This window comes from Gelidibacter salicanalis (assembly GCF_016469035.1).
Lineage (GTDB): Bacteria > Bacteroidota > Bacteroidia > Flavobacteriales > Flavobacteriaceae > Gelidibacter > Gelidibacter salicanalis_A.
Genome location: NZ_JAEHJZ010000034.1, coordinates 1 through 115,343 on the forward strand (window position 1 = coordinate 1; position 115,343 = coordinate 115,343).

The following is a 115,343-nucleotide window of genomic DNA, read 5'->3' on the forward strand; positions in this document are numbered from 1 at the left end:
TGAGTTTCACTAATTTAATTTTCTAAAATAAAATCGAAAACATCTGTTTTTCAATTAATTAATTTTACCTTTGTAGCTTAATTAACATTAAATATTATTATGAATAAAGGTACCGTAAAATTCTTCAATGACGCTAAAGGTTTTGGTTTTATTACTGAAGAAGGAAACAACAATGAGCATTTTGTACACATTTCAGGCTTGATCGACGAAGTTCGTGAAGGTGATGCTGTAGAATTTGATTTAACAGAAGGAAAAAAAGGTTTGAACGCAGTAAACGTAAGAGTTATATAATCGCTTCAATTTTTTAAAACAAAAAAGCCTATCTTTCGATAGGCTTTTTTATTGCTCTATGTTAACCTTTAGTCATTCTGATTGACGACCAGTCTAAATCCTTCCCCATGAATGTTCAGAATCTCAACAGTTTCATCTGGTTTCAAATATTTTCTTAGTTTGGCAATATAAACGTCCATACTCCTAGAGGTGAAATAGTTATCATCCCTCCATATTTTTGTCAAGGCCAACTCACGTGGCATCAAATCATTCTCATGTAATGCCAATAAACGCAACAATTCATTCTCTTTAGGAGACAACTTAACTGGTGTCTCATCTTTAAACTTAAGAAAACGCAATTTAGAGTTCAAGGCAAAATTACCAATCTGAAATTCAAATTGCTTACTGTCTGCAACCGTATCTGTAGCCTTACGCTGCATAATGGCTTTAATTTTCATCAGGAGCACTTCACTGTCAAATGGCTTGTTTAAATAATCATCTGCACCTACCTTATATCCTTTTAAGACATCTTCTTTCATGGCCTTTGCGGTCAAGAAGATAATGGGAACATCACTGTTTTTCTCCCTAATTTCTTTAGCTAAGGTAAATCCATCTTTATATGGCATCATCACATCCAAAATGCAAAGGTCATAATCGTCCTTCTTGAATTTTTCAAATCCTTCCATTCCATTCTTTGCATGAACCACATCATAATCGTTCATACTAAGGTAATCTTTTAGGACGGTTCCAAAATTTGGATCATCTTCAACTAATAAAATCTTTTTGTTTTGTTCTTCCATAACTTATGATATTAATGGTAGTTTAATTATAAAAGTGCTACCTTTTCCTTTTTCACTTTCAACGCTAACATGTCCTTGGTGGTCTTCAACCATACGCTTTACGTAGGCTAATCCTAATCCATGACCTTTAACATTGTGTACGTTTCCTGTATGCTCTCTGTAAAACTTCTCAAAAACCTTCTTCTGAACTTGTTTTGACATACCATTGCCATGATCGGCAATTTTTAATAATATATTATTTCCTACATTTTCTGTAGTGACATTAATTTGTGGAGCGTCGTCAGAATACTTAATGGCATTGTCCAAAATATTCACCAATACGTTGGTAAAGTGAGTCTCATTGGCCAATACTGACGATTTCTCAGCTTTCAAATCGCATTTTACATAGCCTTTTCTGTCCTCAACAATTAATTCAACATGACTTATAGCATCTTCTATTAGGTCGTGAAGCTTCACTCTATCCTTACTAATATTGAGTTCATTTCTTTCGAGCTTAGAGATGCGCAATACATTTTCAACCTGCGCGTGCATCCGTTTATTTTCGTCCTTTATCATTTGTAAATAACGCGCCGTCTTTTCCTTGTCATTTATCATTTTAGGATTTTTCATCGCATCCAATGCCAAATTGATCGTGGCAATTGGTGTCTTGAACTCATGCGTCATATTATTTATAAAATCCGTTTTAATTTGGGAAATCTGACGCTGCTTTATAATTTGATATACAGCATTTGAATAGGCCAAAATGATAATCAATGTAAAAATGATAGACAACACGGTCATCGTTAAAATGGACGACCATAAAAATTTACGACGTTCAGGAAAATTAACATATAACTTAAAGTTACTTTCATTGTTATTATTCAAAAACATTGGTACGCCATATGTTGTTGACGGATCTAAATCAAAATTACTAGATTGCACCTTTGTAGCCAAGTCCTTATCATAAATAGCAAATTCAAAATCTATCTCTATACCATTTTCAATAAATTGTCTCGAGAGATAGGTGGCAATATCATCTGAAGAAACCCTCTTATAGATAGGATAATTATTGAATAAATCCCTATAACTAGTTTCAAAAAGTTTCTTCTCAAGCTCATCCATCCTACTGTACTCCGTTACAGTCCTTTCAGGAGTGATATTGATCTTATTCTCAAAAGTGCTTTTTTTAAATACTTTCGCTTCTTTTTGGTTGGTAATCCGGCTGATATTTAAACTATCTAAACCTCCAATGTCAAAGAACAGTGATGGCACTTTAAAACTTTCTTCAAGTATCCCATTTTGATAGATGGTGGTCTCATTGGACACATCATCATAACTCCACAAAAGTATGCCTCTAATATTAGACGTGTCAGGGCTCTTCCCACTATTTAACATATCCTGATACTTGTCACTAAACACCTTAAATTCTCGGTTTTCAACAAGATTGGAGACATTGCTCAAAGAGCGTTTAACATTTAATTCAAACTGTTTGTCCTCATTATTTAGGCTATTGTCTATAAAATATATCTGTACGAAAATGATTCCTATGAGCGAAAAACTCATCAGAACTACCAACAAAATGAATAGCTTTCTGCTCATCATTCAAATTTAAGATTTTAACATTTAGGAGTAACTTGCTTTAACCTTACCTTAACACATTATGAAGATTTAATTTTTGGCAATGGTTTTTATAAGATATTGATGAATTATGCGCACTTGTTCCTTAGTCTGATCCAAATCGTGATTTGTAATCACAAAATCTGATTTTTTTACTTTCTCATCATCAGTCAATTGGTTATTGACAATGGCCATAATTTTATCCTCAGTGGTATGGTCTCTCTGCATTACACGGGCAATTCTTTTATCTAGATCTGCCACCACTGTTATGATATAATCATATTGGGAGGTAAGGTTGTTTTCAAAAATTATAGCGGCTTCCTTTAGCACATAAGCCGATGTCTGGGCTGCTTGCCACCGTATAAAGTCCTCACCTACTCTAGGATGCACAATGGCATTCATCTCCTTTAAAAGATTGGCATCTTCAAAAATTTTAGAGGCCAAAAACGAACGGTTGAGCTGATTGTTTAGGTAGGCCTCCTCTCCAAATAAGGCAATGAGTTCTTTTTTGATGACCTCTGAAGTATTCATTAAAAGCTTAGCTTTGTCATCTGCAATATATAAGGGTACCCCAAAATCTTGAAACATCTTGGCAACCGTAGTTTTACCACTTCCTATACCTCCTGTTATGCCAACAATTTTCATACCTTATTGCATTAATATAAATTCAACTTTGTGTTGTTTAAGACGTGCACTTTTTACGGTTTTTGGCACCTTTACCAATTTAGGAATTAAAAAAGATTTTTCAGTATTTGCAATATCTTTAAAATTACATTCAATCCTAAAATCTGAAGCTTTGACCAACTTATAATTATTGAGACTCACATTGTAAGCTACCGGGATGGTTTTGGGAAAGTAATTGATATTGATGTCCGCCGGAAGATTGATAATCGTGACAGGTACATTAAACGTTCCTTCCGTAAACTTCTCCACATGCCCTTTAATGGTCACGTTTCTTGTAGATATCTTTAATTGCTTTAAAGGTTCCGTCATTTCAATTTGTAACGATTTATCAATATCTGAATTGATATTTTTTAGCTCCATTCGTTTTGTGGTGACCTCCTCTATTTTAGCGATTATTTTCTTGGATCCGATGATTCTAACGGAATCGGGAACCACTTTTATTTTTGAAGACATATCATAGCCTGTGGCGTATCCAATTGAAAGATTAGTTCTCACCGGAACCTTCTTAACGGCCAAGGATTGGTAAGGAAAACGCAAGGTGTCGGGCTGAATGGAAATAACATCTACTGAATTTTTAAACTTGGCATTTATTTTGGCCAAATTTTGTTTGGAGTTCCATATATAGGTTTTGTTTTTAGGCGACACATCAGATTTGAAATCAATTTGGAAGGTGGGCTTAAAAAAGGAATATTTGAGCAAGTTGAATCCGTAAGCTTTGACGCCCACTTTTATTTTTTTGCTACTATCAATATCTACATGATGTTGTTCGGGCACATTCTTGTAAGTAATTTCAAAAACAATAGTCTCAGTATAACTTTTGGATAGTTTTGTTAAGGCCCAAAAACAAAACGACAACAAAAAGAATAGTCCGAAAACATTTAGTTTTCGACTTTTTATGGATCGAGAGAGTTGGAGTTTTAGTTTATTGAACATGTTTAAAAAACAATTTTGGGAATCTTTTTTTAGGGTTTTCTTTTAAAAATTTTAAGGCTACTGTCGCTTTCAGAAACCCATAACCATAACCAAAAAACTGTACAAATATTGCCATCACTGCCAATAGCCCTATGAACACGTTTTTTGAATGGATAAGCGCCATAACAAAAGCGACGGTGCTATAAAGCATATAAATGTACAACAACCAGTTTACATCAAACATTGCCATCAGGAGACTAATAATAAATCCCACTGAGAATAAAGTGGGTAACCAAAAAATAAAACGCTCAGAGGTTGGGTGCCACAAATTTAAGATTGGTCTGACCAAACCGAATTTATGAACTTGCTGATAGAATTTAGTCCAATAAATCCGTCTTTTATGATATACAAAGGCGTCTTTAATCAGTTGGGTTTTATAGCCCAATTTGGCAAGCCGCAATGCAAGGTCTGGATCTTCACCAGGATGTATCGTTCCAAAACCTCCCGAGGTTTCAAAAGCTTGTTTTGAAAGTCCCATATTAAAACTCCGCGGTTGAAACCTGTCAGAGTCCTTGCCTCCACGGATACCTCCAGTAGTAATAAAAGAGGTCATCGAAAAATTGATGGCCTTCTGGAGCTTGGAAAATGATGCATGCGCTGCATCTGGTCCGCCGTAACAATCCGTGTAATTTTCAGTTAATCTTCTATGTGCTATTTGCAAATAGTATTCTGGCAAGAGTACGTCTGAATCAAGAATGATAAAATAATTACCTTTTGCGCGTACCATCCCATAGTTTCTAGAATCTCCAGGCCCTGAATTCTCTTTGCTCAAATAGAAAATAGGCAATTGCCCAAATTGTTTGACAATGTCCGCTGAAGGCATTGTGGAGCCATCTTCAATAATATAGATATTATAGTCAACATTACCCTTGAGCTTCGTAAAGCTTTCTAAAAGCTCACCAATTTCATCAGGTCTATTGTAAACAGGAATGATAAATGAAAAATGCAATGTCTCCATACTGCACAAAGATAACGAATCAAATCACAAATGTGACCTGGGTCTACCGAGGATTACTGTTATGGGATTCCTCCTTACGTCGGAATGACAAAATTGAGAGGAATGAAAGAAGCAGAGTTTGTCATGTCGAAATTTGTCATGTCGAATGCAATGAGACATCACATAACAGAAGCCTACCAAGGATTATTGTTATGGGATTCCTCCTTACNNAAGCCCCAAGAGGAATGACCAAGGACACAGTTTGTCATGTCGAATGCAATGAGCCATCTCATAACAGTGGCCTACCGAGGATTATTGTTATGGGATTCCTCCTTACGTCGGAATGACAAGCCCCAAGAGGAATGACCAGGACACAGTTTGTCATGTCGAATGCAATGAGACATCACATAACAGAAGCCAACCGAGGATTATTGTTATGGGATTCCTCCTTACGTCGGAATGACAAGCCCCAAGAGGAATGACCAGGATACAGTTTGTCATGTCGATTTTAAGGGAAGCTTACAGGTAAGTCCTTTCAAATTTAAAATAAGGGTGATTATGCTGTCAAATAAAAAACCCTTTCAATAGGTGAAAGGGTCTTTGTATAGAGGTTCATATCCAATAAAAATTATTCCCTAACAAAAGCTTCCATCACCTCATTACTCACACCCATATTGCTAAAGCCTCCATCATTAAAAAGATTTTGAAGCGTGACACGTTTTGTAAGGTCACTAAATAACGTGACCGTATAATTGGCGCAATCTAGCGCTGTGGCATTTCCTAAAGGCGACATTTTATCAGCATAGGCTATAAAACCATCAAATCCTTTAACCCCTTGCCCAGCGGTTGTAGGTGTTGGTGATTGAGAAATAGTATTTACTCTCACCTTTTTATCCTTACCAAAAAAGTAACCGAAACTACGCGCAACACTTTCTAAATAAGCTTTGTTATCTGCCATATCATTATAGTCAGGAAATACACGTTGTGCCGCCATGTAGGTCAATGCAACAATACTTCCCCACTCATTCATCGCATCTGCTTTATAAAGGGTCTGCATCACTTTATGGAAAGACATTGCAGAAACGTCAGTTCCTTTTTGTGTCCATTCATAATTTTGGTCAGTATAATGTTGCCCTTTTCTGACATTTACAGACATACCAATTGAATGCAATACAAAATCAATTTTACCACCTAAAATTTCTGTAGACTTGGCAACTAAATTTTCTAAATCTTCAATAGATGTAGCATCTGCAGGAATGATTTGGGAACCGGTCTTTTTAGCCAATTGATCAATTTGTCCCATTCGCATTGCAATTGGTGCATTTGTTAAGACAAATATTCCGCCTTCTTCGTGAACGCGTTCTGCAGTTTTCCAAGCAATTGAGTTCTCATCTAAAGCTCCAAAAATAATTCCTCGTTTTCCTTTTAATAAGTTGTATGCCATGTTTTTAATTGTTTTTTATTTAATGCTAAGCAATTGATGAGTCAAAGTTAATAAAACTTTGAACGTATTGCTTCCTTTTGATTTGTAAATCTTCAATAAAATGATTGAATCTACACCCCAAGATCCCTATAAATAGGCCTTCATCTCAAAGTTCTAGGCCAGCAATTGTTTCGCATGCTCAATAGCCGAACTGGACATATCCAGACCGCCCAACATTTGAGCAATTTCCACAACCCGCTCCTCAGGACTTAAACGTTTCAATTGGGTTTGGGTCACGTCATCCACATCTTCTTTAAAGACTTTAAAATGCGTATCGCCTTTGGCTGCAATCTGAGGTAGATGGGTAATGGTAAACACTTGCATAGTCGTACTCATCTGCTGCATAATGGATGCCATTTTATTGGAAATCTCACCAGAAACACCTGTATCTATCTCATCAAACATAATTGTAGGGAGTTGGGTATAATTGGTTAAAATAGATTTTATAGCCAACATAATACGTGACAACTCTCCGCCGGATGCCCCTTTTTTAAGTTCATTAAATTGCCCGCCCTTATTGGCAGAAAACAAAAATTTTAATTCATCTTTCCCATTGCCCAAAAAAGTATCAGATAAGTTCAGGTCTACATTAAATCGCGCATTGGGCATCCCTAAGGTATCCAATAACACTTCTAATTGTTTAGTTAAACCGGGAATAGCCTTTTCACGATTCTTATGCATTTGTAAGGCGTACGTATTGAGTTGCTTTTCTACCGCTAACGATTCACTTTCCTTTTCGGCAATAACGGTATCTAAGTTTTCTGTGACCGATACATTTTCAGTAAGGTCATTCTTAATCTGAATCAACTCTGAAACCTCAGAAACAGTATGTTTTTGCAACAGATTGTTAATCACCTGTAATTTTGAATTGACGGTATTCAGTCGGTTAGGATCGGCTTCTAGAGCTTCTTGAAGGGCCTCTATTTCAGCAAAGATATCATCCAATTCAATTAAGCTGCTCCCAATTCGGTCAGCAACTAGTTTATAATCGGTAGCATAAGGCGCCAATTTGGACAATTGATTTTTGATCTCGGTTAATTGCGTAACCACTCCTATTTCTGTATTACCCAATAACTCATGTGTTGCTGTAAGACGCTCCCCTATTTCTTCAATATTATTGAGCGTTTCGTATTCATCTTCCAAAGCTTCCAACTCTCCGTCCACCAAATTGGCATCTTCAAGTTCTTTCAGTAAAAATAAATTATAATCTAACTCTTTGGCGGCTTCAATTTTTTGATGCTGAAGCTTTTTTAATTCTGATTTTACCCGTTTGAAGGTCTGTAATTGTAGCGCATAATCTTGGAGAAGATTGCTATTGTTGGCTAAGGCATCAATAACCTGAAACTGAAAATCGTCATTGGTTAATTGTAAGGTTTGATGTTGCGAATGAATATCCAGCAACTGCGCTCCCAATGCTTGCAAACTATCAAGGTTTACCGGAGTATCGTTTACAAAAGCTCTCGATTTTCCTGAGGGTAATATTTCTCTACGGATAATGGTTTGGGGCTCATAATCTAAATCCTCCGTTTTGAACAGTGATTTCAAATTGTAGTTGGCGATATCAAAAGTGGCTTCAATAATGCATTTTTCTGTCGGATTTTTAACACTACTCAAGTCTGCACGTTTACCAAGAACCAGAGATAATCCACCTAGTAGTATGGATTTACCCGCACCTGTCTCTCCCGTAATAATAGTCAATCCGTCATTGAATTTAACCTGAAGGCTATCAATTAACGCATAATTTTTTATGGAAAGTGCTGTAAGCATGCTTAGGGTTTGAGGTTTGAGGTTTGAGGTTTACGCTAATATAAATTTAATTTTTGGCAATTAGCTTACGCTTTCCAATCTTATATCAGAAATTGATTGCGCGCCATTTAGAAGCATGTGTGGGTGCTACTTTATTGAGAATATCTTTAATATCAGTTACGTTCACTTTTGGTCCGTCGCTAAAAATATCGAGAATCTCATTGGCTTTGGCATCAAAAAACACACGCATCAAAAAGGAATTTGGGCGTCTATTGTGCATCGTAGCCAAATCATCAAATACCAGCGCAATGCTTTCTTTAGCTTTCTTGTCATTTTCAGACATGACATCCAATCCTTTACGGTGGTAATTGTACATCACGGTTCTAAACTCCTTAAATGTTGGAGACAACATATTATCAATGAGAGCAAAACGAGATTGTTGTCCGTCCTCTAATTTCCAACCTTTAAAATTGCCTTGTTGGGAGTAATTGGTAATTGTTTGGGCTTGTTTATAATAGGCATCTCCACCGTTCAATTCAAACGTGTCAGCATCTAGACCTAAGATCATAAAAACATGATAGGCCAATACGGATACCAAATTCGATTCAAATTGTGTAGGATTATAAACCAAATTTTGAAACTCTAAATATTGAAATGTAAAATTCCGATCATTAAAATTATATACGGGTGTATTATAAGTAGAGTTAAACACAGGTCTTGAAGACTGTACCTGAATTGTGGCCTGAAAAGAATCGCTGTTATAGTCCACTATATTAATGACCATACTGCAATCAATGCGTTCCTGTGGACTAAACATTTTATTGGTCCATTGTGTGTTATTGATAAATTCCGTTAATTGCCGCTCTAATGTTTTAAACACCTGCACATTTTCATTACCGGTTTGTTGCGCATTGACTACCAAATTACAGTTCAGCTCTTGAGAAAACATCACTGAAGTGCAACCCAAAAAAAATATAAAAATAAATTTATGCATGGATTTGCTTTATAATTTGATTCATTAAATCTGTAGCGACGTCTTTTTTTGACTTTAAGTCGTGCGCAATGATGTCTTGCGTGTCTGTGATGAAAGTCACTTTATTAGAAGCTCCTCCAAAACCGGCACCGTCATCCTTTAACGAATTTAATACAATTAAATTTAAATTCTTGGCTTTTAATTTTCCTTTTGCATTCTCCAATTCATTATTAGTTTCCAAAGCAAAACCAACCAAAAATTGATGTGATTTAATCTGCCCCAACGATTTAAGAATGTCTTGTGTTTTCTCCAATTCAATATTGAAGGACGGATCTTTCTTCTTTATTTTTATGTCTGAAACATGTTTGGGCCTGTAGTCAGCCACTGCTGCAGAAAGAATGGCAATGTCTACCGACTCAAAGTGTTCATTCGCGGCTGCATACATTTGTGCAGCACTCATCACTTTAATGACTTTAATAAGACTGAGTGAAACGGTTTCGTGCGTAGGTCCTGAAATTAAAATGACCTCAGCACCTAAATTAGCAGCAGCTTTAGAAATTTCGAACCCCATTTTTCCGCTAGAATGATTGCCAATAAAACGTACGGGGTCAATAGCCTCATAGGTTGGACCTGCAGTAATGAGTACTTTCTTTCCCTTTAATGGTAACTGATCTAAAACATTTTGTTCAATAAACAAAACGATGGCTTCAGGTTCTGCCATTCTACCTTCTCCCACCAAACCACTTGCAAGTTCACCACTGGTAGCGGGAATCATGATATTCCCGAAGGTTTTAAGAGTTTCGAAAGATGATTTAGTGCTCTGATGTTTGTACATGTCCAAGTCCATTGCAGGCGCAAAATAAACGGGACATTTAGCAGAAAGATACGTTGCTAATAACAAATTATCACACACCCCATTGGCCATTTTTGCCATGGTGTTTGCAGTTGCTGGAGCAATAATAAAAATATCGGCCCACAGCCCTAACTCGACATGATTATTCCAAATCGGATTTTCCTGCGTGCCGTCAGGCAAGGCATCATCGTCATTGAAAAATGAAGAATAAACAGGGTTTTTAGATAACGTAGATAGCGTTAAAGGTGTAATGAAGTCTTTAGAAGCAGGCGTCATCACGACCTTTACGTGGGCGCCTGCTTTTATAAATAACCTAACTAGATGTGCTGTTTTATAAGCAGCAATACCGGCAGTAATGCCTAGGAGTATATGTTTGCCGCTTAAAATTGACATCTTAATTATGCTTCTGTAATATCATCTTCAGTATTTCTGAAATAAATTTTATCATCTAACCATTCCTGAACCGCGAGCGCGTGAGGTTTTGGTAATTTTTCATAAAATTTAGACACTTCAATTTGCTCTTTGTTTTCAAAGATTTCTTCAAGACTGTCATTATAAGTCGCAAATTCTTCAAGCTTATCAACAAGCTCTCTACGGATATCGGTATTGATTTGTTCCGCTCTTCTTGCAATGACAGAGATGGCCTCATAAATATTTCCTGTTGGCGCATCAATTTCATTACGGTTGTAAGTTATAGAACTTACGGGAGCATTGGTCTTTTTTAAATCCATGGTGTATATAAAATTAACTTTTTGTACTATAGGTTTGAATTGCGTTCTGCAATTCAGTGTTCATTTTTGTTGCCTCAGCGTTATACTGAGATTCAGGATATGCCTTGTAAAAAGCATTATAATGTTTTATAGCCGTCTTTATACGATCTTCACGTTTGTATTCAACACTATTGATTCCTAATTTATAAGCGGAATCAAATCTATAAAACATAGCATCTTCCCTAAAGGTTGTTCCTGGGTATTCTACAAGAAAGTTGTCAAACGCTTTTATAGAGGCTTCATAATCTTCCGACTCAAAATTAGCAATTTGATTGTAAAGCTTTGCTATTTCAAAAGCCTTCCTTTCCAATTTATAATCCAACTCTTTAATTAAGGTATTTGCTTCAGGTAAATACTCAGAGTCAGGATATCTATTTATAAACATCTGAAGCTTTTCAATAGCCACTTTGGTTTCCTTTTGTTCCTTACTATACACTGGAGACAACTCATAAAAACTTTTAGCACCTAAGAATAATGCTTCTTCAGCTTTTTCACTTTTAGGATATTGATCTGCAAAACGCTCAAATTGATAACCCGCCAAATAATAATCCTTCATTTTATAAAATGACATGGAGTACATATACATCAATTTTTCCGCTTGCGGCTTACCTCTGTATTGCGGTGCAATTTGGGCAAAAAGCTTATTGGCTTTACTAAATTTACCAGCATCATAGAGCTCTGTGCCCATCTTAAATTTTGTTGCAATATCTTCTGACTTTAAGGCCTTTTGATATTCACTACAAGAGGAGAGTACTACTGCGATCAATAAAGTATAACAAATGTTTTTCATCCAATAAATGTTCTTCTTTGTGTTTTTAAAATGGAATGCCTGATTTAATATGGTCATAGGTAAAAGAGATGTTTTTAATAGCACTCTAACATTTTTAAACAGAATGCAAAAGTACACATTTATAACGTATTATAAAACAAAAAATTTTAAGCTAAAATAAGTGTTGGATTCAAGCTAGATGGACGTTTAAGTTATATTTAACGTTTCTTGCCTTATTTAAGCAGCGCCACACTTTTCTTGACTTTCTCTTTCAAGCCCTCTGTAGCGACCACCAATGGTAATCTTACGGTAGCTCGTGCCAATCCAAGCTCCTCAAATACGGCTTTGATGCCTGCAGGATTGTTTTCTTCAAATATTTGGGCGGTAATGTCCATCAATTTAAAATGGATAGCATAGGCTTCTTTGGCATTGCCTTCCAAACCAAGACGGATCATATGGGAAAATTCTTTTGGGAATGCCTGTCCCAATACAGAAATCACACCGGCTCCACCTGCCAAAACAATTCCCAAAGCCAAATCATCGTCTCCTGAAATAATCAAAAAGTCATCTGGTTTGTCTTTTAAAAGTTGCAGATATTGTCCTACATTGTTTCCTGCTTCTTTGACACCGATAATATTCTTAAAATCGTTGGCAAGGCGCAAGGTTGTTGCGGGTAACATGTTTGAGGCCGTACGCCCCGGTACATTATACAAGATGATTGGTTTTGGAGACACTTCAGAAATGGCTTTAAAATGCTGGTAAACACCTTCTTGTGTTGGTTTTGTATAATATGGTGATACTGATAAAATCGCATCAATGCCGTTTAAATCTGTAGACTCCAGTTCTTCTATAACCTCAGCGGTATTATTGCCGCCTATCCCCAAGACTAAGGGCACTCGTTCTTGATTCGCTTTCTTTATAGTGGCGATGACGTCCTTCTTTTCCTGTTTAGTCAGTGTCACACTTTCAGCAGTTGTTCCACAAATAACCAAATACTCTGTACCCTGGTCAATGTTGTAATTAACAATGCGGGCAAGAGCGTTATGATCAATACTCAAATCAGTTTTGAACGGTGTAATCAATGCCACACCGGTTCCAAGAAATTTTGTCATTATATTTTGTTTAATATGGTTAAGTACTTCTGTAATTCTAATTTAAATACCCCAAACTGGTTCGTGTTCACATCCAAAATAAGATCATACAATCTGTCATCAACATCAGAAAGGCCAATCTTGAAATTTGCTTTCGATAACGCTGTTGCCATTTTCAATTCTAAGGCATCATTCTTGAAAAAGCACACAAGCAGATCAAATTCCATTTCTAAAAAGGCTTTAAGCTCTGGATGTTTAACAGTACCATTCCAACCAAAATCCTTTTTACCGAAATCATTATCCCATGGTTTTTCGGTCTTTTTAATGTCTTCAGCAAACATTATGATTTTAATTTTAGGCAATTTCACACCTAATTCATTGAAAAAATATTTGAATGCTTCAGCATCAGAAAATTCACGCACGTCAATAATTACGCCAACGGATTCCAATCTTTCATTACTAATGGCAACATTTTGAGAGTTTAACAGGCTGTTGGTTAATTTTCGAATGGATTTTTCTCTAAATGCCTTTAAAATCATTTACTTTTGTTTTGGCAAAGGTACTAAAGACGTCACATTTATCTATAAACAATTTACAAGTTATTCAATGAAATTTACAAATCTTCTTTTGGTTTCGGTATTGCTTTTGGCCCTCTCCTGCAAAACACCTACAGACGTTTATAAAATTGAAGGAAAGAATGTAAACATCACAGATAGCATACAGGCTGATGCGCGTATTGAAACTTTCATTAAGCCGTACAGAGAACATATTAATAAAGATTTGGATAGCATTTTAGGCTATTCAGTAGACACGTATTCTAAAAGTGACGGCCACTTAAATACCGCCATTGGAAATTTGATGGCCGATGTAGTGTACCAAGAAGCTGACCCGGTATTTTTTAAGAGAACAGGAGCTCATATTGATTTTGTGCTATTAAATCATGGTGGGATTCGCTCTATCATAAGCAAAGGAGCAATTACCAAAAGAACCGCTTTTGAAGTCATGCCTTTTGAAAACTCCATTGTCGTATCAAAATTACCAGGAGCACAAGTTCAGGAACTTTTAGACTATTTAGCTAGAGCCAAACGTGCACATCCTATTTCTAAACTAAAGATTCTTTTGGATAGAGAGAGTAATGTCATTGAAAGCGCTGTGGACGGTGTAGCGATTGATTTCAATAAAACATACTATATCGCGACTAACGATTATCTTATAAATGGTGGCGATGGGATGGACTTTTTTAAAAGTAGCGAAGAGGTCATTGTATTGGATTATAAAATAAGAAATGCATTAGTGGATTATTTTATGAAAACAGATACGCTAAACCCTGTAGCAGATGACCGATTTATTCAATTAAAAGATTAACTCCCATTCAAACAAACATTTTTGAAGTTATGAAAAGAAGAGCATTCATTCAACAATCCACAGTAGCATCTGCATTAGTAGGATTGGGAGGTATTGGTCTGCAATCATTTTCAGGTCCTCCTAAAAAAATCACCATTTTGCACACCAATGACGTCCATAGCCATATTGACGCTTTTGGACCAGAAAACGGTAGAAACCCCAATCAAGGCGGTGTGGCGCGAAGAGCAACTTTAATTGAAGGTATAAGGGCTGAGAATCCGCACACACTGTTATTGGATGCTGGCGATATTTTTCAAGGTACCCCCTACTTTAATTATTACGGCGGTGAACTTGAATTTAAACTTATGAGCATGCTTAAGTATGATGCTGCCACCATAGGAAATCACGATTTTGATAACGGATTGGAAGGTTTATATGCGCAATTGCCACATGCCAAGTTTGACTTTGTAAGTGCTAATTATGATTTTTCCAATACCATCATGAATACCCATGCAAAACCTTATAGGACATTTGTGAAAAATGGGATTAAAATTGGAGTTTTTGGTTTGGGCATAGAACTTGCCGGTTTGGTGGATAAACAAATGTACAAGGAAACCGTATATCTCGATCCTTTTGAGATTGCTCAAGATATGTCGCGCATATTAAAGGAAAATGAAAATTGTGATTTGGTGATCTGCTTATCGCATTTGGGTTATAATTACAAAAATAATGATCAAAAACCCAGTGATCTTTCTTTAGCGAAACGCACCAAGGATATTGACTTATTTATTGGTGGACATACACATACCTTTCTTCCAAAACCTACAATTGTCAAAAACAGTGTAGGAGACAATGTCATGGTCAATCAAGTAGGCTGTTTTGGCATTAACTTAGGTAAAATTGATTTCTATTTTGACAGTGCCAAAAACAAATCGGCAGATGGTGTTTCTATTTTAGTGTAGTGTTACACCGGTAATTGATTTGATTCAGTAATAGATTCGGCACTTTCTGTTATAACAATACCTTTTACGCTTTCCTGATGGTTGAAGATATAAACGTATAACAGAAAAAGACCAAGACCTTGAAGTGTTTTTTGAAACCCTTCAAATAGCCAAAATTGCACATACAAGCTATTGGTAAAGCTCAATACATCAGCAAACACAAAACAACACACGATCGTTAAGAATAGGATAGTTTGTGAAGTTTCCTTACTGAGATAGATTGCAAACGCTAAGAAGCCCATTACCAACAACAAAACCCCTTTACTCACGGACAGGGTTAAGTTAACGCTATCGTTAAAACTATCTTGAACATTTACAAACATGGCATACATTAAATAGGTGTTAATGAGCAAAACAATAATGAGATACCACGATACCACGCCTTCAAACTTCACATGTTTTAACTTTCCAATCATTACAAAAACCATCAATGCGTAAGCCCCTATAAACGAGGATTCAGACAGTTTTGATGACAACTCAAAATTGATTGGCACACTACATATAAGACCAACAAAGTATAGAATTAAGATGGCACAAAAAATGGTAGCCATAAGTTTTTGTTTATCAAAATATATGATGAGCAGCGCGGGAATTAACCCCAAAATCACTGCGTTGGAGATAAAATATAATTCATAATAGGAAGAGACCAGGTTGATAGCAACAATAAGTGCCAGCATTATGGAAATCGCCCAATTAGATAATAAGGCATGCCATCTGTTCATGATTTGGTGGATTAAGTAGGTCTGGCAAATATAACAAAAAAAACGAATTTCATCGTATTTAAGATGTGTTTCATCGATAATAATGTTAAATTAAACTTAAAAACCGTCAAATTGTGAGAGCAGACATGTAACGTTCCATTAAAGTAAAGGGTATTAGGACCGCAAAGACTGTTCAGACTAAATACCTTCACGTTGCCAACTAACCATAAAATTTTGTCAGCTGACTTGCAGTTAAAAAGGGTCTAAAGCCTATTACAAAGATTTTCTAAGCAATTTAAGTTTTGGTTATGACATCCTGATATACTCTGTCTTCTTCTAAAGTTTGATCATTGAGACGTGATTGCAAGTAAAAAAACAAGAAGGCTATGACAAGAAATAATGAGCCGAATACATTCAGCACTGTAATTTCCATAACATAGAAATAGGTCAGCTGAATCACTTCGGAAAACATGATAAAAATACAGGCAATCAAGAGATTTATAGCCTTTTGATCATCTTTATCAAAATAGTTGATTAAAGCTACCGTCAATAGAACCATAACCACAGCATTATATACAAATTCCAAAAAATATTCCGCATAGGTAAGTCGGGCTAGAGTTGTATTTGTAACTATGAAGACCACAAAAATGTCCAATGCAATCATCACAACCAAATGTATTGGAAATTTTTTGATAGTTTCCATCACATTCATAAATTGTAGCATCTGTACAATCAGGAATAGATAAGCAAGAATGTATAATGCGTTAGCACCATAATAGTAATAATAAATTGCATTTATTGAGGATGTAGGCAGAACATATCGACTGAAATTTATGATTTCAGCAATACTAAAGGTTAATAAAAATGCTAGAAAGAAGACCCTTTTATTGTCAATTTTATAGCAATATAAAACCGTAAAAAGTATAAGTAATAACACTTTTATTCCTGCTGCTTCAACTTCATATTGGTAAATCTGAAGGACTAAAAGAAGTACAGACAGCGTGATTAAAATCCCTGATAAAACTCTTTTTATAACCATAATACACTATCGATTAAATAGACAAGTAGGACAAATATAATTTATTTTACATGTAAACCGATTTAATACGCGTTTTATCGATCAAAATATTTGATTTGTAGGAAATTTATTCTAAAAATTTTAAAAATTCATATTCTGAAATTATCCGGATCTTCAGTTGTTCAGCTTTGGTTCGTTTACTTGGCCCCATATTGGCGCCCGCAATAACATAACTGGTTTTTGAAGAAATTGAACTCGATACTTTCCCCCCGTTGTCTTCTATAAGTTTCTTTAAGTCGTCTCTGGAAACCGATTCAAACACACCAGAAACCACAAACGCTTGGCCTTGGAGCTTATTTGTTTGACTGGCCAATTCTTCCGAAGAAATTTCCAACTGCACTCCAAAATCTTTCAGACGCTTAACTATTGTAAGATTTTGTTCTAAAGCGAAAAAATCCACTACACTCTCTGCTATTCGAATGCCTATTTCGTCAACGGCGATCAAATCGATGAGCAAAGCAGCTTTCAATTTTTCAATATCCTTAAAGTGTTTTGCGAGTTTTTTAGCTACCGTTTCTCCCACATATCTGATTCCTAAAGCATATAACACGCGTTCAAACGGAATGTCTTTTGAGGCCTCAATACCATTAATCAAATTATCCGCACTTTTTTCAGCCATGCGTTCCAAAGGAATCACTTGTGCTTTAGTGAGTGTATATAAATCCGAATAATCATTAATGAGATTCTCTTTTACCAGTAGCGCCACGGTTTCGCCACCAAGTCCTTCGATATCCATTGCTTTTCTTGAAATAAAATGCTGAATACGTCCCACAATTTGTGGTTGACACCCATTGTAATTCGGACAGTAATGTTGTGCTTCACCAGCATTTCTTACAAGTGGCGTTCCACATTCTGGACACTTCTCGATATAATGAGTGGGTTGTGAGTGTTCGGGACGCTTCGTGAGGTCCACGGCAATAATTTTAGGAATTATTTCTCCACCTTTTTCCACAAAAACGACATCCCCTTCTCTAATGTCTAATTTTTCAATTTGATCCGCATTATGCAACGATGCCCGTTTTACGGTAGTTCCTGCTAATTCTACAGGTTCTAAATTGGCCACCGGAGTGATGGCACCTGTACGTCCCACCTGATAGGTAATTTCATTTAACCGGGTAGACACTTGTTCAGCCTTAAACTTATAGGCAATAGCCCAACGTGGCGCCTTTGCAGTAAATCCTAATTCGTCCTGCTGATGTAAGTTGTTAATTTTAACTACAACACCATCTGTCTCGTAAGGAAGATCGTGCCTATGAATATTCCAATAGTCAATAAATTTCAGTACACCCTCTATAGAATTTACCAAAACCGCCGCCTTTGGCACTTTAAACCCCCAAGCTCTCGCCTTTTCCAAGCCTTCAAATTGGGTCTTAATATTTAAATTAGTGCCTGTAATGTTATACAGCAAACATTCTAGAGGTCGTCTTGCCACCTCTGCACTGTCCTGAAGTTTTAAACTTCCAGAAGCAGTGTTCCTCGGATTTCGGTAAGGTTCCTCTCCTATTTCAATACGGTCTTCATTCATTTTAAGAAACCCCGCAAATGGTAACACGATTTCTCCCCGAATATCAAATTTGTCCGGATAATCACCTTTTAAACGTAAGGGCACAGAGCGAATCGTTTTAATGTTTGCAGTGACATCATCACCTTGTACGCCATCTCCCCTAGTGACCGCTTTTTGCAAAGTTCCGTTTTCATAAGTCAAACTAATGGAGGCGCCGTCATATTTTAGCTCACATACAAACTGTAATTCACCATCAATCCCCTTTTTGACACGCGTTACCCAATCCAACAAATCTTCTTTTGAATAGGAATTATCTAAAGAATACATCCGATGTTCATGGAAGATCGTATTAAAAGTCTTGGTAATTTCACCTCCTACACGTTGCGTTGGTGAATGCGGATCCGCATATTCTGGATGTGCGTCTTCCAGCATTTGTAACTCTTTTAACTTCAGGTCAAAGTCATAATCGCTAATAACAGGCTGATCTAGTACGTAATAATTGTAATTGTGCTGATTGAGTTCGTCGCGAAGCTGTAAAATATGCTGTTGAATATCCATTAAGTAAATTGAAAAATAAGTTGTGTTTGTGAGTCATTTATGAAACCTCTAAGATACTAAAATGACCTTCAAGACCATAGATACACTTATTATTTTTATCCGTTAATTCATACCTAACCTTATCATAGACGCTCAAACAAACAAGAATGCTAAAACTTAACTTTCTCTAACAGTAACAGATTGTAAAGGTCAATACCGTCATTGGAAACCAATTTTTATAAAATAGAAGTTTTATGGTCTTAAAAATAATTTCAGCATTTTATCTCCACCCTCGCCTATGTCTTTAAAAATTCCGAACTTTGGTAACCTATTCAAAAACCATTAGCATCTCAATTAATACTATAAACCTATGCAACTCGAAATCTGCGCGTCCAACTACCAATCCGCAATCAACGCGCAACACGCTGGTGCGCATCGTGTTGAACTATGTTCTGAACTCGCGGTAGGTGGCATTACACCCTCCTATGGTTTAATAAAACAGGTCATGGAAACACTGTCAATTCCTGTTTTTGTACTGATCAGACCACGCAGCGGCAACTTCACCTACTCTGAACAGGATTTTGAAATCATGAAGCAGGACATTCAAATATGCAAAGAACTCGGTTGCCATGGTGTCGTTTCCGGCGTTTTAAACCTCGACAATACCATCGATTCCGAACGGACAAAAGAACTTGTCGCTCTGGCAAAACCTATGGCATTCACTTTTCACCGTGCATTTGACTGGACACCAAATCCGTTTGAGGCCTTGGATACTTTAATAGATTTAAAAGTGGATCGTATTTTGACTTCGGGGCAATCCAATTCTGCCGAAAAGGGTATTTTAATTTTAAATCAATTACAGAAAATGGCGAATGACAAGCTGATTATTCTTCCTGGATCTGGAATCAATCGGAATAATATTTTAATTTTTAAAGGTGCCGGATTTACGGAAGCACATTGTTCTGCCGTACTTTTGCCACAAGTACAAGCCACGGCGCCAATCCCAATGAATACCCCAAAATTTTTGAACGATGGTCAGGAAATGGCTTCCAGCCCCGAGATGATTACTTCAATGCTGCAACTTATCCATGATTAACCGCTTATTTTTTTTTCTTATTATTCTACTGTGTTATGGCTGTCAACATAAAGACATCCCAGAAACCATTGCATTGGCTAACGATTGGCACTTTAAAAACCATACGGATTCTACATGGTCTAAAGCCCGCGTACCCGGAAATGTCCATTCTGATCTGTTTAGAAACAATTTTATAAAAAATCCGTTTATTGGTAGCAATGCCTTGGAATTGCAATGGATTTCAAATACCGATTGGGAATACCGTACAGAATTCCAACTCGATAACACTATTCTGCGCAAAAAACATATTGAACTTAATTTTGAAGGTTTGGATACCTATGCTACGGTATATTTAAATGACAGTATCATTCTGAAATCCAACAACGCTTTTCGGACATTTCATGTTGATGTCACTAAACTTTTAAAAAAGTATAATTATATGCACATTATTTTTGAAAAAACCTCCACTTATGAAACCATAGCAAAAGCCAAATTGCCTTATGAATTACCCGAAGGCAACCGCATATTTACCAGAAAAACGCAGTTTCAATACGGTTGGGATTGGGGTCCCATACTCAATACCTCAGGAATTTGGAGACCGATAACCCTCTCCGCATGGAACGATTTTAAAATTCATGATGCGTACATTGAACAAACAGAACTCTCAGACGACCTCGCTAAATTTAAAATTGATCTAGAAGTTTCTTCGTCTTATAAAGACCCTATTACTTATGAAATTTACGTGAATGGGGCATTGAATTCTGAAATTTCTAAAACAAGCTCTTCAGAAATCAACTTTCAGATTGAAAATCCAACCTTATGGTGGCCACATAATATAGGTACACCCTATTTATACGACATTAAAATCATCGCTAAACATAACAGAACCACCTTAGATACTATTTCTATAAAAAAAGGAATCCGAACTATTGAGCTTATAACTGATAAAGACAGCATTGGTCAATCCTTCTATTTTAAAGTTAATGGTGTAGACGTGTTTATGAAAGGTTCCAATTACATTCCACAACATAGTTTGCAAGACCAAGTGACGCCTGCACATTATGAACAACTCACCCAGAACGTGGTTGATGCCAATATGAACATGCTCCGCGTATGGGGTGGCGGCATTTATGAGGATGACCTGTTTTATGACTTGTGTGATGAAAAAGGCATTTTGGTTTGGCAAGACTTTATGTTTGCTTGTGCGATGTATCCTGGTGATGCGGAATTTTTAGAAAATGTAAAACGAGAAGCTCTTGACAATGTGAAGCGATTACGCAACCATGCGTCGATTGCTTTATGGTGCGGCAATAATGAAAATAATGAAGCCTGGCATAATTGGGGTTGGCAAAAGGGACGGTCAGAAGCCGAAAAAACAGAAATCTGGGACAATTATCTTAAGGTTTTTGATACGATGCTACCAAATATTGTCAAATCGTACACCAATACTGATTATTGGGAAAGTTCTCCAAAACACGGACGCCTAAATCCGTTATACAAAACTGAAGGCGACGCCCACGACTGGTGGCTTTGGCATAGTGGGTACCCATTTGAATATTTGGAAGAAAATGTGCCGCGGTTTATGAGCGAATTCGGTTTTCAAGGCTTTCCCAGTTATGAAGTAATGCGTTTTGTCAATCAATCGGATGCGATTAGTATGTCTTCTACAGGATTTTTATCGCACCAAAAACATATCCGAGGATTTGAGTTGATTAAGCAATATATGCAACGGGATTTTCCTGTTCCTGATCAGCCGGAAGATTATGTATATATGAGCCAACTGCTGCAGGCCTTCGGAATGACCAAAGGATTTGAAGCCCACAGGCGAGCCAGACCGTATAATATGGGCACCTTATATTGGCAACTTAATGATGTTTGGCCGTCAGTATCTTGGGCAAGCCTTGACTATATGGGTAATTGGAAAGCACTGCATTATTTTACAAAGAAAGCTTTTGAGAATGTATTGATTTCGTCCTATGCGACGAACGACACTTTAAAAACTTACATCATCAATGACAAACTTCAACCTCTACATGGTAAACTGCACATCCGAATTTTAGATTTTAGCGGGAATGAATTATCCTCGGTAAAGAAAAATATTGAGGTTGCTAAAAACAGCAGTGAAGTCAAGCATGTTTTAGATTTAAAGAACTTTGATTTTGATAAGAGTAGCGTTGTAATTGTGACCACATTTAATGATGAAACTTCCTATTATTATTTGGACAGACCAAAAAACTTAAAACTTCAGAACGCAAAGATTATAAAGAGAATCATGAAGACGGACACTGGCTTTACTATTGAAATTTCTTCTAATACCCTCCAAAAAGGTGTGTTTTTAAACACAGCAGCACAAGGACATTTTAGCGATAATTTTTTCGATCTGCTCCCGAACCAAACACTTCATATTGATTTCACAACGGAAGCCACTTCGTTAAAAGATTTAAACATCAAAACACTCAATGAGTTTATTGATGTCGAAAAACATTTATAATTATGAGTGTCCGGTAAAAAAGGTAAAAAGTTTACAAACCCATTAAAGCAAGATCTGGTACGAGATCTTAAAATGATTCCTTGCTTTTTGAAACCAATGTCACTTAAAGTGATTGGGGAAATTTAATTTAGAATAACTACTATTTATCAGTCAGTTACAATCAAAGTCTTTGTTCTTTTCCCGATAGTTCGGGACTATAAGCGCAGCGCCTGCCTGCCGGCGAGGCAGGATCTTAATTCTTTATCAGATAATAATGATTTATAATTAAGGTTTCTTAATACCTGACACCATGCGGTCATTCCCAAACATATCCTTTTTAAGCTCAACGGCCCCAAATCCCGATTTCTCGAGCAACTGAACCATTTCTTCTCCTAAATATTGGTTGATTTCAAAAAACAGTCGTCCGTTTGCTTTGAGATTTTTGGCGGCAAAATCTGTTATCGCCTTATAAAACACAAGTGGGTCATCATCTTCCACATATAGCGCTAAAGCAGGCTCATGTTTCAATACGTTGGCACTCATGTCAGCTTTTTCTAATGCTCTCACATAGGGAGGGTTTGACACAATCACATCAAATGTCTTATTTTCTAGTCCCACCTCAGGAGCATTGTGCTCCCAATCTAAAATATCAAATTCAATAAATTCAGTGTTGACTTCGTTTAATTTGGCATTGATTTTGGCAACCGCCAATGCTTTTTTACTGACATCCATTGCGTATACTGTAGCATCAGGTTTATGTTTCGCCAAGGAGATGGCAATGCACCCTGTTCCTGTACCGATATCCAAAATAGAAATAGTATCAGTTGAAGACGTGGCTTCCGTAACCCATTGCACCAGTTCTTCAGTTTCGGGTCTTGGTATTAACGTATTTTCATTAACCTTAAATGAGAGTCCGTAAAATTCAGTAACACCCATAATATATTGAATGGGTTCCTGTTTTTTGAGTCGCTTGATCGCGTTGTCAAACTTTTCAGTCTTCTTTCCAGAAATAGAGGCGTACAGATTCAGAGGGATTTCATAGCCTTTCATTTTCAGAAAACATTCAGACAATAAATTGAAAAATGACTGTATTTCCGTTTCCGGATAGTCCTCTTTCAAAGAGGTGTAAAAATGTTCTCGCAGTGTTTTTAATAGCATTATAAAGATTTTATCATCCAAACATTACAAGAATAATGTCCTGTATCACCTAATGGGCCATCCAAATTTTCAAAACCAGATTTAGCGTAAAGCTTTGTAGCGTCTATCATATAGGGTAAAGTTTCTAAATAGCATTTGTCGTAACCAAGAGATTTTGCTTTTCTTAAACATACATCCATCATCTTAGCACCAAGACCTTTTCCTCTAGCCTCTGGCAAAAAATACATTTTTTGCAGTTCGCAAATGTTACCCTCATTATTTTCAAGAGGTGCCACGCCGGCCCCTCCTATAATTTTACCACCATCATCTACTACAAAATAGATTCTATCGTCCTGGGCATAGGTAGCTGTCATGATATCAAGCGCTTCATCGGCATAAGCGGTGCCCACTTTTGGCGCTCCCATTTCAACCAATACAGCACGAATGACCTGAGCTACTTGCGCATCATCTTCCATTTTAATTTCTCTGATCAGGATAGGGGCTTTGCTCACGATATTATGTTATTTTTGTCCCGATAATTATCGGGAGTGAATATACATGAAAAATACATAAAACGCTGCATAGACATTGGCAAAAATGGATTGGGGACCACTGCTCCCAACCCTATGGTGGGATGCGTTATTGTGTATGAGAACAAAATTATTGGCGAAGGCTTTACAAGTCCGTTTGGCGGCGCTCACGCTGAAGTAAACGCCATTAATAGTGTAAAAAATCAATCCTTACTCTCAAAATCAACCCTTTATGTTACTCTAGAGCCTTGCTCCCATTATGGCAAAACACCGCCTTGCGCTGACGCCATTATAAAATTCAGCATCCCTACAGTTATCATTGGCACTATTGATACCCATAGTAAGGTGGGTGGAAAAGGTGTGGAAAAACTAAAAGCTTCTGGATGCGAGGTCATGGTTGGGGTTTTAGAGAACGACGTAAAAGTACATCATAAGCGGTTTTTTACCTTTCATAATAAGAGACGTCCGTATGTTATATTAAAATGGGCAGAAACCTCAGATGGTTTTATTGCCCCTCAAACTAAAAATGAGAAAAAGCCCGTATGGATCACCAACCCTATTTCTAGGCAATTGGTCCATAAATGGCGGTCTGAAGAACAAGCTATAGTAGTTGGAACCAATACTGTTTTGGAAGACAATCCGAGTTTGACGGTAAGAGATTGGTCCGGAAAGAATCCCATACGCATTGTTTTGGATAAACACTCAAGAGTTTCTAAAGATGCTGCGATATTAGACGACAAAGCAAAAACTATGATCATCTCCAATAAGGGAGTTTCTGGAGTTTCAGAAACAGAAAATTTTATTTTGGAATATTTAGATTGGAATTTAAAAAACAGCATTGCGCAACAAATTTGCAATATCCTCTTCCAAAATAATATCAATTCCGTCATCATTGAAGGCGGACGACAAACCTTGCAAACGTTTATCGATGAAAACCTTTGGGATGAAGCCCGCATATTTACAGGACCCACAACTTTTGGCTCTGGAACCAAATCCCCAGATTGTTCTGGCAAATTATTATCACAAGAAAATATACTAGACGATACTTTAAAAATAATTATAAATGATTAAGAATTTAATATTTGATTTTGGTGATGTGTTTATTAACCTCGATAAAAAAGGCGCCATGGACAGGGCGCTCAATTTATTTGGAATGGATACGCTCTCTGATGAAATTCACGCTATTAACACACTTTACGAACAAGGCTTACTATCTACAACAGAATTCGTGGAATTTTATATGGACAATTTTCCTAATCTCGATGAAGATGAAATTGTAGGCACTTGGAATTATATCTTAAGGGATTTTCCCAACCACAGATTGGAATACGTGCAACAATTAGCCGCCGAAAAAAAGTATAAACTGATTTTATTGAGCAATACCAACGAATTGCATATCAATTGGATTAAAGAAAACGTTGGATTTTTCGAGGAATTTAAAGATAATTTTGATGCGTTCTACTTGTCTCATGAAATTCAATTGCGGAAACCAAACCCAAACATCTACGAATTTGTTTTAAACGAAAACAATATCAAAGCGGAAGAGTCTCTGTTTATCGATGACACTGAAGAAAATATTATTTCGGCAGCAAAATTAGGCATCCATACCTGGCACATCAATCCTGAAACGGAGGACATCTCCACATTGTTCGCTACTAAAAGCGAGTTGTTTTGATCTACCTGATTCTCAGTATTGCGGCATCCTTACTGATTGTTGTTATTTTTAAATTGCTTCAAAAATTTGAGGTCAACACCTTTCAGACCATTGTGGTCAATTATATGGTGGCCTTTGGTTTTGGAATAGCTGCCAACCAAAGTTCGATGGGTATCAATGAGGTTCTGGAAGCCAAGTGGTTTTATGGGAGTGTTCTTGTTGGTGCCATGTTTATAGGTCTGTTTACACTAATGGCATGGACAACTCAAAAAAATGGGCTCTCTGTAGTTTCTGTAGCCTCTAAGATGAGTGTGATCATTCCCATCCTCTTTGGAATACTTTTATACCAAGAAAGCGTTGGCTATCAAAAAATCATCGGAATTATATTAGCCTTGGTTTCGGTGTATCTCGTTTCTGTAAAATCAAAAACCAGTGTCAATTTCAAAAAAAACCTATTGCTGCCGGTATTATTGTTCTTCGGATCAGGAATCAGTGACACCTATATTAATTACCTCCAGAACACAGCCATTTCAGAAGCAAACATTCCCCTGTTTTCAGCCTGTGTCTTTGGCTTTGCAGGAATAATCGGGATCATTATATTGGCCGTGAAGAAATTTAGAAATGAGGTACAATTAGATCCAAAAAGCATATTGGGAGGACTCATATTGGGCTTAGCCAATTATGCGTCGTTGTACTACATCATTAAATCGCTGCAAATGCCTAATATGGAAAGTTCTACTTTCTTCACCCTTAACAATGTCGCCATCGTGATGGCATCCACATTAATAGGTCTTTGGATATTTAAAGAGTACCTGACCAGAAAAAACTGGATTGGTATTGGAATGGCGCTTATTGCCATTTATTTAGTAACTTTTGCCTGAAATGACAGAAAAAGACACGTATATAACCATCACTAAAGCCTCTGAAGAAGTCTTATTTAAGGACAAAAATAGCAAGTTTTTTGGCTATGCTTTTCCGGTAACTTCAGAAAATGCAGTTAAAGTTCATCTCGAAGATTTAAAGAAACAGCACCATTCTGCCAGACATTGGTGTTATGCCTATCAATTTGGCAAGGACGAAAATCAGTACCAATTTAGAGCTAATGATGACGGTGAACCCAATAATAGTGCTGGTATGCCAATTTATGGACAAATTCAATCCTTTGACGTTACCAATGTGCTGATTGTAGTGGTTCGGTATTTTGGAGGTGTCAAATTAGGTGTTGGCGGACTTATAGCCGCGTATAAAACCGCGGCACAAATGGCTTTAGAAAATTCCAAAATTGTCACTCGCACCATAAATCAGGACATCAAACTCAAATTTGAGTACAAAGACATGAACAAAGTGATGCGGGTAATTAAGGAAAAGAATTTAAAGATAAAATCTCAGACTCTAGAACTCGACTGTACCATCATCATTTCAGTGCGACTTAAAAAAACAAAAACTGTTTTGGATACCTTCAAATCTATTTTTGGCGTTCAGGTAGACCTCTTGAACAATTAATTCTGCAATTTGTCTAAAAGAGATTTTGGGCACCTTGTGGGTCTATTTTTAACAATATCTATAAACACCAATACGGTGTTTCCCAATGTTAAAATTTCGCCCGACTGATTGGTGATTTCATAGTTAAATTCTATACTTGCGGATGGTAATTTTACCAATTGGGTTTTTACTTTAATTAAGTCATCATAACGGGCTGGTTTTTTGAACTCTACATTCAATTTACTTACCGGAAGCATAAGCCCATCTTGCTCCATTTGCTTATAAGAAACCCCTAATTTCCTTAGCCATTCCACACGTCCAACTTCAAAATACTGGGCATAATTTCCGTAATATACTATGCCCATCTGGTCGGTTTCGCCATAACGTACTCGAAGTTGTATTTCATCGGAAAATAAAGATTTTGACATGTTTCTTTGATTTATTTTTTGTACTTTCATCAGGATTTAAACATGGGGAAAAAATACTGGAAATTCAATAGCATTTGATTTTTTTTTTCAGAATTTTGTTCACATATTTGTCTCAGAAAATATTCAAGAGAAAACACGAATTTCTCTTTATTTTGCTAATCTGACTAACAACCAAAAAAATTAACTTTTATAATGGAGGTAACTGCGCAATCGGTTTGGAATAATTGTCTGTCTTTTATAAAGGACAATATACAACCCCAAGCATACAAAACTTGGTTTGAACCTATTACAGCAGTCAAGCTTACTGACCATGCGTTGAGTATCCAAGTACCCAGTAAATTCTTTTACGAATGGCTTGAAGAACATTATGTTAAAATCTTAAAAGTTGCTCTTAATAAGGAACTGGGAGAGCGGGCCAAATTGGTTTATGTCATTAAGATGGAAAACACTTATGGCAATAAACAACCCTTTACAGAAAGAATACCGAGCTCTAGCAGAGGTGCTGTAAAATCCCAGAATGTTGATATCCCCTTGAATAATAAGAATCCGGAACTGAAAAATCCATTTGTTATTCCTGGAATCAGAAACGTAAAGATTGAATCTCAACTCAATCCTAATTACAGTTTTGACAACTTCTTGGAAGGCGACTCAAACAGATTGGCTAGAAATGCTGGTTTGGCTGTGGCCAATAAACCAGGAGGCACATCATTTAACCCATTGTTGATATTTGGCGGGGTTGGTCTTGGTAAAACCCACTTAGCACACGCTATTGGAATTGACATCAAGGATAAATACCCAGAGAAAACCGTCCTTTATATTTCCGCTGAAAAATTCACACAACAGTATATAGATTCTGTAAAGAAAAATAATAGGAATGATTTCATCCATTTCTATCAGATTATTGACGTCCTCATTATTGATGATGTTCAATTTTTATCTGGAAAATCAGGAACTCAAGACGTATTCTTCCACATTTTTAACCATTTGCACCAAAACGGAAAGCAAGTCATTTTAACAAGTGACAAGGCCCCGGTAGACATGCAGGATATTGAACAGCGTTTGTTATCGCGATTCAAATGGGGATTATCGGCAGAATTACAAAGTCCTGATTTTGAAACCCGAGTATCTATCCTGAAAAATAAACTTTATCGTGATGGGGTTGAAATGGAAGATGACATTATTGAATATGTTGCGAAACACATCAAAACCAACGTTAGAGAATTGGAAGGCGCCATTATTTCCTTAATCGCACAATCTTCCTTCAATAAAAAAGAAATTACGATTGCTCTCGCCAAAGAAATTGTTGAGAAATTTGTTAAGAATACCAAACGTGAAGTGTCTATTGACTACATCCAAAAAGTAGTTTCTGATTACTTCCAAATGGATGTGAGCACTTTACAGTCCAAAACCCGTAAGAGGCATATCGTTCAAGCAAGACAGCTCGCGATGTTTTTTGCTAAGAAATTCACCAAAGCATCTTTGGCAAGTATTGGATCTCAAATTGGTAAACGTGACCATGCCACCGTATTACACGCTTGTAAAACGGTTGACAACCTCTCCTCTACTGACAAACAATTCAGAAAGTATGTTGAGGATATTTCTAAAAAATTGGCGCTTTAATCCCAATTTTAGATAGGTTTCATTCGTAAAAAAACAAAAAAGTATCATGACGAAAATACTAATGGTTTGCTTAGGTAACATTTGTCGATCGCCATTAGCGCACGGTATCCTAGAATCTAAGCTTCCTTCTGATAAATTTGAAATAGACTCCGCTGGTACTGGAGATTATCACATAGGCAAATTACCTGATCATCGTTCTATCGCCACTGCAAAAGCCAACGGCATCGATATTTCTAGCCAGAGATGTCGACAATTTCAACAATCTGATTTTGATGTCTATGACATTATTTATGTTATGGACCACTCCAATTATGATAATGTTGTTACTCTAGCGCGAGATGCAGATGATGTTTCTAAAGTGAAATTGATTTTAGAAGATGTTGCATCTGCAGATAGTTTAGAAGTTCCTGACCCATATTGGGGAGGTGCTGAAGATTTTAATAAGGTCTACGCACTTTTAGATTATGCCTGCGATAAAATAGCTGTGAAATTAACTCAGTAACTTCACCTTGATCTTCATCCAGTCTCTATTTTATACTGATTAAGAATCATTATTGTCCGACTAAAACACAAAATTGATTAGTAGTAATGAATGGGACCAACAAAAGCATCCCTAATTTGGATTTGTTCAATAGCAAGGGTCTTTCTCAAAATAAGCTTAAATGTGGGTTGGGAGGTTTGGTGGTAAGTTCCTTCCATTGTTTATTGGGATTTGCAAGGAATTTGAACAGATCGATATAGGTCATCAGGTGGAAGCGCACCATCAATACCATATTGGAATAGGCCCATCCCCTTTTAGTTTTTCGCCGTACCACTACTAGCATTAAAAGCTGAATGATGAGCCCGCACCAAATCTGTATTTCTATGGCATTCTGATTGTCCCCCAGAAAGTATTTAAGAGGAAAGTTCTGTTTGAATGGCCCTATTTATATTTGCAAAATTGATATTGGAATTCGATAACACCTTACGACCTATCAATACGTTAATAATCTGAACAGCCCCTCTTTTAGAAATTTCACGAATGCTCGAAACATTCTCAGAATATTCTAAAGTATGATGATCCATTTCTTTTGCGATATCACAACTAACGTCATATGATTCCTGTTTTGCAATGGCTTTCCCTTCTAAACCATCAAAGCTGTCTTCGCCATTTTCCCTACTTAAATGTTTACTGATATCGGCACCATTTATAACTTATATTCCTATCATTTACTTTTCTGTTTTGAGCATAGAAGTAGTAAATAACTCCTAGTAGTAGAATTATTATAATTACAAGAATAGTGATCACTTTTTAATTTTTTTTAAACTGAGAATTTATTGTTGTTTGTCATGACTTTTTCGTCTTGATCCAAGTAAAATCTTTATTTGCTGCCAATCAGAGTTCATTATTTTTAGTCTCCTTAAAAGAGTCTCAACTTTTTAATGTTCAAAAGCATCGAAGCATTCTGTTCCTATTCCACCTTGAAAGTAGTTCTCATTTTTTTACCAAGTGTATTAATTCTCATATACTATGATAACTTTTGGCGGATGCAGTATACCTTCATAAATCAAAACACATATTCTATTAATTTGAATTTTCCTAGATAATTATTTTAATCCTAATCGTCATTACCCCGTCATCCCATCCACAAACACCTCAACAAACTCACGCATTTTTTCTAAAATACGCTCCCCTATATGCACCCTCTGATGATGAATAACTTTCGATTTAGGATTTAAACTGTTACATATTCAATTGTTCATCTTCACATAGTTTTCTCTATGGCGAGTATTTTTTGTTCGTGTCAATAGTTTTGGAAATCGTCTTCAATAGTATCTGGATTGTCGATTTTAGGCAGGTTTTCTTCAATAAACTTTTCTATTAACTCGTGTTTACTTCGCAATTGTATATCGCCCGATAGCATGTCTATGCACGTGTTACCACAATAAATCAATTTATAGCATTATGATCTTTTACGGACAATCAAAATTAATAATTACCACGTAGTAATCTTTTTCAATTCATTTTTTTTCTTGAAAATTATAATGAGTTTCCCGTAAACAGGTAAAAAAATTGCAACCCAATTAAAGCAAGACCTATATGAGATCTTAAAATGACACCTTGCTTTTTGAAGCCAATTTTCACTAAGAGTGATTGGATAAATACAGTTTAGAACAACTATTGTTTACCAGTTAATTATAATCAAATCTTTGTTCCCTGCCTGCCAGCGAGGCCGATTTATTCTATAAGCGCAGCGCCGGCCTGCCGGAAGGCAGGTCTTGATTCTTTATCGGTCAATAATGAAACATTATAATGAGGCCAATAGCTCCTCTTATGTTCAGGTTGTCAAAGTCCTTGCTTAATCTCAAGATTAGTATAGAGTTAATAGAATGCGAGCACTTATGACGAACTGTGCTTAAAAGGTATACTTGAAGCCTACTAAATAATCCCCCTCATTGGTGTTAAATGTGAGTTCCATATGCTCTTGTTGATATTCAGTAGTAAAAAGCATGGTGCTTCCAATCCCAATAACTGCTCCCGCGAGTATATCCCAGCCATCATGCTTTTGTGCGTCTATCCTGCTAAAAGCAGTAAACCCTGCTAGGGCATAAGAAGGGATGCTATACTTAAAACCATAGCGCTTGTGAATAAATGAAGCTGCCTGAAACGTTGTGGACGTGTGGCCCGAAGGAAACGCGTTATCCCCATTATCATGAGGTCTAGGTTTATTAACCCCTGCTTTTAATCCGAAGGTCACGGCTTGATTAAACAAAAAACCTTTGGTAAATTGCCATGTGCCCTGTTTGTCCTTTTGGAGCAACGCCACTGTAAGGGCAGCAACAGGAGCACTGACCAAACCAATATCTCCCGCGGTTTCAATACCTGATTTTTGTGCTAAGGCTTGTTGAAAATTAAATATTAAAAAAAGGATAACAAACGGTAAAACATACATGTGTTTTTGCATAATTATAAGAGATGTAAATTACTATGAGGTTGAAACATTTTTCTATCTTAGAAGTTGCTTGATATTGAAGCAAAAGTAGAATTGAAATCTTAAGAAAACTTAAAGGCACTTCCTTGCAACTCATAAACCTTAAACCAACACACTTAACGACTCCTCTTTAAGAGCAACGGACATTGTAAGCACCTCTGTTTTTGACCATCCACCATCTATTTGCGAAGCAAAGAAAGCCCCTCTTTTTCGAGTTAAGTTTAAGGCAGTTGTTTGAAAGTATTTAACTTCCTTTAGCAATTCTGGTTTTTTAAGGAGCATCAAAAGTCCAAAATACAGCATCCTTAATCGGGCAATTTTGGGTACAACAATCACATCTAAAAGTCCGTCTTTTAAAGATGCTTTTGGGGTCAGACTCATGGAATACCCCATGACGTTTGAATTAGAAATAAAGATCAAAAAAGGATGGATCACCACGATATTGTGGTCAATGGCAATCACAACCTCTTCCTTTTTATAATACTCACGAAAAGTTTTATAGCAGGCTTTTACATAGCAGCGCAATGTTCTCTTCTGTGACGCTTCGTAGTTTTCTATCACGTTCGACGTAAATCCAAAATCGATATTACTAAAGAAATAACGCTGATTTACACACCCAACATCAATTTTTGTGCACTGGTTATTTTTAATGATATCCAGTGCTTTTGCAACGTTTATTGGAATATTTAAGTTGGAAGCCAAACCATTGCCTGAACCAATAGGAATAATTCCTAACGGAATGGTTGTTCCTACTAAGAGGGACGCCACTTCATTTACAGTACCGTCTCCCCCACATGCCATAATGATATCAGCGTTTTGCTGGATGGATTCCTTAGTGAGGTATGAAGTATGACCTTTATTTCTTGAAGTCTTTACGGTAACACTGTAGTTTTTAGGTTCAAAATATTTTTATTGATGATTAGTGTTCAATAAATTTATAACCACTGCCATACGCCGTTTTGATGTACTTAGCGCCTTCAGCAGTCAACTTCTTTCGTAAATTATTGATATGAACGTAAATAAAATCAAAATTATCCAGCAAATCACTATGGTCACCCCACAGATGCTCTGCTATGGTTTCTTTGGAGAGCACCCGGCCTTTATTGGAAATGAAAAACACTAATAAATCATACTCTTTTCAGGTCAGTAGAATTGCTTTTCCGTTAACTTACGCTGTTCGTGATTTGGTATCGATGCTGATTTCATTGAATTCAATAAGCGTATTCCCACCAAATTTTCCGCGACGCAGCACAGCGGTGATCCGAGAATTAAGTTCTGCCAGATGAAATGGTTTTGTCATATAATCGTCTGCCCCCAAATCCAAGCCTTCCAACTTGTCCTGTAATGAGTTATTTGCCGAAATAATAATCACCCCGGCACCCTTCTTTTCTTTCTTTAGAATTTTCAGAATATCAAGTCCACTGCCAGAAATGAGGTTAATATCCAATATAACAATGTCATAATCGTACATATGGATTTTATCAGAAGCTTCGTAATAATCAGAAGCAACCTCACAAATGTTTCCATCTCCAGTTAAATATTGGGCGATGGATTGTTGCAAATCAATTTCCTCTTCGGCGATGAGATATTTCATGATTTAAATTTAGATAATAAATTTAAAGGAGGATTCTAAATTTTAATCTAAAGATGACATTGACAGGACATGAGGGACTGAATGAAGTTACCCAATTTTAAAAGTAACCACAGGAATTTCAAAATGATTTGCTATATCTTCACTAATGCTCTGATTAAGGAAATGGGAAAGCCCCTTTCTTCCATGGGTTGTAACACCAATTAGGTCTGCATTGGTGTCATTACAAAAATTCAGGATCCCTTCTTCAATATTTCTATCGGCATATATTGTTGTACGCACAGTATCGGCATTTAAGTTTGAACTTTTTAATAGGGTTGCAAACTTTTGATTAATTTCCCTTGAAGTCAAAAAGGTATGGCCTGGTGTATTTATATAAAGAATTGTCATGTTTGCGCCCAATTTTTGAGACAAATGATAAGCATCCCTTAAAGACTGAAGACTATTGGCTTCCCAATTGGTAGCATACACAAAGTTTTTGACCTCAAAATTTTCATTCCTACTTTTTATAACCAATACTGGAATGTCTGAGGTTCTTACAACTTTTTCTGTATTTGAACCAACAAACACCTCCTTAAACCCAGTGGCACCATGGGATCCCATCACCACTAAATCTGCGTTATGCTTATGGGCAGAACTATTAATGCCTTTAAAATCTAAATGGTTTTGTACAGCTTCCTCATATTTAATACCTTTTAAGATTGGCAGTTGCGCCAATTCCTCAAAACGTTTTTTTGCCAGCTTCATATAATAAACAGCTTCCGGCAAATCGTTTTGATGTGTATTATGTATAGCCTGTACATCGTTGGTTAGAGCGACATCTGGCATCATATTCAACGGGATTTCCAACATGTGCAAAAGCACCAGTTTACTCTTGAATTTTTTAGTCAGTTGCACTGCAATCTCAAGCGCATGATTTGCGGTTTCTGAAAAATCTGTTGGTAAAAGAATTGTATTCATTTTTACGATGCTTAAAATTCACCCTCTTAAAACTATACTTCAATTTACCAATTTATTGCTACTTAAATAAGATTTTAAGGTCTTTTAACACTACAATTCAGTCATTTTTTTTGAGCGCTAATCTGTTTCATAATGTCGTTCATCATTTCTACTTGCAGCTGCTGGATGTTAAGCAATTCCTGTTGTTGATGGATAATGAGATGATCCAATTTCTCATGCAATGTTCGTATTTCAAGTTCTGCTTTTAGGTTGACCATATAATCCATTTTTGCACGCTGTCGGTCCTTTTCCTCCTGGCGGTTTTGGCTCATCATAATTACAGGCGCCTGTAAAGCCGCTAAACAGGATAGGATAAGATTGAGGAGGATAAAAGGATAAGGGTCAAATCCTTTATCTGCAAGAAGTATAATATTTCCAGAAATCCATATAAAAATAAGTACTGAAAATATAATAATAAATTTCCAACTTCCACCAAATGACGCCACTCGATCTGCTAAACGCTGACCGTAATTTCCTGCAATTTGATCATTATCAACAAGTGTGCTAGCTGAAATGAGTTCTTGTTTTTCAATACTATCCAACACATCTTCTTCGAGCTTTGTAAGCTCTCCAGCTTCATTTAGTAAGTAGCTTTCCAAATATCTTTGCCGATAATGATTTAATTCAGAAATAGAAATGGTACTGTGTTTTGTAAATTTGGGATGTTCGCTTTTAATAATATTATATACGGAGGTACGAATGGCCTTACCCAAGATCATTTCAGTGATTGGAAATTCAGTTTGGGACAGGCTGCTTTTAAAGGTTTCCATTGCTGATTGTTTTTTAATAATTTCATTTTAAGTAAAATCATCTGTAAGCTTCTGAACCTTTGTAAAATTTAGTGTTTAGCCCAGTGCTGCGATTGAAAGTCCTCAATAAGATTCATTAATGAGTCGCTATGAAAACCTTCAAAAACTTGGTGTTTACTAATTTCTAGAAGGCTGTATTGAAACAGTTCAGTTCAGTTATTCTTTATTTTTGAGATACTGATATTTCCACCCCATGATCCTTATAAAAATAAGAAATTAAAAGACTAAGATCTAAAGAATTTGAAGGTTCAACATATAAATAAATTACACCGTCTTATTTGGTTTCATGACTTTACCCAATACTCGGGTTAAATTGACCAGATCTAAACCTGTATCATAAATGACATATACCTTTATCCAAAACGGGTTGAATTTCTCTTTAAAGAAGCGTAAACTTTTATAATGTCCAAACTGTTTTATCTTTTCGTAAGCCAATTTTAGAGCTTGCTCCGTGATATTCTCTGGTTTTTCAATTCCTGACAAGGGAACCATACCCAAACACATACTATTAAAACCTTGTGTTTTATAATACTGTAACATTTCTGCAATTAAGAAATCCATCGTTCCACTATGAGCATCGGCTATTTTTCGCATTAAATCAAAATTGACCTGCCCTTTTACACTACTCTCTACAACATTAATAAAGGCGACACAATTAGAATTAGCATTTTCAATGGTCAATAGGGTTTGTGTCCGTAATTCACTCTCGCTAAATACACCTTGTGAAAAGCAGAGTTCTTTCCGGTCCATATCTTGTAACCAACTATCCGAAACACTCTTCAATGATTTTAAAAACGCATCGGTTTGAGGTGGATGATTCACGTTCAAGTAAAACCCCTTTTTTTTGAGCTTATTGATAGCATTTCTCAACGGTTTTGCATTCCTGCCTTCCAAACTGAAGGTTTCAAGATTTACAAAGGCATCCTCTCCCAAAAGCAATTTCTTTTTACCAAGGTTTTCATATATTTTAAGGGATTGTTCCGGAATGCGATAGTAAATGGCATTCAAGTTTTTTGAGAGCATTGCAAGTTCAAATTCTTTTATTTTTTCCTGAATAGATTCCGCAGAAAGATGCTTTAAAACTGGATTTTCCAAAACCACCGCATAACTTTTCGTTGCTTTATAAGAGATAAAACCTTCACCATCTTCAAAAAAATAAAACTGCTTGTCTGCATAGGTTTTAAAGTAATCCATTGACGAATTGCCATAAGCCTGGACCATCAATTTAGCCTTTTTAAATTGATTTTCATCCACCACTGATTTTTGCCTAAAACGCTTAAAGAGTAACCAAAAGACATACAGCATACTAAAAACACCAAGGAGATTGATGCTGGTTAAAAAATAGCGCCCAAAAGCTGTCACCGGATGTAAATCTACATCAAGAAGCACGAAGCTTTTGACAGTTCCCAAAATGGATTGGCTTAAAGTAAAATCCATTTTAAAATGACGGGCGTCAAGACTATAAAATCCTAAAACACCGTATATGAGTACACATGCTAAATAAATCAGTCCATTTTGCCACTGTAAATGATTCAAAGGAATGGATCTGATATAATAGGTCCTTCGCTGGTATAGCAACACCAAAATAGTTGCGCTTGCTAATATAGCTTCTTCATAATCAATACCTTTAAACAGGTGTCCTATCAAAGAAAATACGGACAAAACCATGGCCAAATAATAAGAATTTTTATAGCCCTTAATGAGTGCGACGGCAGTAAACATTAAAATAATTCCAATAACAAGTACTGCTGTATTGGACATTTCAATAATATTATAAGGAATAAAATCTTTTAGAAATTTTAGTCTATAATCCAACGCAGGTGTCAATGCTGATAATATATTGACAATTCCCAGGAACAGCAACAAAACAGGTGCCAGCAACTGCATAAGAAGTCCGTCCTTTTTAAATATAATGACAAACAGGCCAAGAATCATCACGCTCCAAAATTCAAAAAATCGAAATAAAAACACTACAGAAAGCGCTGAAACTGCACTAAAATTGAACAACGTGAGCGCATAGGTCAATGCCAGTTCTATGGCCCCAATCCCTCTCAGAAATGGTGAACTCAATAAAATCAAAAGTACCAGGGCATACCCAATAACGGCTACCATTAAAGAAGGTTTTAATCCTAAGGCTCCCGTGGCAATGTACAAATGGGCAATACCAATTACTTCGATCACACCAGAAAGTAATAGAACCTTTAACACCTGTATCTTATCTATGGATTGTTCCTGCAAATCCCTGAGAATCTTTGCAAATTTTGGCGCTCTTTTTACTAGTTGTCTATAGATAAATCCGTGTTTGTTTATGCTTATGATAACGTAAATGAGAGCACCAAAAATGGAGGTGAGAGCTATAATTCCATAAATTACACCCACTTCCATGTTACCTTTTATAGACAGCAAAACGATGGCCGGAAGTGCCACTAGAATACTTGACAGTATTGAACATACCGAAAATATGGTAGAAGCGTAATAAATGTAGTTCTTTCCAATACCCTGTTTTTCTTCAATATCTGTATTGAAAAACAACATATTGGTTAAGGTGCCTGCGGGAATGAAAACACTTATAAAATTCCTTTTTAGATAGAGCAACAAACCAACTCTAAATGGAATTTTTTTTTTGATGGCTTTAAAACTATAGTAATACATCCATCCTTGTACGGCCACAAATAAAAGCACCAATACCATACCGTATACTAACCATACGGTCTTTGCCTGTATTAAGACGCTTTTTACCTGAGTTAATTCGGTGCCTTCATGCTTTACGAAGTAAATAGCCAGAAAAACAGAACCTATACCTAATGCTATCTTTAAGATCCTTTTCCATTGCAATGTGACTTGTTTGCTTGAGGACCGTTTCATGCTTCGCTGGTATTTATTTAAATGACATTTATAAGGTGTATCAAAACTAGGTCATCATTTAAAATTCATTTTCGGTTTTTAAGCCAAGTGTCTAAAGGCTGTAAGACAATATTGACGACAAGAACCAAAGCTGCACTTATGAAGGTCTCCATAAAAAAACCAGCAGCTGCCACACAACCTATTGCCGCACTACACCAAATGGTGGCTGCAGTAGTAAGTCCGTGAACGTTAAAACCTTCTTTAAAAATGATTCCAGCCCCCAAAAAACCAACTCCAGAAACCACTTGTGCAATTATTCGCGTCACATCCACATCATTGGATTCCTGACTGAACTGAATGGAAAGCATGGTAAAAATTGCGGCTCCCGCAGTTACCAACATAGTGGTTTTTAGGCCTGCAGACTTATGCTGCCATTGTCTTTCGAAGCCTATACACAGTCCTGCAAATGCAGCAGCACATAACCGTAATAAGAAATCAGCTGTTGTCATAAAATTAAAGATAGCTTTTTTTTTGAGTTAACTATTTAATTTTAAAATAGTTAACCCGAAATAATTTGTTGTACTAATATTTGCTTAACCAATAGTAATTTTTAGTCTCGAACTCAAAAAAAATCAAAACTGTCAGTGCATTGTCACTTCTGTTCAAGGCATAAAAAAAGCTTTCATAATTTCTTTTATTCTTTTTAGAAGAGTAGGTAAAACCACCAATAAATCTGGCAACACAAATATTAATCCCTCTATTACGGAAATGAGATACTATTAGTTTATAAAATTCTTATTCGCCTTTTGTAATCCAACGTATTTAATCTGTTAAATAATAAGACGGACTTCTCCCAATTCTTCAATTTTAAAAGGAAATCCTTCACCCGGTGAACCAATAAACATAAAGTTGGTTGGGATATTCCAACGTGTCGACAACTCCTTAATTTTCGCTGGGCCAAATATGCCTGATTCTTCAATAAATTCCACACTTATATTGGGATATGCCCTATCTAATGTTTTGATGTCTTTTTTTAATTGCTTGTTGGCACTTTTACCAGCCTCTAAAACGGATACGATTTTGAGTCTTCTGGCCGCTTCATTATTAATGATGTACATGATAACAATATTCAAAGTCACGATATTGTCATGATTTGTAAAAAACACAAATTGCTGTTTATGGACATTATTCAGTAGTTCTTTGATTTTACGATGTAATTTCTCAAACACAAAACCTTTTTCCGGAAAACTATATTCCAACATGATCAATACTGTTTTGTAAATTCGGACCCTGTACAGCATAAAAAACACGATAATAAGGGTCGGAATTAAATATTCCATAAAAATTGCCAAATAATGCGGATTTAAAATCACGTTGCCTATAATAGCCGCCAACACTGCAAAAATTCCAATAAATAGACCCAACCAACTGGATTTTTCTGGTCTTGGTAATCGGGAACGATTAAGCTTTAAGAGTAAATTTCCAATCCCGAATAAAATCATGACTGAAAGAAAAGCAATGGTATACACTCCAGCCAATTTTGCTAAATCGCCTTTGGTGACCAATAAAATAGAGACACATAACACAAAGAATGCTATGAATATTAAATAATTGCTCCCATTCTTAGTTCTTTTTAAGAGGTTTTTTGGCAAGATTCTATCTAACGCCATGCGTTTCATTAGGCCACCTACCCCCACAAATGAGGTCAATACTGCCCCACTTAACACCAAGGAAGCATCAATTGCCACCAGCAATGAAAGCCAATGGCCACCAGCTGTAGATCCCATTACAGAAAGTAAGGCGTCTTGATAGTGGACCACGGTACTGATGGGAATAATTGCCAATGCCAAAAATGCAATCAAAGGATTGAATACCGTGACCACAATCCACATATTTCGTAAGGTTTTTGGGAAAACACCTTTCTGCTGTTCTTCAACATAATTGGCAGAACTTTCAAAACCACTTATCCCGAGCATCGCAGCCGAAAACCCTAAAAACAAAGCACTAAAAATACTGCCTTCTATTGGTAATTTGAAATTTGAGATCAAGGTGCCTGTGCCATTTTCGGCGAAATAAATAAGGCTAAAGCCACAGAGAATGAACAAGGAAAACAAATGAAAAACAAAAATGATAATCGCAACCTTTGAAGATTCGCCTATCCCCAAAATAACCAAGCCCATAAATACCAATAGCAACGCAATGGTTACCGGAAGCACGGGGATAACTGTCCAAATACTATGGGCATATTTTACGGCTTCACTTCCTGAAATCACGGCCGTGGCCATATAAGAGAGTACCGTCAAAGCTGCAGCAAGTGAGGCGGTCGATTTTTTGGTTGTGTTTAACAAGGCATTGTAGGCACCACCATTTAACGGTAAAGCCCCTACAACTTCGCCATAAATTTTTCTGAAGAAAAATAGTACTGTGGCTACCATTAAAAGCGAAATCCATGCGTATTGGCCGGCATAAACAATTGCTAAAGCGGACACATAGAGACAAGAAGAGCTGATGTCATTACCACATATAGCAGTGGCTTCAAGTTGATTGAGCTTTTTTGCCATGGGAAACTAGATTTAAGCTTAAATATATGACCCAAATATGCGATGGGTTTTATTATTTTTCAATATCCCGCAGTGTAAAGTTGGGATGTTTTAATCATAATTATATTACACAGGCAAGCATAATATTTACAGTATTCCCACCTGCTTTTTACTATTGATTTATGCTAGATATCAGCCACGTGTATGCTCTTTATTCTTACCTTGTAATAAACTAAAACAAATGTCCCACCTTGTCGCTCCTTCAATTTTATCAGCTGATTTTGCTCATCTGGCAAACGCCATTGAAATGCTCAATAAGAGCGAGGCAGACCGTATTCATGTTGATATTATGGATGGCGTTTTTGTGCCCAATATGTCTTTCGGTTTTCCCGTACTCAAAGCCATAAAAAAATATGCATCCAAACCTTTGGATGTGCATCTAATGATCATCCAACCCGAACGGTACATCACACAATTTAAGGACGCAGGTGCGGACACTTTAATCGTTCATATGGAAGCCTGCACGCATTTGCATAGCACGCTTCACGCTATTAAACAAGAAGGCATGCTAGCAGGCGTCGCTATAAATCCACATACGGCTATCAATAATCTCGACGCCATTATTGAGGAGGTTGACCAGCTGCTTATCATGTCTGTCAACCCAGGTTTTGGTGGACAGAAACTCATAGAACATACCTATCAGAAAACTGAACTTGCCCGCCATCTAATTGAGAAAAGCGACGCTAAAATAATCATAGGAATTGATGGAGGCGTTGATTTAACCAATGCCAAAAAGCTTATTGCTACGGGCGCTGACTTGTTGGTATCTGGTAGTTTTATTTTTAAATCCAAAAATCCTAACCATACTATCGCCCAATTAAAAGCCCTATAAACACGGCTATTTTAGTTTGAAGTACATGCTGATCACCCCCTTTGCTTTAAGAGGTGGTTGAAGTGAGAATAATGTAAGTTATACATCGGAATATATAAATTTCCCTCAGAATTGATTTTTATCTTTAGTAGAGTGAAATCCAACTCCATGTGATGCATACAAGTCTTCTAAAAAACACGATCGAGCAATTATTTGCCAATGGCAAAGGTATCTTGGCAATGGATGAAAGTACGCCCACCTGTGACAAAAGGTTTTTAGCTCATGGCATTCCCCAAACCTTCGAAATGCGACGCAACTATCGCCAACTCATTGCTACCACCCCAGGATTGAACGAGAGCATAGGGGGTGCAATTTTGTATGACGAAACCATCAAGCAGCAAACCAATAACGGAATACCCATAGCTACTGAATTGCTAAATGCAGGAATTATCCCGGGGATAAAAGTAGATATGGGCTCCAAAGCTTTGGCAGGTTTCCCTAATGAAATGATTACTGAAGGTTTAGATGGCTTGCGAGAGCGATTGGCTGACTATAAAAATTTAGGCGCTCGTTTTGCAAAATGGCGTGCCGTCATTACTATTGGCGATGGTATCCCAACAAAAACCTGTATAGAGGCCAATGTACAGGCCTTGGCTAGATATGCTGCCTTATGCCAAGAGTCAGGCTTAGTCCCTATTGTAGAGCCCGAAGTGTTGATGGAGGGTACTCACTCGATGCAGCGATGTTATGAGGTCACAGAACAAACGTTGAAAGGCCTTTTTGAGAAATTATATCAGTATCGTGTTGATCTTCAAGGCATCATTCTAAAACCAAACATGGTGCTTGCCGGAAAAGAAAGTGGCGAAAAAAAAAGTATTGATGAAGTCGCTGAAGCAACCGTGAAGTGCTTTTTATCTGCTGTCCCAGCGACTGTGCCGGCCATTGCATTTCTCTCGGGCGGACAATCTCCGCAACAAGCCGCCCAACATTTAAATGCCATCAATAAAAGCTATAAAGACCACCTTCCCTGGAATGTGGGATTTTCTTTCGCAAGAGCCATTCAACAGCCCTGTTTAGAGGCTTGGAAAGGACTGGATGCCAATGTAGAAACCGCTCAAAAGTTGCTTTATCATCGGGCAAAACTGAGCGCTCTGGCACATCGTGGCGCCTATAAATTTTCAATGGAAACCAATGGTTTATAAGCCTTGTAATTAGATGCATTAAAACATGAAAACCAAAAATATAATTCAAGAATGTATTGATACAGTTCGAGTGCTATCGGCCGATGCCGTTCAAAAAGCAAATTCAGGGCATCCTGGCACCCCTATGGCACTGTCGCCATTAGGTCATGTGTTATGGTCGGAAATCATGCACTACAATCCCAGAAACCCCGACTGGGCAAATCGTGATCGATTTATCCTTTCCTGCGGGCATGCCTGTATGTTACAGTACAGCTATCTGTTTCTAACCGGATATGACATCACCCTTAAAGACCTTAAAAATTTCAGACAGCTGCACAGCATTACCGCCGGCCATCCTGAATATAGTCTGACGCCCGGCATCGAAGTCACCACAGGACCTTTAGGTCAGGGATTCGCCAATGGCGTGGGAGTGGCCATTGCCGAAAAATATATGGCGGCGCGTTACAATCAGCCGAACTTCAAAATATTTGATTATAAAATTTATGCCATCTGCAGCGACGGCGATGTGATGGAAGGCATTTCGGCAGAAGCTGCTTCCCTTGCCGGGCACCTCGGATTGGGAAATATGATTTACTTCTACGACAGCAACCACATTACCATCGAAGGCAATACAGATCTGACTTTTGATGAAGATGTGGCAAAACGCTTTGAAGCTTATGGCTGGCATGTTCAAAACATTCCAGACATCAACGATTTAGAAGCCATTTCTATAGCCACGAAAAACGCCCAAGAAGATACCAATCGCCCTTCGTTGATCATTGTTCACAGTATTATTGGTTACGGAAGTCCTAATAAACAGGGTACTGCAGCGGCACACGGGTCGCCTTTGGGTGCTGATGAAGTGCGATTGGTCAAGGAAAATTTCGGCTTCGATCCAGATAAAAACTTTAGTATTCCAGATGCTGTTTTGGACTATTACCATAAAGCGGCTAAGACATCCGCAGAAAATGAAAAAGAGTGGAAGGCTCTTTATAAAAACTACAAAAAACGACACCCTGATCTTGTCAAGGAATATGAAACAATCAGTTCGGGAAAATTACCAGACGGTTGGGAAGCAGAGCTTCCAACGTTTATCCAAAGCGACAAAATGGCAACTCGGAAAGCTTCCGGCAAAACTCTGAATGCCATCGCAAAACATTTACCGCAATTAATTGGAGGTTCAGCCGATTTAGCACCGTCTACCGATACGAATCTCGATGCTTACCCATCCTTTTCTACCAAACACCCTAACGGTCGTAACTTCCATTTCGGAATTCGCGAACACGCTATGGGAGCCATACTCAACGGTATGGCACTCAGCAACTACCTCATCCCCTACGGTGCCACATTTTTGATTTTCTCGGATTATATGCGTCCACCCTTACGATTGGCGGCCATTATGAAAATCCGTCCGATTATGGTGTTTACTCACGACAGTATTGGATTAGGCGAAGACGGTACCACCCACCAGCCTATTGAACAATTGATAGCACTCCGTACGATACCAAATTTGACCGTCATCCGTCCCGCAGATGCCAACGAAACCGCACAGGCGTGGCGCGTGGCCATCAATCACACTGAGGGACCAGTGGCCCTTGTTTTAACCCGACAAGGCGTTCCCATCCTGGATCAAAAAAAATATGCCCATGCAAAAAATTTAGAGAAAGGTGCCTATATTCTTTCGGACTCTGATGGTGATCCGGAAATTATATTGATTGCCACAGGTTCTGAAGTCCATTTGATCTTGGAAGCACAAGAGCAGTTGAAAAAAACCAACATTAAAGCGCGCGTGGTGAGTATGCCATCATGGAGTTTATTTGATATTCAAAGTGCTGCATATCGCGAAAAGGTATTACCGAAAAACCTACGCAAACGATTGGCAGTAGAAGCTGGCTCTGCCGTGGGATGGCTAAAATATACGACCGACTATGGGGATGTGATCGGCATCGACAAATTCGGTGAATCGGCACCTGGTGATGAAGTCATGAAAGAATATGGGTTTTCTGTAAAAAATGTCGTAAAACGAGCGAAAACTTTGCTTTCTAATAAGAACTAAAATGAATACTTATGTTGATGTATCCCTTAAACGGATAACAGCGTAGTTCACAAACACACACTGGATAACGCAAGTTTCTCTGCGCCTTTGCGAGGAAAAAACAAATTACAATGCCAAAAAAATCACATAAAAAAATAGGAATCTGTGCAGATCACGGCGGTTTTGAACTCAAAGAAAAGATGGCATCCTTTCTAATTGAAAACCAATTCCTGCCTATGGATTTTGGTGCAAAGGTATTGGACAACACCGATGATTACCCTGACTTCGTCATTCCATTAGCAAAAGCAGTCGCGGTTGGAGAAGTTTTTCGGGGTATCGCCATATGTGGAAGCGGTGTGGGTGCCTGTATTGCAGCAAACAAAATTACGGGGGTGAGAGCAGCCTTGATTGCTGAACATTTTTCCGCTCACCAGGGTGTGGAAGATGATAACATGAACCTAATTTGTCTTGGGGGTCGCATTACCGGATATGCCAGTGCAGAAGAGCTGGTTTTTGCGTTTTTAAACGCCAAATTCATCGGTGCAGAAAGACATGTCAGGCGATTGCAAAAAATTCAAAAACTGGAAAATAAGTAAAGTAATAGAAAGCTGAAGTTTTCAAAAATTTAAAACAAATTATAATGAATCCACTCAATAAAATACAAGAACATGGTCAGAGTATCTGGCTTGATTTACTTGATCGCAACATCATGGACTCTGGCAAATTGCAAAGTCTAATAGATGACGACGACTTACGCGGACTTACTTCAAACCCTTCCATTTTTGAAAAAGCCATTAGCGGGAGCTCGGACTATGACGATGACATTGCCAAACTCTCAGAAACAACAGACACAAACGTCGCCATTTTTTTCGAGATGGCTATTGCAGATATTCAAAGAGCAGCAGATCTGTTTAAACCTGTATACGATAAAACGGAAGGGAAAGATGGCTTCGTAAGTTTAGAGGTATCTCCTTATTTGGCCCAGGATACCGACGGCACCATTGAACAAGCGCGTGAGCTATGGAAAAAGGCAGACCGAAAAAACGTCATGATAAAAATTCCTGGAACAAAACAAGGTCTTCCTGCCATACGTGAATGTTTACGCGAGGGTATCAACATCAATATTACGCTTCTTTTTGGGCTTCCACGCTATCGGGAAATAACCGAAGCTTTTATGGGCGGACTTGAAGATAGGCTCAAAGAAGGACATTCCATAAAGGACGTCGCTTCTGTAGCCAGCTTCTTTCTGAGCCGAATTGATGTAATGGTCGATCCGATGCTAAAGGAAAAAAGTGCTGATCATCTCATTGGAGAAATCGCCATTGCATCAGCAAAAAAAGCCTATCAAATCTATCTCGATATGGTTGCAAGCGATCGTTTTAAAAAGCTTGAAGCAAAAGGCGCACGAACTCAACGTGTGCTTTGGGCAAGTACCAGCGCTAAAGATCCGTCCTTCAGTGATGTCAAATATGTGGAACCTTTAATTGGAAAAGATACCATTAACACCCTACACATGGAAACCATAGATGCTTTTCGGGATCATGGAACGGCAGCCGATACGGTAACCAAAGACATCGAAAGCGCAAATACCGCCATGGATAACTTAAAGAATTTAGGGATTGATATTGATGTAATTACCCAAAAGTTAGAAAACGAAGGCATCGAAAAATTCAACAAAGCCTACGAAAATTTAATCAAAAGTATCGCGGACCAAAAACGCAAGAAAAAGCTAGAGCAATGATCGATTTTAAGGGCTCGAAAATAAAAGTGGTGTTTATGGATGTCGGCGGCGTATTGCTCACCAATGGCTGGGGACATGAATCACGTCAGAAGGCAGCAAAAATCTTTGGATTTGATTATGAGGAGATGGACATCTTGCACCATTTCATTTACAATGTTTGTGAAATTGGGAGCATTTCTTTAGACGACTATCTCGATACGGTGCTATTTAACCAATCGCGCGATTTTACTAAAGTTGATTTTAAGCAGTTTATGTACGAACAGTCAGTAGAATTACCCGAAATGTTGTCCTGGTTAAAATCATGGAAAAAAAAGACCATACTGCCCGTATTTGCCCTTAACAACGAAAGTTTGGAGCTCAATGAGTATCGCATAGAAAGATTTAAACTTCACGATGTATTTGACGGTTTTTTTTCATCCTGTTATCTTCGTTGTAGAAAACCGGATCCGCGTATTTATCAAACCGCTCTAAAAATCACTCGGGTTAATCCAGAGGAATGTCTTTACCTCGATGATAGGCCAATGCTAGTCGATGCAGCAAAAAAACAAGGCATCCGTAGTATGCTTCATGAAAACTATGACAACACAAGATATATTCTTGAGAAATGAACAACCTCGACCCAAGGGCACGAGGTATCAAGTAGAAGTTCCNNGCGTCGGGGAATAAAACCCAAGGATCCCGCTAAAAAGCGGGATTAGTTCAACTAACAATTTTTAATTCATTGCTTCGCAACTTTTAAAAATTGAGTTTCACTAATTTAAAAACACAATAATGACTAAAGAACCTAAAAATACATTCGGAATGATTGGACTCGGCACCATGGGATCCAATCTTTTACAAAACATTGCTGATCACGGTTATAAATGCGCTGGTTACGATATCAGCGCTGATAAAGTAGCGGCACTCAATAAATTAAACCCTGAATCCATTCAAGGTTTTACGGATATGAACGACTTTATCGATAGCTTGTCTTCGCCAAAAGTTGTCATGTTGCTTGTTCCAGCTGGTAAAATTGTCGATGGCGTTATTGAAGAATTAATTGAGGTTCTTGATAATGGGGACATCATTATAGATGGTGGCAATTCGCATTTTACCGATACCGATCGGCGGTATTTGGATTTGGAGAACAAAGGCTATCATTTTATTGGAATGGGCGTGTCGGGTGGTGAAGAAGGTGCAAGACGAGGCCCGAGTATGATGCCAGGAGGCGATAAAAAAGCTTATGGAATTGTAAAACCTATTCTCGACAAAATTGCTGCGCAGGTCAATGGCGACCCTACAGTGGCCTATATGGGAGAACGATCGGCGGGGCATTTTGTGAAAATGGTACACAATGGCATCGAATATGCAATAATGCAATTGATTTCTGAAACTTACGAAGTTTTAAAAAACGGTTTACACCTGAAACATGACGCCATCCACGCCATCTTTGAAAAATGGAACGAAGGCCGATTGCAATCTTACCTTATAGAAATTACCCGCGATATTTTTGCGTACAAAAAAAGGGGGACAGATCACCTCTTACTAGAAGCTATCAAAGACGAGGCGAAGTCCAAAGGTACGGGTAAATGGACCTCACAAGCGGCAATGGACCTCAACCTTCCCGTCCCCATAATTGATATTGCAGTGTCCATGCGCGATCTTTCTAAGTACAAAGATTTGCGAACCACAGCTTCAAGAATGTATCCAGATTCTGAGGAAATCCACTATCATAACAAAAATGATGAACATATCTCCAAACTTGAACAGGCCTTTTATTTCGCCATGGTATCTGCCTACGCACAGGGTATGCATCTCCTCTACCGTGCCAATGAGGAATATCACTACCAGCTCAATCTCGATGTCATAGCAAAAATTTGGCGTGGTGGCTGTATTATTCGTTCAGAATTTTTAGAAGACATCTATACGGCCTATAAAAAAGATTCAAAATTGAAACACTTGTTTTTAGATGCTGCCATTCATCAAAATCTTGTTGAAAGCATTCCAGGCATTCGAACCGTCGTTTCAGAGGCTGCCCGCAACGGCATTGCCGTGCCGGCATACGCTGCGGCTTTAGGCTATTTTGATAATTTCAGGAGTGAAGAAATGCCTGCCAACCTTATTCAGGCGCAACGCGATTATTTTGGGTCGCACACCTATGAACTTAAAGGAAAAGAAGGCAGCTTTCATACCGACTGGGAAGCTGGTAATTAACTGAGTTTTCCAATTAGTGGATTTTAAATTGACAAGACATGGGAAAGACAACGAATAATAAAGCCAATTCCACAATTTTTATCATTTTTGGAGGTACGGGAGATCTGACCAAACGGAAAATAATACCCGCCCTTTATAATCTTTTTCTGGATGGTTGGTTGCCCGAAAATTTTGCGATCGTAGGCAGTTCGTCAACTCAATTGAACGGCGGCACCTATAAAGGAGAACTATTAGCAGCAGTGAATCAATTTTCACGAAACGGCAAATCCAAAAAAGAAGATTGGGAAAAATTTTCATCCCATATTAGTTTTTTGATTGCCGATCTTAACGATTCTTCAACCTTTAAAGCGTTTGGAAGCGTTATTGAAAACTATAAAAAAGAATGGAAAGAAACACCTTCCATCATTTACTATTGCGCAGTTGCACCTCATTTTTTCTGTACGATTGCTGAGAACATTGCCAAAAGCAAACTCGAAAACCATCCGGAAACGACCCGCATTATCATAGAAAAACCTTTTGGCAGTGATCTTGAATCGGCAAAAGAGCTGAACAACAGATTACTTGACATTTTTGATGAGACCCAAATTTATCGTATTGATCATTATTTGGGTAAGGAAGTCGTTCAAAATATCATGGCCTTTCGCTTTGCGAATGCGATTATGGAGCCGCTTTGGAATCGAAACCATGTGGAACACGTTCAAATATCGGTCACAGAGCAACTCGGCGTGGGCAGTCGTGGTAATTATTTTGACCATGCCGGCGTCATGCGGGATATGATACAAAATCATCTCATGCAACTGCTTTGCATTGTTGCCATGGAGCCTCCCATAAATTTCGAAGCTGATGAGGTGCGCGATCGGAAAGTGGATGTGCTTAAAGCCATGCGTAAAATTGAACCGGGCAAAATTGAAACTATCTCAGCCCGCGGTCAATACAGTTCGGGATGGATAGAAGGTAAAGAAGTTTTGGGTTATCGGGAAGAGAAAAATGTAAACCCCAAGTCCAACACAGACACCTATGCCGCACTAAAACTGTATGTAGATAACTGGCGTTGGCAAGGTGTACCTTTCTATTTGCGAACAGGAAAGCGACTCTTTAAAAAGGCCTCCATCATTACTATCCAATTTAAGGAAATTCCACACAATATCTTTACTTCTGAGGATTCCGGAGTGCCCAAACAGAACCGTTTGGTGATCAGCATCCAACCTGATATGTCGATTCGTTTTCAATTGCAAAACAAAAAACCAGGGCTTGAAATGACATTAAACACGGTGGATATTGCTTTTGATTATTCTGGAAGTAAAAAATCAGATGCACCTGAAGCCTATGAGACCCTTCTACTCGATGCCATTACTGGGGATCAAACTTTGTTTATGCGAGCAGACCAAGTAGAAGCTGCCTGGGAATTGATTATGCCAATCCTCAACTATTGGGAGAAGAATACCAATTCGAATTTTCCAAATTATACAGCGGATTCTTGGGGACCCCAAAACGCTGAAGCCCTAATTGCAAAAGATGGTTACCATTGGTTTAACCTTCCAGAAAAAAATAAAAAAGACTAATTATGAATATCAAAATTTACGACAACACTAATGATTTAATAACGGCTTTAGCTCAAGCCGTTTGTGATGTTGCGAAAGAAGCCATTGCCACGCGTGGACAGTTCAACTTTGTATTGTCAGGAGGAAGTTCGCCCCGAAAACTTTATAAGTTATTAGCCTCAGAACCCAATAAAAACCAAATCGATTGGGAGAACACCTGTTTTTTCTTTGGTGATGAACGCTTCGTTCCAAAAGGCAATTCCCAAAGAAATTCGCTTATGGCAAAAAAAGCTTTATTCGATCCTTTAAAAATTAAGAATTCGCATATTTTTAAAGTTGATACTACTGGTTCTCCTGAAGAGGCGGCTCAAAAGTATGCGGAATCTATAGCAGCACATTTTCAAAAAACACCAGTGGAATTCGATTTTTTGCTTTTAGGAATTGGTGAGAATGCGCACACCGCCTCCCTATTTCCGAATACTGATGTTTTGGATGAAACCGAGGCTACCATCAAATCAGTGTTTGTAAAAGAAGTGGACATGTATCGGATTACGATGACCGCACCGCTAATCAATCAAGCCAAAAATATTGGCTTTTTGGTTTTTGGAAAAGATAAATCAGAGGCTGTGTTTCAAATTTTGGAAGATAAATCGGGTTCAGTAGTGCAGTATCCGGCCCGTTTGATCAATTCTGATGACCACAAAGTGGTTTGGTATTTGGATACGGCTGCGGCTTCAAGGTTGTAATGAGACCTGACACTCCCGATCGCTATCGGGATAAAACTTGGCAGGTCTGGGTACCAAAAATGAATTAATAATTAATGAACTACCTCGACCCAAGGGTACGAGGTATCAAATTAGAAATACTTTTTTTACTCTGACGCAGAGCTTTAAGGAATAAAACCCAAAGATCCCGCTGAAAATCGGGATTAGTTCAACTATCAATTTTCAATGCTTTGCTTCGCAACTTTTAAAAATTGAGTTTCACTAATTTAAAACGTCAAATTATGTTTCCTAAAATCAATCCCTCAGAAACCCCCGCTTGGAAAGCATTAGTTGCGCATCAAAAAGAAATGAAAAACGTCCAAATGAAAGACCTCTTCGAGAAAGACCCAAAACGGTTTGAAAAGATGTGCATCGTTTTTGGAGAGGTTCTTTTTGACTATTCCAAAAACATCATCACCGAAAAAACCCTTGAGAAGTTGTTGCAATTAACAGAAGATTGCAAGGTAAATGAAGCACGGGAAGCCATGTTTGCTGGCGAAAAGATCAACCAAACTGAAGATCGGGCGGTTATGCATACGGCGTTAAGAAGCTTTTCGGACCAACCGATGACGATAGATGGCAAAGACATTATGCAAGAAGTTCGAGCGACGCGTCAGAAAATGAAAACCTTTTGCGAAAAAATCCACAGCGGCGGATGGAAAGGTTATAGCGGTAAAAACATCAAGACTATTGTAAACATCGGCATTGGCGGCAGTGATTTGGGGCCCGTTATGGTCACTGAGGCATTAAAACCGTATTGGATAGAAGGCATTCAGGCCCATTTCGTTTCAAATGTGGATGGGACTCAAATTGTGGAAACACTGAAAGATTTGAATCCCGAGGAAACGCTGTTCACCATTGCTTCTAAAACGTTTACGACTCAAGAAACCATGACCAATGCCCACACCGCACGGGATTGGTTTTTAAAATCTGCCAAGGATCAAAAATTAGTAGCCAAACATTTCGTGGCACTTTCTACAAATGAAGAAGGGGTAAAAGCATTCGGAATTGCACCCGAAAACATGTTCGTGTTTTGGGGTTGGGTAGGCGGACGTTACAGTCTTTGGAGCAGTATCGGACTTTCCATTGCGCTGACCATTGGTTACGACAATTTTGAGCAATTGCTTAAAGGTGCCGCATCCACCGACCATCATTTTAGAACGGCCGATTTTGAAGAAAACATTCCCGTGATTATGGCACTTATAGGAATATGGTACACCAATTTCTTTGGCTCTGAAACGGAAGCTATTTTGCCTTACGATCAATATATGCACCGTTTCCCAGCCTATTTCCAACAAGGAAATATGGAAAGTAATGGTAAACATACTGACCGTAACGGAAACGACGTCTCCTATAGCACAGGTCCTGTTGTTTGGGGCGAACCCGGAACCAATGGCCAACACGCCTTTTATCAATTGGTCCACCAAGGCACACATATAATTCCTTGCGATTTTATTGCGCCTGCCATAAATCACAACCCAATTGGTGAGCACCATTCCATATTAATGTCCAATTTTTTCGCCCAAACGGAAGCACTCATGAATGGAAAAGATGCCGATCAAGTAGCCTCTGAACTGAAAGATGACAAGATGAATGAGGCACAGATGAAGAAATTGATTCCCTTTAAGGTGTTTACGGGGAATAAACCTACCAATTCCTTCTTGCTTAAAGAGATTACGCCCTTTTCATTAGGCGCTCTCATCGCACTTTATGAACATAAAATATTTGTGCAGGGTGTTATTTGGAATATTTTCAGCTTTGACCAATGGGGTGTGGAACTCGGTAAGCAATTGGCAAAAAAAGTATTGCCAGAATTGGAGAATGACACTAAAATTGAATCGCACGACGCGTCTACCAATGGATTGATCAATGCGTATAAAAAGTGGCGAAAATAAGTAAAGTCGATTGATGATTGGCAATTTGAAATCTTATTACAAACTTTTGATTTTTTATGGTTGGTAGGTTGGTAGGATGTCTGGGATTTGCATTTTAGCCACACCTATTCTATTATCGGCCATTCCGTAATACACATCAACTCTATTGGGTTGACCAATATCATCTCTACGATCTGTTCCTGTAGGAAATACAACATTGCCAACTATTCCAATTCTTTCGTCAGGCAGATTGGGAATCAAAATGGGTTCAGGTGATCGATAGATGACTTTTTGGGGTTGTGTTTCTGACAAAATCATGGCACCAGCAGAATAATAAAACGCAGGCTGATGTTTAGTAGAATCTTCGTGTTTTTGAACGCCATGATAGACCAATAACCAACCATGTTTTGTCAAAATGGGCGGTGCACCACCGCCTATTTTCAAATTTTCCCATGGGTATTCAGGATGCGCCAAGCAATGGTGGGAAGTGAATCTTGCATTTTCTAAGGATGTATCCTTCCCTTTTTTAAGATTGAAATACGAGATCCAAATACTTTCTTTCTGATGATCTACTTTATGAAGGTCATCGTTTTTCACTATTTCTTCTGGTCGGGTACCTGGAAACAACGGCCTATTTAACATGGCCAAAGACATATGGTTATGCGGACTTGGGAGATCGGTTGGAAAGAAGCTGGCGTCTTTATTATCAATTCCGTTAAAATCAACATCTTTATAAGCAGAAAAGCACACAAGTCCCATCCGTTCCCAATTAAAAAGATCTTTAGATCGTGCCATAGCGATACGAGGTCCCTTAGGACCATAAGCCGTATAGGTCATCATATAATGACCAATGCAATCTACATAGGTTATTCTTGGATCTTCACAGCCGCCACCGCCATTTGGTCGTTTTTCATAATCCATTTCTGGTTCTAGAGCTACGCCTAGGCGCTCCACGCCTAAAGGATCTCCAGTTTCGTCAAATATCACTTTGCCCATGCCAATTCGTGAATAGTTATGCTTCGCCACCAACCTTGGAAATATATAAAGTTCACCATCAGGACCACGAATTACAGCAGGATTTAACACGCCTTCTACTTCCAATTCGTTACCCTCTTCTGGTTTCATAAGTGTGCAAATTCGATGTAATTTGAATGGCATCATAACTATTTACGTCTATTTAGTATCTGTTGAACACATTATAATGGTTTGGATGATGCTTTTGGTTTCTTCAGCATCTCTCACCTGGATGCAATCCACACCGGTTTTTCGTACCGGATAATCGTTGCCACCTTCAAATAAGGCATCACCAACAAAGAGCATTTTATCAATTTCTACTCCTAAAATCTCCTGGAGTTTCTGAATGCCATAAGCCTTATCAATTCCAGGCTTTACAATGTCTATGGATGTCGTTCCTCCCATACCTATTGAAAACTGTTTAAGAGGCTTTTTAAGATGATCGACTACTTTTCTACGTTTTAAAAAATCAGGGTCCCACTTCTTTTTCTCCTCGAGTGGCGCTTGTTGACCGAGTGCTGAAAAAGTGATCTGACTCCCGCGATCCTCAATTTGTTCTCCCCAGGTTTTTTTAATGTTTAAATTGGAGGCTTCGAGAGCTTTGTGTAAGCTATCTAATATTTCCTTCCTTTCCCCATTGGTGAAATTTTCAGCATACAACTGCTGCCAATCATCTTTATATCTGTAAAACTTGGTACCGCAGGTAGGTAAAATGTTCAATTTCTTCAGCAATGTATTCTGGGGTAGTTGATGTAACACCTGCTTCTCAAATTGAGGCCAGTCGCCGCCAGAAATAATAGCCACTTGGGCCACATTGAGTAAACTCTCCAAAAGTTCAGACATTTCTGGGTCAATGGGCGATTTACTTTTAGCTAATGTGCCGTCCAAATCAAAAACAATTAAGTTTTTCATGACTTTTTATTACTGTTTTTTTTGGGGATTGCTATTTGTAACAGTGTGATTTTATTCTCCGGATTCAATTGAAGCTGTCCAACAATTGCTGGCAATAATAGCACTTCCCCTTTCGATATTGCATATGCTTCGTTTTGGTAATCCATACTTCCGCTACCCTCGATACAAACCAAAATTACGGGCTCTTTTTCGAAGCCCACATCAACTGGAGTATCACTCTCAATGCGCCATAATTTAAAATGTTCATTGTCGAAAAGCTGCTCTGCATTTTTTACTTCTGCGCTTTTTATAGGAGTGATGGGGCCAATTTCTACCTGATGATAGTCAATACAGGCAATAGCCTTTTCTACCTGAAGTTCCCGAGGTTTTCCTGTTTTAGGATCGTTTCTATCCCAATCGTATAGCCGGAACGTTACATCGCAGTTTTCCTGCACTTCAAAAACTACAGCACCACCCAGCGTGTGCAAAGTCCCCGACTGGATAAAAACAGCATCATCAACTTTAGGAATGAACCTGTGAAGCTTGTCTGAAACTGAGTTGTTTTCAATAGCTTCCATCAGATCTTTTTTGGTGGTTCCTTTTTTCAGACCTGCATAAATAATGCTATCGTCTGCCGTTTCTAAAACTATCCAAGCTTCAGTCTTTCCTGTATCACCTTTAGGGATATAGGCCCTTTGGTTATCAGAAGGGTGCACTTGTACCGACAGGACTTCATGACAATCCAAGAATTTTAACAAGAGGGGAAAGCGCTCCAAGTGACGACTGTTTTTACCCATTATTTCTACGGGATATTTTTGCATCAATTCCGTGATGGTTTTTCCTTTTAACGCTCCATCAACGACTTTGCTCGCATGATCTTTTCGATCGCTCAATAGCCACGCTTCGCCCACAGGTTCTTCTTTGGGAAGCGGTTTTGACAGCAAATGTTCCAATCGTCGCCCTCCCCACAATCGGTATTGATATAGGGGTTCAAATTTTAAAGGATAGAGTTTCTCGCTCATTATATGTTGTTTTAAATAATTGAGTACAGCATTGCTTCAATAGGTCGTTTGTACTTTGCACAAGGGCTTTTGCGATTTGCAGCGTCAGATCCCGCCAAAAAGCGGGATTAGTTCAACCAACAAAACCCAATGCGCTCCGCTTTTACCTTACGAAAGAAATTTTGAGGTGTGCAGCTTCAGATCCCGCTAAAAAAAGCGGGATTAGTTCAACCAACAAAACCCAATGCGCTCCGCTTTTACCATAAGCAAGGGCTTTTGCGGTGTGCAGCTTCAGATCCCGCTAAAAAAAAGCGGGATTAGTTCAACCAACAAAACCCAATGCGCTCCGCTTTTACCTTAAGCAAGGGCTTTTGCGGTGTGCAGCTTCAGATCCCGCTAAAAAAAAGCGGGATTAGTTCAACCAACAAAACCCAATGCGCTCCGCTTTTAACTTACGAAAGGAGTTTTGAGGTGTGCAGCTTCAGATCCCGCTAAAAAAAGCGGGATTAGTTCAACCAACAAAACCCAATGCGCTCCGCTTTTAACCTACGAAAGGAATTTTGAGGTGTAGCAGCTTCTGATCCCGCTAAAAAAGCGGGATTAGTTCAACCAACAAAACCCAATGCGCTCCGCTTTTAGGTTTTGGGTTTCACTAAGATCCGATTGAATCATCACTTTTTTACTACATAAAAGTTGGAATTGGTTACATATTTCACAGATTCAAAACGTTTATCAATCCTGATCATGGAGTACTTGTTAGTATTTATAAAATTGTTATGGTCCACATTAACCTTTAATCTTATATGGCAATTAAGTTGTGCATAAATTTTGTAATTTTAACTCAGAAAACAGTTGGTTTTGTTACCTATTCTTCTTACAAGACATTTATGGTGAGATCATTAATTTAATGCCGATGAATTATTTTGGCTCAAACCACATCTTTGAAAGTAATTGATTAACACGGAAACAATCCTATAAAAAGAGATATTCATGTTCTTATACGTCAAATACATGGTGAGTTTGCGTTGTAAAATGGTCGTCCAACAAGAACTTGAAAAAATTGGTTTACACTGTATAAAAGTAGATCTGGGAACCATTGAAATTAAAGAAAACATATCAGATTCCCGAAAACAGGAACTCGGAAAAAATCTGAAAAGATATGGACTCGAACTTCTTGACAATAATCGAAATATTCTGATTGAAAAAATCAAAGCGGTAATTATCGAAATGATTCATTATTCCAAAGATCAACCTAAGGTAAATTATTCTGATTATATCAGTAAAAAACTCGGGTACGACTACACCTATTTAGCCAATACGTTTTCAGAGGTTAAGGGCATTACGATTCAGCAGTATATCATCCATCATAAGATTGAGCGGGTAAAGGAATTATTGCTCTATGAAGACTTGAACTTGACTGAAATTTCTTACCAATTGCATTATAGTAGTGTCGCACATCTCTCCAATCAGTTCAAGAAAATTACAGGTCTTGCACCCTCCTATTTTAAGTCGCTTAAAAACAAAAAATTAAAGAATCTAGAAGATCTTTAATGGTCAACGCAATGGGAACTTCTAAGATGTTTTCTGATGAATTATAAAATCCCTGTAATTTTACTTACTCAAAATTTACACCTACACCCACAACCATCAACACTCCAATGTGGGAATCTTACAACTCTTCACATATCCGATATAACGCTTCATCTTAAAGAATTTACGAATTTTAAAACGCTGTTTTTCCCAAATGGGAATTGAGACAATTTCAAATAGTGATCACTCAATTGATATACCATGGATGCTTCTGAATTTGAGAAATCAAAAATTTTTACGGTTGCCAAAATGGTTGACTATGAATCAGGAGGAATGTTCATGAAATCCATTTTAAAAAAAGCAACCGGCCACGTGAGGGCTGTGGTTATTGCTGAAGGAGAACAAATCAGCGAAAATTTTTCACGTTTTGATCACTTTATTCAAATTATAGAAGGGAAAGCTAACGTTCAAATCGATGATAATTTATTCACTCTTCTTACGGGTGAATCTATTATTATTCCGGCTCACTCTAAAAGCACAATTAACGCCAATGAACGTTTCAAAATGATCTCTACAATTATTAAAAGTGGTTATGAATAGTCTGATACAGAAGAGGCATGGAACCTAATAAACTTAATGCCGTACTTGTGGCCCACCCCGATGATGAAACCTTGTGGTGTGGTGGCGAAATATTGATGCATCCCAAGGACCACTGGTTTGTGGTAAGTTTATGTAGAAAATACGATTCTGATAGAGCTCCCAAGTTCAGGAAAGCGCTTGTTAATTATGGCGCTTATGGAATAATGGGCGATCTGGAAGATGGACCCGAACAAGATCCTTTAGCATCAAAAACAATAGAAGATTTAATTTTAAAACTGCTGCCCCAAAATCACTATGACCTGATCATTACCCATAGTCCTTTTGGTGAATACACAAGACATTTGCGCCATGAGGAAGTTGGCAAAGCAGTCATCAACCTGTGGTATGAAAAAAAACTAAGCACCAACACACTCTGGCTTTTTGCTTACGAAGATGGAAACAAATCTTACTATCCGCGTGCCATAGAAGGCGCCCATCTTTGCAAAAAGCTGCCCCTAAAAATATGGTTACAAAAATATCGGATGATCACGGACATCTACGGATTTGAAAAATCGGGATTTGAGGCCAAGGCCACTCCCGAGAAAGAGGCCTTTTGGCAATTTAGAAGCCCAGAAGAAGCCTTAACATGGGTAGATCAAAAAAGATCCAAAGAAAAGCTCTTAAAAAAACACTGATGAAAGTACTTGTTCTTTACGACTATCCACCTTCTCCTGGTGGTCTCGCCACACAGGGCGACATGCTTTACAGAGGCTTGCTTGAGTTGGGTGTGGATGCACATGCGGTTCATTTTGAATCGGCACAAGAAAAAGAATGGTATTACCGTTGGTTTGAACCCGATGTTGTGGTTGGCGTTGGCTATTGGGGACACACTCCGCACTTGGTGCTCCATCCGCAGCGCTATGGCATTCTGGCAGTGCCGTGGTTGGTAGCAGACGGATATATCGCCAATTATCAAGAAGTTCTAAACGCATTGCCGCTAATTTTGGTAACCTCCAACTGGGTAAAGGAAATGTATGTGCGCGATGGTATCCATCCTGATAACATAGAAGTTCTTCCTGTGGGAATTGATACGGAGGTATTTAAGCCTTTGGACAAAAATAACCCCAAGATTGTGGCTGTGCGCGAAGCATTGGGCATTGCACCAAATCAGATCCTTATATTGACCGTGGGTGGTGATGCTGCTTCTAAAGGCGCACAAGAAGTCATGCAGGCACTGGCTATTATTGATATCAAAGCGCCAGATTGGAAGTATGTTTGTAAAGTATGGCCACAACCCCGAACTATGGTGCAAAACATGATTGACCTTAAAATGGCAGAATCTCTCGGTCTCGAAAAAAACATTACCTACGCAACCAATACGGTGTCCCGAAATTTTATGCCCTATCTGATTGGGGCCTGCGATATTTACGCTGCACCTTCACGACTTGAAGGCTTTGGAATGCCACAGGTTGAAGCGGGCGCCTGCGGAAAACCGGTTATTGGGATTAATGCTATGGGCATGTTGGATACACTAATCCATAACAAGACTGCTTTTTTAGCGGAAGTCGCCAAAAAAATCGTGGTAAACGATGTGGTTTTAGGTGAAGAATCAGGTTTTGAAAGTAACCGTAAAATACATTTTGATATTCCCAGAACGGTAGATTATCGCGCCAATACACAAGATATCGCCAAATATTTGCTCCAGCTGATGGATGATGAACAACTCCGAATAAAGATGGGATCCGCTGGACGAGAACGCGCCGTAGAACATTTTGATTACAAAGTGGTGACCAAAAAGTTTCTGCAAATTTTAGAAAAACGATTAGGAATAAAATAGTTTTTAAATGAATCCAGAAGACAAAAAATTAATCGTATCTGCAAAAAACGCCGCCATTGACGTGCTTTTGCACAATGCGCAGGGCACTGTGGCCAATTTGCCACGCACTGCCGGATGGGGGTACCCGGAGCCCTATACCAGAGATCTTTTAATATCAGTATTGGGAATTGCCACAACCGGAAACAAGCAACTGATGCAGAGCGTGGAAAATATACTGATAACATTAGCGGCGAATCAATCGGAAAGTGGACAAATTCCTTCGCTTGTTCACGATAAAAACAATTTAGGCTCAAGTGATACTACGCCTCTTTTCCTAATGGCAGCCGGTATTTTCAGAACGCTACTTGATGACCCTCATTTTTTAGAAGATGCAGTCGAAAAAGCACTGCTCTGGATGGATTACCAGTGCCCCACCAATTATTATTTAATTGCACAGCAGCCTACCAGCGATTGGCGCGACGAACAATGGGTGCTTGGATTCGGACTTTTTGTAAACGCCCTCACCTATACTGGGCTTAAATTTTTGAAAAAAGAAGCACAAGCCAAAAATCTTGGAGATGCCATCGGGCAATTAACCTATGCTTCGGATACATCACATAGCTGTCCGCACGAAGGACTCGCCATTAGTGACCAACCGTATTACGCCTTATGGTCTTACAAAATATATAGCAGCGATCGGTTTGATTTATTGGGAAACAGTCTGGCCATTCTGTCTGGGTTAGCTGCTCCTGAAAAAGCTAAGGCCATGGTAAAATGGATAGAACATGAATGCGAAGTAATGGAACAGAGGAAGGACTTAGCACTCTATCTGACGCCAAATTTCTTCCCTTTTATCCAACCCGAAGATGCGGACTGGTTACCGAGATATTACGATTTTAATAGACCCGGAGAGTATCACAATGGCGGCATATGGCCGTTTATCAGTGGATTCTATATTGCAGCGCTGGTAGCGGCTAAAGAATATGAGTTGGCTGAGGAAAAACTTTTAGCATTGACCAAACTCATCAAAAAAGGTAGAAATACAACTCTGGAATTTAGTTTTAACGAATGGTACAAAGCCCAAAACGGTGAACCCATGGGTCAGGATTGGCAAACCTGGAGCGCCTCAAATTACCTGTACGCGGCAACTTGCGTGCAAGAGCGCAGTACACCATTTTTTGATAAGATACGATTGGATTCACTACGACAGTCAAATCCACTATAAAACCAAATTTATAAACCTAGAACCTAAAACATCTGTGATGTATGTAAGAGTTTTAAGTGATGTTCAACTTTATTATAAAAGTTTGGGATACCTTGAAGACTCGTGTAATGCATAAATAATGAGTTTAAAACGGTTTAAACCAAGTTAAAATGAAGATTGCTTTTGTTGCTACATATCCACCACGACAATGCGGAATAGGTACGTTTACGCGCAGTCTTGCCCATGCCATGAAAAATGATGGTGGTATTGAAAATGAAATCATCATTATAGCAATGACAGATAACCATGAGACTTATGCATTTCCTCCTGAAGTAAAACTTACAATCCATCAGGAACAGCAAACAGATTATTTAGCTGCAGCCGATTTTATTAATCGGAGTGGTGCAGATGTTTGTATTATTGAACATGAATTTGGTATTTATGGCGGCCAGAGTGGCGTCTATATTTTACCCCTTTTACATCGGTTGCATATTCCGCTGATCTCAACCCTGCATACCATACTTGAAAACCCATCCTATACTGAAAAAGCCATTTTACAACAAATTTGCAAAATGGCTGATAAATTGGTGGTCATGAGTCATAAAGCCATTCAATTTCTTGAAGATATTTACGATGTTCCTTTGGAAAAGATCGTCAGAATAGAACACGGCGTTCCCGATATAAAATTTGATAAGGAGACATCGAGAGCCGATTTTAAATTGACCAATAAAAAGCTGCTTTTAACCTTTGGTTTCGTTGGGCGGAACAAAGGCATTGAAACCGTAATAAAAGCATTGCCTGAAATAATTAAAAAGCATCCTGAAGTCTATTATATCGTTTTGGGGAAAACACATCCAAACGTGCTCAGAAGCGATGGAGAAGAATACAGAAACTATCTACAGTTACTCATAAAAACATTGGAGCTCAGCAATCATGTGATTCTGATTAATGAGTTTGTTGAAGAACAAGAACTCTTTAAGTATTTGGCTGCCTGCGATATTTATATTACACCATACATCAATGAAGCTCAAATTACCAGCGGTACCCTGACCTATGCCATGGGTTCAGGCTGTGCTGTAGTTTCTACACCATATTGGCATGCGGCCGAATTACTCACACACAATAAAGGACGCCTCTTTAATTTCAAAGATGAAAATGGATTGGCATTGGTTTTGACTGAACTTTTAGAAAATCCGGAAATGTTAAAGGCGATCCAAAAAGAAGCTGTGGCTTATGGTCAGGACATCATCTGGCCTAAAATTGGCGAAAGATACTTACAGCTTGCAAAACGTTTAATTTCTGAGCCGGCTAAACCGGAACCAAAAAAGGAAACCGATATTGATCTCTTGCGATTGCCAACATTTTCTTTGGCACATATTAAAAGGCTAACGGACGATACCGGGATTATTCAGCATGCAAAATTTGGAATACCAAATTTGAAAGAAGGCTACTGTCTTGACGATAATTCGCGGGCACTGCTAATGGTTTGCATGGCTTATAAGCAGAAAAAAAATACAGTTGCTTTAAATCTGATGCCGGTTTATATGAGTTATATCCATTATATGCAAAACCATGATGGAACATTCAGGAACTTTTTGAGTTTCAATCGGAATTTTCTCGATGAAGTGGGTTCTGAAGATTCCTTCGGCAGAACTATTTGGGTATTGGGCTATCTTATGGAAAACGCCCCAAATGATGCATATTACCAAACAGCACGACTCATTTTCTTCAATGCAGCGCCCAATTTTGAAAAACTCACATCTATCCGAGGCATAGCCAATACAATAATTGGCATCTGTTACTGTCTTAAAACCAAGCCCTCTGATGATGGGATGAAACTGTCTCTCCTAAGAATGACGGACGTTCTAGTAGCCCATTATGAATACAATCAATCGGAAAACTGGAACTGGTTTGAATCGCTCTTGGCTTATGACAACGGTATTTTACCTCTCGCATTGCTCCACGCTTCGCAGGTGTTAGAAAACAAAAAAGTAAAGGATATTGCCTTTGAATCTATGAGTTTTCTTACGTCACACACACTGAAAGATGGATATCTCTCGGTAATCGGGAATAGACAATGGTTTGTAAAAGACAAGGAACGTTCCGTTTATGCCCAACAACCTATAGATGCTATGGCCATGGTACTCATGTATCATCAAGCATTTGTTTTAACGGGTGAAAGAGGGTTCTTGGAGAAACTTTTCACTTCTTTTATGTGGTTTTTGGGCGAAAATGATTTACGTATGAGTCTCTATGATTTTGAGACTAAAGGTTGTTGTGACGGTTTTGAAGATTACGGGGTCAACAGAAATCAGGGTGCAGAAAGTTCGTTGGCATATCTTATTTCGCATCTCACGGTTCTTCAAGCCTACGAGGAGTCTTATCACGGACATGAAATGAAAAATTCCAGCAACTGATAAGAATCCCTTCGAAATCGCTTATTTTTAAGTGAAAGGTCCGTCCGTTCTCAGGAAATCCACCCGAATTTCTATAGAGTATGGATTTACACATTCAGGTATTTAAAACTAAATCATTATTGTCCGATAAAGAATTAAGATCGCTGCGCTTATAGTCCCGATAGCTATCGGGAAAAGAACAAAGACTTGATGGTAACTGACTGAAAAACAGTCGTCATTCTAAATTAAATTTGCCCAATCACTCTAACTGAAATTGGTTTCAAAAACAAGGTGTCATTTTTAAGTTCTCGAACCAGATCATGCTTTAAGTGGGAGTGAACTTTTTACCTGTTTTACCGGACACTGATGAACCTAAATACCATTTTTTTGTACATCCGGTTCTTGCCATACCAGTAAAAAAATCCGCGAACATCTCCGTAATCCGCGGGAAAAAAATAAGCGTATGGAAAAAATCATCCCGCAGATCTCGCAAATTTACGCTGAACAAAACACTATTTGTTTTTTTTGATGAAATAGATACGTTAGTATGATGAACGCCAATTCTTTATACTTAAACTAATATTCATAAAAAACAATTATGATGAGTCTCATTTTTATAAACTTTTTGGGATTTTCATATGTTTAGTTTCCAGTCAGACCTAGCCATCCTAAAACGCACCAAACAAGGCCGCTCCTATTTCAATTTCGTTAAAACTGCTCTGATTTCCAATGTTGTCTACGGCTATTACACCAATACTACTTAGTGGGTTTTTATTCTCCAATGCTCCCGCATACAATGGAAATTCTATAGTGTTTTTAGTTCTGTCCAAGATCAGATACTCCCAGTTTTCGTTGTATTTATAGAACACCACCCAATTGAAAACCGTCTCTGCTTCTGCAGCTCTCCAAGAAATTGTTAATTTATTATCTACAATTTTTGTATCAACCACCGGAGCTTTCGGCAGTGTTGTTTTGAGCCATGGACTGGCAGGCACCAAGGCCTGTTTTTTATAAGGACCGTCAACCAAAGCCTTGGAAAGATTTGGGTCGTTCAACAAAGAACCTATACTCCAATGTGCGGTGCCCTTTCTTTCAGAAACTATGTGACGCGTCAATTCAATTTGGTTAATGGTTTCTTCCACATTGGCTGCATTTCTACCATAATCAATCCTTATTCCAGGCCATAAATGACGGTTTTGGGTGTTTTCTTTTTCCCACCATTCCAACAGCAGAGGAAAGCTCTGGCCTACCTGATTTATTTTCCAATACAATTGAGGGGTAAAATAATCAATCCATCCTTCATTCAACCAGAGCTTGGCATCTGCATACAGTTCGTTATATTGATCCATGCCTGTAATTGATTTGGGATAACCTGGTCTCCAGATCCCAAACGGACTAATACCAAATTTTACTTCGGGTTTTTCAGCTTTAATTTCTTGATAAATACGCTTCACAAATCCGTTTACTGCTGCTCTACGCCAATCTGGCTTCGTCAGCTTTCCTCCTGTTCTTAAATACTCCTGATAACTTTCAGCATCGGGAAAGTCGTTCCCTCCGTTATAGGATGCATAAGGATAAAAATAATCGTCAAAATGAATCCCATCAATGTCGTATCTCTTCAAAATATCCATAACAACAGCTGAAGAGTGGTCTTGCGTAGCCTGTTTTGAAGGATCCATCCACCACATGCCATTCTTTAAACTCACCATGATATCTGGATTGGTTTTCACCAATGATTTTGGCGCCACTGCTCCACCGGTGCTGTGATGTGAGCGATACGGGTTCAACCAGACATGCAGTTCCATACCTCTGTCATGTGCCGCTTCTATCCAGAAGTGAAGTGGATCATACCACGGAGACGGTTCTTTACCAACTTCTCCTGACAAAAAGAAAGACCAGGGCTCTAAGTGGCTTTTATATAAAGCATCTGCCTGAGGTCTTGCTTGAAAAATTACCGCATTGTAATTATGTGCTTTTAAGAAATCTAATAATTTGATGGCCTCATCCTGCTGTTCTTGAGTAGACAAGCCACGCTTGCTTGGCCAATTGATATTTGCTACGGTAGCAACCCAGGCCGCCCGAAATTCGCGCATAACATAAGGGCTATGTTTAAAAGGGGGCACCACTTTGAGGGATTCTTCTTCTTTAATGTCTTCTTTGGTTTCTTTTTTGATCTCAGGAATGGAAGGTTGCGGTTTTGCAACCACCCGTGGTAATTCCCTTTTTGGAGGTGCAGATCTTGATATAATCTTAGGAGATTTACAAGAATTCAATGCTACAAGAAAGAGCAGAAGTATTAAAGCTGATTTTATTTTAAGCGACATAGTGTTAGAGCATATGATTAGGCAAATTTTAAACTTTAAATCCAACAGTAAAAACTATTTAACATTTGGTAGGCTTTTCTAGTATAATATCTTTGTTGTCCGATAAAGAATTAAGATCGCTGCGCTTATAGAATAATTAAGAAAGATTTGATTATAACGGACTGATAAGCAATCGTTATTCTGAATTAAATTTGCCCAATCTCTCTAAGTAAATTTAGTTTCAAAGAGCAAGGTGTTATTTTCTAGATCTCCTATCAGGTCTTGCTTTAATGAGTTTATAAACTTTTCACCTGTTTTACCGGACACTCATTATGGAAAATAGTATCTTGTTAGGTTTTAATGAACTGGACATGCCTAATAGCCAGACACCGGTTAACACTCAATTTTACGTTTTTAGAGGAATCTGCCCACATGATTTTTTAAGTATTAAGAGTAAATTAGGAATCACATTAAAAAGGTTGTTATAGTTTTGCAGGAATGAGTACCCCAAAAAAAAATAAGTTTACAGAAGGTAAAATAATTAGCTCCCTATTAAGCTTAGCGTTGCCTATTATTTTTGCCAATATTTTACAATCTGCCTATCAACTGATCGATACGTTTTGGTTGGGAAGACTGGGCGCCGATGCCGTTGCAGCTGTGAGTCTTAGTTTTCCTTTGCTTTTCTTGGTGCTCTCAATAGGTGCGGGCCTAACTTTGGCAGGTACTGTTATGGTGGCACGCTATCAGGGTGCCAATAACCAGCAGCTTGTCAATTTTAGTTCTTCGCAAAGCGTTTTTTTAATCTTTTTAACCTCTATAGTGCTAGCCGTAATCAGCTATTTTGCCGCGGGCCCCCTAATGAAGATCATCGGTGCCGGACCAGATATTATCGAAGATTCAGTAACCTATTTTAAGGTCTCTTCTGTAGGTTTCGTTTTCCTATTCCTATTTTTTATTTTCCAATCGCTTATGCGCGGTATCGGAAACGTGATGCTGCCTGTTTATATCGTACTGTGTACAGTTATCCTGAACGCTGTGCTGGACCCATTGTTTATTTATGGTTACGGCGCCATACCCGGGTACGGTGTAGCCGGAGCAGCGGTGGCTAGCGTCATTACCCAAGCTGTGGCTTCTACAATTGGGATGTTTATTCTTTTTAGAGGAAAACACGGGATAAAAATTGCGCTATCCGCCATGTATTTCAATATGGAAAACCTAAAAAGAACTTTCAATTTAGGCTTTCCAGCAAGTATTGAACAGTCCACACGTGCCTTAGGGATGACCATGATGATGATGATTGTTACAAGTTTTGGCAGCGATATTGTAGCGGCCTACGGGATTGGCGCACGGATGTTGAGTTTTATAGTCGTCCCCGCCTTAGGACTAGGCATTGCAACCACCTCTTTAGTAGGTCAGAACATTGGTGCTTTAAAAATTAAAAGAGCTGAAAAGGTGGCTAAGTTAAGCGCCAAAGTTGCTTTTTTCGGATTTACCGGATTGGGGCTGATCATGTTCTTGGTGGCAGAACCTTTAACTGCATTCTTTATCCCCGATGACACCCAAGTCATAAAAGATGGGGCGCTGTTTATCAAGATCATGTCCTTAAGTTTTGGCTTCCTCGGACTGCAACAGGTCATGAATGGTACCTTTAATGGCGCCGGGTTTACAAAAGCCTCCATGTTTATTTCTATAATGACGCTTTGGATAGTGCGTTTTCCACTGGCCTATATTTTGTCTAACACCATGGGAATAGGTCCAGAAGGGATTTGGTGGTCTTTCCCCATCTCCAATTTTATTGCTGGGATTGTGGCTTTTATTTATTTTAAAACTGGGTATTGGAAAAAACGGGTGATTAGGGACCGAAGTTTTTTAACTGCACATGAATGACGGTGCAATCAGTCTAAAGAATTACAACCTTAGTTTTTGCTGAACGCGGTTGAAGTAATGGTAGCGTTTCGGGTTTATAGTATCGAGAAGCTGCTATAAAAGCTCAACAATCTGTTTCAAAGAGTTTAACTGCGCAGTAAAGTTGTTAAGATATTAAATCGAACGAAATTTTTATGCCTTCTATAATCATACCTGTTCCTATAATCGCAATGATCAATCCCATGATTTTTCCAATTACAGAAATGACATTATAACCCACTATTTTAACAATATATTTACTTATTCTAAACGTGATATAGGTCAACAAACTCATCGACCCAAAAATAGCAATCACCAAAAACAGCTGTATAGTAGAAACGTCAGACACAAAGTTCATTGCAGTAACAATGGTTCCTGGGCCGGCCAAAATAGGAATAGCTAATGGTGACACCGCAATGTTCTCATCAATATGGACATGTTTGATGCTTTTTACATTGGATTGTTTTGATTGTAGCATTTCAAAACCAATGTAGAATATAAGGATCCCTCCCGTAATTTTAAAGGCAGGGATACTAATATTAAACAATTCAAATATATATTTACCCAAAAGGATAAAAACAGTTACAATGATAAAGGCTATTATATTGGCTCTTTTGTTAATATCTCTTTTTGTGTCTTCATCTGCACCTTGCGTTAAAGATAAAAAGACCGTCATGTTTGATATCGGATTGGTGATAGCAAAAAAGCCTGTAAATACGGTAATTGAAAATGTAATTAAGTTATCCATTCATCTCAGAATTTGAATATTGTAAGAACTTGAATTAGTTCTATACTTCCAAAGTAATTTTCGTTTATTTTGGTTAAACCATCCATTGCCTAAAGCAAAATTTTCACATTGCAAATGTACGATCATTTATGCTTTGTGAAGACGTCAAGCAAAAATAAAAACACGCTTCTTAACGGTTTGGAGGATATTTATTTGAGCACTCAGATTAGCCTATCAATTATGAAGATATCTCAGTAAATTACTCTAATTTTGAGTGACCGATGACCGATTTCCTGGAATTCATCATATCGGCATCATCATCAAAAAGGACCAATCTACAATGACGTATCTGTTTTTTATAGGGTGTTTTAATGCGTTTTTCTTTCTAGCGCTGCTGCTCCAAAAACAAGCGAAACAACTACATGACCGTATATTGATGTTTTGGCTTCTCTATTTGGCAATTGCCACAGCCACATATGGCTTGTCCATCGATGTTTTTCCAGAATCGTCCTTAATTTCCAGTGGCATCATTGCTCTATTCTTATTACATGGCCCTTTTTTATACCTTTATGTTTCTGCACTAACGGCAAACAACAAGACTTTTAATTGGAAAAGTATAGCACATTTTATCCCATTTGTTGCTTTTGTGCTGTACCTGATCGTTGCTTCCCTATTTCCAGAATATTCAGAAGGCATTAGGGTAGATCATGTATCGGAACCAGTAGCTAAACCTCCGTTTCTATTTATTATATTTCTGCTTCTAACCGCACTCTCCGGACCTGTGTATTTCTTTTTATCCTATAGAAAATTTAAAAGAAGCAAAACGTCTTCACTTAATTTTTCATCAAAAGACATTAATTTAGATTGGCTAGGTACACTGATTTCTATTTTTGGAATTGTCTGGACCATCTTGATACTTATTGCGGTGATCCATCATCTGTTTCATTTGTTTACAATGGAATTTTGCACCAACGGGTTGTTTCTGTCTCTTACAGGCTTTATCATCACGATAGGCTATTTCGGATTGAAACAGAAGGAGGTTTTTATCGGTTTACCTTTAGAAATCGACACTAAAACTGAAAACACCTCTAAATATGGGTCTTCAAGAATGCAAGATGCGGAGTTACAAAAATGTTACAGACAGGTGAATGCCTATATGACGCTTAAAAAGCCCTACTTAGATCCTGATTTAACTTTACCTAAACTTGCGGAAAACCTCAATGTTCCTACGCACCACCTTTCGCAGGTAATCAACGAGATGCACGGTAGTAATTTTTTTGATTTTATCAATCAGTTTCGGGTTGAAGAAGTCAAAATAAAAATTCAAGATCCGCAATTCGAAAATTATTCGTTACTCGGCATCGCTTTAGAAAGTGGTTTCAATTCTAAATCAGCTTTTAACAGAGTGTTTAAAAAGATAACCGGCACCACTCCAAGCGCCTTCAAAAAATCTCTGCCCTCCTCCTAATCTCAGCTTACATTGCCCACCTCTGACTTAGTTTAGAAAATGGGACGATTTTCCGCTAATAACAGGTGCCAACTTACAAAGAAGGTCGCACAGGCACAAGCTTCACCCTACTTTTGTTGTAGTAAAACAAACTAGATTATTAACTCAAAAACTGATATTTTATGAAAACTCAAGTAAGATCAACTCCAACAACAACCCTTTTAAAAACAGAACAAGTTTTAAAATCGAAAACGCGTGCCCTGCTTTTAGTAGTTGCATTCATGCTGACTAGCTTTTCCGGATTCGCGCATTGCGATTCCTACGACGGTCCAGTAATAAAAGATGCTCTAATAGCCTTGGATCAGAATAATGTGCAACTGGTTTTGAAGTGGATTGAACCTCAGCAAGAACAGGAAGTCATATCCTTATTCGACAAAACCTACCGATTAAAAACTGCGGACCAACAGGTGTATACCATTGTTGAAAAACACTTCTTGGAAACGTTGGTAAGATTGCACCGTGAAACAGAAGGCGAACCTTATACAGGTTTGAAACCCGCAGGTTCCATGACGCCTCTGGTGGCTCTGGCAGACAAATCAATTGCTGAGCGTGATGTACAGGGTGTTATGACAACAGTCACTACCCATTTGGAACAACTACTTAGAGAACGTTACGCTAAGGTAGTGGAGTCCAGTAAAACAAAAGATAACTCGGTAGCACAAGGCCGTGCTTATGTAGAGGCTTATGTGCACTACACGCATACGTTAGAGGCGTTGGAAAAGTTATTACACGGGCATGATTCCCATTCGGCAGGCAATCATACTAGTCATTAAAACCCCTAAAGTTCAATAAAAAAAAGACTCGACTTTAAGACGAAGAGCGGAATATCCAAAGTAGGATTTCCGCTCTTCCATTTTAAACTTAGTTTATAATTACAGATGCCATGCGAGCGAGTTGCCCCATTGAAATCTAACAATGTGCAGACTTTTAACTATTTTTGAGAATATCAAAATCTAAAGTCATGAAACACATACTTACACTACTCCTTTGTAATTTGGTTGCCTTAGGGATGCACGCGCAAGGTATTGTTGGAGCTTGGGAAAACACGACCACTAATAACAGTGGCGACCAATTAAGAAACGTGCTTATTTTTACAGACGGCTATTATTCGGCTACGACCTTTAGTGAGTCTACAGGAAAGTTCATAAAGTCTAGTGGTGGATCTTGGCAATTAAAGGACGACACCTTGACCCAGCACTTAGAATTTGACACTGATAATCCAGAGCGTGTTAGCACCGAGATCAGTTTCAAACTTAATACTGATGGCACCCGTATGACCCTGAATGACGATCTGAAATTAGACCGAATAGATCATGGTGGCCCAGGCGTTTTACAAGGTGCTTGGTTAATGTCTGGTCGGGTCATAGATGGAAAATCTCAAATACGGGATACGAGTGGGCCCCGAAAAACCATGAAAATATTATCTGGTACACGCTTTCAATGGATTGCCTATAATACCGAAACCAAACAATTTATGGGAACTGGCGGTGGCACTTATACTACTGTTGATGGTGTCTACACTGAGAACATTGAATTCTTTTCAAGAGACGACTCTAGGGTTGGCAACAGCTTACAATTTGATTACGAATTGATTGATGGCAACTGGCATCATAAAGGGCTGTCAAGCAAAGGCGATCCCATCAATGAAATTTGGAATTTGAGAACATAAGGTTGTAAATTTGGAAGATAATTAAAGCCGAACTTGACTTCATTACAATGCTTAGTGCGACATACAGTGAAAGCGCTATGAGCCAATAAAATGAACAACCTCGACCCAAGGGTACGAGGTATCAAGTAGAAGTTCCTTTTTTATTTCGACGCAGAGCGTCGGGGAATAAAACTCAAGGATCCCGCTAAAAAGCGGGATTAGTTCAACTAACAATTTTTAATTCATTGCTTCGCAACTTTTAAAAATTGAGTTTCACTAATTTAAAACAACACTAAATGTCAACACAAAAAGAGCATACACCCTCTCCTAATAAGATGAAACTAGCGGAAGCTCTCTTGTTAAGAGCCGATCTCCTGAAAAAAATTGAGCAGCTTCAAAATAGAATCAGACCCGTTTTAATTGTGTCTGATAATAAGTTGCCACAGGAAGATCCTGACAAATTGCTTGCACAACTAAGAAAGGCTATACAAGATTTAGAAGCCTTAGTCATCAGCATCAACAAGACTAATAATGACACTCCTATTGAAGGGGAAGGCATGCTGATGGAGGCGCTTGCCAAAAGGGATTCCCTGAAAATGCTTTCTGAGAAACTAAGAACGATTCGGTATGCTGCCCAAATTAACAATAGCGGAGAGGCCAACCTAAAAACAACAATCGACATTAAAAAGCTGCAAGTTGAAATGGATCAAACCGGACGGGCATTTCGAGAAATTGACAGTAAGATTCAAGAGGCTAACTGGCTTACTGTATTAAAGGATTAAGCCGAAAGGCGGAATGGTCGGGGCGAGTGCCAGCCCTTTTTTTTGGTGTGGGTTTTCGGGGCAAATTGAAAACCCTACCACGCAGAGCTGCTTGGGTTGCGGCAAACATGTATTGTTTAGGGCCCATTACTGTGTACTACTTATATTAGTATTGCTTAAAACTTACTACCAGGTACTGACCGATCATTCTTTTTATTTATAATACTAAACCAACAACCTTCCTGCTACAATATCAAATTAGTCAATAATTTTAATGGACTTCCATTTTCATAGCGTGTTCCAAACAATAACATCCACCTCAAGTTTGAACAGCTTTAAACCCTTGAAACTTCAAATAATTATCATAAATTAGGACTGTCAAATCATGACCTATTAAAAATCATAATTCGTCATAAATTTTAAAAATTAGTATCTCGATGAAAAAAATCAATTCAGTTCTCCTAATAGTAGTCACGGCTTTCATGATTGCGTCCTGTGCCAATAATCCATATGCGCCTACTAATAGAGTTCATAAAAAACAAACCAAGGCACTTACCAAAGAATTGGTGGCAATTCCGCCACCTCAACCAGGATCGGCCAGTGCTTCAAAATATGCTAAAAATTGGGTAGGAACAACTAATTTCAGTCTGAGGAAACCCAATCTTGTGGTCATTCACCATACGGCACAGGATTCTGTAGGCCAAACCTTAAAAACATTCACACTACCCAGAACCCAGGTAAGTTCTCATTATGTTATTGGGGCTAACGGTGAGATTTACCAAATGCTCAACGACCTTTATCGCGCTTGGCACGGTGGCAGTGGCCAATGGGGCTCTAATACGGATTTAAACTCTTCTTCTATTGGGATTGAATTGGACAACAATGGTTTTAAAGAATTTTCGCCCCTCCAAATAGCAAGTTTAATGGAACTATTAAAAGATCTCAAAGAGAAATATAAAATTCCCGCAGCCAATTTTATTGGTCATTCTGATATTGCGCCAACCAGAAAAAACGACCCTAATAAAACATTCCCATGGAAGGCATTGGCCGAAGAAGGCTACGGCCTATGGTATGATGATGTTCTTGAAGATACCATTCAGCCTGTTGATGACAATGTTATTGTAATTACAAACATCCCCCAAGAAATATTAGAAATAGGAAATGATTCGGTTAATATTACCCCAACCCAGACCCCTATTGTGGCACCGTTACTTGATGTACCTCCAAACATTGCCCTCAAGATTATTGGGTATGATGTGAGCAATATGCCAGCGGCCATCAAAGCCTTTAAATTGCACTTTATTCAAACTGAAGTCAATTCTACACTTACAGATCACGATTTAAAAGTGTTGAATAATCTTTACAAGAAATATTTATAGCAATCTGCACGACAACCTCTTGATATTGACTAACACGGATGTACTTGAATTTAATAATTGAAAATTGAATGCCGTTAAGGAGGCTAGCTAAAATTTGAATAAACCACTATGGCTTTGAAATCCATAGTTTTAAAGAAAAGAATGAAATTTTTTTCTGAGAATAGTTTATCATTCCGAATGNNGTTCCTCGCTCTGTCGAAATGACAAAATATCCTTAAAAATTTATAGAAACTAAAGTAACTGCAATGAATCCCGATAGCTATCGGGAGCAGGGTTTTTACCTTTAACTAGATAATAAAAATCTGAACTGTTGTACTGACCGACAGGCGAATTTATGACGACCTCCTTGGTGGATTTACACGAATTTAGCATTACAAAAGCAAGCAATACTAGAAAGCCAGATTTCATCTGAAGAGCCCTGAAGTTTGTGATCATAGCAATATAGATTTATAATGTAATTTTATCATCCTAAAAAGAGTTGTAACAAAGAAAGAGGCACCCCCTCTCTCACGCGATTGGAAAGGTTATAAATTTGAAGAATTGCCGACGGGGGTTATAGTTTACATCTTCTTTCTTACTTAAGTTCTGGCAATGTAAAATGCTCAATATTCAAAGCTTTCAATCTGGTGCTATGCGCTCTTAAACGTTTGGAAAAATCTTCAAAATTGTCGTGAGATGAAGACCATCCAATTTCTGCCTCCCCAAAACATAAATAATTCCTATAAAACTAATAAATATTATTCAAGACTCAACCTTTTTTAAATTCTAAGAATTTTGCATTGAGGCAATGAATGTCCTCTGTTCAATTTTATTTAGGGTTAGCTACAAAAAAAGGAAACATTGAACAGAAACGTGACGTTCCACAATCCATCACATAAATTATTTTGCAATTACCGGGGTATTAAAACTAGTGATATCCGATGCTATGTTGTCGCCATGGATAATGGTTAGATGTAACTTATAATAGGTATGGTTTTTAGGAATTTTCAATGATATTTTTGCTTCAGTTCCCATTTCTTTTATCGCTAGATAATTTCCGTAGGCATCACATTTTACTAATGACCATTCAAATTTTAAGTCCTTTTGCTTAGATGCCACTTGCCATCCTTTTTTGTCGTCATACACCATAGCATTGAATGTGTATGAATTATCCTCAAATATTAATCTTGAGGGTTTTAAAATTTTAACTTTAGGCATCTCAGCTTTATAAGTCTTGTTTTTTAATAGCGAAGAGAGATGAAGATAAGCTTCTTTCTGTCTCCCCTTTCTGTCTACAATACCTCGAAAATCAAGTTTGTTACTTTCATGTTTGTCTTGCCAGGAGGTTATAAAATATGAAGTTTCTGGATTTTCGATTTTATGTGCTTCTAACACATTGCTATCAATGCCGCTAAAAATATAGTGCTTATTGATGTCCTGGCAATAGCTTATTACCTCATCTAAATATTCCCCTTCCTTAACCACCAGCCCAATAGCATCGATATCTTTTATGTTGTACACCATATGATTGATATGGAATATAGCAAGTGAATTCACTTCAACATCTACTATTAAAGGCCGTTTGGAATCAATTTTTTTAATTTCAGAAGCTAAATCTTTTAACCAGAGTACGAACGCTCTATTTTGATACAGCAGCGCAGGTTTGTGGAAAAAGTTGTTTTGGGTGTACTGCACGTCATTTTCAATATGCCAAGAAATAATTTGGTCAGTACTTTTGAGCGCACGAATGGATTTGAGAATGCCTGACTTTAAGTCTCTTATTTGTAGGGTATCGACCATAAAATCGAGGTTTTCTGGAATCCAAAAACTATAAGACATTTTTAGACCTAGCTTTTTACTAATTGCTAAAACATTATGATCGTAAATAGAATTCCCTTGATACTTTATGGTAGTTATGCCTAAATCTCCAATGTTTTTGAAATCCGCCAACAATTTTTTACGGTTTAAAACATGATAATCATTTTGCCAATTATGTCCTTGCTCAAAATTGATACCTTTAATTGTATTCAGTACTAGTTCTCTATTGTCTTGCTCGGGCAGGTTTGTTTGAATTTGCAGTAAAGAACTCGGGATATAAGAAGGTACTGTTTTAGTGCTAAATAAATCTATTTCGGTTTGGCTTGAAGGAATGGTCCAATCTAAATATTCATTTGGCTTTTCTCCTGTGGGCCAGTTATTATCAACTTGACTATTAAAATAGATAATGGATTTTATTTCCTTAAAATTGGTTTCTATTGAAGTAACGGCATTATCTATCCACTTTGAAGAGCTTTCCTTGGGATTGTTATTTAAGGAACCGAACTCAGAAATGATTACAGGTGTTGAAGGTAAATTTTGAAATTCATCATGAAAAGGCTGGTATAACGCATCAAATTCATACCATGTATTGTCTGCATTTAAATTCCCATAATTCAACACATTGACACCCATCCAATCCACGTAGGCTTTACCCGGATAAAAAGCTGATATATTATGCGATTTCCAAGGATTCCATATCCATATAACGTTGTCCGCTCCTTCCTTCTTAAAAATCTCGTAGGTGTGCACCCAAGCCGATTTAAATTTCTCAGAAGCGTTGTCTCCCTCTATAAACCAAGGATAAAAGGGGTTGTCAAATTCGTGGGCAAATCTTAAAAAAACCGGCTTATTAATAGCTTTAAGAGTATTGGCGAATCGGGCCAGATACCTGTCAAAATATCCCATTACTATGAGATCATAGACATGTTGGTCTTTGATGTTGTCTTCAAAAGTGTTTAACCAAGGCTCCCACGTAATTACAGGCATGGATTGCTGTTTGTAAATAGAATCAATCAAATTTGTAGGGAAACTATTTTCAAAATGTTTATCCCAAGCTAAATAGAGGGAAATTAAGTTAAATTTATTGTCAACCCTATTTGCAATTGTATTGGCCTCAGCAATATCTGTCAGACCATTATCTTCCTTGGGAGCGAAAACACCTATATAATTGATGTGATGTTTCTCTATTTTTTCTGGTGTCACGCCCGCCCATTTGATATAGTCTCCATAATATTGAAGTCCGGCACAACTGATAACCGTTATAAGAACTAATGACAGCGCCGATCTACTCAAAATATTGAACACAAAGTTTCTTGTAGTTTTCTGATATTTTACACTCTGATCATAAATAGGCAATTGGATTGCTGAATTTTTCTGATAGGCAAACACCAAGGTGTAAAACATAATTAAGGCATTTAACAATGCAAAGCCTGACATAACTATTGAAAAGGGCGTAAAATCTATTGACAAGCCATATATCACTGCAAGTATTGATACAACTCCCACTATCAGGTTGGGTATTACTATTTTAAAATTAGTAATTTCCTTGTCATCTTTAGGGGTTGGCAGATATGGCACTTTTTTTCTAATTACAGTATATAGAGCACCCAGCGCAAAAACCCACCAAGTGCACATCAATAATAATCCGCCATTGATATGTATACCGCGTTCACTTTTATGCATGACCCACTTTTGTACATATATTCTAATGCATAAGATAGACATCAAAACAGGAATATAGATGAGTCCAAACCTTATCACATTTCCTCGCCACGGTAAAGACGCGTTAACTAATGAAATTATTGGAATTAAGAATCCTATTAGAAAGAATATCCCAGACAAATAATGCAAAGGCAAGATACCATAATGTAGTTTTTGCCTCCAACTAAATTTTTTAAATAGTTTAGGATATACAGAGACCAAGAGTTCTAATGTACCTCTAGACCATTTTAATTGTTGCTTGTAATAGGTTGTCAATGATCCAGGCACCAATCCTTTTGTAAAAACCTTAGGCACATACACTGATTTCCATCCTTTGGCCTGCAACTGCATTGCCGTATGCATATCTTCAGATAATCCAGCTGCATGCCCTCCTATACTGTCTAGTGCCTTCCGTCTGAACACACAATTGGCACCTATTGCATTAACAGTACCATAGGAGTTCATAGACATCATCATAGGACCATAAAAATGGAAGGTTTGTTGTGCTGCTCCTTCAGCAACATAAGATTCGTCTATATTATAATAGGCCTGAACGGTTTGTACATAGCCAATGGCATCATCTTCAAAATACGGCACAATTTCTTCCAAGAAATTGGGTTTAGGGATGTGGTCTGGGTCTAAAACAAGACAAAGGTCTCCCGTTGCATGTAATAGGCCATTGTTAATGTTACCGGCTTTGGCATCAATCCTATTTGTTCTGGTTACATGAACAATGTCATGCTCTTCACAGAAATTCTTTAAAAAAGCATCATTGGCCTCATCGCATAAATAAGTGGTATGAGGATATCCCATTTTTTTTATCGCTAAAAGCGTTTGGGTAGTCATTTCATAAGGTTCGCCAGGGAAATAGGTTGTAAGAACATCAACTTTAAATTGTCTCTTGCTTATGGGTTTAGTAGGAATTGTAATGTTCCAGTAATGATACCATATGTAAACAACGCGTAAGGTGTCAAAAACTATAACGAGCGTCAATAACCCAAATAACAAGGGGGTTTCTATTAATTCTGGTTGAAGAAACCAATAAAAAAAATTACCCACACTCAACAGCGCAATCACTATAATTGTGCGGAGAATGATGAGTTCTTTCTTTTTCGGGCTGGTTATTAAATTTTGATCGTTCATTTGTTTAACACGTAGAAAGGAATGTTGGTGGTCGCAAAATTTCCTTTTAGATCATAGACATAAACAAAAATCCTATAGGGACCTTCTTTGTCAGGAGTACGGAATGTTAAAGAATTTCCCTCCATATCTATAACATCCAACGGCATCTCTTCTGGCCTCTTCTCTGTCTTTTTTTGCCTATAGTTCCACCCTTCCTTAAAAATCTCCCACTTCAGTTGGTAGGTAGTATCTATCTTACCATCCATAATAATCTGAGCGGTTTTAATCTCTTTGGCATTATAGATCAAGGTGTCTTTTGAACCCCAATTATCAATTAGCATATAGTCTATTTGAGGTGGCCATTCATTTTCATTTTCAGGAGATCCCCACAGTGATTTTAAACTATAATAGACTTCAGATTTTCGCCCTTCTTCATCAAATATACTAAACCAAGTATGCGTATGTTCTTGTTTTTGACCCCAAAAAAATACGAGATCTCCCATAGATGCGGTATTTGTGCGGATATAAGAATTATAATTATTAATATATTGCTCTGCTTTTTTTGAGCTGGTTTGTTCTATTGGAACCGACCACAGGGTCATCTCCTCCTCCCATGGTCCATTGTTGGCATATTCACTAATATAATACGGCAACAAGTTGGTTATATAGGCCATTTTTTTCATTAAAGGCTTAATCATCTGTAAATTTCCAAATGCATTATAACCTATAAAATCCAGTTGGGGAGAATGAAGGTGTATGCTCAACGTCTGTGTTTTGGATGGAATGATACTAGTCCCTACCGGATGATTTGGGTCTATAGTATGAATCAAATCTATGAATTCATTAAAAGTGTCTATAAAATCATTTTTTAGCAACACCAGCGGATAGTCGAGCTCATTACCTAAATTCCAAAATAAAAGAGCTGGATGATTTTTGTAGGTGTTGACTAAATTTTTAATTGTCTTCCGATACTGATTAATTTGTTTTTGATCAGAATAAAAATTGTCACCGTCAGTATATTTTGACAACGGAATATCCACTATAACGGCTAAATTATTTTGATGCGCCTCATCTAATAGGGTTTCAATATTATCAAAATCGTAAACACGAATGGTATTGCCCCCAATATCTGCCAAGGCACCTAAATAATTGCTTCCTGTGGCACCTCTAATTTTAAAGGATGCCCCATTTCTATAAAGTTTGAAAACATTGGCTTCTCTTTTTATGTAAACTGTTTGTGACTCATCTACCGTTTTTGAATTCGTGTGGTTAAACGCATATAATAAGAGCACAACAAGGAGGACACCCAAAACTAAAAATAACATCCTTTTTACACTTAATTTCACCACCTAAATATTTTCGATAAATCTAATGAATTATGAGCTACCAAGAAATAACACAGGCTTAATAATCGCATAAATTCGGTATTAGGAAGTCTAAAAACTCCTCTAGCCAAACTAGTTCACTTTTTGAAGGACGAAAAACACAGCCCCTCCTAAGAGGTAAGCCAGGACATCCCAACCATCTCCTGTATATCTGTGGGATTGTCGTGCCAGATAAAATTCAAATACAACAGAAAAAAGTGCTACTAAACTTAAAATAGTGAAGACGTTAAGTCGAATGTTGGTGTCTTTTTTAAGGTACCAAACGGTATGCAAACCCAATGTGGCCACCATAGGTATGATTAAAAAATCATTAAGATAATTAAAAATCCATTCAGGAACGTCAACAGAAAAGAATTTTAAACTCTGTACCCCCAGAAAAACAACAAAAGATAGAAGCACGTAGCTTCGTAAAAATTGTAGTGGTAGCCGAGACATCATATAAACAACATGGCAATGATCCAAGCTATAACACCACCAATGGCCATAACGATGGCCCAAACTGAAAAGAGTGCATAATAGGCACCACGCACAAGCCAAAACCGACTCGTTTTCCAGCGTTCGCCAAACGACGGTTTCTTTATGTTGACCTCCTCAACAGAATCACTTTCTGTGGCCTTTGTTGCCTTAGAAGTTGTGGTCTCTTCTGTATCTAACGGCAGTTTTTTATGTGCGCTATATGTAGTTCCTTTTTGTGGTTCCATGGTGAAAGAAGTTCAACTTGCAAGAATACATATTATTTACGATGATAAAAAATCAACCATTGGTTTTACGATTTTTTTAACCAATTGCATTCGTCATAATCACCCCCAATCAACCTGAAACAATTTCAACCGTACTATAGCCTGCCCCCGTTTTTTCTAATCGTATTTGGGTAGAAATCCGCTCTTTCAAGGCCTCTACATGCGAAATGACCCCAATAGATTTATCACCTTCATTTTGCATCTTCTCCAGTATGGTTATGGCCTGATTTAAGGTATCAGGATCTAAAGTTCCAAAACCTTCATCAATAAAAATAGATTCAATCTTGACGTTTTTCGCCGCCAAATCTGATAAGGCAAACGCCATTGCCAAACTCACCATAAAGGTTTCTCCACCAGAGAGCGTATTGATGGATCGTCGGGCATCGCCCTGATGACTATCAAATACTTTTAAGGAATCATTTTTATCTGCTTCATCTGCAGTTGGGATATCCACCCGATATCTATCACTTAAATCCTGCAATCGTAAATTTGTATAACCAATTAGCTGTTCAAGGGTAAGGTCTTGTACAAAATTAGAAAATCGTTTCCCATTGGCATCTCCAATCAACCCATTCATGGTTTTCCACAACGCTTCTTCTTTTTTCAGGTCCTTTAATTTTGACGCCAGCAAACGCTGTTTTTCTTTAGCTTTTTTATCAGTCTCCAATTGGGTTTTAATAGCGCCAATTTTTTCGTTTAAACTGCTGAACTCTTCCTCTAGTTTGTGATATTCAGCCTGCAACTCAGCAATAGGCTCGGTGGTTTTTACCACTGTTTTAAACGTATCAATTTCCTTTTGGGCACTTTCTTTTTCAGTTTTTAAACGTTCCTGTTGCAATTGAAACCTGTGCTTTTTCTGTCGGATCTCTTCTGCTTTTCCTTCAGAAAGGATAAAGGCCTTTAATTGTGGGATACTGTCTATACGCTCTGCCTCTAAAATGCGCTGTAACTGATTTTCAAAAAGAACTCTTTCTTCTGATATGGACTTCACTTTAGTAGTAAGTTCTGAAATCAGTAGACTGGTATGTCTTATTTTTTCGAGGGTCTGCGTCCATCTGCTTAGCAACGACTGTACTTTAATATCAATATCCTCAGCAGCATATAGTTTTTTACGTACAGCCTCTTTTTTTACTTTCAGATCTGAACTTGTAATCCACTGAGCTGTGGTCTGCTTTAAGTTCTCCAACAATTTTCTTAATCCGAAGGCTTTTTTAACTTGCTCTACAAGTTGCAGTTGGCTACTAACCGTTTTTTCTAATGCTACAATAGCATCATCGTTTTGGACAAATTCAACCTTAAGCGCACTGCAAAGTGTACCAATGTCTTTAAATCTAGGGTCTATAGCCTCAGTCTGTTCAATGATGGCTTTATTTAAAACGGTACTTTTTTCCTGCTCATTTTTTAAATTCGCCTGCGTTGAAATCTTTAATTCGCGTTTCGAAACCAGTAAATCTTGTTTCGATTTTAGAATTTCTGCTTGGAAATCAAAATGCGGCTTATGTGTTGCAAAAGGATGCTCCAATGCCCCGCAGAGCGGACAAGCCTCCCCTTCTACCAAGGCACTTCGGTGTGCTTCCAAACTTTGATGCTGTTTACGTGTTTCTTCTGACTTTACCAGTTTTTCTACCTCTAGCTCTAAAGGTTTGAGTTCTTCTTCTAGTTTTTTGAGCTGAGCCTGATAGGTTTCAACCAGTTCCTTACTACGTTTTAATTCAGCTTCTTTTAAACTTTTATTTTTTAATTCCGATATGTAATGGGTAAATGCGATTTTTAAGTCAGATACTAAAAGTAATTTCTTCTTAAAACGGGCTTCTTTTTCAGCCAATTCTTCGTCGTTACCAATTTGAGCAGATTTTAGAAACTGCTGGATTTTTTCTTCAACAGGATGGATCGTTTTATTAAATTGAATAGGATCTTCATTAAAAGGAATTCTTACAGTACCACTGTTGACATCCAAAAGAATAGTCTTTATCTGTCTTTCGTGGAGTTTAGCCTGAGCCACCGCCAGGTTTTCTTCCTCTTTTAAGGTATTGACCTGTTGACGAAGCTGTGTTAGGTGATCCACATACTGTTCTGCCGCTACCGTTTCCCCAAAAATAGAGGATGCCATTTTCAATAAATCAGCTTTATCCTTTAAAACCGTTTCCTCAGTAATCTTTTGCCGATTAAGTTCTGTGGCGGTCTCAAGAAGTGCCTTATCTTTCTGTTCAAAATTAGAAATGAGCGCATTGTGACCCACATACTTTATATGGTTTTCTAAGAGATGTTCCTCTTTTTTAAAGCTTTCAAGAGCAAGTGTTAACTCCTTTTGTAATTTCTCATTGGCCGCTAAAATGGTCTCCTGTTTAAAAATGCCATTTCGATGCTCAATCTCTACTTTTAAAACCTCAATGGCCTTCTTTTGGCTTTCCTTTCCTTTGCTAAGCATCTGTTCTTGATGGCCTAAGGCTTTCTTTTCTTCTTCAGAAATCAACTCAATTTCGCCCAATCTAATTTCCTGTTCTTTACAAGCTTCCAATGCCGTCTTAAATTTCTTGAATACAGCGGCACCAATAGCTCTGTAGTCTTTAGCCCCGGTAATGTCCTCAAGTAATTTATTGCGTTCATCTCTTTTTGCCTTCAATAATTTACTGAATTGCCCTTGAGACAGCACCATGGCTTTAACGAATTGATCATAACTCAACCCGATTAATTCTTCATTTTTTGCCGGTACTGAAGCCTTGCCACTTTCGATTATAACGCCCGTTACCACATCAATAATTTCCTGCTTTCTATCGTTGAGGTTATCGTTCCGATTTCGTTCTATAGACCAGTGCGACCGATAGATTTTCCCTTTGACGATATATTCCACTTCGGCATAACAATCTTGGGCATTTCTGGTCATTATGCCACCTTCACCGTCAATAACTGATTTGCTGATAGCCCCTATTCTGGGCACTTTATTATAGAGTGCCAAGGTAATCACATCCAAGAGTGTCGATTTTCCAGAACCTGTGGGACCGGTTATTGCAAACAATCCGCTTTCAGCCAATGGTCCCGATAAAAAATCAATATGATGTTCGCCGCGAAGTGAATGAATATTTTTAAAACTGATTTTGCTGATTTTCATAACCTATAAGTTAAGTTCTTCTAAAATTTGACGAAACGCATTTTTTAGTTCTTCGGAATCGTCTTGCTGCCCATCCAACTCGAGTCTTTTTTCAAACATTTCCATCGGACTCACATCGGCTACACTTATGCCAGGTTGAAACGCTTCTGAAGCACCTCTGATTTTATTGGTGAAATTTAATTTGGATTTGATGATGATAAGGTCTTCGTTAGTATAAGTTTCCAATAAGTCGTCCAAATCTCGTCTGATCTGTACACTTTCATTAGGTTCATTCACAATAATTTCTGCTAACGACACCAATTGTGTACTCATTTTATAATCCTTCAACTGTATTTTAACCTCTTCAAGTGTGCCTTGAAAGACTACTAAGTTTCTGAATTTTGGTATGGGTACAATTTTCACCTCTATGTTCTTAGCCTGTACTGAAATAATATTGACTTGCTTTATTTCTTCCTTTTCACTAAAACTCAAACATACCGGTGAGCCTGAATAATGCACGTTTCTGGATGTGGAAACGGCATAGGGTTTATGAATGTGGCCTAAGGCAACATAATCAGGTTCTTCACCAAAAACAGTCCCTTTAACACCTGCCTGATTCCCTATTTGAATGTCCCTCATGCTATCAGATACCTGGGCACCCTGCACATACAAATGCCCCATAACAATAAAACAACATCCTTGGAAATGCTGATTATAATGTGCATTGATAGTTAAAAAATAAGATTGAATGCCTGCTTTAATCTGTTCTATTTTATCACTATATGTTTCTCCGGCAACCGACTTTCTAATATCCTTATCCCTTAAAAAAGGAACGCCTGCAATGACTACTTGTTCTTCTCCTTTAGTGTACTTAAAGAATAGTTCTTCTACGGTTTCAGGTGCGCCACCAATAACATCAATATTTAAATAACTCAATATTTCCTTTGGAGCATTTAAAACTGATGCCGAATCATGATTACCTCCCGTTATGATTATTTTACATTCTGTACCTATCATTTGCATTAGAAATCTATAATACTGTTTAAGGGCCGTTTGTGAAGGATTAGCTTGATCAAACACATCACCAGAAACTAGCAATAAATCGATGTCCTCTTTCTTGATGGTGTCTAGCAACCAATCGAAGAACAAGTCCAGATCGGGTGTTAAATCGATTTTATGCAACTGTTTTCCAATATGCCAGTCTGAAGTATGGAGTATTTTCATAGGTGATGATTATATGGTGTTTTTCTCGTGTTGTGCTTTCTCCAAATGTACTGAGCAGAGTTAAGATTGCCTTAAAATAATGCTCTATCTCGAAAAAGTTAAAAATAGAAAGTTAAGCTGAATTAGTTAGCTTCAATTTAATTTTTTTATGGAGCGGAGTAAGAGCCATGGTTGATCCACTTGGCAAACTACAGAATCAGTCTTTAACTTGTTAACAACATCGATCCTAGCGTAGAAATTCATTTTGAAACATTATTGTCCGATAAAGAATTAAGATCCTGCCTCGCCGGCAGNNTTTTACCTGTTTTACCGGACACTGATGATTTTGAAAATAAAACAAGAAGCACTAACAATACCAACATTGATGTGGGTTTCAACATATTTGATCACCACTTCTGATCAAAAAACAGCACAAAATTTAGAATGCCTTTGACCGTGCAGTGGACAATGCCACTATAAAACCCTCGATAGTGAGTTGATCGTTTATTCACGTGACCCAATAGTCAAAATTTTGAAAATACCATTTTACAATTGTTTCAGAACTGCCACTAGTGTTTTCAGATCTACCGACTGCTGTTCTCCCGAAGCCATGTTTTTAAGCGTAAAAGTTTCTGATTGCAATTCAGATTCGCCTACCAGTACTACGTTTGGAATGTTGCGTTTGTTAGCGTAATTGAACTGCTTGATGGCCTTTTTATGATCAGGGAACAATTCAGCATTGATGCCGTTCGCTCTCAATTGTTTGATGGCTTTCATACTCGCCATTGCTTCGGTCTCACCAAAATTGATAAACAAAGCTTTTACCGTATTCGTTATGGTCTCCGGAAATAAATTCAAAGCATCCAAAACCAAATAGATGCGATCCAATCCAAAACTAATGCCTACACCACTGACGTCTTTCAATCCAAAAATTCCAGTAAGGTCATCATACCGACCACCACCACCAATAGATCCCATGTCTACCCCTTTTGGAGCGGCTACTTCAAATATAGCACCTGTGTAATAGTTGAGTCCGCGTGCCAAGGTTACATCCAATTGCAAGCTTGCGGTGTGCAACTTTAATTCTGAAATGGCTTTGTCAATAAATTCCAATTCTTCAATCCCTTTTTTACCTTCTTCTGAGGTAGATAGAATAGTTTTTAATTGGGCAATTTGCGATTCAAAAGACCCTGACAGACTGAACAGCGGTTGCAATTGGTCAATGCCAGCTTGCGCAATGCCTTTCCCCAACATTTCTTCTTTGACCTTCTCCTCACCTATTTTGTCTAATTTATCGAGGGCAACGGTAAAATCGATCAATTTATCTTGGGCGCCAATTACTTCAGCAATACCAGATAATATTTTACGGTTGTTAATTTTTATCGTGACACCTTCTAATTTAAGGGCAGTAAACACAGCATCATACAATTGGACAAATTCTACCTCCTGCCATAACGATTGAGACCCGACAACATCAGCATCACATTGAAAAAACTCTCTAAAACGGCCTTTTTGAGGTCGGTCAGCTCTCCAAACCGGTTGAATTTGATAGCGTTTAAAGGGAAATTCGATCTCATTTTGGTGTTGTACGACGTACCTTGCAAACGGAACGGTGAGGTCGTAACGTAGTGCTTTTTCTGAGATAGAGCTTGTTATTTTAGTGGAATCTTTAGCATCATAAGCCTGTTGATCGGCTTTATTTAAAAAATCGCCAGAGTTCAAAATTTTGAAAATCAATCGATCCCCTTCATCGCCATATTTGCCCATCAAAGTATCTGAATTTTCAAAACTTGGGGTTTCTATCGGTTGAAATCCGAAGCGTTCAAAATTTTGACGTATCGTATTAAAAATATAGTTGCGTTTTGCAACTTCTACCGGATTGAAATCTCTGGTGCCTTTTGGGATGCTTGGTTTTTGTGCCATGTTCACTTCCCGCGAAAGCGGGAATCTGTTTTATCTTCCTGCGTAGGCAGGAATCTCAGTTAATAATTTACTCCTGCAAAAATATTATAATTTCAAGAATATAAACCCAAAACGGAGTGCAAATGCTATTCTGGCATTTTCTTCAACAGATTTCTCAGATTCTCACGGAGCGTTTTTGAGTTATCTACGGAGAATTTATTGGGAAACATTATTGTCCGATAAAGAACCAAGATCGCTGCGCTTATAGTNNTTTTAAGTTCTCGAACCAGATCACGCTTTAAAGGGGTTTGCAAACTTTTCACCTGTTTTACCGGATACTGATGATTGGGAAACAAATATTGCACTTAAATTTATTTCCACAGATGATGCAGATTGACCTAAATTTTTAGGATCACCTCCGCGAACCTCTGCGACATCTGTGGAAAACTTGAGAATAGTAAACACTTATTTCAAATTTATAGTAACTTTATTGACCGTTTGTAGTCTTATAGCTATCAACCTTAACAAGAACCATACACTTTTATGTTTTCATTATTCAGAGAGAATATTAGAATTGCCTTAAATTCCATTCGCACCCAACTGCTACGCACCATTTTGACGGTTTTGATCATTGCCATCGGCATCACGGCGTTGGTGGGGATTTTGAGTGCTGTTTCAGCATTGGAAAACACAATTTCAAGCGATTTCTCTTCGATGGGCGCCAATACCTTTAACATTCAGCGGTATGAATTTACCACCCAGCAACAAAGTGGAAAGGACGTTCAAAAAGTGAATCCGATTATCAGTTATAGAGACGTAAAGGATTTTGAGGATAAATACCAATTTCCGTTTACCAAAGTGTCCGTGTCATTTGTTGGCACGCAAACCGCTGAAGTAAAATATGAAAATAGAAAGACAGATCCTGAGGTTACCGTGTTAGGAATCAATGAAAATTTCATTCAAAACTCCGGACTTGAAATCGGTGAGGGCCGGGAGTTTAATGTTTTTGATATCGACAATAGTTCCACATTGTGCGTTATTGGAAGCGATTTGGTAAAAGCCATTTTAGACGATGTCAATCCTATTGGCCAAACCATTAGTGTAAGAGGTGCCAAGTTTAAAGTGATTGGCGTATTAAAATCGAAAGGCTCAACTTTTGGAAACAATCAAGATTTACGCGTGATGATTCCGATTCAAAAAGCACGAACACTTTTTACGAGTCCGAACATCAACTACAATTTAAGTGTTAAAACCGATAAAAAGGATATGTTGGAAGGCGCACAGGACGATGCCATTTTGACCTTTAGAAACATTAGAGCGCTAAATCCTATTGAAGAAAACAATTTTGGTTTAGAACGCAGTGATGATTTACTAAACCGTATTGGTTCCATTACAGACTACCTATATATTGCCGCCTGGGTAATCAGTATGGTTACAATTCTAGGCTCCTCCATTGCACTGATGAACATTTTATTTGTGTCAGTAACAGAACGCACACGTGAGATCGGGGTACGGAAAGCCTTGGGCGCAAAAAAGAAAACCATCGCCACACAATTTTTTATGGAAGCCATCATTATTGGGCAATTGGGTGGTATTTTAGGAATCATCCTTGGTGTACTGATTGGCTATGGCGTCTCGGCCGCCGCCAACTTCCAGTTCTCCACACCGTGGCTAGCCATGTTTAGCGCCTTTACCATCGCTTTTATTGTAGCAGTGGTTGCTGGGTTGCTGCCAGCAGTAAAAGCGGCTAAATTAGACCCGATTGAGTCGCTGCGGTATGAGTAGATTTTTTTTAAGATAAGAGAAAATAGAATAGAGAGCAGAGAATAGAGAGCAGAGAGTAGAGAGTAGAGAGTAGAGAATGTGCTGTAGGCTACTTTAGGACTAGCTTCTCAAAATATTTGTATAAATCGCCTTTAGTGATCACACCACCTTGTTGGATGAGTTTGAATTTATCCAGCGCTTTGTCTTCAGAATAGGCTTTAGTGGCCGTCAGAAACTCCACTTCATCAGACAAGAGATTGTTTCTGAACCATTCAAAACCTTCAGGGGTTGTCAGATCGGCAACATCTGTCGTCAACTTAACGGCAATCAATTGCATATCATTCTCTTTTAAATAAAACAGATGCATTTGCTGTGGCGAGATATGTTCTATATAGGACACGGTTTTTAAAACACCTTCCCAGATTAAATCGCTAAAAATATCCAGTTCCTCTTCAGCAACTTCAGGTGTATTGGCTTTTATAGCTGTCCACTCATCTGCCGTAATTGTTTGTGTGGCCAAAAAGTTGATGAATTCTTGGTGCAGTTCTTCAAATTGTTCTTTGGTTAGTCTTGTATATTTCATCTAAAAATTTATTTTTAATTATGAAAAAAGCCTCATTCCAGATATGGATTGAGGCTTCTTAAAAATGTGTTTTTAAAATTATGCTTCGGCAACAACTTCAAAAGTCATATCTACAGTTACATCTCTATGAAGTCTGATTACAGCATCATATTGACCTAAACGTTTGATGTTACCACCAGTGATAGCAATAAACTTTTTATCAATTGTAATGCCTTCGTTTTTCAATGCATTTGCCAAATCAATATTGGTAATAGAACCAAATATTTTATCTCCAGCCGTTGCACCTGCACCAGCTTTAGATGTTAATTTAATATCCAATGCTTTGATTGCGTCAGCTTCTTTTTGAGCTTCTTCAATAATTTGTTTGTCTTTGAACGCACGTTGCTTTAAGTTTTCAGCCAATACTTTTTTAGCTGAAACCGTTGCCATAACCGCTTGCCCTTGAGGAATTAAAAAATTTCTACCATAACCGTTCTTAACCGTTACAACATCGTCTTTAAATCCTAAATTTTCAACGTCTTGTTTTAATATAAGTTCCATAGTTATGTTTTAATTATTTTAATAAATCTGCTACATAAGGCATCAACGCAAGGTGACGCGCTCTTTTTACTGCAACAGAAACTTTTCTTTGGTATTTTAATGAAGTCCCTGTTAAACGTCTTGGTAACAATTTACCTTGTTCGTTTACAAAACCTAATAACCAATCTGCGTCTTTATAATCAACATATTTAATGCCAGATTTTTTGAAACGACAGTATTTCTTAGTTTTGCTGGTGTCAATATTCAATGGGGTCAGATATCTGATCTCACCATCTTTTTTTCCTTTAGCTTGTTGTTCTATCGATGACATAATTACGCTTTTTGTTTGATTTTAGTTCTTCTTCTTTCAGCCCAAGATATAGCATGTTTGTCTAACTTTACAGTTAAATAACGCATAAAACGCTCATCACGTCTAAACTCTACTTCTAAAGGATTAATAACTTCACCATCTACAGTGAACTCAAATAAGTGGTAGAATCCACTTTTTTTGTTTTGGATTGGATAAGCTAATTTTTTCAAGCCCCAATCTTCTTTGGATACCATCTTTGCTCCTCTAGAAACAAGAAAATCTTCGTATTTCTCTACTGTTTCCTTTATCTGGGTCTCAGATAAAACGGGATTTAAGATGAAAACAGTTTCATAATGATTCATATAATTCTATTTATTAATTAAAAATGGCTGCAAAAATACTCATTATTTATGGTATTGACAACTATATTCAGGTAAATTTACAATCAGCTCTAAGTGTGAAAACATTGTTAAATTAAACACTTTGCCGATGTTTTTTGGTTTTTATCCGAATTTTTTGTAGTATTGTCGATATCTTAACCTAAACAAATGAAATGTTATGACTTTAAACTGTGTAGTAGTTGATGACTCTGCGATACAACGGTTATCTATTGTAAAATTAATTGAAAATCATTCAGCGCTCAACCTAATTGCAGAATATAGTAGCGCATTAGAAACGAAAAACGGATTAAACATCCATAAAGTTGACCTTATCTTCTTAGATATTGAGATGCCTGTCCTAAATGGTTTTGAGCTTCTTGACGTTCTCAACAACAAACCTCAAATTATATTTGTCACTGGCAAAACAGAATATGCGTTTAAAGCGTTTAACTATGATGCCACAGATTATCTTCAAAAACCAATCACTAGAGAGCGTTTTAATACTGCCGTAGAAAAAGCTGTAGAACAACATAAGCTGAAACTAGATTTCAATGAAACGGATGGCGAACATATTTTTGTCAAAAGTAATCTAAAAAAACGTAAAGTCTATATTAAGAACATCAAATGGATTGAAGCGCTTGGAGATTATGTTAAATTAGTCACTGAAGAAAACAGCTTGGTGGTCCTTTCTACTATGAAAGCATTTGAACAAGAACTCCCTGAAGGTAAATTCTTAAGAATCCACAAGTCATATATCGTCAATTTAGATAAAGTAGACCGTTTTAATAGTAAAAATGTTGAAGTTGGCGCTTATGAAATTCCGCTAAGCAGAAACAAAAAATCTGAATTGGTAGACGCCCTGAATAATATTTAATGGTAAAAGACCACTACCACCAGTTTTTTAAGCATCACCACTGCTAATTACAGACAACTTTCTATTTGAAATTTTAGTCCGATTATAAAATATCTTTCCACCTCCATAATATTGGGAGAGAGGAGATTGTATGCGAAATTTGTTACCAAATCTCTACAATGAAATCCCCACATGCAATCAAGAGGTCCCGCTAAGGAGCGGGATTAGTTCGATTACGAAATTTGGCCCAAATTCTAAAGTGGTTGTCGAAGCTAAAGATGGGATCCCGCTAAGGAGCGGGATTAGTTCGATTACGAAATTTGTTCCAAATTTCTAAAGTGGTTGTCGAAGCTAAAGATGGGATCCCGCTAAGGAGCGGGATTAGTTCGATTACGAAATTTGTTCCAAATTTCTAAAGTGGTTGTCGAAGCTAAAGATGGGATCCCGCTAAGGAGCGGGATTAGTTCGATTACGAAATTTGTTCCAAATTTCTATCTCACTAATAATTATCGACATTCAGAATAACCCTAACCGACCTAAATTCTTTAATACTTAAGAAGCTGTTGTTAACTTTAACCATGGCTTTTTTTGTTTTTGCCAACGATTGCTGCGGCGGAATCTTTACAAGGATGTTCTTATGGAATTGATTCCTAATTCTTGAAACTGGCGGAAACTCTGGGCCTAAAATATTGCTTTTAAACACCTGTCTTAAAGCTGTTGCATACCACTCTGCCCCGATATTTACCTTGTTAAAATCTTTATGTTTTAAGGTGATCTTTATCAGGCGGAAAATTGGTGGATAGTTGAAATTATGGCGTTCATCCATTTGCTCTTTAAACATTTCAGCATAATTATTGGTAGAAACCTGCTGTAAAATGCGATGGTGTGGATTATACGTTTGAATCAACACTTTCCCACGTTCATCCGTTCGTCCTGCCCTACCGGACACTTGTAACATCAGCTGAAAACTGCGTTCATGAGCCCTAAAATCTGGGAAGTTGAGCATATTGTCCGCATTCATAATACCTACCAGTTTCACGTTTCTAAAATCGAGTCCCTTGGTTAACATCTGCGTCCCCACCAAAATGTCAATCTCCTTTTCCTCAAACGCCCTAATAATTTTTTCATAACCAAATTTGCCGCGTGTGGTATCTAAATCCATACGTGCCACCTTGTGATCCGGAAAAAGCGCCTGCGCCTCCTCTTGCACTTGCTCCGTACCAAATCCTTTGTTATCCAATTCCACACTGCCACAGGCCATACAGGTTTTCAGCATGGCGGTATGATACCCGCAGTAATGGCATCGTAACTCATTTTTGTACTGATGGTAGGTTAGACTCACATCACAATTAGAACATTGTGGCGCATGCCCGCACGTATTACATTCTACAATAGGCGAAAAACCCCTCCGGTTCTGAAAAAGAATAATTTGATGCCCATCCTTTAGTGCTTCGGTCATCTCTTCAATCAACCGATCGCTAAAGTGGCCGGTCATACGCTTTCGCTTGTGCTTGTCCTGAATATCTACCAACTCGATCTCAGGCATCAACACATCATTAAAACGGTGTGTAATTTCTACCAGACCGTATTTTCCTTGTTGCACATTATAGTAACTTTCCAAACTAGGTGTTGCGGAGCCTAACAAGGTTTTGCTATCAAACAAAGATGCCAATACAATAGCAGCATCGCGAGCATGATAACGCGGCGCGGGATCAAACTGTTTAAAGGAGGTTTCATGTTCTTCATCAACAATTACCAGACCCAAGTTATGATACGGTAAAAAGATAGAAGAACGAGCTCCTAGAACAATCTGCGCTTTTGGCTGATTTTCTAGTACATTATGCCAAAGTTCAAAGCGCTCATGTGCTGAATATTTAGAGTGATACACTGACACTTTGCCTCCAAAATAGGTTTCCAAACGGGTGACCAATTGCGTGGTCAATGCGATTTCCGGAAGCAAGTAAAGCACTTGTTTTCCTGTGGCAATAACGTCCTCAATAAGCTTGACATAAACTTCCGTTTTCCCTGAAGAAGTCACACCATGAAGCAAGGTGATATGGTGCTCTTCAAAAGTCTGTTTGATCTCTTCGAGCGCTTTTTCTTGATACTTATTTAAAGTTTTTGAATCCTCATTGGCATCTCCTGAATACCCCACGCGGTCCTCTTGAATATGATATTCCTCTAAAACTTCTTTGTCGATTAAGGTTTTGATAATGGCGGAAGACGCCTCACTCGCTTCGGACAGCTCAGATACTTTTACAGGTTTTTTTGTTTGGGCAGAAATTGAAAACAAAGTCATGACCACGTCTCTTTGTTTAGGTGCTCTGCTTAATTCTTCTAACAAATCCTGCAATTTTACCTGATCAGCGTATTGCGAATTGAGCTTGACATAACGAACTAATTTTGGTTTGTATTTTTCATACACTTCCTCTTGAATCACGATGGCTTCTTTATCTAAGAGGGAATTAATAATAGGAAATACATTTTTCTTGTCCAATATACTGACCAAATCCTGAATTTTCAGCGACGATTGATGGTGCAATGCTTCATAAACCAAAAATTCATCATCCTTTAAATGGTCGTCATTGATGATTTTATCAGGGTTTTTACTGATAATCGTTTCGCTTTCAAGCAAAAACGAATTTGGCAACGCTGCCCTAAGCACATCACCTAGCGTACACATATAATAATCTGCAATCCACTGCCAGTGCTTTAATTGGGTAGGCGTTGTAATGTGTGTATCATCTAATATTTGATGAATGTCTTTTGCATCATAGCCCACTGGTTTTTGTTGATGGATTTTAAAAACCAAGCCCGTATAGATTTTACTTTTACCAAACGGAACCGCCACCCGCATTCCCGGCTGTAGAAATTCAGATTCAGCAGCGGTAATACTATAGGTGAATAACTTTTCAAGTGGAATGGGAAGGATGACGTCAATGTAGTGTTGCATGCTCGAAATTAAGATAGGATTTGGTCCTTTTTTTTAGAATCGTTATACTTTTTTAAACGTCTTATTGTCGCATTCAGCTCAAACCCCAACAAGAGGATATTAGAATTTAACCATAAGTAAAACAACAAAATCAATAAGGCACCAATAGAGCCATACAACTCATTATAGGTTGAGAAATAGGTTACATAGATACCAAATAAATAAGAAAAGACGATAATCAAAATGGTGGTCAATAAAGCGCCAGCCGAAAAGAATTTGGAGTTCTTACCCTCTTTCGTCCCGAAATAATATAAAGTCGCAGTAGCAATATAAACCATAAATACAAAAAACACATATTTTGCAATGGCTATCATAAACAACCCTTCTTCATAGGTTTCGTACCCCTGCTTATCCATAAAATAGAGCACACGCTGAATGACATAAATTTGAAAATATCCTAAAACTGCAATCGTAATGATCAATAAAAAAACCAATATAAGCGCTACAAACAGCGAATACAAATATTGTTTGACAACGCTACGTGTTAGCTGCTGATGGTATGAGCTTTCAAATCCAGAAAAAAGTGCGCTAATGCCGTTAGCCATCAAAAAGATGGATAAAAGAAATACCGTGGATATTAACCCCACATTTTCGCCTTTCATAATGTTTTGAAAGATATTCTCAAAAAAGAAATCGGAGGTTTGAGGTGGTAAGATCGAGTTCAAAAACCCTTTAAACTCATATTCAAATCCCACTACGGGGATGTAAGGAATGAGGATAATAATAAACAACAAAAACGGAAAAATGGCCGTAAAGAAACTAAACGCAATGGCACTGGCCCTACTGGTTACTGCGCCTTTGATAATGCCCTTACCATAAAGTCTTAAAAAGTAATACAGCGTCAACCCTTCTAAAGCAGGTAACGGTATATTTTTAAGCAGTTTAATGAAGTAATTTAAAATGGGGATTCTCTCGAGTTTATTCTCGATTTCATCCTCAATATTTGCATCTGGATTTTCAGACATTTAGACGGCTTTTAAACTTAAATCCATGTTGTACACTGAATGGGTAAGCGCTCCTGAGGAAATATAATCTACACCGCATAGAGCATACGCCCTGGCAGTGTCTTCATTGATTCCGCCAGACGATTCTGTTAAACATTGATCTCCTATTAAAGCAACCGCTTTTTTAGTGTCTTCATAATTGAAATTATCAATCAGGATTCTGTACACGCCATCAGTTTTAAGAATTTCGGTAATTTCATCAAGATTTCGCGCTTCTACAATAATCTTAAGATCTAAGTTATTCTCCTTTAAATACGCTTTCGTTTTTGTAATGGCCTTTGTAATGCCACCGGCAAAATCAATATGATTGTCCTTAAGCATGATCATGTCATACAACGCAAATCTGTGGTTCTCACCACCGCCGATTTTTACCGCCCATTTTTCAAGAGCGCGAATTCCTGGCGTGGTTTTTCTAGTATCCAAAATCTGGGTGCCCGTACCTTCTAACAAATCTAAAAATGTCTTAGTTTTGGTGGCAATGGCGCTCATGCGCTGCATCGCATTTAAGACTAATCGCTCAGCCTTAAGAATAGATTGAGATGCGCCTTCTACATAAAAAACAATATCGCCATGGGTTACTTCAGCTCCATCCTCAATTAAGGTTTCTATTTTTAAGTCTTTATCGACGTAATGAAATACTTGTTTTGCAAAAGCAACACCAGCAATAACGCCATCGTCCTTTACCAATAATTTCGCTTTTCCTGTTGCGGAAGCAGGAATGCATGCCAACGAACTATGATCGCCATCGCCAACATCTTCTCTAATGGCATTAGAAATGATACCTTCTATTTCTTTATTGAATTGCTCTTGTGAAATCATTTTTAAGGAATATTTTACGTAAAAATACTAATTGAAAATTGAAATACTCAAATTACAAATCCCAAATTCCATATCCCAACAAATTTGTAATTTTACACCATGCAAATAAAACTCCTCGCCATAGGCAAAACAGACAACAAAGAATTGCAAACACTCATAGATGATTATCAAAAGCGCTTGGGTTTTTACATCAAATTCGACTTTGAGATCATTCCTGATCTGAAAAAAGTGAAGAATTTAAGTGAAGCGCAACAAAAACAAAAGGAAGGCGAATTGATTTTAGCGAAGCTAAGCACTACTGACGTACTCATTTTATTGGACGAAAACGGCAAACAGCACGACTCTCTAGGGTTTTCAGAATACCTACAAAAACACATGAATTCCGGTCTTAAACAAGTAGTATTTGTAATTGGAGGGCCTTACGGATTTTCGGAAGAGGTGTACGGAAAAGCAAATGGGAAAATATCATTATCAAAAATGACATTTTCCCATCAGATGATCCGATTGTTCATGATTGAACAGCTGTATCGGGCTTTTACTATTTTAAGAAACGAACCTTATCATCATCGGTAGGGTTTGAGGTCTGAGGTCTGAGGTTTGAAATTGAAGGCTCAAGATTGGTTATCAGTTATTTGCAAACCCCCTCATCCATAACCCCTAATTCCTAATCCCTCATTCCTAATACGTTTTATAAGTCTGTTTTCTCTTTTTAAGCTGAACTTCCAAGTCGCTAATAGTTTCTTTCACTGCCATTTCATAATTTTTCTCATCAGACGTTGCAAATATCTGAGGGCCTGGCATACTCAATTTAATGTTGCAAATTTTATCTTTTTCAGGTTCATTACCTTCTTCTTTAAAAAACACATCGGCACTGATCAGCCAATCGTATTTTTCGGCCATTTTATTTAATCTCTCAGTAGTATGTTCAGCTAGTGAATCGCTATAATCTAAATTTACGAATTGAATGTTTATTGTCATGATTATTATTTTTTGTTATGAGACTAAATTACGAGTTTAAAAAGGATTGCACGCTGACATAAATCATAAAATATGCTTAAAGTTGCCCCTAGTTCAAAGCGGACTGACGCTATTTTGATAGCATGACTCTGACCTCTTATAGTATGCTATTTTTTTAAAGGAATTTTAACTACAGTCTCAACTCCAGTGCCATCAAGTTTGTTTCTGACTTCAAAAAAATAGTTATTCTCGTAAAGATTTCTCAATCTGTCATTTATATTAGACAAACCCATTCCTTGTTTCAATAATAAAAGATGGCCCACATTTAACTTTGCGCCATTATTCTCGACAATGATCACTAACATGTTGTCTTCCGAGTAAATTTTTATGAGCACTTCTAAATCGGTATAATCATAGGAATAACCGTGCTTTATAGAATTTTCTAAAATTGGTTGGAGCAAGAGTGCCGGAACCTCTTTTGAAAGTAGAGTCTCATCAATGGCGTGGTTTATACGAAGGTGATCTGAAAACCGAACATTAAGAATATTAAGATAATATTCTAGCACCCGTAGCTCTTTTTCAAGACTGATGGTGTTGCTGTCATTATCGTAAAGAATTTCTCTCAAAAAACCACTTAAATCGGCTATAGTGTCTTTGGCTTTGTCTGCATCAAGATCTACCAGCACAGCAATGGAATTTAGTGTGTTGAATAAAAAATGCGGCTGTAGTTGCGATGTTAACATTTTCATTCTGGTGTTGACCAACTGCGATTCCAAATGACCTTGTTTTTTTTCAGCTTCTTTAAATTGTTTAAGATAGTAGTAGGTGTAGATTATAGAAACCATCGCAAAATAGATCAGGAAATTTAAATCGATGACATACATAAGCCGATAAATACTTTTTTGAAAATCGTAGTTTTCAATGGTCAACACACCTGTCAGTAACGCATGTAAATCAATTATCATCCTTATAACCAAACCTATTAATAATGAAAAAATGATGTGAATGGAAATGATTTTTACCCATGCGTATTTTTTATTCAACAATCGTTTGGTGCTTATGGCAATTAAGACCATAAAACTGACCACAATGATGTAATCGAGCAGTAAGTTGTAAATTATAAAATCAAGCCATGAAAAAGGCATCTTTTCTTCGCCAAAATGTTGCATATACAATACTTTGGCAATGAGAACCAAATCAAACAGCGCGTAAAAGCCTGCTAAAACCAACACGAGTTTTAGGTCTATAAATTGCTTTTTACTTTTAACTGAGTTCATTGTATTCCAATTCTTTCCAGAAAATCCATTTTATGGGATTTACTGATATGCAACAATTTATTATCGGTCATTCTTGCGTCTATTTCAGAAAAATCAGAATGGACGATTTCTCTGACGTGATTAAGATTGACAATACTAGACCTATGGATTCTTAAAAAAAGATTTTGGTCCAACCTTTTAAAAAGTCTTTTTAAAGTCTCGCGCAACACAAATTTTTTGTCTTCAATAAATATTTCCACGTAATATCCTGAAGCAATAATATACATGATATCGGATGGATCTATTAAGATGGTTTTCTTACCCTGTTTTATCAGAATCTTAGAGGTCATATCATTTCGACCAATTTTAGTGTTGTACAAATTGAACAATTCAATAAATCGTGTCTCGAAATTTAAATCGGCCTCTGATTTTGAAATTCTTAAAACCTTGTCTATCGTTCGAAAAAAACGCTGATCTTTAAAGGGTTTTAAAAGAAAATCAAAAGCATCAACATCAAAAGCTTTTAGAGCGTAATTATCATAAGCGGTAACAAACACAACAATGGGCTTGGGTGAAATCTGGACTTTTTGAAGCACTTCAAAACCGTTCATGTCTTTCATATTAATATCCAAAAATAGGAGCTCGGGGTTAAGGTCATTAATAGTGTTAATGGCAATTTTACCGTTAGAACATTCGCCAATAACCTCAATTTCTGATACTGCTTCCAGCAATTTCACTATCCTTTTCCGGGCCAGTTCTTCATCATCTATAACAAGCGCTTTCATAATTTAAAAATTATAAGTTCTTAATCAAAACACGAATCTCTTATTAAAGTTATTCAAACTAAATCTTATTTTTAAGAATATTTTAATTTTTCTATAAAAAAAGTTATGAGTGTCCGATAAAAAAGATAAAAAGTTTACCAATCCCGTTAAAGCCAGCTTGGTACGATATTTTGAAAAAATGACACCTTGCTTTTTGAAACTAATGTTACTTAGAGTGATTGGGCAAATTTAATTTAGAATAACGTAGTTTCTCAGTCAGTTATAATCAAATCTTTGTTCTTTTCCCGGTAGCTATCGGGACTATAAGCGCAGCGGTCTTAATGCTTTATCGGACAATACTAAAAAAAAGTATTACCGAGAAAAAGGTCATCAAACCAATGTTAAATTGCTTGATGACCTTTAGTTCCTATTTAATTCCCACAGTTGGTTAATTCCTGGCCACAACAGTTCCGACGTTATTCCCATCAATTTTTACATGTTGTTTGCGGTTTCCGAATTGCAAAGTCACTCGATATGTTTCTTTATTAAGAATCACACCTTTTGTAGTGGCTTTATATTTGTTTTTTGTCATGGTCCATCCTTTATAGGAGTTGTAGAGCTGGTTCCTCATATCATAAGGTAAAAGTACATCATTAAAATTTTGATAGGTTTTAAGTAGATTTCCTTTTTTATCGAAATTTGCCACCATAAAACCTTTTTGGCTACTTAAAGTGACCTCATACTCGTTAATTCTAGAGTTGTCTAAAGTTGCTATTAGTCTGTGAATGTCAAAATGGTCATTCATAAACCCAATTGGGTTTTTTGTAAATTCTAGAATGTAAGCCCTGTCAACCTTAATTACAACTTGGTTGTTTGTTTTAAAATATTTTAACTTTGCCGGAGCTTTTTCTACTTTCACTTCTTCCAAATGCGTCAGTTCTTGTGCCTGACCTACTGTTGTAGCTACTGCAAACAGTAACAAAATAATTAGCGTTTTCATAATATTATAGATTTTAGGATTAATTATTGAATTCTAAACCACTGGTTATTATTGTAGTACACCACTAAATTAAGAGAAGTTCTACTTAAATTTGAAAGAATGAAGTGAATGGCTATATTTTGATAATGAAGCTGCTATAATTTGCAGTAAAGGAAAAAGCAGCTTAATCATAAATATCTTTTTAGAGTAAATTTTGGATAACGCATTGCCGTGGATTCAGCATCTTTTGCCATATTAAATTACTTTTATACGTCTTGGGTACTGCTATTATGAGAATAGGTTTCTAATTAATATAAATTCTGTTACTTTTGATGCTTCTAACACTTAACGATCACGTATTGAATTTTTGTAGCACATTAGTCATATTATGGAACTTGTATTCGCCACCAACAATTTGAACAAACTTAAGGAGGTTCAACGTCTTATCCCAGAACATGTTAAACTCCTCAGTCTTAAAGATATTGGATGCATTGAAGACGTGCCAGAAACCCAAACAACAATTGAAGGCAATGCCATCCAAAAGGCTGAATACATCAAAAAAACGTATGGATATGACTGTTTTGCAGATGACACCGGTTTAGAAGTAGAAGCTTTAAATGGTGCGCCGGGCGTCTATTCAGCACGTTACGCGGGAGAACAACGCAACTCCGAATACAATATGCAAAAACTACTACTCAAACTTAAAGCCCACTCCAACAGAAACGCGCAATTTAAAACGGTCATTGCTTTAGAACTTAATGGAACTCAACACACCTTCACTGGTATTTGCCCTGGAGAAATCACAAAAACTAAACGTGGATATGAAGGTTTTGGATATGATCCCGTTTTTAGAGCCGAAGGATATGAGCAAACATTTGCTGAGATTTCTTTAGAAGAAAAAAATCGTATCGGACACCGCGGAATAGCGGTTAAGCAGCTGGTAAAATTCTTAAATTCAATAGGCTAAAATTCTTTTTATGGAGCCTAAAAAACCATAACAAATTGATATTCAATTCTCAACGACTGCCCAACATATTAAAAAAACTTCAAAATAAAACTTTATTGTGTAATAGAGATTAAAAAATAAAATCTTACATTTGCACCTTGAAAAATTTCCTCAAGGTGAGGATGTGTTACTGGAAGTTTAGGTTAAGTATGTCGATTCGCTTCTGTTGTAACACCAAAGAACATAATCGAATACTTATTAAATCGAATGAACACATTCCAAGATTTAGGTCTTAATGATGACCTATTACGAGCTATTACCGATATTGGTTTTATTACACCAAGTGACGTCCAAGCAAAAGCAATCCCAATTTTATTAGAACAAGACACTGATTTAGTGGCTTTGGCACAAACAGGGACAGGTAAAACTGCTGCCTTTGGGTTTCCAATGTTGCAAAAAATTAACATTGATAGTAGAACCACTCAAGGGTTGATCCTCTCTCCTACTCGTGAACTTTGTTTACAAATTACCAACGAGTTAAAAAACTACGGAAAATATTGTAAAGGTTTTAATGTTGCTGCCATTTATGGTGGTGCCAGTATTAGTGACCAAGCAAGAGAAGTTAAAAGAGGTGCGCAAATTATTGTTGCTACTCCAGGGCGTATGAAAGATATGATTAACCGTAATATGGTTGATATTTCTAAAATTGAATACGCCGTACTTGATGAGGCTGATGAGATGTTGAATATGGGGTTCTATGAAGATATCACCGATATTCTTTCGCATTCTCCAAAAGAAAAAAACACTTGGTTGTTTTCTGCAACCATGCCAAAAGAAGTGTCAACTATTGCGAAAAAATTCATGAATTCGCCAGTTGAAATCACTGTTGGAAATAAAAACGAAAGTACCAATCAAGTTTCCCACGAATATTATTTGGTGAATTCTCGTGACCGTTACCAAGCTTTAAAACGTTTGGCAGATGCGCATCCTGATATTTTCTCAGTAATTTTCTGTCGTACCAAACGCGATACTCAAAAAGTAGCGGAACAATTGATAGAAGATGGTTATAGCGCTGGTGCTTTGCATGGCGATTTGAGCCAGAACCAACGTGACATGGTCATGAATTCTTTCCGTAAAAACCAAATACAAATGTTGGTGGCTACTGATGTTGCTGCTCGTGGTATTGACGTAGATAACATTACGCATGTTATCAATTACCAATTGCCAGATGAAATTGAAACGTATACACACCGTTCAGGTAGAACAGGCCGTGCAGGTAAAACTGGAGTTTCTATAGTGATTGTTTCTAAAAGTGAATTGCGCAAAATAAAAAGTATTGAGCGTATCATTAATAAGAGCTTTGACAAGAAAGAAATTCCTGACGGAATGGAAATTTGCGAAGTACAGTTGATGTCTTTGGCTAATAAAATCCATACTACTGAAATCAATCCTGAGATTGAAAAGTACCTCACCAGTATTAACGGATTGTTTGAAGACACTTCAAAAGAGGAGTTGATTCAAAAATTCTTCTCTGTAGAATTTACACGATTCTTTAATTACTACAATAAATCCAAAAATTTATCAGTAGCCGAATCTCGTGGAAGTGATAGAGATGGCGATTTTGGTAAAGATTATGGTAGTAATGATGATTCTTCGCGCTACTTCATCAATGTTGGTCAAAAAGATGGCTTCGATTGGATGAGCTTGAAAGATTTCTTAAAAGACATTTTAGATCTTGGAAGAGATGATGTCTTTAAAGTTGATGTTAAGGATAGTTTCTCATTCTTTAATACCGATAAAGGTTTACAAGAAAAAATATTGGCTTTCTTTACTGATTACAAACACAACGGTCGTTTTGTAAATGTTGAAGTCAGTGAAGATAAAGGCCGTGGCACAAGCAGAAACAAAAGACGTTCTAGTGGCGGCGATAGCGGTGGCGGAAGACGCTCAGGTGGTGATTTTAAACCGCGTAGCGAAAGACGTTCTGGAGGCGACTTTAGAGGTGGTAGATCTTCTGACGCTTCGAGACCAAGACGTTCAGGAGAAAGCTCTGGACCTAACAGAAAAGATAGACGCGCTGGCGCAAGTGAAAGACCTGCTGCAGAAGCTGGCTTTTCAAGACCAACACGCTCTAGACGTAAGGACTAGTGAGCTAACGCTTGACTAATACAGTTATAATAAATAATAAAACGGAGTGANNTCACTCCGTTTTATTATTTATATACATCTCGCATTGGTACATTATGTAGATGCGCCATGCCACAAGCAGATTCTTTAAAGTTAATATTATATCAAAATTGTAAGGATTCAATATGTTTTTAAGTTTAGTTTCTTACTTTTATCACTTAAATAAACCAATGAGGCACCTACTAGTACTTACTGCTTTTCTTTTTATTTCTTTTCTCAGCGTGGCCCAGGAGCCAACGGCCATTAAAGGTGTGGTTTACAGCACCAGTACCAATGAAACTTTAGAGAGTGTCAATATTGTCAATTTAAATCAAGTTGTGGGCACAACCACAAATGAGTTTGGTAAATTTGAAATTAGAGCTACTGCTAATGATACGCTTCATTTTTCATTCTTAGGTTACAAATCCATCAAAGTCAAAGTAACCAACGACTGGCTGAAATTTGGTGAAACTAAAATTGAAATGACGGAGCTGGCACTTGCCTTAGAAGAAGTAGTGGTCAATCAATTAAGACTTACTGGGTTTTTAGAGGTTGACATGAATCAAGTTCCTGTAAGAACCAATTATAGATATAGTATTTCAGGATTGTCTACAGCTGGCTATGAAGCTGGCACAAACACGGGTGCCGTAAACAAGGTTTTAGGTGCGCTCTTCAACCCGGCCGACTTCTTGTACAATATGTTTGGCAAAAAGCCTAACGAGCTAGGAAAGCTAAAGCAAATGAAAAAGGATGATGAAATCCGCAATTTGCTGGCCTCTCGCTTTGATCGAGAAATGTTAATGGTGTTGCTCGATTTAGATCGTCTTGATTTAGATGAAATTGTGAGTCAGTGCAACTACTCTCGGGAATTTATTCAAACGGCAAATGATCTCCAAATTTTGGATGCCATTAGCGAGTGTTATGAAGAATATAAAATATTGAGCCGAAGCAAGAAAAGAAACTAATTTTCTATTTCCTCATAGTACCGCTCTACAATCTTATCATAACTTTTTAGAGTTTTGGACACCCAATCCAATCGCTTCTCCAACTGTTCGTGTTCAGACAATTGCCAATCAACATTAGAAAGTCTTAGTTTATAGGTCACATACTGTAAAATAATGGCTGCTGAAACAGAGATATTTAAACTCTCCGTAAGCCCCACCATCGGGATTTTTAAAAAACAATCTGCCGCTTCCAAAACCTCTGGCGACAGACCTTCAGTCTCTCTTCCAAAAAAGAAACATGACTTTTTTGTGATGTCAAAATCAGCAAGTACTTGGTTATTCTCGTGTGGTGTTGTGGCCACAATCTGATACCCATTGTGCTTTAAATTTTGAATACAATCGGCAACGGTATGGTAGCGTTGTAAATCCACCCATTTTTGAGACCCCATCGCAATCTCTCGGTCAATACGCTTAGAATTCCGCTCTTCCACTATATGCACTTCCTGAATACCAAAAACATCACAGCTGCGTATTACTGCGCTCGTATTGTGCAATTGGTACACATCTTCCGTAGCCACGGTAAAGTGCTTCGTTCTATTTGGTAATACCGCGTCAAATCGCGCTTTCCTTTGAGGTGTAAGATAGGTTTCTAAATGCTCTAGAAGTTGAAGATCAATCATTGAAAAAGTTTATATTTAAACAAAATAATCAAACAAAGATAACGCGTAGCGCCAAATTCTGCGTGGTATTTTATCCTGATGATATGAAACACTAAATATACGACGTCAGAAAATTGATTCCCAAATACTTAAAACAAATTAAAATGAAACATATAGTTGTACTTACTGGTGCTGGCATAAGTGCTGAGAGTGGTTTAAAAACCTTTAGAGATGCTGACGGTTTATGGGAAGGTCATAATGTGATGGACGTTGCAACTCCCGAAGGGTTTAGAAATAACCCTGAATTGGTGCTGGAATTTTATAATCAGCGTAGGCGACAATTATTGGAGGTACAGCCCAATAGTGCGCATTTTGATTTGGCATCACTTGAAAAGAATTATGACGTTACTATCGTTACCCAAAATGTGGACGACCTGCATGAACGCGCAGGAAGTACCAATGTTATCCATTTGCACGGGGAGTTACTAAAGTCTAGAAATATTGTAAACGAAGAAAATTGCTTTGCACATGAAGGCGATATTAACCTAGGAGACACTTGTCCTCAAGGTCACCAATTGAGACCCCACATTGTTTGGTTTGGAGAAGCGGTACCGATGATTGACAAAGCGATGGAGATTTGTGCAAACGCAGATATTTTAATGATTATTGGCACCTCTATGCAAGTGTATCCTGCAGCAAGTTTAATGCATTACGTACCCGAAGACACCCCAATTTATTTTATTGATCCCAAACCTGCTATGGACAGTCGGGGGAATTTAACCGTAATTCCTGAAATGGCCACCACAGGGGTCAAGAAAGTCATTAACATGCTGCGCTAGTTACGAAAATTGTTCAGGAATTTTTAAGCAAAAGCCATGTAGAATAGTTCGTTCTGATGTCTTGAAAAGTCGTGACTAAGGTATTCCAAACCTGATATCATCTATTTAAAACTTTGCAATCTTATTTCTAAAGGATCACTCAAAACCACGTTTAAAGTGTAAGCAAATAGGCTAAATCGCATTTGAGGATAAGGCATTCCGGAAAATTATATCACAAAAAAACCTGACAATAATGTCAGGTTTTTATAGGATATAAACTTAATATTACTTATTTTTCCCAACATTCCCTTGTGCTACTAATACTGTTAAGTCAGCGGGGACAGGATTATGCACGTTAACATAACCATCTATCGTCAACAGCTTTTCGTATCCAAAGAAATCCGCAGATCCCTTCAAATTTTTGATATTAGTTTTACTAATTCCAGTCTTTCCTTGTACGGATGACAAGGGTACAGTAATTGCACCAGGTGCATTTGCAACACTACCTGTATGGATGTGAGCAGGATATTCTACACCATCTTCAGTACCTTGCAACTTAATTGTTGCTAATGCTTCACCATTCTCACGCTTCTCTAAAGTGACACTCCCTGAAATTGCTGGATTAGATACTGAAGCCAATGGATATGTGGTTGCTAAACCAGTTAATTCATTCTCTCCAATATCGCCTTGGGCAATAAGAGTATCTATATCATTACTTACATGAACATTGATATAGCCATCAAAAGACAACAACTCTTCGTAAGAAATTGCAGAATTATCTTTTAACGTTGAGGTGGTGATTGAACTGAATCCCGTAGTACCATCAACAGTTCCTAATGTTAAGGCGATATTACCACCTTCTGCAGCAGTATTAAAATAGATGTGCGCAGGATGCATGCCTCCACTAGACGTTCCTTTTAATTGTAATTCAATAGTGGTTGAATTATCAGAATTCTTAATGAATTTCGCTGTACCGCTGATGGCAGGATCTGACACAGAGGCCAATTGAAAAGTTTTCGATTCTTCAGGAGCAACAGTGGCGTCATCATCATCACTACAACTCGTTAAAAAAAGTGCCGGTAAGACCAACATCATAGTAAACATTAATTTTTTAATAATTTTTTTTGAGTATTTATTAACCACAAATCTAATAATCCACCGCAATTGACGCTTTACATATGGCGTACTTTAACTTAAATTTCGGATGATTTTAACTTATGCTTTACTTGATTTTAACAATTTGAAATAAGATAATTCCTTTACCGATTAAAGTCGGGTATAAAGGCACAGACTGGTCTTATAATGAATTCTACACCGTAGGCGTTTGTGGATCTCTTCTAAACACTTCAATAAGATCAAATATGAGTATACAAAACACGACCCAAATTAATCCAGCAATATAGCCACCGGCAATATCAGAAGGAAAATGGACTCCCAGATAAATACGGCTTAGGCCAATACTTAAGATCAGAATTCCTAAAAGGAAGATCACGCCAAATTTTAAGTAGATATTAATATTAAATCTATAAATAAGATACATCAAAAAACCGTAAAAGGCCATAGCGCTCATGGCATGCCCGCTAGGGTAACTCAACGTTTCTACGGATACCATGTGTTCAATCCCAGGCCTTGCGCGATCCACAAAGCGCTTCAATATTAAGTTTGAAATTGCTGATAAAGCCAACACAAAAAACACTTGAAGCATCAGTTTCCATTGTTTAAATACGAAATAAGATAAAATGGCCAAGACGATTAATACGATAGCGTAACCGTAAATATCGCCCACATGGGTTACAAAAACAAAATATTTGGTGAGAGCTTCAGAGCGATGGGAAATGACATATTCCGTAATTTTATAATCATAATCCGCCAGCAGATCAGACTTTAAGGTATCTGTCAGTTCTACAAACAAATTGATCCCTCCTACAACAACTATAAGCGCAATGATAACGGTAATGATATAAGGTAAGGTCACATCGTATTGATGGAATTTTTCTCTTAAAAAGGTTCTTAATTTATCAATTAAGAGTTTTACGGTTTTTCTCATAAAATAATAATATTCAAAGGTAAAAGTCTAAAATACGGGTTTTCAATAGTATTGAAACACTAAGTTTAAATAAAAAATCAGAAAAAATTGAGCGCAATTCCAAGATTCTGTGCACATATGCACCGAAATTCTTATTTTCTTAAATCAATTTCCTTTAAGTTTTCAATTCTATTTCTTACCAAAAAATCATCTATAGTTTCAAAATGCTCAATGACACGCTGATCTTTAAATTCGAATACTTTTTGAGAAAGTCCCTGAAGAAAATCCCGATCATGAGACACTAAAATTAAGGTACCATCAAAATCCAACAAGGCTTCCTTTAAGACGTCTTTCGACTTTAAATCTAAGTGATTGGTAGGCTCATCCAAAATCAGCAAATTGACTGGTTCCAACAGAAGTTTTACCATCGCTAATCGTGTTTTCTCACCGCCCGAAAGCACACTTACCTTTTTATCAATCTCATCGCCCTTAAACATAAAACGACCAAGGATGTTTTTAATTTGAGTTCTGACATCGCCCTGCGCTACTTCATCTACGGTTTGAAAAATAGTCAAGCCTTCATCCAACAATGATGCTTGGTTTTGGGCAAAATAGCCCACCTTTACATTATGGCCCAAGTTACACGTGCCCTCTACATCAATTTCGCCCATGATGGCTTTGATCATGGTGGACTTCCCTTCACCATTCCGTCCTACAAAAGAAACTTTTTCACCCCTTGAAATGGACATGTTTGCATTTTTAAAGACTATATGTTCTCCATAAGACTTTGATACATCTTTTATAGTTACAGGGTAATCTCCTGCACGCTGCGCTGGCGGAAATCGTAATTTTAAAGCAGAAGTATCAATGTCATCCACTTCAATAATCTCTAACTTCTCTAACATGCGCTCGCGAGAATTGACCTGATTGGTTTTAGAATACGTCCCCTTAAAACGCTCAATAAAGGCCATATTATCAGCAATAAATTTTTGCTGTTCCTGCAAGGCTTTTATTTGATGGGCACGCCTATCTTCTCGCAATTGCAAGTAATGTGAATAATTGGCTTTATAATCATAAATGCGTCCCATAGTCACTTCAATAGTTCTATTGGTAATATTATCAATAAAGGCTTTATCATGAGAGATTACCATTACGGCGTTGGCCTTATTGAGCAAGAAATCTTCCAGCCAAATGACGGATTCAATATCAATATGGTTGGTAGGCTCATCCAGAAGAATCAAATCCGGTTTTTGCAGCAAGATTTTCACCAATTCAATACGCATCCGGTACCCTCCACTAAACTCGCTGGTCATTCTTGTAAAGTCTTCGCGCTTAAACCCTAAACCTCCCAACGCTTTTTCAACTTCCGCATCATAATTCACATCTTCCAGCGCATAATATTTTTCACCCAAATCAGATACCTTTTGAATGATTTGCATGTATTCATTAGAGTCGTAATCTGTTCGGGTTTCCAGAGCTTTATTAAGTGCCTCCATCTCGTCGCGCATTTCAAATACGTGGGCAAAAGCTTTAGAGGCCTCTTCAAAAACCGTACACTGATCTTCAGTGAGCAAATGTTGCGGTAAATACGCAATAATAGCATCTTTAGGATAACGCACATGACCTTTTGTAGCCCGTTGTTCTCCAGCAATAATTTTCATCATGGTAGATTTTCCGGCTCCATTTTTTCCCATAAGGGCAATTTTATCATTTTCATTGATGGTGAAGGACACCTCGCTAAATAAGGCTGTTCCACCAAATTCTACAGCTAAATTATCGACTGAAATCATAGGTTTAATTTTGAGAAGCAAAACTATAATTTATTTTGATAACTGACGACTATAAATTTTCTGAAAATAAAATCCTTAACAACCAAAATAGAAACAAACACCATCACATATATAGGTCATTGTCATTATTCAAACAACTTGAACTCAAACAGACTACATCAGTGTCTCATATAAAAGAAATACGACTCCTTTTAGGATTTTCATTCTAAAAAAGCAAAATCATTAGTATCTTTATAACAGCTATGAAAACACTTACCGAAAAATATATTGAAGTACGAGAGCGCAGCGTACTACTTTGCGAGAATTTGCAAATAGAGGATTACACCCCACAATCAGCCGTATTTACGAGTCCGCCCAAATGGCATATTGCGCATGTGACTTGGTTTTTTGAGGAAATGATCTTAAAAAAGCATGTCCCCAATTACAAGGTTTTTAATGCGGATTTTGGCTTCCTTTTTAATAGTTATTACAATAGCATTGGCGAACGAATTGAAAGGCACCACAGAGGCCTATTGACCCGCCCTAAAATAGAAAGCGTTTATGAGTTCAGGGCTTTTGTAGATCAAGCAATGATTGATTTACTGGAATCTGACCACCATGATGACGTTAAAGCGTTGACCATCTTAGGCATTAATCACGAACAGCAACATCAAGAATTGCTCCTGACTGACATTAAATACACACTTTCCAAGAATCCTTTATACCCCAAGTTATTCGATTCAAATCTTGTACGTCATTACAATTCAAACAACGATTGGATGGCCGTTGAAGCGGGAGTTTATAACATCGGACATAGTAGTGATGCGTTCTCTTTTGACAATGAATTAGGTGTGCATCGGGTGTTTTTGGAATCTTTTGAAATTTCCAAAGGTTTAGTAACCTGTGGTGAGTATTTGGAGTTTATTAACGATGGTGGCTATGAAAAACCAGAATATTGGTTGGACGACGCTTGGTATTGGATTAAGGACAATGGGATAAAGCAGCCCTTGTATTGGAAAAATATTGAGAACAATTGGTTTCAGTACACACTCTCTGGATTAGAACCGATTGATGAAAATTCCATTTTAACCCATATTTCATTTTATGAAGCCGCCGTATTTGCACAATGGAAAGGACTTAGACTGCCCACAGAATTTGAATGGGAAGTGGCTTCAAAAGATTTAGATTGGGGAACCCATTGGGAATGGACCAACAGTGCCTATTTGCCCTACCCTAAATTTAAAACTGCGGAAGGCGCGGTTGGTGAATATAATGGCAAATTTATGATAAATCAAATGGTGTTGAGAGGTGCCTCAAGTGTCACTGCACCCGGACACAGCAGATATACGTATAGAAACTTTTTCCATCCACAATACCAATGGCAATTTTCAGGAATCAGACTCGCTAAATAATTTATGAACAAAAACTTCCAAAAAGACATTGATCTTGGCCTAAGCGCAACCAACAAAACATTACCGTCTAAATATTTCTATGATGAAATTGGAGATGCCTTGTTTGTGGAAATTATGAAAATGCCTGAGTATTATCTTACCAAAGCGGAATTTGACATTTTTAAAAATCAAAATCAGAAACTTATCAAAGCTTTAAAGCTAGAAACAACTACTTTTTTTGAGTTGGTAGAATTAGGCGCTGGAGACGGCACAAAAACCAAGCAACTGTTGAAAGCGCTTGATCAACAGCAGTATAATTTTGATTACGCGCCTATTGATATTTCTGAACATGCGCTCAAACATTTAAAAGCCTCCGTAAATTCTGAACTACCCAAGGTCAAAATCAGCACTAAACAGGGTGATTATTTTAATGTGTTGGCCGATTTAAAACAATCAGAAGATCCAATAATCGTATTGTTTTTAGGATCCAATATCGGCAATCTCCCTGATGCACGCGCTAAGGAATTTTTACAAAAGCTAAGTGATAACCTTAAAAATGGAGATCGTGTAGTTCTTGGAGTCGATTTAATTAAACCAGAAAGCATTGTGTTACCTGCCTATAATGATGCCCAAGGGATTACCAAGCGCTTTAACCTCAATTTATTAACCCGGATTAATAGGGAGCTAGATGCAAATTTCGATATCAATAGCTTTAAACATCTACCCGAGTACACTGAAAAAGAAGGTATTGCCAGAAGTTTTCTAGTCAGCACAACCAAACAAACTGTCACCATCAAAAATCTGAATAAGAGTTTTAATTTTATAGAGGGCGAAAAGATCCATACCGAAACCAGTAGAAAATATAACGATCAAATTTTAACAGACATATTAGGGCAATCGTCCTTAAAAATTATCGATCGTTTGACGGATTCTCAAAACCTTTTTGCGGACTATATTTTGGAGAAATGCAAAGTCTAGTAGTTAAGCTATGGAAAATTTAGGTTATCTATTCTTCTCCTCAATCCATTTGCTCATATATTTGGTGGATTGCAGGGCGTGATGCTGTAGCATTTGTCCCGTGAAATTTTCATGGCGATGCTCTTCAAGCTGCACCATAATGGCACTAATAGTTTTAAAGAATAAAGTATGGAATGTTGCTTTATTGAAACGCTCTTGTATAACTGTAAAACCATGCTGTTGCTTCTCCTTCCACAACATTTCTTCTTGATATAATTGAACGGCCTGCTCTGCAAAACCATGAGGATCATCTTCAACACATCCATTAGGCTTTAAGTCACCAAACATGCCTTCGGCAGCTATGGACGACATGGCACAAGGTGTGCCGTTTAACATAGCATCTACCAATTTACCCTTTAACCCGGCACCAAAACGCAATGGAGCCAAACAAACTTTTGCATTGGCCATAACTTTATGCACGTCTTTAGCATACCCCTTTATTAAGAATCCGCTGGCATCTTGATGCAATTGTGTAACTTTTTGTGAGGCATAAGCGCCATACACATGCAATTTGGCATTTGGTAATTGTAGTTTAATTAAAGGCCAAATCGTCTCTTTTAAATATAAGGCTGCATTATAATTGGGCTCATGAAGAAAGTTGCCAATGGTGATAAAATCCTGTCGCTGATTAAAAGTTGGTAAATTTTTCATGATTTCTTCAGAAACATGATCTATCTGAAATGGCAAATAAAACATTAGGAAATCAGGAATTTTAAAGTCGGATTTTAACACCTCCATTTCAAATTCTGAGATAATCAAGGATAGATCACAACGGTATATACTGGCCATCTCACGTTTGGCAAAATCATTAAAAAGATAGGACTGATCAAATGTGGCGCCGTCTTTAAAGGCTTGTTCCCTACCCTTTCTTAAACTATGTAAATCTTCAGTGTCCAATACTCTGAGCGCATTAGGACACTGTTCTGCTACGCGCCAACCAAATTGCTCTTCCGTCATAAACCTGTCAAACAACACCACATCAGGTTTAAAACTTTTTATAAAATGGTCAAAGCTGGAATGATTCATCTCAATCGTGGCTTGCACTATGCCTATCTCCGAAAGATCAAAAGCATTGTCACTTTTGGTACAGGCACTTGCAAATATGATTTCATAATCTTCCTTTTGAAAGCCTTCAATAAGCTGCATCATCCTGCTACCAGCGGCAGAACTTCTAGGTTCGGGCCAAACATGACCAATGATAAGTAATTTAGATATCATAAACGGTAACGGTTAAATTTTAAACATAAACAAATTCCAAATTCCAGAGCTGCAGTGCAACATAGAGAATTTGGAATTTAAATAAGTGATTTTACTATTGTGGTTGGGGAGCCAAACTGTATTTTAATCTTACTTTTTTACCCCAATCGACTACTGCCGCAATTTGGGAATCGGTCAACTTCGCTTCTGAATGGGTATAGGTATAAGATTCTAGTGGCATTTCTTTGCTTTCCACTATTTCAATCAATTCTTCAAATTTATGGTCCTTCTTTTTAACCGAGTAATCATCCCATGCCGAAATATTAAAATGTTTTTTCCCATCTTCTATATGGTTTGCCAGCCAAAAATTTAGCGGCGTAATCTCATTGTACCAAGGATATCGTGTCACATCGCTATGACAATCAAAACAAGTCGTTTTCAAAATAGCAGTCACCTCTTCGTTCGGATTGGTATCCATAATAAAAGAATCAAAAGATGCTGTACTACCGGCATTTTCTTCAGGATCGACAAATTGCACTAGGACGAAAATAATTAGCAGTACAACTAAAATTATTTTTAAAAATTTCATCCTCATTTATTTTAGGGTTAAAAGTATTAAAAACAGGTGAGTTTTACAGTCAAATTCAGCTTAGTTTGCCATCAAATCAATCTCTTTCAGAGGGAAAAATTTTAATTTACCAAACGCGGTAGGAACATCAGAACTATTTAAGATGCCCATTGCTTTAAACTTTCTTCAAGCTTCCAGCTTCTAACTTTCTTTCTTATCTTTGCTGCTTCTTTTAACACAACTAATAGCACAACCAATGTCATTAACATCATTAAATGCTATCTCTCCAATTGATGGAAGATACAGAAACAAAGTCAATAGTTTAGCCGATTATTTCTCAGAAGAGGCCCTTATAAAATATCGTGTTCAAATTGAAATCGATTATTTTATCGCGTTATGCGAGTTGCCTTTACCACAACTTACAGCATTCGACGCTTCAAAATTTGATGATTTAAGAACTATTTACAAAGACTTTACAACGGAAGATGCGCTGGCAATAAAAGACATTGAGAAAGTAACCAATCACGACGTAAAAGCGGTTGAGTACTTTATTAAAGAAAAATTTGACGCTCTTAACCTGAATCAATTTAAAGAGTTTATCCATTTCGGATTGACCTCTCAGGACATTAACAACACCGCCATTCCGCTAAGTATTAAGGAAGCCATGAATAACGTGTATGTTCCAGAATATATGAACGTGGTTAAAAAGCTGAAAGACCTATCAGAAGAGTGGGCTAACATCCCCATGTTGGCACGTACCCATGGACAACCAGCCTCTCCTACCCGTTTAGGTAAAGAGATTGCAGTGTTTGCAGTGCGTTTGGAAGAACAGTTTAATTTATTGAATGACATCCCGAGTGCCGCTAAATTTGGCGGTGCTACCGGGAATTTTAATGCCCACAAAGTTGCTTATCCAACGGTAGATTGGAAAGCTTTTGGGAAAGAATTTGTGCAGGAAAAATTAGGCTTACAGCATTCCTTTCCTACCACCCAAATTGAACATTATGACCATATGGCTGCGTTATTCGATACCCTCAAACGCATCAACACCATCCTGATCGACTTAGATAGAGATTTCTGGACCTACGTGTCTATGGATTACTTCAAACAAAAAATTAAAGCTGGAGAAGTTGGCAGTAGCGCCATGCCCCATAAAGTCAACCCTATCGATTTTGAAAATAGTGAAGGAAACTTAGGGATTGCAAATGCCATTTTCGAACACTTATCGGCAAAACTTCCTATTTCGAGATTACAGAGAGATTTAACAGACAGTACCGTGTTGAGAAATGTGGGCGTACCTTTTGGACACACGCTTATTGCGTTTAAAAGCACCTTAAAAGGTTTGGATAAATTAGTATTAAATGAACCTAAATTTCAAGAAGACCTTGAAAACAATTGGGCCGTTGTAGCAGAAGCCATCCAAACCATCTTAAGAAGGGAAGCCTATCCAAATCCGTATGAAGCATTAAAAGGATTGACCAGAACCAATGTAAAAATTGATCAAAAATCAATTTCTGATTTTATAAATAGCCTAGACGTGCCAGAGGCTATCAAGGATGAACTCAAACAGATTACACCGAGTAACTATACCGGAATCTAGAAA

Annotated in this window: 99 protein-coding genes and 2 pseudogenes; 43 read left to right on the forward strand and 58 right to left on the reverse strand. The window is 37.7% G+C overall.

What is annotated here, in order from left to right; translation table 11 throughout:
- Positions 1 to 99 precede the first annotated feature (99 nt).
- Positions 100 to 291, forward strand: a complete 192-nt coding sequence (locus JEM65_RS13695) for a cold-shock protein (protein WP_133758549.1) — start codon at positions 100 to 102, stop codon at positions 289 to 291.
- 68 nt (positions 292 to 359) lie between these two features.
- Here the strand turns inward: JEM65_RS13695 and JEM65_RS13700 are convergent, their stop codons facing one another.
- The 13 genes from JEM65_RS13700 to JEM65_RS13760 form a co-directional block, all read right to left on the reverse strand.
- On the reverse strand, positions 360 to 1,070 hold the full coding sequence (locus JEM65_RS13700) for a response regulator transcription factor (RefSeq protein ID WP_199600548.1): 711 nt from the start codon (positions 1,068 to 1,070) through the stop codon (positions 360 to 362).
- Positions 1,071 to 1,073: 3 nt separating this feature from the next.
- Positions 1,074 to 2,648, reverse strand: a complete 1,575-nt coding sequence (locus JEM65_RS13705) for a sensor histidine kinase (protein ID WP_199600874.1) — start codon at positions 2,646 to 2,648, stop codon at positions 1,074 to 1,076.
- A gap of 69 nt (positions 2,649 to 2,717) precedes the next feature.
- Positions 2,718 to 3,311: a dephospho-CoA kinase gene (gene coaE, locus JEM65_RS13710; protein WP_199600550.1), complete on the reverse strand. Its 594-nt coding sequence runs from the start codon at positions 3,309 to 3,311 to the stop codon at positions 2,718 to 2,720.
- Between the two features lie 3 nt (positions 3,312 to 3,314).
- Complete coding sequence (locus tag JEM65_RS13715; protein ID WP_199600552.1) at positions 3,315 to 4,283, reverse strand: YbbR-like domain-containing protein; 969 nt, start codon at positions 4,281 to 4,283, stop codon at positions 3,315 to 3,317.
- Complete coding sequence (locus tag JEM65_RS13720) at positions 4,273 to 5,280, reverse strand: glycosyltransferase (RefSeq protein ID WP_199600554.1); 1,008 nt, start codon at positions 5,278 to 5,280, stop codon at positions 4,273 to 4,275. The genes JEM65_RS13715 and JEM65_RS13720 overlap by 11 nt, the downstream gene beginning before the upstream one ends.
- 607 nt (positions 5,281 to 5,887) lie before the next feature.
- The gene (locus tag JEM65_RS13725; RefSeq protein WP_199600556.1) at positions 5,888 to 6,703 is read right to left on the reverse strand and encodes an enoyl-ACP reductase FabI; all 816 of its coding nucleotides are present in this window, start codon (positions 6,701 to 6,703) and stop codon (positions 5,888 to 5,890) included.
- 153 nt (positions 6,704 to 6,856) lie between these two features.
- The gene (gene recN, locus JEM65_RS13730) at positions 6,857 to 8,509 is read right to left on the reverse strand and encodes a DNA repair protein RecN (protein ID WP_199600558.1); all 1,653 of its coding nucleotides are present in this window, start codon (positions 8,507 to 8,509) and stop codon (positions 6,857 to 6,859) included.
- A gap of 85 nt (positions 8,510 to 8,594) precedes the next feature.
- A complete protein-coding gene (locus JEM65_RS13735) occupies positions 8,595 to 9,482 on the reverse strand; it encodes a DUF4835 family protein (protein WP_199600560.1) in 888 nt (295 codons plus the stop codon).
- The gene (gene coaBC, locus JEM65_RS13740; RefSeq protein ID WP_199600564.1) at positions 9,475 to 10,707 is read right to left on the reverse strand and encodes a bifunctional phosphopantothenoylcysteine decarboxylase/phosphopantothenate--cysteine ligase CoaBC; all 1,233 of its coding nucleotides are present in this window, start codon (positions 10,705 to 10,707) and stop codon (positions 9,475 to 9,477) included. The genes JEM65_RS13735 and coaBC overlap by 8 nt, the downstream gene beginning before the upstream one ends.
- 5 nt (positions 10,708 to 10,712) lie before the next feature.
- The gene (locus JEM65_RS13745; RefSeq protein WP_146892968.1) at positions 10,713 to 11,045 is read right to left on the reverse strand and encodes a DNA-directed RNA polymerase subunit omega; all 333 of its coding nucleotides are present in this window, start codon (positions 11,043 to 11,045) and stop codon (positions 10,713 to 10,715) included.
- Between the two features lie 13 nt (positions 11,046 to 11,058).
- Positions 11,059 to 11,874, reverse strand: coding sequence for an outer membrane protein assembly factor BamD (locus tag JEM65_RS13750; RefSeq protein WP_199600880.1), 816 nt, complete (start codon positions 11,872 to 11,874; stop codon positions 11,059 to 11,061).
- Between the two features lie 212 nt (positions 11,875 to 12,086).
- Positions 12,087 to 12,965, reverse strand: coding sequence for a 4-hydroxy-tetrahydrodipicolinate synthase (gene dapA, locus JEM65_RS13755; RefSeq protein ID WP_199600566.1), 879 nt, complete (start codon positions 12,963 to 12,965; stop codon positions 12,087 to 12,089).
- Positions 12,965 to 13,483 carry a DUF6913 domain-containing protein gene (locus JEM65_RS13760; protein ID WP_199600568.1) on the reverse strand — a complete coding sequence of 173 codons (519 nt, stop codon included), beginning with the start codon at positions 13,481 to 13,483 and terminating at the stop codon, positions 12,965 to 12,967. Before JEM65_RS13760 ends, dapA begins: the two co-directional genes overlap by 1 nt.
- A 67-nt stretch (positions 13,484 to 13,550) precedes the next feature.
- Here JEM65_RS13760 and JEM65_RS13765 point away from each other — a divergent pair, with 67 nt between their 5' ends.
- Both JEM65_RS13765 and JEM65_RS13770 read left to right on the forward strand, forming a co-directional pair.
- Entirely contained in the window at positions 13,551 to 14,309 is a 759-nt protein-coding gene (locus tag JEM65_RS13765) for a 5'-nucleotidase C-terminal domain-containing protein (protein ID WP_199600576.1), read from the forward strand.
- Positions 14,310 to 14,338: 29 nt separating this feature from the next.
- Positions 14,339 to 15,250 (forward strand): bifunctional metallophosphatase/5'-nucleotidase, encoded by a 912-nt coding sequence (locus tag JEM65_RS13770; protein ID WP_199600578.1) that lies wholly within the window; start codon positions 14,339 to 14,341, stop codon positions 15,248 to 15,250.
- 2 nt (positions 15,251 to 15,252) lie between these two features.
- On the opposite strand, the gene JEM65_RS13775 is transcribed toward JEM65_RS13770, so the two are convergent.
- From JEM65_RS13775 to ligA, 3 genes are all read right to left on the reverse strand, one after another.
- Positions 15,253 to 16,011, reverse strand: a complete 759-nt coding sequence (locus JEM65_RS13775; RefSeq protein ID WP_199600580.1) for a hypothetical protein — start codon at positions 16,009 to 16,011, stop codon at positions 15,253 to 15,255.
- 274 nt (positions 16,012 to 16,285) lie between these two features.
- Positions 16,286 to 17,029 carry a hypothetical protein gene (locus JEM65_RS13780; protein WP_199600582.1) on the reverse strand — a complete coding sequence of 248 codons (744 nt, stop codon included), beginning with the start codon at positions 17,027 to 17,029 and terminating at the stop codon, positions 16,286 to 16,288.
- Positions 17,030 to 17,135: 106 nt separating this feature from the next.
- Positions 17,136 to 19,130, reverse strand: a complete 1,995-nt coding sequence (gene ligA, locus JEM65_RS13785; RefSeq protein WP_199600584.1) for an NAD-dependent DNA ligase LigA — start codon at positions 19,128 to 19,130, stop codon at positions 17,136 to 17,138.
- Between the two features lie 349 nt (positions 19,131 to 19,479).
- Here ligA and JEM65_RS13790 point away from each other — a divergent pair, with 349 nt between their 5' ends.
- Both JEM65_RS13790 and JEM65_RS13795 read left to right on the forward strand, forming a co-directional pair.
- Positions 19,480 to 20,205, forward strand: a complete 726-nt coding sequence (locus JEM65_RS13790) for a copper homeostasis protein CutC (RefSeq protein WP_199600586.1) — start codon at positions 19,480 to 19,482, stop codon at positions 20,203 to 20,205.
- Positions 20,198 to 22,675: a beta-mannosidase gene (locus tag JEM65_RS13795; RefSeq protein ID WP_199600588.1), complete on the forward strand. Its 2,478-nt coding sequence runs from the start codon at positions 20,198 to 20,200 to the stop codon at positions 22,673 to 22,675. The genes JEM65_RS13790 and JEM65_RS13795 overlap by 8 nt, the downstream gene beginning before the upstream one ends.
- A gap of 264 nt (positions 22,676 to 22,939) precedes the next feature.
- Here the strand turns inward: JEM65_RS13795 and prmC are convergent, their stop codons facing one another.
- Both prmC and JEM65_RS13805 read right to left on the reverse strand, forming a co-directional pair.
- Positions 22,940 to 23,812: a peptide chain release factor N(5)-glutamine methyltransferase gene (gene prmC / locus JEM65_RS13800; RefSeq protein ID WP_199600590.1), complete on the reverse strand. Its 873-nt coding sequence runs from the start codon at positions 23,810 to 23,812 to the stop codon at positions 22,940 to 22,942.
- Positions 23,812 to 24,303 (reverse strand): GNAT family N-acetyltransferase, encoded by a 492-nt coding sequence (locus tag JEM65_RS13805; protein WP_307810556.1) that lies wholly within the window; start codon positions 24,301 to 24,303, stop codon positions 23,812 to 23,814. The genes prmC and JEM65_RS13805 overlap by 1 nt, the downstream gene beginning before the upstream one ends.
- 36 nt (positions 24,304 to 24,339) lie before the next feature.
- Here JEM65_RS13805 and ribD point away from each other — a divergent pair, with 36 nt between their 5' ends.
- From ribD to JEM65_RS13825, 4 genes are read left to right on the forward strand one after another with little or no spacing between them, the layout of a single operon-like run.
- A complete protein-coding gene (gene ribD / locus JEM65_RS13810) occupies positions 24,340 to 25,392 on the forward strand; it encodes a bifunctional diaminohydroxyphosphoribosylaminopyrimidine deaminase/5-amino-6-(5-phosphoribosylamino)uracil reductase RibD (RefSeq protein WP_199600592.1) in 1,053 nt (350 codons plus the stop codon).
- Positions 25,385 to 25,996 (forward strand): HAD family hydrolase, encoded by a 612-nt coding sequence (locus JEM65_RS13815; RefSeq protein ID WP_199600595.1) that lies wholly within the window; start codon positions 25,385 to 25,387, stop codon positions 25,994 to 25,996. The genes ribD and JEM65_RS13815 overlap by 8 nt, the downstream gene beginning before the upstream one ends.
- Positions 25,993 to 26,856: an EamA family transporter gene (locus JEM65_RS13820; protein WP_199600596.1), complete on the forward strand. Its 864-nt coding sequence runs from the start codon at positions 25,993 to 25,995 to the stop codon at positions 26,854 to 26,856. The genes JEM65_RS13815 and JEM65_RS13820 overlap by 4 nt, the downstream gene beginning before the upstream one ends.
- A gap of 1 nt (position 26,857) precedes the next feature.
- Positions 26,858 to 27,478 (forward strand): IMPACT family protein, encoded by a 621-nt coding sequence (locus JEM65_RS13825; RefSeq protein ID WP_199600598.1) that lies wholly within the window; start codon positions 26,858 to 26,860, stop codon positions 27,476 to 27,478.
- Here JEM65_RS13825 and JEM65_RS13830 read toward each other — a convergent pair.
- Entirely contained in the window at positions 27,475 to 27,885 is a 411-nt protein-coding gene (locus JEM65_RS13830; RefSeq protein WP_199600600.1) for an acyl-CoA thioesterase, read from the reverse strand. The two genes, JEM65_RS13825 and JEM65_RS13830, sit on opposite strands and share 4 nt — an antisense overlap.
- A gap of 192 nt (positions 27,886 to 28,077) precedes the next feature.
- On the opposite strand from JEM65_RS13830, the gene dnaA reads away from it, so the two are divergent.
- Both dnaA and JEM65_RS13840 read left to right on the forward strand, forming a co-directional pair.
- Positions 28,078 to 29,505 (forward strand): chromosomal replication initiator protein DnaA, encoded by a 1,428-nt coding sequence (gene dnaA / locus JEM65_RS13835; protein ID WP_199600602.1) that lies wholly within the window; start codon positions 28,078 to 28,080, stop codon positions 29,503 to 29,505.
- A 46-nt stretch (positions 29,506 to 29,551) separates the two neighbouring features.
- On the forward strand, positions 29,552 to 30,007 hold the full coding sequence (locus JEM65_RS13840) for a low molecular weight protein-tyrosine-phosphatase (protein WP_199600604.1): 456 nt from the start codon (positions 29,552 to 29,554) through the stop codon (positions 30,005 to 30,007).
- A 1,282-nt stretch (positions 30,008 to 31,289) separates the two neighbouring features.
- Here the strand turns inward: JEM65_RS13840 and JEM65_RS22435 are convergent.
- The 10 genes and pseudogenes from JEM65_RS22435 to JEM65_RS13885 all read right to left on the reverse strand — a co-directional run bounded on the left by JEM65_RS22435 (position 31,290) and on the right by JEM65_RS13885 (position 41,281).
- Positions 31,290 to 31,409 carry a type I restriction endonuclease subunit R, EcoR124 family gene (locus JEM65_RS22435; RefSeq protein ID WP_233530661.1) on the reverse strand — a complete coding sequence of 40 codons (120 nt, stop codon included), beginning with the start codon at positions 31,407 to 31,409 and terminating at the stop codon, positions 31,290 to 31,292.
- A gap of 492 nt (positions 31,410 to 31,901) precedes the next feature.
- Positions 31,902 to 32,450: a phosphatase PAP2 family protein gene (locus tag JEM65_RS13850; protein WP_199600606.1), complete on the reverse strand. Its 549-nt coding sequence runs from the start codon at positions 32,448 to 32,450 to the stop codon at positions 31,902 to 31,904.
- Between the two features lie 129 nt (positions 32,451 to 32,579).
- On the reverse strand, positions 32,580 to 33,038 hold the full coding sequence (locus JEM65_RS23000; RefSeq protein ID WP_307810557.1) for a diacylglycerol/lipid kinase family protein: 459 nt from the start codon (positions 33,036 to 33,038) through the stop codon (positions 32,580 to 32,582).
- Between the two features lie 63 nt (positions 33,039 to 33,101).
- Positions 33,102 to 33,371: pseudogene (locus JEM65_RS23005) on the reverse strand (diacylglycerol/lipid kinase family protein); the annotation flags it as partial.
- Between the two features lie 25 nt (positions 33,372 to 33,396).
- Positions 33,397 to 34,071 (reverse strand): annotated as a pseudogene (locus tag JEM65_RS13860) (response regulator transcription factor).
- Between the two features lie 87 nt (positions 34,072 to 34,158).
- Positions 34,159 to 35,028 (reverse strand): universal stress protein, encoded by an 870-nt coding sequence (locus tag JEM65_RS13865; protein WP_199600608.1) that lies wholly within the window; start codon positions 35,026 to 35,028, stop codon positions 34,159 to 34,161.
- Positions 35,029 to 35,129: 101 nt separating this feature from the next.
- Positions 35,130 to 35,837: a DUF1003 domain-containing protein gene (locus tag JEM65_RS13870; protein WP_199600610.1), complete on the reverse strand. Its 708-nt coding sequence runs from the start codon at positions 35,835 to 35,837 to the stop codon at positions 35,130 to 35,132.
- A 303-nt stretch (positions 35,838 to 36,140) separates the two neighbouring features.
- On the reverse strand, positions 36,141 to 38,741 hold the full coding sequence (locus JEM65_RS13875; protein WP_199600612.1) for a phosphatidylglycerol lysyltransferase domain-containing protein: 2,601 nt from the start codon (positions 38,739 to 38,741) through the stop codon (positions 36,141 to 36,143).
- Between the two features lie 65 nt (positions 38,742 to 38,806).
- Positions 38,807 to 39,229, reverse strand: a complete 423-nt coding sequence (locus tag JEM65_RS13880; protein ID WP_199600614.1) for an MgtC/SapB family protein — start codon at positions 39,227 to 39,229, stop codon at positions 38,807 to 38,809.
- Positions 39,230 to 39,550: 321 nt separating this feature from the next.
- A complete protein-coding gene (locus JEM65_RS13885; protein WP_199600616.1) occupies positions 39,551 to 41,281 on the reverse strand; it encodes an APC family permease in 1,731 nt (576 codons plus the stop codon).
- 220 nt (positions 41,282 to 41,501) lie between these two features.
- On the opposite strand from JEM65_RS13885, the gene rpe reads away from it, so the two are divergent.
- From rpe to pgi, 10 genes are all read left to right on the forward strand, one after another.
- On the forward strand, positions 41,502 to 42,152 hold the full coding sequence (gene rpe / locus JEM65_RS13890; protein WP_199600618.1) for a ribulose-phosphate 3-epimerase: 651 nt from the start codon (positions 41,502 to 41,504) through the stop codon (positions 42,150 to 42,152).
- Between the two features lie 152 nt (positions 42,153 to 42,304).
- Positions 42,305 to 43,333, forward strand: coding sequence for a class I fructose-bisphosphate aldolase (locus tag JEM65_RS13895; protein ID WP_199600620.1), 1,029 nt, complete (start codon positions 42,305 to 42,307; stop codon positions 43,331 to 43,333).
- A gap of 25 nt (positions 43,334 to 43,358) precedes the next feature.
- Positions 43,359 to 45,368 (forward strand): transketolase, encoded by a 2,010-nt coding sequence (gene tkt / locus JEM65_RS13900; protein WP_233530662.1) that lies wholly within the window; start codon positions 43,359 to 43,361, stop codon positions 45,366 to 45,368.
- Positions 45,369 to 45,478: 110 nt separating this feature from the next.
- Positions 45,479 to 45,943: an RpiB/LacA/LacB family sugar-phosphate isomerase gene (locus JEM65_RS13905; RefSeq protein WP_199600624.1), complete on the forward strand. Its 465-nt coding sequence runs from the start codon at positions 45,479 to 45,481 to the stop codon at positions 45,941 to 45,943.
- A gap of 44 nt (positions 45,944 to 45,987) precedes the next feature.
- Entirely contained in the window at positions 45,988 to 47,088 is a 1,101-nt protein-coding gene (gene tal, locus JEM65_RS13910; protein WP_199600626.1) for a transaldolase, read from the forward strand.
- The gene (locus JEM65_RS13915; protein WP_199600628.1) at positions 47,085 to 47,696 is read left to right on the forward strand and encodes an HAD family hydrolase; all 612 of its coding nucleotides are present in this window, start codon (positions 47,085 to 47,087) and stop codon (positions 47,694 to 47,696) included. Before tal ends, JEM65_RS13915 begins: the two co-directional genes overlap by 4 nt.
- A 163-nt stretch (positions 47,697 to 47,859) precedes the next feature.
- Positions 47,860 to 49,281 (forward strand): NADP-dependent phosphogluconate dehydrogenase, encoded by a 1,422-nt coding sequence (gene gndA, locus JEM65_RS13920; protein WP_199600630.1) that lies wholly within the window; start codon positions 47,860 to 47,862, stop codon positions 49,279 to 49,281.
- Positions 49,282 to 49,319: 38 nt separating this feature from the next.
- On the forward strand, positions 49,320 to 50,843 hold the full coding sequence (gene zwf / locus JEM65_RS13925) for a glucose-6-phosphate dehydrogenase (protein WP_199600633.1): 1,524 nt from the start codon (positions 49,320 to 49,322) through the stop codon (positions 50,841 to 50,843).
- Between the two features lie 2 nt (positions 50,844 to 50,845).
- Complete coding sequence (gene pgl, locus JEM65_RS13930; RefSeq protein ID WP_199600640.1) at positions 50,846 to 51,568, forward strand: 6-phosphogluconolactonase; 723 nt, start codon at positions 50,846 to 50,848, stop codon at positions 51,566 to 51,568.
- 260 nt (positions 51,569 to 51,828) lie between these two features.
- Positions 51,829 to 53,481 carry a glucose-6-phosphate isomerase gene (pgi, locus tag JEM65_RS13935; protein WP_199600642.1) on the forward strand — a complete coding sequence of 551 codons (1,653 nt, stop codon included), beginning with the start codon at positions 51,829 to 51,831 and terminating at the stop codon, positions 53,479 to 53,481.
- 54 nt (positions 53,482 to 53,535) lie between these two features.
- Here the strand turns inward: pgi and JEM65_RS13940 are convergent, their stop codons facing one another.
- From JEM65_RS13940 to JEM65_RS13950, 3 genes are read right to left on the reverse strand one after another with little or no spacing between them, the layout of a single operon-like run.
- Positions 53,536 to 54,585, reverse strand: a complete 1,050-nt coding sequence (locus tag JEM65_RS13940; RefSeq protein ID WP_199600644.1) for a glycoside hydrolase family 130 protein — start codon at positions 54,583 to 54,585, stop codon at positions 53,536 to 53,538.
- A gap of 48 nt (positions 54,586 to 54,633) precedes the next feature.
- The gene (locus tag JEM65_RS13945) at positions 54,634 to 55,386 is read right to left on the reverse strand and encodes an HAD-IIB family hydrolase (protein ID WP_199600646.1); all 753 of its coding nucleotides are present in this window, start codon (positions 55,384 to 55,386) and stop codon (positions 54,634 to 54,636) included.
- A complete protein-coding gene (locus JEM65_RS13950; protein ID WP_199600648.1) occupies positions 55,383 to 56,387 on the reverse strand; it encodes a type I phosphomannose isomerase catalytic subunit in 1,005 nt (334 codons plus the stop codon). Before JEM65_RS13950 ends, JEM65_RS13945 begins: the two co-directional genes overlap by 4 nt.
- A 969-nt stretch (positions 56,388 to 57,356) precedes the next feature.
- On the opposite strand from JEM65_RS13950, the gene JEM65_RS13955 reads away from it, so the two are divergent.
- From JEM65_RS13955 to JEM65_RS13980, 6 genes are all read left to right on the forward strand, one after another.
- Complete coding sequence (locus JEM65_RS13955) at positions 57,357 to 57,917, forward strand: helix-turn-helix domain-containing protein (protein WP_199600650.1); 561 nt, start codon at positions 57,357 to 57,359, stop codon at positions 57,915 to 57,917.
- A gap of 240 nt (positions 57,918 to 58,157) precedes the next feature.
- The gene (locus JEM65_RS13960; protein WP_199600652.1) at positions 58,158 to 58,496 is read left to right on the forward strand and encodes a cupin; all 339 of its coding nucleotides are present in this window, start codon (positions 58,158 to 58,160) and stop codon (positions 58,494 to 58,496) included.
- A gap of 17 nt (positions 58,497 to 58,513) precedes the next feature.
- Complete coding sequence (locus JEM65_RS13965) at positions 58,514 to 59,170, forward strand: PIG-L family deacetylase (protein WP_199600655.1); 657 nt, start codon at positions 58,514 to 58,516, stop codon at positions 59,168 to 59,170.
- Positions 59,170 to 60,312 (forward strand): glycosyltransferase family 4 protein, encoded by a 1,143-nt coding sequence (locus JEM65_RS13970; RefSeq protein WP_199600657.1) that lies wholly within the window; start codon positions 59,170 to 59,172, stop codon positions 60,310 to 60,312. Before JEM65_RS13965 ends, JEM65_RS13970 begins: the two co-directional genes overlap by 1 nt.
- A gap of 7 nt (positions 60,313 to 60,319) precedes the next feature.
- Positions 60,320 to 61,516 (forward strand): glycoside hydrolase 100 family protein, encoded by a 1,197-nt coding sequence (locus JEM65_RS13975; RefSeq protein WP_199600659.1) that lies wholly within the window; start codon positions 60,320 to 60,322, stop codon positions 61,514 to 61,516.
- Positions 61,517 to 61,665: 149 nt separating this feature from the next.
- Positions 61,666 to 63,912, forward strand: a complete 2,247-nt coding sequence (locus tag JEM65_RS13980; RefSeq protein WP_199600661.1) for a glycosyltransferase family 4 protein — start codon at positions 61,666 to 61,668, stop codon at positions 63,910 to 63,912.
- A 647-nt stretch (positions 63,913 to 64,559) separates the two neighbouring features.
- Here JEM65_RS13980 and JEM65_RS13985 read toward each other — a convergent pair.
- The gene (locus JEM65_RS13985; protein ID WP_199600668.1) at positions 64,560 to 66,215 is read right to left on the reverse strand and encodes a glycoside hydrolase family 10 protein; all 1,656 of its coding nucleotides are present in this window, start codon (positions 66,213 to 66,215) and stop codon (positions 64,560 to 64,562) included.
- Positions 66,216 to 66,692: 477 nt separating this feature from the next.
- Here JEM65_RS13985 and JEM65_RS13990 point away from each other — a divergent pair, with 477 nt between their 5' ends.
- The gene (locus tag JEM65_RS13990) at positions 66,693 to 68,081 is read left to right on the forward strand and encodes an MATE family efflux transporter (RefSeq protein WP_199600670.1); all 1,389 of its coding nucleotides are present in this window, start codon (positions 66,693 to 66,695) and stop codon (positions 68,079 to 68,081) included.
- A gap of 145 nt (positions 68,082 to 68,226) precedes the next feature.
- Here JEM65_RS13990 and JEM65_RS13995 read toward each other — a convergent pair whose 3' ends face one another.
- Positions 68,227 to 68,847 carry a MarC family protein gene (locus JEM65_RS13995; protein ID WP_199600672.1) on the reverse strand — a complete coding sequence of 207 codons (621 nt, stop codon included), beginning with the start codon at positions 68,845 to 68,847 and terminating at the stop codon, positions 68,227 to 68,229.
- 253 nt (positions 68,848 to 69,100) lie between these two features.
- On the opposite strand from JEM65_RS13995, the gene JEM65_RS23010 reads away from it, so the two are divergent.
- From JEM65_RS23010 to JEM65_RS14020, 5 genes are all read left to right on the forward strand, one after another.
- Entirely contained in the window at positions 69,101 to 70,294 is a 1,194-nt protein-coding gene (locus tag JEM65_RS23010) for a helix-turn-helix domain-containing protein (protein ID WP_199600674.1), read from the forward strand.
- Positions 70,295 to 70,455: 161 nt separating this feature from the next.
- Positions 70,456 to 71,106, forward strand: coding sequence for a DUF6448 family protein (locus tag JEM65_RS14005; protein ID WP_199600676.1), 651 nt, complete (start codon positions 70,456 to 70,458; stop codon positions 71,104 to 71,106).
- Between the two features lie 188 nt (positions 71,107 to 71,294).
- The gene (locus tag JEM65_RS14010; protein WP_199600678.1) at positions 71,295 to 72,002 is read left to right on the forward strand and encodes a membrane or secreted protein; all 708 of its coding nucleotides are present in this window, start codon (positions 71,295 to 71,297) and stop codon (positions 72,000 to 72,002) included.
- Positions 72,003 to 72,277: 275 nt separating this feature from the next.
- On the forward strand, positions 72,278 to 72,763 hold the full coding sequence (locus JEM65_RS14015; protein WP_233530663.1) for a DIP1984 family protein: 486 nt from the start codon (positions 72,278 to 72,280) through the stop codon (positions 72,761 to 72,763).
- Between the two features lie 416 nt (positions 72,764 to 73,179).
- Entirely contained in the window at positions 73,180 to 74,121 is a 942-nt protein-coding gene (locus tag JEM65_RS14020; RefSeq protein WP_233530664.1) for an N-acetylmuramoyl-L-alanine amidase, read from the forward strand.
- Between the two features lie 879 nt (positions 74,122 to 75,000).
- Here JEM65_RS14020 and JEM65_RS14025 read toward each other — a convergent pair.
- From JEM65_RS14025 to hisS, 7 genes are all read right to left on the reverse strand, one after another.
- Positions 75,001 to 78,762, reverse strand: a complete 3,762-nt coding sequence (locus tag JEM65_RS14025) for a glycosyltransferase family 2 protein (RefSeq protein ID WP_199600686.1) — start codon at positions 78,760 to 78,762, stop codon at positions 75,001 to 75,003.
- A complete protein-coding gene (locus JEM65_RS14030) occupies positions 78,759 to 80,066 on the reverse strand; it encodes a glycoside hydrolase family 2 TIM barrel-domain containing protein (protein WP_199600688.1) in 1,308 nt (435 codons plus the stop codon). The genes JEM65_RS14025 and JEM65_RS14030 overlap by 4 nt, the downstream gene beginning before the upstream one ends.
- A gap of 132 nt (positions 80,067 to 80,198) precedes the next feature.
- Positions 80,199 to 80,417, reverse strand: coding sequence for a hypothetical protein (locus tag JEM65_RS14035; RefSeq protein ID WP_199600690.1), 219 nt, complete (start codon positions 80,415 to 80,417; stop codon positions 80,199 to 80,201).
- 143 nt (positions 80,418 to 80,560) lie between these two features.
- The gene (locus JEM65_RS14040; RefSeq protein WP_199600692.1) at positions 80,561 to 80,827 is read right to left on the reverse strand and encodes a hypothetical protein; all 267 of its coding nucleotides are present in this window, start codon (positions 80,825 to 80,827) and stop codon (positions 80,561 to 80,563) included.
- A 109-nt stretch (positions 80,828 to 80,936) separates the two neighbouring features.
- Complete coding sequence (locus tag JEM65_RS14045; RefSeq protein WP_199600694.1) at positions 80,937 to 83,975, reverse strand: AAA family ATPase; 3,039 nt, start codon at positions 83,973 to 83,975, stop codon at positions 80,937 to 80,939.
- A 3-nt stretch (positions 83,976 to 83,978) separates the two neighbouring features.
- Entirely contained in the window at positions 83,979 to 85,178 is a 1,200-nt protein-coding gene (sbcD, locus tag JEM65_RS14050) for an exonuclease subunit SbcD (protein ID WP_199600696.1), read from the reverse strand.
- 525 nt (positions 85,179 to 85,703) lie between these two features.
- Positions 85,704 to 87,080: a histidine--tRNA ligase gene (gene hisS, locus JEM65_RS14055; RefSeq protein ID WP_199600698.1), complete on the reverse strand. Its 1,377-nt coding sequence runs from the start codon at positions 87,078 to 87,080 to the stop codon at positions 85,704 to 85,706.
- A 522-nt stretch (positions 87,081 to 87,602) separates the two neighbouring features.
- Between hisS and JEM65_RS14060 the strand changes: the two genes are divergently transcribed.
- A complete protein-coding gene (locus JEM65_RS14060) occupies positions 87,603 to 88,844 on the forward strand; it encodes an ABC transporter permease (RefSeq protein WP_199600701.1) in 1,242 nt (413 codons plus the stop codon).
- A gap of 88 nt (positions 88,845 to 88,932) precedes the next feature.
- Here the strand turns inward: JEM65_RS14060 and JEM65_RS14065 are convergent, their stop codons facing one another.
- From JEM65_RS14065 to rpsF, 4 genes are all read right to left on the reverse strand, one after another.
- A complete protein-coding gene (locus JEM65_RS14065) occupies positions 88,933 to 89,406 on the reverse strand; it encodes a DUF6495 family protein (RefSeq protein ID WP_199600703.1) in 474 nt (157 codons plus the stop codon).
- Positions 89,407 to 89,484: 78 nt separating this feature from the next.
- Positions 89,485 to 89,946 carry a 50S ribosomal protein L9 gene (gene rplI, locus JEM65_RS14070; RefSeq protein ID WP_199600705.1) on the reverse strand — a complete coding sequence of 154 codons (462 nt, stop codon included), beginning with the start codon at positions 89,944 to 89,946 and terminating at the stop codon, positions 89,485 to 89,487.
- Between the two features lie 13 nt (positions 89,947 to 89,959).
- Positions 89,960 to 90,256, reverse strand: a complete 297-nt coding sequence (rpsR, locus tag JEM65_RS14075) for a 30S ribosomal protein S18 (protein ID WP_033961670.1) — start codon at positions 90,254 to 90,256, stop codon at positions 89,960 to 89,962.
- Positions 90,257 to 90,258: 2 nt separating this feature from the next.
- Positions 90,259 to 90,597 carry a 30S ribosomal protein S6 gene (gene rpsF / locus JEM65_RS14080; protein WP_199600707.1) on the reverse strand — a complete coding sequence of 113 codons (339 nt, stop codon included), beginning with the start codon at positions 90,595 to 90,597 and terminating at the stop codon, positions 90,259 to 90,261.
- Positions 90,598 to 90,793: 196 nt separating this feature from the next.
- Here rpsF and JEM65_RS14085 point away from each other — a divergent pair, with 196 nt between their 5' ends.
- The gene (locus tag JEM65_RS14085; RefSeq protein ID WP_199600709.1) at positions 90,794 to 91,489 is read left to right on the forward strand and encodes a LytR/AlgR family response regulator transcription factor; all 696 of its coding nucleotides are present in this window, start codon (positions 90,794 to 90,796) and stop codon (positions 91,487 to 91,489) included.
- Between the two features lie 478 nt (positions 91,490 to 91,967).
- Here the strand turns inward: JEM65_RS14085 and priA are convergent, their stop codons facing one another.
- The 3 genes from priA to nadC are packed head-to-tail and all read right to left on the reverse strand — an operon-like array spanning position 91,968 to position 96,283.
- A complete protein-coding gene (gene priA / locus JEM65_RS14090) occupies positions 91,968 to 94,421 on the reverse strand; it encodes a replication restart helicase PriA (protein WP_199600711.1) in 2,454 nt (817 codons plus the stop codon).
- Positions 94,422 to 94,429: 8 nt separating this feature from the next.
- A complete protein-coding gene (locus tag JEM65_RS14095; protein WP_233530665.1) occupies positions 94,430 to 95,425 on the reverse strand; it encodes a YihY/virulence factor BrkB family protein in 996 nt (331 codons plus the stop codon).
- The gene (nadC, locus tag JEM65_RS14100; protein WP_199600720.1) at positions 95,426 to 96,283 is read right to left on the reverse strand and encodes a carboxylating nicotinate-nucleotide diphosphorylase; all 858 of its coding nucleotides are present in this window, start codon (positions 96,281 to 96,283) and stop codon (positions 95,426 to 95,428) included.
- Between the two features lie 99 nt (positions 96,284 to 96,382).
- On the opposite strand from nadC, the gene rlmH reads away from it, so the two are divergent.
- The gene (gene rlmH / locus JEM65_RS14105) at positions 96,383 to 96,856 is read left to right on the forward strand and encodes a 23S rRNA (pseudouridine(1915)-N(3))-methyltransferase RlmH (RefSeq protein WP_199600722.1); all 474 of its coding nucleotides are present in this window, start codon (positions 96,383 to 96,385) and stop codon (positions 96,854 to 96,856) included.
- A gap of 105 nt (positions 96,857 to 96,961) precedes the next feature.
- Here rlmH and hpf read toward each other — a convergent pair whose 3' ends face one another.
- The 4 genes from hpf to JEM65_RS14125 form a co-directional block, all read right to left on the reverse strand.
- On the reverse strand, positions 96,962 to 97,261 hold the full coding sequence (gene hpf, locus JEM65_RS14110; RefSeq protein ID WP_199600729.1) for a ribosome hibernation-promoting factor, HPF/YfiA family: 300 nt from the start codon (positions 97,259 to 97,261) through the stop codon (positions 96,962 to 96,964).
- 146 nt (positions 97,262 to 97,407) lie between these two features.
- Complete coding sequence (locus JEM65_RS14115; protein ID WP_199600738.1) at positions 97,408 to 98,517, reverse strand: sensor histidine kinase; 1,110 nt, start codon at positions 98,515 to 98,517, stop codon at positions 97,408 to 97,410.
- Positions 98,514 to 99,281, reverse strand: a complete 768-nt coding sequence (locus JEM65_RS14120; RefSeq protein WP_199600740.1) for a LytR/AlgR family response regulator transcription factor — start codon at positions 99,279 to 99,281, stop codon at positions 98,514 to 98,516. The genes JEM65_RS14115 and JEM65_RS14120 overlap by 4 nt, the downstream gene beginning before the upstream one ends.
- Before the next feature lie 427 nt (positions 99,282 to 99,708).
- Positions 99,709 to 100,260 (reverse strand): hypothetical protein, encoded by a 552-nt coding sequence (locus tag JEM65_RS14125; RefSeq protein WP_199600742.1) that lies wholly within the window; start codon positions 100,258 to 100,260, stop codon positions 99,709 to 99,711.
- Between the two features lie 367 nt (positions 100,261 to 100,627).
- Here JEM65_RS14125 and JEM65_RS14130 point away from each other — a divergent pair, with 367 nt between their 5' ends.
- From JEM65_RS14130 to JEM65_RS14140, 3 genes are all read left to right on the forward strand, one after another.
- Positions 100,628 to 101,206, forward strand: coding sequence for a non-canonical purine NTP diphosphatase (locus JEM65_RS14130; RefSeq protein ID WP_199600744.1), 579 nt, complete (start codon positions 100,628 to 100,630; stop codon positions 101,204 to 101,206).
- A 246-nt stretch (positions 101,207 to 101,452) separates the two neighbouring features.
- The gene (locus JEM65_RS14135) at positions 101,453 to 103,333 is read left to right on the forward strand and encodes a DEAD/DEAH box helicase (RefSeq protein WP_199600746.1); all 1,881 of its coding nucleotides are present in this window, start codon (positions 101,453 to 101,455) and stop codon (positions 103,331 to 103,333) included.
- Between the two features lie 209 nt (positions 103,334 to 103,542).
- Positions 103,543 to 104,316 (forward strand): carboxypeptidase-like regulatory domain-containing protein, encoded by a 774-nt coding sequence (locus JEM65_RS14140; RefSeq protein ID WP_199600748.1) that lies wholly within the window; start codon positions 103,543 to 103,545, stop codon positions 104,314 to 104,316.
- Here the strand turns inward: JEM65_RS14140 and JEM65_RS14145 are convergent.
- A complete protein-coding gene (locus JEM65_RS14145) occupies positions 104,313 to 104,975 on the reverse strand; it encodes a TrmH family RNA methyltransferase (protein ID WP_199600750.1) in 663 nt (220 codons plus the stop codon). The two genes, JEM65_RS14140 and JEM65_RS14145, sit on opposite strands and share 4 nt — an antisense overlap.
- A gap of 143 nt (positions 104,976 to 105,118) precedes the next feature.
- Between JEM65_RS14145 and JEM65_RS14150 the strand changes: the two genes are divergently transcribed.
- The gene (locus tag JEM65_RS14150; RefSeq protein ID WP_199600752.1) at positions 105,119 to 105,793 is read left to right on the forward strand and encodes an SIR2 family NAD-dependent protein deacylase; all 675 of its coding nucleotides are present in this window, start codon (positions 105,119 to 105,121) and stop codon (positions 105,791 to 105,793) included.
- A gap of 264 nt (positions 105,794 to 106,057) precedes the next feature.
- Here the strand turns inward: JEM65_RS14150 and JEM65_RS14155 are convergent, their stop codons facing one another.
- The 3 genes from JEM65_RS14155 to JEM65_RS14165 form a co-directional block, all read right to left on the reverse strand.
- Positions 106,058 to 106,867 (reverse strand): hypothetical protein, encoded by an 810-nt coding sequence (locus JEM65_RS14155; protein ID WP_233530666.1) that lies wholly within the window; start codon positions 106,865 to 106,867, stop codon positions 106,058 to 106,060.
- Between the two features lie 214 nt (positions 106,868 to 107,081).
- Positions 107,082 to 107,819 carry a phosphatase PAP2 family protein gene (locus JEM65_RS14160; protein WP_199600756.1) on the reverse strand — a complete coding sequence of 246 codons (738 nt, stop codon included), beginning with the start codon at positions 107,817 to 107,819 and terminating at the stop codon, positions 107,082 to 107,084.
- A 131-nt stretch (positions 107,820 to 107,950) separates the two neighbouring features.
- Positions 107,951 to 109,588, reverse strand: coding sequence for an ABC-F family ATP-binding cassette domain-containing protein (locus JEM65_RS14165; RefSeq protein ID WP_199600758.1), 1,638 nt, complete (start codon positions 109,586 to 109,588; stop codon positions 107,951 to 107,953).
- Between the two features lie 242 nt (positions 109,589 to 109,830).
- Between JEM65_RS14165 and egtB the strand changes: the two genes are divergently transcribed.
- A complete protein-coding gene (gene egtB, locus JEM65_RS14170; protein WP_199600760.1) occupies positions 109,831 to 110,979 on the forward strand; it encodes an ergothioneine biosynthesis protein EgtB in 1,149 nt (382 codons plus the stop codon).
- 3 nt (positions 110,980 to 110,982) lie between these two features.
- The gene (locus JEM65_RS14175; protein ID WP_199600762.1) at positions 110,983 to 111,936 is read left to right on the forward strand and encodes an L-histidine N(alpha)-methyltransferase; all 954 of its coding nucleotides are present in this window, start codon (positions 110,983 to 110,985) and stop codon (positions 111,934 to 111,936) included.
- Positions 111,937 to 111,960: 24 nt separating this feature from the next.
- On the opposite strand, the gene JEM65_RS14180 is transcribed toward JEM65_RS14175, so the two are convergent.
- Entirely contained in the window at positions 111,961 to 113,193 is a 1,233-nt protein-coding gene (locus tag JEM65_RS14180) for a glycosyltransferase family 4 protein (protein ID WP_199600764.1), read from the reverse strand.
- 94 nt (positions 113,194 to 113,287) lie between these two features.
- Positions 113,288 to 113,761 (reverse strand): heme-binding domain-containing protein, encoded by a 474-nt coding sequence (locus JEM65_RS14185; protein WP_199600766.1) that lies wholly within the window; start codon positions 113,759 to 113,761, stop codon positions 113,288 to 113,290.
- 235 nt (positions 113,762 to 113,996) lie between these two features.
- Between JEM65_RS14185 and purB the strand changes: the two genes are divergently transcribed.
- On the forward strand, positions 113,997 to 115,340 hold the full coding sequence (gene purB, locus JEM65_RS14190) for an adenylosuccinate lyase (RefSeq protein WP_199600768.1): 1,344 nt from the start codon (positions 113,997 to 113,999) through the stop codon (positions 115,338 to 115,340).
- Positions 115,341 to 115,343 lie beyond the last annotated feature (3 nt).

What these genes read in the sequence shown, in the direction of transcription:
- gndA (WP_199600630.1), top strand. Translation starts at nt 47,860, where the DNA reads ATGACTAAAGAACCTAAAAATACATTCGGAATGATTGGACTCGGCACC.
- nadC (WP_199600720.1), bottom strand. Translation starts at nt 96,283, where the DNA reads ATGATTTCACAAGAGCAATTCAATAAAGAAATAGAAGGTATCATTTCT.
- coaBC (WP_199600564.1), bottom strand. Translation starts at nt 10,707, where the DNA reads ATGTCAATTTTAAGCGGCAAACATATACTCCTAGGCATTACTGCCGGT.
- JEM65_RS14020 (WP_233530664.1), top strand. Translation starts at nt 73,180, where the DNA reads ATGAAAAAAATCAATTCAGTTCTCCTAATAGTAGTCACGGCTTTCATG.
- rpe (WP_199600618.1), top strand. Translation starts at nt 41,502, where the DNA reads ATGTCCCACCTTGTCGCTCCTTCAATTTTATCAGCTGATTTTGCTCAT.
- JEM65_RS13705 (WP_199600874.1), bottom strand. Translation starts at nt 2,648, where the DNA reads ATGAGCAGAAAGCTATTCATTTTGTTGGTAGTTCTGATGAGTTTTTCG.
- JEM65_RS14165 (WP_199600758.1), bottom strand. Translation starts at nt 109,588, where the DNA reads ATGATTTCAGTCGATAATTTAGCTGTAGAATTTGGTGGAACAGCCTTA.
- JEM65_RS13895 (WP_199600620.1), top strand. Translation starts at nt 42,305, where the DNA reads ATGCATACAAGTCTTCTAAAAAACACGATCGAGCAATTATTTGCCAAT.
- JEM65_RS13870 (WP_199600610.1), bottom strand. Translation starts at nt 35,837, where the DNA reads ATGGAAACCTTTAAAAGCAGCCTGTCCCAAACTGAATTTCCAATCACT.
- JEM65_RS13750 (WP_199600880.1), bottom strand. Translation starts at nt 11,874, where the DNA reads ATGAAAAACATTTGTTATACTTTATTGATCGCAGTAGTACTCTCCTCT.
- coaE (WP_199600550.1), bottom strand. Translation starts at nt 3,311, where the DNA reads ATGAAAATTGTTGGCATAACAGGAGGTATAGGAAGTGGTAAAACTACG.
- rpsR (WP_033961670.1), bottom strand. Translation starts at nt 90,256, where the DNA reads ATGTCATCGATAGAACAACAAGCTAAAGGAAAAAAAGATGGTGAGATC.
- JEM65_RS13775 (WP_199600580.1), bottom strand. Translation starts at nt 16,011, where the DNA reads ATGAACAGATGGCATGCCTTATTATCTAATTGGGCGATTTCCATAATG.
- recN (WP_199600558.1), bottom strand. Translation starts at nt 8,509, where the DNA reads ATGCTTACAGCACTTTCCATAAAAAATTATGCGTTAATTGATAGCCTT.
- JEM65_RS14030 (WP_199600688.1), bottom strand. Translation starts at nt 80,066, where the DNA reads ATGTTATTTTTAGTTTTGGGTGTCCTCCTTGTTGTGCTCTTATTATAT.
- JEM65_RS13760 (WP_199600568.1), bottom strand. Translation starts at nt 13,483, where the DNA reads ATGATTTTAAAGGCATTTAGAGAAAAATCCATTCGAAAATTAACCAAC.
- pgl (WP_199600640.1), top strand. Translation starts at nt 50,846, where the DNA reads ATGAATATCAAAATTTACGACAACACTAATGATTTAATAACGGCTTTA.
- egtB (WP_199600760.1), top strand. Translation starts at nt 109,831, where the DNA reads ATGAAAACACTTACCGAAAAATATATTGAAGTACGAGAGCGCAGCGTA.
- rlmH (WP_199600722.1), top strand. Translation starts at nt 96,383, where the DNA reads ATGCAAATAAAACTCCTCGCCATAGGCAAAACAGACAACAAAGAATTG.
- JEM65_RS13990 (WP_199600670.1), top strand. Translation starts at nt 66,693, where the DNA reads ATGAGTACCCCAAAAAAAAATAAGTTTACAGAAGGTAAAATAATTAGC.
- JEM65_RS13765 (WP_199600576.1), top strand. Translation starts at nt 13,551, where the DNA reads ATGAAATTTACAAATCTTCTTTTGGTTTCGGTATTGCTTTTGGCCCTC.
- JEM65_RS13975 (WP_199600659.1), top strand. Translation starts at nt 60,320, where the DNA reads ATGAATCCAGAAGACAAAAAATTAATCGTATCTGCAAAAAACGCCGCC.
- dnaA (WP_199600602.1), top strand. Translation starts at nt 28,078, where the DNA reads ATGGAGGTAACTGCGCAATCGGTTTGGAATAATTGTCTGTCTTTTATA.
- JEM65_RS13735 (WP_199600560.1), bottom strand. Translation starts at nt 9,482, where the DNA reads ATGCATAAATTTATTTTTATATTTTTTTTGGGTTGCACTTCAGTGATG.
- tkt (WP_233530662.1), top strand. Translation starts at nt 43,359, where the DNA reads ATGAAAACCAAAAATATAATTCAAGAATGTATTGATACAGTTCGAGTG.
- JEM65_RS14045 (WP_199600694.1), bottom strand. Translation starts at nt 83,975, where the DNA reads ATGAAAATCAGCAAAATCAGTTTTAAAAATATTCATTCACTTCGCGGC.
- JEM65_RS13905 (WP_199600624.1), top strand. Translation starts at nt 45,479, where the DNA reads ATGCCAAAAAAATCACATAAAAAAATAGGAATCTGTGCAGATCACGGC.
- rplI (WP_199600705.1), bottom strand. Translation starts at nt 89,946, where the DNA reads ATGGAACTTATATTAAAACAAGACGTTGAAAATTTAGGATTTAAAGAC.
- JEM65_RS14185 (WP_199600766.1), bottom strand. Translation starts at nt 113,761, where the DNA reads ATGAAATTTTTAAAAATAATTTTAGTTGTACTGCTAATTATTTTCGTC.
- dapA (WP_199600566.1), bottom strand. Translation starts at nt 12,965, where the DNA reads ATGACAAAATTTCTTGGAACCGGTGTGGCATTGATTACACCGTTCAAA.
- JEM65_RS13695 (WP_133758549.1), top strand. Translation starts at nt 100, where the DNA reads ATGAATAAAGGTACCGTAAAATTCTTCAATGACGCTAAAGGTTTTGGT.
- JEM65_RS13700 (WP_199600548.1), bottom strand. Translation starts at nt 1,070, where the DNA reads ATGGAAGAACAAAACAAAAAGATTTTATTAGTTGAAGATGATCCAAAT.
- JEM65_RS13745 (WP_146892968.1), bottom strand. Translation starts at nt 11,045, where the DNA reads ATGGATTTAAAAAAGACCAATGCTCCCGTAAGTTCTATAACTTACAAC.
- priA (WP_199600711.1), bottom strand. Translation starts at nt 94,421, where the DNA reads ATGCAACACTACATTGACGTCATCCTTCCCATTCCACTTGAAAAGTTA.
- JEM65_RS13980 (WP_199600661.1), top strand. Translation starts at nt 61,666, where the DNA reads ATGAAGATTGCTTTTGTTGCTACATATCCACCACGACAATGCGGAATA.
- JEM65_RS14025 (WP_199600686.1), bottom strand. Translation starts at nt 78,762, where the DNA reads ATGAACGATCAAAATTTAATAACCAGCCCGAAAAAGAAAGAACTCATC.
- ligA (WP_199600584.1), bottom strand. Translation starts at nt 19,130, where the DNA reads ATGGATATTCAACAGCATATTTTACAGCTTCGCGACGAACTCAATCAG.
- JEM65_RS14125 (WP_199600742.1), bottom strand. Translation starts at nt 100,260, where the DNA reads ATGAAAACGCTAATTATTTTGTTACTGTTTGCAGTAGCTACAACAGTA.
- JEM65_RS14130 (WP_199600744.1), top strand. Translation starts at nt 100,628, where the DNA reads ATGGAACTTGTATTCGCCACCAACAATTTGAACAAACTTAAGGAGGTT.
- purB (WP_199600768.1), top strand. Translation starts at nt 113,997, where the DNA reads ATGTCATTAACATCATTAAATGCTATCTCTCCAATTGATGGAAGATAC.
- JEM65_RS14065 (WP_199600703.1), bottom strand. Translation starts at nt 89,406, where the DNA reads ATGAAATATACAAGACTAACCAAAGAACAATTTGAAGAACTGCACCAA.
- JEM65_RS14135 (WP_199600746.1), top strand. Translation starts at nt 101,453, where the DNA reads ATGAACACATTCCAAGATTTAGGTCTTAATGATGACCTATTACGAGCT.
- JEM65_RS13950 (WP_199600648.1), bottom strand. Translation starts at nt 56,387, where the DNA reads ATGAGCGAGAAACTCTATCCTTTAAAATTTGAACCCCTATATCAATAC.
- JEM65_RS13720 (WP_199600554.1), bottom strand. Translation starts at nt 5,280, where the DNA reads ATGGAGACATTGCATTTTTCATTTATCATTCCTGTTTACAATAGACCT.
- JEM65_RS13985 (WP_199600668.1), bottom strand. Translation starts at nt 66,215, where the DNA reads ATGTCGCTTAAAATAAAATCAGCTTTAATACTTCTGCTCTTTCTTGTA.
- JEM65_RS14010 (WP_199600678.1), top strand. Translation starts at nt 71,295, where the DNA reads ATGAAACACATACTTACACTACTCCTTTGTAATTTGGTTGCCTTAGGG.
- JEM65_RS13715 (WP_199600552.1), bottom strand. Translation starts at nt 4,283, where the DNA reads ATGTTCAATAAACTAAAACTCCAACTCTCTCGATCCATAAAAAGTCGA.
- JEM65_RS14160 (WP_199600756.1), bottom strand. Translation starts at nt 107,819, where the DNA reads ATGAGAAAAACCGTAAAACTCTTAATTGATAAATTAAGAACCTTTTTA.
- JEM65_RS13960 (WP_199600652.1), top strand. Translation starts at nt 58,158, where the DNA reads ATGGATGCTTCTGAATTTGAGAAATCAAAAATTTTTACGGTTGCCAAA.
- JEM65_RS14095 (WP_233530665.1), bottom strand. Translation starts at nt 95,425, where the DNA reads ATGTCTGAAAATCCAGATGCAAATATTGAGGATGAAATCGAGAATAAA.
- JEM65_RS14155 (WP_233530666.1), bottom strand. Translation starts at nt 106,867, where the DNA reads ATGATGTTGGTCTTACCGGCACTTTTTTTAACGAGTTGTAGTGATGAT.
- JEM65_RS13945 (WP_199600646.1), bottom strand. Translation starts at nt 55,386, where the DNA reads ATGAAAAACTTAATTGTTTTTGATTTGGACGGCACATTAGCTAAAAGT.
- tal (WP_199600626.1), top strand. Translation starts at nt 45,988, where the DNA reads ATGAATCCACTCAATAAAATACAAGAACATGGTCAGAGTATCTGGCTT.
- JEM65_RS13790 (WP_199600586.1), top strand. Translation starts at nt 19,480, where the DNA reads ATGCAACTCGAAATCTGCGCGTCCAACTACCAATCCGCAATCAACGCG.
- JEM65_RS13965 (WP_199600655.1), top strand. Translation starts at nt 58,514, where the DNA reads ATGGAACCTAATAAACTTAATGCCGTACTTGTGGCCCACCCCGATGAT.
- JEM65_RS14140 (WP_199600748.1), top strand. Translation starts at nt 103,543, where the DNA reads ATGAGGCACCTACTAGTACTTACTGCTTTTCTTTTTATTTCTTTTCTC.
- sbcD (WP_199600696.1), bottom strand. Translation starts at nt 85,178, where the DNA reads ATGAAAATACTCCATACTTCAGACTGGCATATTGGAAAACAGTTGCAT.
- JEM65_RS13725 (WP_199600556.1), bottom strand. Translation starts at nt 6,703, where the DNA reads ATGGCATACAACTTATTAAAAGGAAAACGAGGAATTATTTTTGGAGCT.
- JEM65_RS13850 (WP_199600606.1), bottom strand. Translation starts at nt 32,450, where the DNA reads ATGCAAAAACACATGTATGTTTTACCGTTTGTTATCCTTTTTTTAATA.
- JEM65_RS14035 (WP_199600690.1), bottom strand. Translation starts at nt 80,417, where the DNA reads ATGGTGGCCACATTGGGTTTGCATACCGTTTGGTACCTTAAAAAAGAC.
- hpf (WP_199600729.1), bottom strand. Translation starts at nt 97,261, where the DNA reads ATGACAATAAACATTCAATTCGTAAATTTAGATTATAGCGATTCACTA.
- JEM65_RS13885 (WP_199600616.1), bottom strand. Translation starts at nt 41,281, where the DNA reads ATGGCAAAAAAGCTCAATCAACTTGAAGCCACTGCTATATGTGGTAAT.
- JEM65_RS13955 (WP_199600650.1), top strand. Translation starts at nt 57,357, where the DNA reads ATGTTCTTATACGTCAAATACATGGTGAGTTTGCGTTGTAAAATGGTC.
- JEM65_RS13940 (WP_199600644.1), bottom strand. Translation starts at nt 54,585, where the DNA reads ATGAAACCAGAAGAGGGTAACGAATTGGAAGTAGAAGGCGTGTTAAAT.
- JEM65_RS13815 (WP_199600595.1), top strand. Translation starts at nt 25,385, where the DNA reads ATGATTAAGAATTTAATATTTGATTTTGGTGATGTGTTTATTAACCTC.
- JEM65_RS13825 (WP_199600598.1), top strand. Translation starts at nt 26,858, where the DNA reads ATGACAGAAAAAGACACGTATATAACCATCACTAAAGCCTCTGAAGAA.
- JEM65_RS14005 (WP_199600676.1), top strand. Translation starts at nt 70,456, where the DNA reads ATGAAAACTCAAGTAAGATCAACTCCAACAACAACCCTTTTAAAAACA.
- prmC (WP_199600590.1), bottom strand. Translation starts at nt 23,812, where the DNA reads ATGCTATTAAAAACACTGCGAGAACATTTTTACACCTCTTTGAAAGAG.
- JEM65_RS13840 (WP_199600604.1), top strand. Translation starts at nt 29,552, where the DNA reads ATGACGAAAATACTAATGGTTTGCTTAGGTAACATTTGTCGATCGCCA.
- JEM65_RS14085 (WP_199600709.1), top strand. Translation starts at nt 90,794, where the DNA reads ATGACTTTAAACTGTGTAGTAGTTGATGACTCTGCGATACAACGGTTA.
- JEM65_RS13875 (WP_199600612.1), bottom strand. Translation starts at nt 38,741, where the DNA reads ATGAAACGGTCCTCAAGCAAACAAGTCACATTGCAATGGAAAAGGATC.
- JEM65_RS14180 (WP_199600764.1), bottom strand. Translation starts at nt 113,193, where the DNA reads ATGATATCTAAATTACTTATCATTGGTCATGTTTGGCCCGAACCTAGA.
- zwf (WP_199600633.1), top strand. Translation starts at nt 49,320, where the DNA reads ATGGGAAAGACAACGAATAATAAAGCCAATTCCACAATTTTTATCATT.
- JEM65_RS14150 (WP_199600752.1), top strand. Translation starts at nt 105,119, where the DNA reads ATGAAACATATAGTTGTACTTACTGGTGCTGGCATAAGTGCTGAGAGT.
- JEM65_RS22435 (WP_233530661.1), bottom strand. Translation starts at nt 31,409, where the DNA reads ATGCTATCGGGCGATATACAATTGCGAAGTAAACACGAGTTAATAGAA.
- JEM65_RS13970 (WP_199600657.1), top strand. Translation starts at nt 59,170, where the DNA reads ATGAAAGTACTTGTTCTTTACGACTATCCACCTTCTCCTGGTGGTCTC.
- JEM65_RS13830 (WP_199600600.1), bottom strand. Translation starts at nt 27,885, where the DNA reads ATGTCAAAATCTTTATTTTCCGATGAAATACAACTTCGAGTACGTTAT.
- JEM65_RS13915 (WP_199600628.1), top strand. Translation starts at nt 47,085, where the DNA reads ATGATCGATTTTAAGGGCTCGAAAATAAAAGTGGTGTTTATGGATGTC.
- JEM65_RS14115 (WP_199600738.1), bottom strand. Translation starts at nt 98,517, where the DNA reads ATGAACTCAGTTAAAAGTAAAAAGCAATTTATAGACCTAAAACTCGTG.
- JEM65_RS13795 (WP_199600588.1), top strand. Translation starts at nt 20,198, where the DNA reads ATGATTAACCGCTTATTTTTTTTTCTTATTATTCTACTGTGTTATGGC.
- JEM65_RS14120 (WP_199600740.1), bottom strand. Translation starts at nt 99,281, where the DNA reads ATGAAAGCGCTTGTTATAGATGATGAAGAACTGGCCCGGAAAAGGATA.
- JEM65_RS13995 (WP_199600672.1), bottom strand. Translation starts at nt 68,847, where the DNA reads ATGGATAACTTAATTACATTTTCAATTACCGTATTTACAGGCTTTTTT.
- JEM65_RS14060 (WP_199600701.1), top strand. Translation starts at nt 87,603, where the DNA reads ATGTTTTCATTATTCAGAGAGAATATTAGAATTGCCTTAAATTCCATT.
- JEM65_RS13780 (WP_199600582.1), bottom strand. Translation starts at nt 17,029, where the DNA reads ATGGTTATAAAAAGAGTTTTATCAGGGATTTTAATCACGCTGTCTGTA.
- JEM65_RS14145 (WP_199600750.1), bottom strand. Translation starts at nt 104,975, where the DNA reads ATGATTGATCTTCAACTTCTAGAGCATTTAGAAACCTATCTTACACCT.
- pgi (WP_199600642.1), top strand. Translation starts at nt 51,829, where the DNA reads ATGTTTCCTAAAATCAATCCCTCAGAAACCCCCGCTTGGAAAGCATTA.
- JEM65_RS14040 (WP_199600692.1), bottom strand. Translation starts at nt 80,827, where the DNA reads ATGGAACCACAAAAAGGAACTACATATAGCGCACATAAAAAACTGCCG.
- JEM65_RS14175 (WP_199600762.1), top strand. Translation starts at nt 110,983, where the DNA reads ATGAACAAAAACTTCCAAAAAGACATTGATCTTGGCCTAAGCGCAACC.
- hisS (WP_199600698.1), bottom strand. Translation starts at nt 87,080, where the DNA reads ATGGCACAAAAACCAAGCATCCCAAAAGGCACCAGAGATTTCAATCCG.
- JEM65_RS14015 (WP_233530663.1), top strand. Translation starts at nt 72,278, where the DNA reads ATGTCAACACAAAAAGAGCATACACCCTCTCCTAATAAGATGAAACTA.
- rpsF (WP_199600707.1), bottom strand. Translation starts at nt 90,597, where the DNA reads ATGAATCATTATGAAACTGTTTTCATCTTAAATCCCGTTTTATCTGAG.
- JEM65_RS13865 (WP_199600608.1), bottom strand. Translation starts at nt 35,028, where the DNA reads ATGAATACAATTCTTTTACCAACAGATTTTTCAGAAACCGCAAATCAT.
- JEM65_RS13880 (WP_199600614.1), bottom strand. Translation starts at nt 39,229, where the DNA reads ATGACAACAGCTGATTTCTTATTACGGTTATGTGCTGCTGCATTTGCA.
- JEM65_RS13770 (WP_199600578.1), top strand. Translation starts at nt 14,339, where the DNA reads ATGAAAAGAAGAGCATTCATTCAACAATCCACAGTAGCATCTGCATTA.